Origin of the sequence: Luteimonas rhizosphaericola (assembly GCF_029888045.1) — a bacterium.
In the GTDB taxonomy this organism is placed as follows: Bacteria; Pseudomonadota; Gammaproteobacteria; order Xanthomonadales; family Xanthomonadaceae; genus Luteimonas; species Luteimonas rhizosphaericola.
In genome coordinates, this window is the sequence record NZ_JARXRN010000028.1 from 294,855 (window position 1) to 403,784 (window position 108,930).

General features: G+C 71.0%; 113 protein-coding genes and 1 pseudogene (1 of these 114 cut by a window edge). 55 read left to right on the plus strand and 59 right to left on the minus strand.

Features of this window, described 5'->3' with window-relative positions:
- The first annotated feature begins 53 nt into the window (after nucleotides 1-53).
- The 7 genes from QFW80_RS13830 (at nucleotide 54) to QFW80_RS13860 (ending at nucleotide 7,084) form a co-directional block, all read left to right on the plus strand.
- Nucleotides 54-539 carry a F0F1 ATP synthase subunit B gene (locus QFW80_RS13830; protein WP_280602559.1) on the plus strand — a complete coding sequence of 162 codons (486 nt, stop codon included), beginning with the start codon at nucleotides 54-56 and terminating at the stop codon, nucleotides 537-539.
- Nucleotides 540-543: 4 nt separating this feature from the next.
- A complete protein-coding gene (locus tag QFW80_RS13835; protein WP_280602560.1) occupies nucleotides 544-1,071 on the plus strand; it encodes a F0F1 ATP synthase subunit delta in 528 nt (175 codons plus the stop codon).
- 145 nt (nucleotides 1,072-1,216) lie between these two features.
- Nucleotides 1,217-2,782 (plus strand): F0F1 ATP synthase subunit alpha, encoded by a 1,566-nt coding sequence (atpA, locus tag QFW80_RS13840; RefSeq protein ID WP_280602561.1) that lies wholly within the window; start codon nucleotides 1,217-1,219, stop codon nucleotides 2,780-2,782.
- A gap of 87 nt (nucleotides 2,783-2,869) precedes the next feature.
- Nucleotides 2,870-3,733 (plus strand): F0F1 ATP synthase subunit gamma, encoded by an 864-nt coding sequence (gene atpG, locus QFW80_RS13845; RefSeq protein WP_280602562.1) that lies wholly within the window; start codon nucleotides 2,870-2,872, stop codon nucleotides 3,731-3,733.
- A gap of 37 nt (nucleotides 3,734-3,770) precedes the next feature.
- The gene (gene atpD, locus QFW80_RS13850; protein ID WP_280602563.1) at nucleotides 3,771-5,180 is read left to right on the plus strand and encodes a F0F1 ATP synthase subunit beta; all 1,410 of its coding nucleotides are present in this window, start codon (nucleotides 3,771-3,773) and stop codon (nucleotides 5,178-5,180) included.
- Between the two features lie 114 nt (nucleotides 5,181-5,294).
- Entirely contained in the window at nucleotides 5,295-5,717 is a 423-nt protein-coding gene (locus QFW80_RS13855) for a F0F1 ATP synthase subunit epsilon (protein ID WP_280579808.1), read from the plus strand.
- Between the two features lie 116 nt (nucleotides 5,718-5,833).
- Nucleotides 5,834-7,084 carry a DmpA family aminopeptidase gene (locus QFW80_RS13860; protein WP_280602564.1) on the plus strand — a complete coding sequence of 417 codons (1,251 nt, stop codon included), beginning with the start codon at nucleotides 5,834-5,836 and terminating at the stop codon, nucleotides 7,082-7,084.
- Nucleotides 7,085-7,169: 85 nt separating this feature from the next.
- Here QFW80_RS13860 and QFW80_RS13865 read toward each other — a convergent pair whose 3' ends face one another.
- Nucleotides 7,170-7,553, minus strand: coding sequence for a GtrA family protein (locus QFW80_RS13865; RefSeq protein ID WP_280602565.1), 384 nt, complete (start codon nucleotides 7,551-7,553; stop codon nucleotides 7,170-7,172).
- Nucleotides 7,554-7,728: 175 nt separating this feature from the next.
- Here QFW80_RS13865 and glmU point away from each other — a divergent pair, with 175 nt between their 5' ends.
- Nucleotides 7,729-9,096, plus strand: coding sequence for a bifunctional UDP-N-acetylglucosamine diphosphorylase/glucosamine-1-phosphate N-acetyltransferase GlmU (gene glmU / locus QFW80_RS13870; RefSeq protein WP_280602566.1), 1,368 nt, complete (start codon nucleotides 7,729-7,731; stop codon nucleotides 9,094-9,096).
- Nucleotides 9,097-9,127: 31 nt separating this feature from the next.
- On the opposite strand, the gene QFW80_RS13875 is transcribed toward glmU, so the two are convergent.
- The 8 genes from QFW80_RS13875 to QFW80_RS13910 all read right to left on the minus strand — a co-directional run bounded on the left by QFW80_RS13875 (nucleotide 9,128) and on the right by QFW80_RS13910 (nucleotide 17,436).
- Nucleotides 9,128-10,414 (minus strand): sensor histidine kinase, encoded by a 1,287-nt coding sequence (locus tag QFW80_RS13875; RefSeq protein ID WP_425603595.1) that lies wholly within the window; start codon nucleotides 10,412-10,414, stop codon nucleotides 9,128-9,130.
- 47 nt (nucleotides 10,415-10,461) lie between these two features.
- A complete protein-coding gene (locus QFW80_RS13880; protein WP_280602568.1) occupies nucleotides 10,462-11,805 on the minus strand; it encodes a sigma-54-dependent transcriptional regulator in 1,344 nt (447 codons plus the stop codon).
- A 39-nt stretch (nucleotides 11,806-11,844) separates the two neighbouring features.
- On the minus strand, nucleotides 11,845-12,342 hold the full coding sequence (locus QFW80_RS13885) for a YybH family protein (RefSeq protein WP_280602569.1): 498 nt from the start codon (nucleotides 12,340-12,342) through the stop codon (nucleotides 11,845-11,847).
- A gap of 26 nt (nucleotides 12,343-12,368) precedes the next feature.
- Nucleotides 12,369-13,607, minus strand: a complete 1,239-nt coding sequence (locus QFW80_RS13890) for an ABC transporter permease (RefSeq protein ID WP_280602570.1) — start codon at nucleotides 13,605-13,607, stop codon at nucleotides 12,369-12,371.
- Between the two features lie 78 nt (nucleotides 13,608-13,685).
- Entirely contained in the window at nucleotides 13,686-14,987 is a 1,302-nt protein-coding gene (locus tag QFW80_RS13895) for an ABC transporter permease (RefSeq protein ID WP_280602571.1), read from the minus strand.
- A gap of 76 nt (nucleotides 14,988-15,063) precedes the next feature.
- Nucleotides 15,064-15,798 (minus strand): ABC transporter ATP-binding protein, encoded by a 735-nt coding sequence (locus QFW80_RS13900; protein ID WP_280602572.1) that lies wholly within the window; start codon nucleotides 15,796-15,798, stop codon nucleotides 15,064-15,066.
- Between the two features lie 133 nt (nucleotides 15,799-15,931).
- The gene (locus QFW80_RS13905; RefSeq protein WP_280602573.1) at nucleotides 15,932-16,138 is read right to left on the minus strand and encodes a hypothetical protein; all 207 of its coding nucleotides are present in this window, start codon (nucleotides 16,136-16,138) and stop codon (nucleotides 15,932-15,934) included.
- A gap of 2 nt (nucleotides 16,139-16,140) precedes the next feature.
- Nucleotides 16,141-17,436, minus strand: a complete 1,296-nt coding sequence (locus tag QFW80_RS13910) for an efflux RND transporter periplasmic adaptor subunit (protein WP_280602574.1) — start codon at nucleotides 17,434-17,436, stop codon at nucleotides 16,141-16,143.
- A 180-nt stretch (nucleotides 17,437-17,616) separates the two neighbouring features.
- On the opposite strand from QFW80_RS13910, the gene glmS reads away from it, so the two are divergent.
- Entirely contained in the window at nucleotides 17,617-19,446 is a 1,830-nt protein-coding gene (glmS, locus tag QFW80_RS13915; protein WP_280602575.1) for a glutamine--fructose-6-phosphate transaminase (isomerizing), read from the plus strand.
- Nucleotides 19,447-19,496: 50 nt separating this feature from the next.
- On the opposite strand, the gene QFW80_RS13920 is transcribed toward glmS, so the two are convergent.
- The 4 genes from QFW80_RS13920 to QFW80_RS13935 all read right to left on the minus strand — a co-directional run bounded on the left by QFW80_RS13920 (nucleotide 19,497) and on the right by QFW80_RS13935 (nucleotide 24,235).
- Complete coding sequence (locus QFW80_RS13920; RefSeq protein WP_280602576.1) at nucleotides 19,497-20,261, minus strand: YggS family pyridoxal phosphate-dependent enzyme; 765 nt, start codon at nucleotides 20,259-20,261, stop codon at nucleotides 19,497-19,499.
- 8 nt (nucleotides 20,262-20,269) lie between these two features.
- Complete coding sequence (gene hemF, locus QFW80_RS13925; protein ID WP_280602577.1) at nucleotides 20,270-21,199, minus strand: oxygen-dependent coproporphyrinogen oxidase; 930 nt, start codon at nucleotides 21,197-21,199, stop codon at nucleotides 20,270-20,272.
- Nucleotides 21,200-21,383: 184 nt separating this feature from the next.
- A complete protein-coding gene (locus QFW80_RS13930) occupies nucleotides 21,384-21,875 on the minus strand; it encodes a PH domain-containing protein (protein WP_280602578.1) in 492 nt (163 codons plus the stop codon).
- The gene (locus QFW80_RS13935; RefSeq protein ID WP_280602579.1) at nucleotides 21,872-24,235 is read right to left on the minus strand and encodes a S9 family peptidase; all 2,364 of its coding nucleotides are present in this window, start codon (nucleotides 24,233-24,235) and stop codon (nucleotides 21,872-21,874) included. Before QFW80_RS13935 ends, QFW80_RS13930 begins: the two co-directional genes overlap by 4 nt.
- A 163-nt stretch (nucleotides 24,236-24,398) precedes the next feature.
- On the opposite strand from QFW80_RS13935, the gene QFW80_RS13940 reads away from it, so the two are divergent.
- From QFW80_RS13940 to QFW80_RS13950, 3 genes are all read left to right on the plus strand, one after another.
- Entirely contained in the window at nucleotides 24,399-24,671 is a 273-nt protein-coding gene (locus QFW80_RS13940) for a YcgL domain-containing protein (RefSeq protein WP_280602580.1), read from the plus strand.
- On the plus strand, nucleotides 24,664-27,936 hold the full coding sequence (locus QFW80_RS13945) for an ankyrin repeat domain-containing protein (RefSeq protein WP_280602581.1): 3,273 nt from the start codon (nucleotides 24,664-24,666) through the stop codon (nucleotides 27,934-27,936). Before QFW80_RS13940 ends, QFW80_RS13945 begins: the two co-directional genes overlap by 8 nt.
- A 103-nt stretch (nucleotides 27,937-28,039) precedes the next feature.
- Nucleotides 28,040-28,921 (plus strand): TonB C-terminal domain-containing protein, encoded by an 882-nt coding sequence (locus QFW80_RS13950; RefSeq protein ID WP_280602582.1) that lies wholly within the window; start codon nucleotides 28,040-28,042, stop codon nucleotides 28,919-28,921.
- 259 nt (nucleotides 28,922-29,180) lie between these two features.
- On the opposite strand, the gene rho is transcribed toward QFW80_RS13950, so the two are convergent.
- Nucleotides 29,181-30,941, minus strand: coding sequence for a transcription termination factor Rho (gene rho / locus QFW80_RS13955; protein WP_280602583.1), 1,761 nt, complete (start codon nucleotides 30,939-30,941; stop codon nucleotides 29,181-29,183).
- 241 nt (nucleotides 30,942-31,182) lie between these two features.
- Entirely contained in the window at nucleotides 31,183-31,509 is a 327-nt protein-coding gene (gene trxA, locus QFW80_RS13960; RefSeq protein WP_280602584.1) for a thioredoxin TrxA, read from the minus strand.
- Between the two features lie 365 nt (nucleotides 31,510-31,874).
- Here trxA and rhlB point away from each other — a divergent pair, with 365 nt between their 5' ends.
- The 5 genes from rhlB (at nucleotide 31,875) to ung (ending at nucleotide 37,026) form a co-directional block, all read left to right on the plus strand.
- Nucleotides 31,875-33,701 carry an ATP-dependent RNA helicase RhlB gene (gene rhlB, locus QFW80_RS13965; protein WP_280602585.1) on the plus strand — a complete coding sequence of 609 codons (1,827 nt, stop codon included), beginning with the start codon at nucleotides 31,875-31,877 and terminating at the stop codon, nucleotides 33,699-33,701.
- Between the two features lie 154 nt (nucleotides 33,702-33,855).
- The gene (ftsE, locus tag QFW80_RS13970) at nucleotides 33,856-34,545 is read left to right on the plus strand and encodes a cell division ATP-binding protein FtsE (protein WP_280602586.1); all 690 of its coding nucleotides are present in this window, start codon (nucleotides 33,856-33,858) and stop codon (nucleotides 34,543-34,545) included.
- Nucleotides 34,538-35,476, plus strand: coding sequence for a permease-like cell division protein FtsX (gene ftsX / locus QFW80_RS13975; protein WP_280602587.1), 939 nt, complete (start codon nucleotides 34,538-34,540; stop codon nucleotides 35,474-35,476). The genes ftsE and ftsX overlap by 8 nt, the downstream gene beginning before the upstream one ends.
- A 6-nt stretch (nucleotides 35,477-35,482) precedes the next feature.
- The gene (locus QFW80_RS13980; RefSeq protein WP_280602588.1) at nucleotides 35,483-36,325 is read left to right on the plus strand and encodes a response regulator; all 843 of its coding nucleotides are present in this window, start codon (nucleotides 35,483-35,485) and stop codon (nucleotides 36,323-36,325) included.
- The gene (ung, locus tag QFW80_RS13985) at nucleotides 36,322-37,026 is read left to right on the plus strand and encodes a uracil-DNA glycosylase (protein WP_280602589.1); all 705 of its coding nucleotides are present in this window, start codon (nucleotides 36,322-36,324) and stop codon (nucleotides 37,024-37,026) included. Before QFW80_RS13980 ends, ung begins: the two co-directional genes overlap by 4 nt.
- A gap of 28 nt (nucleotides 37,027-37,054) precedes the next feature.
- Here ung and QFW80_RS13990 read toward each other — a convergent pair whose 3' ends face one another.
- Complete coding sequence (locus QFW80_RS13990) at nucleotides 37,055-37,801, minus strand: copper resistance protein B (RefSeq protein ID WP_280602590.1); 747 nt, start codon at nucleotides 37,799-37,801, stop codon at nucleotides 37,055-37,057.
- Between the two features lie 69 nt (nucleotides 37,802-37,870).
- Here QFW80_RS13990 and QFW80_RS13995 point away from each other — a divergent pair, with 69 nt between their 5' ends.
- Nucleotides 37,871-38,287 (plus strand): hypothetical protein, encoded by a 417-nt coding sequence (locus QFW80_RS13995; RefSeq protein ID WP_280602591.1) that lies wholly within the window; start codon nucleotides 37,871-37,873, stop codon nucleotides 38,285-38,287.
- Here QFW80_RS13995 and QFW80_RS14000 read toward each other — a convergent pair.
- Both QFW80_RS14000 and QFW80_RS14005 read right to left on the minus strand, forming a co-directional pair.
- On the minus strand, nucleotides 38,233-40,083 hold the full coding sequence (locus tag QFW80_RS14000) for a copper resistance system multicopper oxidase (protein ID WP_280602592.1): 1,851 nt from the start codon (nucleotides 40,081-40,083) through the stop codon (nucleotides 38,233-38,235). The genes QFW80_RS13995 and QFW80_RS14000 overlap by 55 nt on opposite strands.
- Nucleotides 40,084-40,191: 108 nt before the next feature.
- Nucleotides 40,192-40,605, minus strand: coding sequence for a CopL family metal-binding regulatory protein (locus tag QFW80_RS14005; RefSeq protein WP_280602593.1), 414 nt, complete (start codon nucleotides 40,603-40,605; stop codon nucleotides 40,192-40,194).
- Between the two features lie 403 nt (nucleotides 40,606-41,008).
- Here QFW80_RS14005 and QFW80_RS14010 point away from each other — a divergent pair, with 403 nt between their 5' ends.
- Nucleotides 41,009-41,968, plus strand: coding sequence for a hypothetical protein (locus QFW80_RS14010; protein WP_280602594.1), 960 nt, complete (start codon nucleotides 41,009-41,011; stop codon nucleotides 41,966-41,968).
- On the plus strand, nucleotides 41,965-42,396 hold the full coding sequence (locus tag QFW80_RS14015) for a hypothetical protein (RefSeq protein WP_280602595.1): 432 nt from the start codon (nucleotides 41,965-41,967) through the stop codon (nucleotides 42,394-42,396). The genes QFW80_RS14010 and QFW80_RS14015 overlap by 4 nt, the downstream gene beginning before the upstream one ends.
- Here the strand turns inward: QFW80_RS14015 and accC are convergent.
- From accC to aroQ, 3 genes are all read right to left on the minus strand, one after another.
- Nucleotides 42,393-43,760, minus strand: a complete 1,368-nt coding sequence (accC, locus tag QFW80_RS14020) for an acetyl-CoA carboxylase biotin carboxylase subunit (RefSeq protein WP_280602596.1) — start codon at nucleotides 43,758-43,760, stop codon at nucleotides 42,393-42,395. The two genes, QFW80_RS14015 and accC, sit on opposite strands and share 4 nt — an antisense overlap.
- A 164-nt stretch (nucleotides 43,761-43,924) precedes the next feature.
- Complete coding sequence (gene accB / locus QFW80_RS14025; RefSeq protein WP_280602597.1) at nucleotides 43,925-44,416, minus strand: acetyl-CoA carboxylase biotin carboxyl carrier protein; 492 nt, start codon at nucleotides 44,414-44,416, stop codon at nucleotides 43,925-43,927.
- 39 nt (nucleotides 44,417-44,455) lie between these two features.
- Nucleotides 44,456-44,902, minus strand: coding sequence for a type II 3-dehydroquinate dehydratase (aroQ, locus tag QFW80_RS14030; RefSeq protein ID WP_280602598.1), 447 nt, complete (start codon nucleotides 44,900-44,902; stop codon nucleotides 44,456-44,458).
- A gap of 301 nt (nucleotides 44,903-45,203) precedes the next feature.
- Here aroQ and QFW80_RS14035 point away from each other — a divergent pair, with 301 nt between their 5' ends.
- Complete coding sequence (locus QFW80_RS14035) at nucleotides 45,204-45,824, plus strand: glutathione S-transferase family protein (RefSeq protein ID WP_280602599.1); 621 nt, start codon at nucleotides 45,204-45,206, stop codon at nucleotides 45,822-45,824.
- A 4-nt stretch (nucleotides 45,825-45,828) separates the two neighbouring features.
- Here QFW80_RS14035 and QFW80_RS14040 read toward each other — a convergent pair whose 3' ends face one another.
- Genes QFW80_RS14040 through cutA form a run of 3 tightly spaced genes read right to left on the minus strand, consistent with a single transcriptional unit; the run spans nucleotide 45,829 to nucleotide 49,198 of the window.
- A complete protein-coding gene (locus QFW80_RS14040; protein ID WP_280602600.1) occupies nucleotides 45,829-46,428 on the minus strand; it encodes a TlpA family protein disulfide reductase in 600 nt (199 codons plus the stop codon).
- Nucleotides 46,425-48,872, minus strand: a complete 2,448-nt coding sequence (locus QFW80_RS14045) for a protein-disulfide reductase DsbD family protein (protein ID WP_280602601.1) — start codon at nucleotides 48,870-48,872, stop codon at nucleotides 46,425-46,427. Before QFW80_RS14045 ends, QFW80_RS14040 begins: the two co-directional genes overlap by 4 nt.
- Nucleotides 48,869-49,198 (minus strand): divalent-cation tolerance protein CutA, encoded by a 330-nt coding sequence (gene cutA, locus QFW80_RS14050; RefSeq protein WP_280602602.1) that lies wholly within the window; start codon nucleotides 49,196-49,198, stop codon nucleotides 48,869-48,871. The genes QFW80_RS14045 and cutA overlap by 4 nt, the downstream gene beginning before the upstream one ends.
- Nucleotides 49,199-49,416: 218 nt before the next feature.
- On the opposite strand from cutA, the gene QFW80_RS14055 reads away from it, so the two are divergent.
- Nucleotides 49,417-49,914: an acyloxyacyl hydrolase gene (locus QFW80_RS14055; protein WP_280602603.1), complete on the plus strand. Its 498-nt coding sequence runs from the start codon at nucleotides 49,417-49,419 to the stop codon at nucleotides 49,912-49,914.
- A gap of 12 nt (nucleotides 49,915-49,926) precedes the next feature.
- Here the strand turns inward: QFW80_RS14055 and alr are convergent, their stop codons facing one another.
- Together alr and QFW80_RS14065 are read right to left on the minus strand one after the other, a co-directional pair.
- Nucleotides 49,927-51,006 (minus strand): alanine racemase, encoded by a 1,080-nt coding sequence (alr, locus tag QFW80_RS14060; protein ID WP_280602604.1) that lies wholly within the window; start codon nucleotides 51,004-51,006, stop codon nucleotides 49,927-49,929.
- Nucleotides 51,006-52,289 (minus strand): D-amino acid dehydrogenase, encoded by a 1,284-nt coding sequence (locus tag QFW80_RS14065; protein ID WP_280602605.1) that lies wholly within the window; start codon nucleotides 52,287-52,289, stop codon nucleotides 51,006-51,008. The genes alr and QFW80_RS14065 overlap by 1 nt, the downstream gene beginning before the upstream one ends.
- A 239-nt stretch (nucleotides 52,290-52,528) precedes the next feature.
- Here QFW80_RS14065 and QFW80_RS14070 point away from each other — a divergent pair, with 239 nt between their 5' ends.
- The 4 genes from QFW80_RS14070 (at nucleotide 52,529) to QFW80_RS14085 (ending at nucleotide 58,466) form a co-directional block, all read left to right on the plus strand.
- Nucleotides 52,529-53,002, plus strand: a complete 474-nt coding sequence (locus tag QFW80_RS14070) for an AsnC family transcriptional regulator (protein WP_280602606.1) — start codon at nucleotides 52,529-52,531, stop codon at nucleotides 53,000-53,002.
- A 916-nt stretch (nucleotides 53,003-53,918) separates the two neighbouring features.
- Nucleotides 53,919-54,209 carry a co-chaperone GroES gene (groES, locus tag QFW80_RS14075; RefSeq protein ID WP_280602607.1) on the plus strand — a complete coding sequence of 97 codons (291 nt, stop codon included), beginning with the start codon at nucleotides 53,919-53,921 and terminating at the stop codon, nucleotides 54,207-54,209.
- A 137-nt stretch (nucleotides 54,210-54,346) separates the two neighbouring features.
- The gene (groL, locus tag QFW80_RS14080) at nucleotides 54,347-55,990 is read left to right on the plus strand and encodes a chaperonin GroEL (protein WP_280602608.1); all 1,644 of its coding nucleotides are present in this window, start codon (nucleotides 54,347-54,349) and stop codon (nucleotides 55,988-55,990) included.
- A gap of 286 nt (nucleotides 55,991-56,276) precedes the next feature.
- Entirely contained in the window at nucleotides 56,277-58,466 is a 2,190-nt protein-coding gene (locus tag QFW80_RS14085; protein ID WP_280602609.1) for a hypothetical protein, read from the plus strand.
- A 195-nt stretch (nucleotides 58,467-58,661) separates the two neighbouring features.
- On the opposite strand, the gene QFW80_RS14090 is transcribed toward QFW80_RS14085, so the two are convergent.
- From QFW80_RS14090 to QFW80_RS14100, 3 genes are all read right to left on the minus strand, one after another.
- Nucleotides 58,662-59,534 carry an EcsC family protein gene (locus QFW80_RS14090; protein WP_280602610.1) on the minus strand — a complete coding sequence of 291 codons (873 nt, stop codon included), beginning with the start codon at nucleotides 59,532-59,534 and terminating at the stop codon, nucleotides 58,662-58,664.
- An 83-nt stretch (nucleotides 59,535-59,617) separates the two neighbouring features.
- Nucleotides 59,618-59,872 carry a hypothetical protein gene (locus QFW80_RS14095; RefSeq protein ID WP_280602611.1) on the minus strand — a complete coding sequence of 85 codons (255 nt, stop codon included), beginning with the start codon at nucleotides 59,870-59,872 and terminating at the stop codon, nucleotides 59,618-59,620.
- A gap of 52 nt (nucleotides 59,873-59,924) precedes the next feature.
- The gene (locus QFW80_RS14100; RefSeq protein WP_280602612.1) at nucleotides 59,925-60,137 is read right to left on the minus strand and encodes a hypothetical protein; all 213 of its coding nucleotides are present in this window, start codon (nucleotides 60,135-60,137) and stop codon (nucleotides 59,925-59,927) included.
- A gap of 352 nt (nucleotides 60,138-60,489) precedes the next feature.
- On the opposite strand from QFW80_RS14100, the gene QFW80_RS14105 reads away from it, so the two are divergent.
- Entirely contained in the window at nucleotides 60,490-60,735 is a 246-nt protein-coding gene (locus tag QFW80_RS14105; RefSeq protein ID WP_280602613.1) for a hypothetical protein, read from the plus strand.
- A 98-nt stretch (nucleotides 60,736-60,833) separates the two neighbouring features.
- Here QFW80_RS14105 and QFW80_RS14110 read toward each other — a convergent pair whose 3' ends face one another.
- Nucleotides 60,834-62,105: a glycoside hydrolase family 2 TIM barrel-domain containing protein gene (locus tag QFW80_RS14110; protein WP_331488510.1), complete on the minus strand. Its 1,272-nt coding sequence runs from the start codon at nucleotides 62,103-62,105 to the stop codon at nucleotides 60,834-60,836.
- 143 nt (nucleotides 62,106-62,248) lie between these two features.
- Nucleotides 62,249-62,899: a glutathione S-transferase family protein gene (locus QFW80_RS14115; RefSeq protein WP_280602614.1), complete on the minus strand. Its 651-nt coding sequence runs from the start codon at nucleotides 62,897-62,899 to the stop codon at nucleotides 62,249-62,251.
- A gap of 617 nt (nucleotides 62,900-63,516) precedes the next feature.
- On the opposite strand from QFW80_RS14115, the gene QFW80_RS14120 reads away from it, so the two are divergent.
- Nucleotides 63,517-64,545 carry a glycoside hydrolase family 11 protein gene (locus tag QFW80_RS14120; RefSeq protein WP_280602615.1) on the plus strand — a complete coding sequence of 343 codons (1,029 nt, stop codon included), beginning with the start codon at nucleotides 63,517-63,519 and terminating at the stop codon, nucleotides 64,543-64,545.
- A 250-nt stretch (nucleotides 64,546-64,795) separates the two neighbouring features.
- A complete protein-coding gene (locus tag QFW80_RS14125; RefSeq protein WP_280602616.1) occupies nucleotides 64,796-65,488 on the plus strand; it encodes a hypothetical protein in 693 nt (230 codons plus the stop codon).
- A gap of 86 nt (nucleotides 65,489-65,574) precedes the next feature.
- Here QFW80_RS14125 and aat read toward each other — a convergent pair whose 3' ends face one another.
- Nucleotides 65,575-66,306, minus strand: a complete 732-nt coding sequence (gene aat, locus QFW80_RS14130; RefSeq protein WP_280602617.1) for a leucyl/phenylalanyl-tRNA--protein transferase — start codon at nucleotides 66,304-66,306, stop codon at nucleotides 65,575-65,577.
- A 193-nt stretch (nucleotides 66,307-66,499) separates the two neighbouring features.
- Here aat and QFW80_RS14135 point away from each other — a divergent pair, with 193 nt between their 5' ends.
- From QFW80_RS14135 to QFW80_RS14150, 4 genes are all read left to right on the plus strand, one after another.
- Complete coding sequence (locus tag QFW80_RS14135; RefSeq protein WP_280602618.1) at nucleotides 66,500-67,060, plus strand: YdeI/OmpD-associated family protein; 561 nt, start codon at nucleotides 66,500-66,502, stop codon at nucleotides 67,058-67,060.
- A 72-nt stretch (nucleotides 67,061-67,132) separates the two neighbouring features.
- The gene (locus QFW80_RS14140; RefSeq protein ID WP_280602619.1) at nucleotides 67,133-67,687 is read left to right on the plus strand and encodes a hypothetical protein; all 555 of its coding nucleotides are present in this window, start codon (nucleotides 67,133-67,135) and stop codon (nucleotides 67,685-67,687) included.
- Nucleotides 67,688-67,760: 73 nt separating this feature from the next.
- Nucleotides 67,761-68,459, plus strand: coding sequence for a sulfotransferase family 2 domain-containing protein (locus QFW80_RS14145; protein WP_280602620.1), 699 nt, complete (start codon nucleotides 67,761-67,763; stop codon nucleotides 68,457-68,459).
- An 81-nt stretch (nucleotides 68,460-68,540) separates the two neighbouring features.
- Nucleotides 68,541-68,792, plus strand: a complete 252-nt coding sequence (locus tag QFW80_RS14150) for a hypothetical protein (RefSeq protein WP_280602621.1) — start codon at nucleotides 68,541-68,543, stop codon at nucleotides 68,790-68,792.
- Nucleotides 68,793-68,842: 50 nt separating this feature from the next.
- On the opposite strand, the gene QFW80_RS14155 is transcribed toward QFW80_RS14150, so the two are convergent.
- Nucleotides 68,843-69,517, minus strand: a complete 675-nt coding sequence (locus QFW80_RS14155; RefSeq protein WP_280602622.1) for a class I SAM-dependent methyltransferase — start codon at nucleotides 69,515-69,517, stop codon at nucleotides 68,843-68,845.
- Nucleotides 69,518-69,566: 49 nt separating this feature from the next.
- On the opposite strand from QFW80_RS14155, the gene QFW80_RS14160 reads away from it, so the two are divergent.
- The 4 genes and pseudogenes from QFW80_RS14160 (at nucleotide 69,567) to arr (ending at nucleotide 72,119) form a co-directional block, all read left to right on the plus strand.
- Nucleotides 69,567-70,022 (plus strand): Rrf2 family transcriptional regulator, encoded by a 456-nt coding sequence (locus tag QFW80_RS14160; RefSeq protein ID WP_280602623.1) that lies wholly within the window; start codon nucleotides 69,567-69,569, stop codon nucleotides 70,020-70,022.
- Nucleotides 70,019-70,912, plus strand: a complete 894-nt coding sequence (locus QFW80_RS14165; RefSeq protein WP_280602624.1) for an NAD(P)/FAD-dependent oxidoreductase — start codon at nucleotides 70,019-70,021, stop codon at nucleotides 70,910-70,912. Before QFW80_RS14160 ends, QFW80_RS14165 begins: the two co-directional genes overlap by 4 nt.
- Before the next feature lie 386 nt (nucleotides 70,913-71,298).
- Nucleotides 71,299-71,508 (plus strand): cold-shock protein, encoded by a 210-nt coding sequence (locus tag QFW80_RS14170; RefSeq protein ID WP_280602625.1) that lies wholly within the window; start codon nucleotides 71,299-71,301, stop codon nucleotides 71,506-71,508.
- A gap of 207 nt (nucleotides 71,509-71,715) precedes the next feature.
- Nucleotides 71,716-72,119, plus strand: a pseudogene (gene arr / locus QFW80_RS14175) (NAD(+)--rifampin ADP-ribosyltransferase).
- A 71-nt stretch (nucleotides 72,120-72,190) separates the two neighbouring features.
- On the opposite strand, the gene QFW80_RS14180 reads toward arr, so the two are convergent.
- A complete protein-coding gene (locus tag QFW80_RS14180; RefSeq protein WP_280602626.1) occupies nucleotides 72,191-73,138 on the minus strand; it encodes an alpha/beta fold hydrolase in 948 nt (315 codons plus the stop codon).
- 132 nt (nucleotides 73,139-73,270) lie between these two features.
- Between QFW80_RS14180 and QFW80_RS14185 the strand changes: the two genes are divergently transcribed.
- Complete coding sequence (locus QFW80_RS14185) at nucleotides 73,271-73,873, plus strand: CGNR zinc finger domain-containing protein (RefSeq protein WP_280602627.1); 603 nt, start codon at nucleotides 73,271-73,273, stop codon at nucleotides 73,871-73,873.
- A 65-nt stretch (nucleotides 73,874-73,938) separates the two neighbouring features.
- Here the strand turns inward: QFW80_RS14185 and QFW80_RS14190 are convergent, their stop codons facing one another.
- The 3 genes from QFW80_RS14190 to QFW80_RS14200 form a co-directional block, all read right to left on the minus strand.
- Nucleotides 73,939-74,382: a carboxymuconolactone decarboxylase family protein gene (locus tag QFW80_RS14190; RefSeq protein WP_280602628.1), complete on the minus strand. Its 444-nt coding sequence runs from the start codon at nucleotides 74,380-74,382 to the stop codon at nucleotides 73,939-73,941.
- A 79-nt stretch (nucleotides 74,383-74,461) separates the two neighbouring features.
- Complete coding sequence (locus tag QFW80_RS14195; protein ID WP_280602629.1) at nucleotides 74,462-75,325, minus strand: RNA polymerase sigma-70 factor; 864 nt, start codon at nucleotides 75,323-75,325, stop codon at nucleotides 74,462-74,464.
- A 220-nt stretch (nucleotides 75,326-75,545) separates the two neighbouring features.
- A complete protein-coding gene (locus QFW80_RS14200; protein WP_280602630.1) occupies nucleotides 75,546-76,199 on the minus strand; it encodes a hydrolase in 654 nt (217 codons plus the stop codon).
- A 237-nt stretch (nucleotides 76,200-76,436) separates the two neighbouring features.
- On the opposite strand from QFW80_RS14200, the gene QFW80_RS14205 reads away from it, so the two are divergent.
- The gene (locus QFW80_RS14205) at nucleotides 76,437-77,351 is read left to right on the plus strand and encodes a LysR family transcriptional regulator (protein ID WP_280602631.1); all 915 of its coding nucleotides are present in this window, start codon (nucleotides 76,437-76,439) and stop codon (nucleotides 77,349-77,351) included.
- 22 nt (nucleotides 77,352-77,373) lie between these two features.
- Here QFW80_RS14205 and QFW80_RS14210 read toward each other — a convergent pair whose 3' ends face one another.
- On the minus strand, nucleotides 77,374-78,237 hold the full coding sequence (locus QFW80_RS14210; protein ID WP_280602632.1) for an MBL fold metallo-hydrolase: 864 nt from the start codon (nucleotides 78,235-78,237) through the stop codon (nucleotides 77,374-77,376).
- Complete coding sequence (locus QFW80_RS14215; protein ID WP_280602633.1) at nucleotides 78,234-79,118, minus strand: MBL fold metallo-hydrolase; 885 nt, start codon at nucleotides 79,116-79,118, stop codon at nucleotides 78,234-78,236. The genes QFW80_RS14210 and QFW80_RS14215 overlap by 4 nt, the downstream gene beginning before the upstream one ends.
- Nucleotides 79,119-79,185: 67 nt before the next feature.
- On the opposite strand from QFW80_RS14215, the gene gcvA reads away from it, so the two are divergent.
- The 5 genes from gcvA to QFW80_RS14240 all read left to right on the plus strand — a co-directional run bounded on the left by gcvA (nucleotide 79,186) and on the right by QFW80_RS14240 (nucleotide 83,489).
- Nucleotides 79,186-80,097: a transcriptional regulator GcvA gene (gcvA, locus tag QFW80_RS14220; RefSeq protein WP_280602634.1), complete on the plus strand. Its 912-nt coding sequence runs from the start codon at nucleotides 79,186-79,188 to the stop codon at nucleotides 80,095-80,097.
- Nucleotides 80,098-80,192: 95 nt separating this feature from the next.
- On the plus strand, nucleotides 80,193-80,651 hold the full coding sequence (locus QFW80_RS14225) for an RAD23 family protein (RefSeq protein WP_280602635.1): 459 nt from the start codon (nucleotides 80,193-80,195) through the stop codon (nucleotides 80,649-80,651).
- 69 nt (nucleotides 80,652-80,720) lie between these two features.
- The gene (locus QFW80_RS14230) at nucleotides 80,721-81,863 is read left to right on the plus strand and encodes a sensor histidine kinase (RefSeq protein ID WP_280602636.1); all 1,143 of its coding nucleotides are present in this window, start codon (nucleotides 80,721-80,723) and stop codon (nucleotides 81,861-81,863) included.
- A gap of 339 nt (nucleotides 81,864-82,202) precedes the next feature.
- Nucleotides 82,203-82,571 (plus strand): response regulator, encoded by a 369-nt coding sequence (locus QFW80_RS14235; RefSeq protein ID WP_280602637.1) that lies wholly within the window; start codon nucleotides 82,203-82,205, stop codon nucleotides 82,569-82,571.
- Between the two features lie 36 nt (nucleotides 82,572-82,607).
- Entirely contained in the window at nucleotides 82,608-83,489 is an 882-nt protein-coding gene (locus QFW80_RS14240; RefSeq protein ID WP_280602638.1) for a cyclic di-GMP-binding domain-containing protein, MshE-related, read from the plus strand.
- Between the two features lie 404 nt (nucleotides 83,490-83,893).
- Here QFW80_RS14240 and QFW80_RS14245 read toward each other — a convergent pair whose 3' ends face one another.
- The 10 genes from QFW80_RS14245 to QFW80_RS14290 form a co-directional block, all read right to left on the minus strand.
- The gene (locus QFW80_RS14245; RefSeq protein WP_280602639.1) at nucleotides 83,894-84,370 is read right to left on the minus strand and encodes a BON domain-containing protein; all 477 of its coding nucleotides are present in this window, start codon (nucleotides 84,368-84,370) and stop codon (nucleotides 83,894-83,896) included.
- Nucleotides 84,371-84,610: 240 nt separating this feature from the next.
- Nucleotides 84,611-84,754: a hypothetical protein gene (locus QFW80_RS14250; RefSeq protein ID WP_280602640.1), complete on the minus strand. Its 144-nt coding sequence runs from the start codon at nucleotides 84,752-84,754 to the stop codon at nucleotides 84,611-84,613.
- Nucleotides 84,755-84,877: 123 nt separating this feature from the next.
- Nucleotides 84,878-85,399 (minus strand): hypothetical protein, encoded by a 522-nt coding sequence (locus QFW80_RS14255; protein ID WP_280602641.1) that lies wholly within the window; start codon nucleotides 85,397-85,399, stop codon nucleotides 84,878-84,880.
- Between the two features lie 61 nt (nucleotides 85,400-85,460).
- Entirely contained in the window at nucleotides 85,461-85,997 is a 537-nt protein-coding gene (locus tag QFW80_RS14260; protein WP_280602642.1) for a GNAT family N-acetyltransferase, read from the minus strand.
- A 22-nt stretch (nucleotides 85,998-86,019) separates the two neighbouring features.
- Nucleotides 86,020-86,235 (minus strand): hypothetical protein, encoded by a 216-nt coding sequence (locus QFW80_RS14265; protein ID WP_280602643.1) that lies wholly within the window; start codon nucleotides 86,233-86,235, stop codon nucleotides 86,020-86,022.
- Nucleotides 86,232-86,642 carry a VOC family protein gene (locus QFW80_RS14270; protein ID WP_280602644.1) on the minus strand — a complete coding sequence of 137 codons (411 nt, stop codon included), beginning with the start codon at nucleotides 86,640-86,642 and terminating at the stop codon, nucleotides 86,232-86,234. The genes QFW80_RS14265 and QFW80_RS14270 overlap by 4 nt, the downstream gene beginning before the upstream one ends.
- Entirely contained in the window at nucleotides 86,642-87,121 is a 480-nt protein-coding gene (locus tag QFW80_RS14275; protein WP_280602645.1) for a helix-turn-helix transcriptional regulator, read from the minus strand. The genes QFW80_RS14270 and QFW80_RS14275 overlap by 1 nt, the downstream gene beginning before the upstream one ends.
- A 193-nt stretch (nucleotides 87,122-87,314) precedes the next feature.
- Nucleotides 87,315-87,806 (minus strand): hypothetical protein, encoded by a 492-nt coding sequence (locus QFW80_RS14280; RefSeq protein WP_280602646.1) that lies wholly within the window; start codon nucleotides 87,804-87,806, stop codon nucleotides 87,315-87,317.
- Between the two features lie 169 nt (nucleotides 87,807-87,975).
- Nucleotides 87,976-88,392: an OsmC family protein gene (locus tag QFW80_RS14285; protein WP_280602648.1), complete on the minus strand. Its 417-nt coding sequence runs from the start codon at nucleotides 88,390-88,392 to the stop codon at nucleotides 87,976-87,978.
- A 101-nt stretch (nucleotides 88,393-88,493) separates the two neighbouring features.
- Nucleotides 88,494-89,651: an alpha/beta hydrolase gene (locus QFW80_RS14290; protein WP_280602649.1), complete on the minus strand. Its 1,158-nt coding sequence runs from the start codon at nucleotides 89,649-89,651 to the stop codon at nucleotides 88,494-88,496.
- A gap of 320 nt (nucleotides 89,652-89,971) precedes the next feature.
- On the opposite strand from QFW80_RS14290, the gene QFW80_RS14295 reads away from it, so the two are divergent.
- A complete protein-coding gene (locus tag QFW80_RS14295) occupies nucleotides 89,972-90,154 on the plus strand; it encodes a hypothetical protein (RefSeq protein ID WP_280602650.1) in 183 nt (60 codons plus the stop codon).
- A gap of 29 nt (nucleotides 90,155-90,183) precedes the next feature.
- Here the strand turns inward: QFW80_RS14295 and QFW80_RS14300 are convergent, their stop codons facing one another.
- On the minus strand, nucleotides 90,184-90,396 hold the full coding sequence (locus tag QFW80_RS14300) for a hypothetical protein (RefSeq protein WP_280602651.1): 213 nt from the start codon (nucleotides 90,394-90,396) through the stop codon (nucleotides 90,184-90,186).
- Nucleotides 90,397-90,686: 290 nt separating this feature from the next.
- Here QFW80_RS14300 and QFW80_RS14305 point away from each other — a divergent pair, with 290 nt between their 5' ends.
- The 4 genes from QFW80_RS14305 to QFW80_RS14320 all read left to right on the plus strand — a co-directional run bounded on the left by QFW80_RS14305 (nucleotide 90,687) and on the right by QFW80_RS14320 (nucleotide 94,384).
- Nucleotides 90,687-91,199: a GyrI-like domain-containing protein gene (locus tag QFW80_RS14305; protein ID WP_280602652.1), complete on the plus strand. Its 513-nt coding sequence runs from the start codon at nucleotides 90,687-90,689 to the stop codon at nucleotides 91,197-91,199.
- Nucleotides 91,200-91,430: 231 nt separating this feature from the next.
- Nucleotides 91,431-92,201, plus strand: a complete 771-nt coding sequence (locus QFW80_RS14310; protein ID WP_280602653.1) for an SDR family oxidoreductase — start codon at nucleotides 91,431-91,433, stop codon at nucleotides 92,199-92,201.
- Between the two features lie 206 nt (nucleotides 92,202-92,407).
- A complete protein-coding gene (locus QFW80_RS14315; protein WP_280602654.1) occupies nucleotides 92,408-93,466 on the plus strand; it encodes a linear amide C-N hydrolase in 1,059 nt (352 codons plus the stop codon).
- A 204-nt stretch (nucleotides 93,467-93,670) separates the two neighbouring features.
- The gene (locus tag QFW80_RS14320; protein ID WP_280602655.1) at nucleotides 93,671-94,384 is read left to right on the plus strand and encodes an SIMPL domain-containing protein; all 714 of its coding nucleotides are present in this window, start codon (nucleotides 93,671-93,673) and stop codon (nucleotides 94,382-94,384) included.
- Nucleotides 94,385-94,474: 90 nt separating this feature from the next.
- Here QFW80_RS14320 and QFW80_RS14325 read toward each other — a convergent pair whose 3' ends face one another.
- Genes QFW80_RS14325 through QFW80_RS14335 form a run of 3 tightly spaced genes read right to left on the minus strand, consistent with a single transcriptional unit; the run spans nucleotide 94,475 to nucleotide 95,995 of the window.
- Entirely contained in the window at nucleotides 94,475-94,828 is a 354-nt protein-coding gene (locus tag QFW80_RS14325; RefSeq protein ID WP_280602656.1) for an FKBP-type peptidyl-prolyl cis-trans isomerase, read from the minus strand.
- A gap of 58 nt (nucleotides 94,829-94,886) precedes the next feature.
- Entirely contained in the window at nucleotides 94,887-95,669 is a 783-nt protein-coding gene (locus tag QFW80_RS14330) for an SDR family oxidoreductase (RefSeq protein ID WP_280602657.1), read from the minus strand.
- The gene (locus QFW80_RS14335; protein ID WP_280602658.1) at nucleotides 95,666-95,995 is read right to left on the minus strand and encodes a nuclear transport factor 2 family protein; all 330 of its coding nucleotides are present in this window, start codon (nucleotides 95,993-95,995) and stop codon (nucleotides 95,666-95,668) included. The genes QFW80_RS14330 and QFW80_RS14335 overlap by 4 nt, the downstream gene beginning before the upstream one ends.
- 97 nt (nucleotides 95,996-96,092) lie before the next feature.
- Here QFW80_RS14335 and QFW80_RS14340 point away from each other — a divergent pair, with 97 nt between their 5' ends.
- Nucleotides 96,093-97,019 carry a LysR family transcriptional regulator gene (locus QFW80_RS14340; RefSeq protein WP_280602659.1) on the plus strand — a complete coding sequence of 309 codons (927 nt, stop codon included), beginning with the start codon at nucleotides 96,093-96,095 and terminating at the stop codon, nucleotides 97,017-97,019.
- A 137-nt stretch (nucleotides 97,020-97,156) separates the two neighbouring features.
- Here the strand turns inward: QFW80_RS14340 and QFW80_RS14345 are convergent, their stop codons facing one another.
- Nucleotides 97,157-97,516, minus strand: a complete 360-nt coding sequence (locus QFW80_RS14345) for a nucleoside triphosphate pyrophosphohydrolase family protein (protein WP_280602660.1) — start codon at nucleotides 97,514-97,516, stop codon at nucleotides 97,157-97,159.
- Between the two features lie 438 nt (nucleotides 97,517-97,954).
- Between QFW80_RS14345 and QFW80_RS14350 the strand changes: the two genes are divergently transcribed.
- The 3 genes from QFW80_RS14350 (at nucleotide 97,955) to QFW80_RS14360 (ending at nucleotide 101,412) form a co-directional block, all read left to right on the plus strand.
- Nucleotides 97,955-100,063 (plus strand): TonB-dependent receptor family protein, encoded by a 2,109-nt coding sequence (locus QFW80_RS14350; RefSeq protein WP_280602661.1) that lies wholly within the window; start codon nucleotides 97,955-97,957, stop codon nucleotides 100,061-100,063.
- A gap of 143 nt (nucleotides 100,064-100,206) precedes the next feature.
- Complete coding sequence (locus QFW80_RS14355; protein WP_280602662.1) at nucleotides 100,207-100,764, plus strand: papain-like cysteine protease family protein; 558 nt, start codon at nucleotides 100,207-100,209, stop codon at nucleotides 100,762-100,764.
- Nucleotides 100,765-100,773: 9 nt separating this feature from the next.
- Nucleotides 100,774-101,412, plus strand: a complete 639-nt coding sequence (locus tag QFW80_RS14360) for a hypothetical protein (protein WP_280602663.1) — start codon at nucleotides 100,774-100,776, stop codon at nucleotides 101,410-101,412.
- A gap of 181 nt (nucleotides 101,413-101,593) precedes the next feature.
- Here the strand turns inward: QFW80_RS14360 and QFW80_RS14365 are convergent, their stop codons facing one another.
- Complete coding sequence (locus tag QFW80_RS14365; protein WP_280602664.1) at nucleotides 101,594-102,004, minus strand: ACT domain-containing protein; 411 nt, start codon at nucleotides 102,002-102,004, stop codon at nucleotides 101,594-101,596.
- Between the two features lie 411 nt (nucleotides 102,005-102,415).
- Here QFW80_RS14365 and QFW80_RS14370 point away from each other — a divergent pair, with 411 nt between their 5' ends.
- Nucleotides 102,416-105,088 (plus strand): bifunctional diguanylate cyclase/phosphodiesterase, encoded by a 2,673-nt coding sequence (locus QFW80_RS14370; protein ID WP_280602665.1) that lies wholly within the window; start codon nucleotides 102,416-102,418, stop codon nucleotides 105,086-105,088.
- 49 nt (nucleotides 105,089-105,137) lie between these two features.
- Nucleotides 105,138-105,566, plus strand: a complete 429-nt coding sequence (locus QFW80_RS14375) for a Dabb family protein (protein WP_280602666.1) — start codon at nucleotides 105,138-105,140, stop codon at nucleotides 105,564-105,566.
- Nucleotides 105,567-105,639: 73 nt separating this feature from the next.
- On the opposite strand, the gene QFW80_RS14380 is transcribed toward QFW80_RS14375, so the two are convergent.
- The 4 genes from QFW80_RS14380 to QFW80_RS17600 form a co-directional block, all read right to left on the minus strand.
- Entirely contained in the window at nucleotides 105,640-105,981 is a 342-nt protein-coding gene (locus tag QFW80_RS14380; RefSeq protein ID WP_280602667.1) for a hypothetical protein, read from the minus strand.
- A gap of 760 nt (nucleotides 105,982-106,741) precedes the next feature.
- Nucleotides 106,742-107,479 (minus strand): DUF429 domain-containing protein, encoded by a 738-nt coding sequence (locus tag QFW80_RS14385; RefSeq protein WP_280602668.1) that lies wholly within the window; start codon nucleotides 107,477-107,479, stop codon nucleotides 106,742-106,744.
- A 3-nt stretch (nucleotides 107,480-107,482) separates the two neighbouring features.
- The gene (locus QFW80_RS14390; RefSeq protein WP_280602669.1) at nucleotides 107,483-108,202 is read right to left on the minus strand and encodes a DUF6946 family protein; all 720 of its coding nucleotides are present in this window, start codon (nucleotides 108,200-108,202) and stop codon (nucleotides 107,483-107,485) included.
- Nucleotides 108,203-108,287: 85 nt separating this feature from the next.
- On the minus strand, nucleotides 108,288-108,930 hold the 3' portion of the coding sequence (locus tag QFW80_RS17600; protein ID WP_425603583.1) for a DUF6988 family protein. 119 nt of this gene lie beyond the right edge of the window; only the last 643 of its 762 coding nucleotides appear in the window; its start codon lies beyond the right edge, outside the window — the gene reads right to left on this strand; it ends in the stop codon at nucleotides 108,288-108,290.

Genomic DNA, 108,930 nt, shown 5'->3' on the forward strand with positions numbered 1-108,930 from the left:
CGACCCGGGTCGGGCGTGATCCCACGCCCGTGCGCCAATCGCGGAGCATCACGATGCAATTCAACGCCACATTCCTGGGTCAAGGCCTCGCGTTCGCGATCCTGATCTGGTTCACCTGGAAGTTCGTCTGGCCGCCGCTCATGAAGGCGATCGAGGAACGCCAGCAGAAGATCGCCGAGGGCCTTGCGGCCGCGGACAATGCGCAGAAGAACCTGGCGCAGGCCGAGGAGCGGGTCGCCGACGAACTCAAGGCCGCGCGCGCCAAGGCCAACGAGATCATCGAGCAGGCGCACCAGCGCGCGAACCAGATCGTCGACGCCGCCAAGGCCGAGGCGATCGCCGAGGGCCAGCGGCAGAAGGCGCTGGTCGAGGCCGAGATCGCCGCGTCCGCCAACCGCGCCCGCGAGGACCTGCGCCGGCAGGTGTCGACGCTGGCCGTGGCCGGCGCCGAGAAGCTGCTGCGCCGCGAGATCGACGCCGACGCCCACAAGGCGCTGCTCGACGAACTCGCCGGCCAGCTGACCGACCAGGCGGCCTGATCCGATGAGCCAGGCACTGACCCTCGCCCGACCCTACGCGCGCGCCGCGTTCATGCTCGCGAAGGACGGCGGCGCGTTCGCCGACTGGTCGCAGGCGCTCGGTTTCGCCGCGCGCGTGGCGGCCGATCCGCAGGCGGCGCTGGCGCTCGGTCACCCGGCGCTGGCGCGCGAGCAGGCGGTCGAGCTGCTGTCGCCCGACGGCGCCTCGCCCGGCTTCCGCGACTACCTCGCGCTGCTGGCCGACAACCGTCGGCTGGCGCTGCTGCCCGAGATCGCCGGCCTGTACGAGGACCTGCGCGCCGAGGCCGAGCAGGTGGTCAAGGCGAAGCTGACCTCGGCCACCGCGCTGCCTGCCGCCGAGCTCGACACCATCAAGGCCGCGCTGCGCAAGCGCTTCGGTCGCGAGGTCGAGCTGGAGACGGCGGTCGACGAGGCCCTGATCGGCGGCGCGGTGATCGCCGCCGGCGACGTGGTCATCGACGGCTCGCTGCGCGGCAAGCTGGCGCGGCTGCAGGGTGCGCTGGCGGGATGACGGGACAGGCGCCGGGGCCCGTCGCGGGTCCGGGACGCGCAAGGCAATGAGGCTTAGCCCGGCCAGCGGCCACGCGCCACCGGCCACGCACCACCACTAGAACATCCGAATGCCGCGACCGTGGCATGCGACCAGGAAACGACAAATGGCAACCACCACGCTCAACCCCTCCGAAATCAGCGAACTGATCAAGAGCCGCATCGACAAGGTCAAGCTCGCCGCGGAGTCGCGCAACGAAGGCACCGTCACCTCGGTGTCCGACGGCATCGTGCGCATCTACGGCCTGGCCGACGCCATGCAGGGCGAGATGATCGAACTGCCCGCCGCCGAGGGCGGCACGCCGACCTATGCGCTGGCGCTGAACCTGGAGCGCGACTCGGTCGGCGCCGTGGTCCTGGGCGACTACGAGCACCTGCGCGAGGGCGACACCGCCAAGACCACCGGCCAGATCCTGTCGGTGCCGATCGGCCCCGAACTGCTCGGCCGCGTGGTCAACGCGCTGGGCGAGCCGATCGACGGCAAGGGCCCGATCGAGGCGAAGCTGAGCGCGCCGGTCGAGCGCGTGGCGCCGGGCGTGATCTGGCGCAAGTCGGTCGACCAGCCGGTGCAGACGGGCTACAAGTCGGTCGATGCGATGATCCCGATCGGCCGTGGCCAGCGCGAGCTGGTCATCGGCGACCGCCAGACCGGCAAGACCGCGATGGCGATCGACGCGGTGATCAACCAGAAGGGCACCGGCATCAAGTGCGTGTACGTCGCGATCGGCCAGAAGGCCTCGACCGTGGCCAACATCGTGCGCAAGCTGGAAGAGAACGGCGCCCTGGCGCACACGATCGTGGTCGCGGCCACGGCGTCCGAGTCGGCGGCGATGCAGTACATCTCCGCGTACTCGGGCTGCACCATGGGCGAATACTTCATGGACCGCGGCGAAGACGCGCTGATCGTGTACGACGACCTGTCCAAGCAGGCCGTCGCCTACCGCCAGATCTCGCTGCTGCTCAAGCGCCCGCCGGGCCGCGAAGCCTATCCGGGCGACGTGTTCTACCTGCACAGCCGCCTGCTCGAGCGCGCCGCGCGCGTGTCCGAGGACTACGTCGAGAAGTTCACCAACGGCGAAGTGAAGGGCAGGACCGGTTCGCTGACCGCGCTGCCGATCATCGAGACCCAGGCCGGCGACGTGTCCGCGTTCGTGCCGACCAACGTGATCTCGATCACCGACGGCCAGATCTTCCTCGAGACCGACCTGTTCAACGCCGGCATCCGCCCGGCCGTGAACGCCGGCATCTCGGTGTCGCGCGTGGGCGGCGCGGCGCAGACCAAGATCATCAAGAAGCTGTCGGGCGGCATCCGCATCGCGCTGGCGCAGTACCGCGAACTGGCGGCGTTCGCGCAGTTCGCCTCGGACCTGGACGAAGCCACCCGCAAGCAGCTCGAGCGCGGCCAGCGCGTGACCGAGCTGATGAAGCAGAAGCAGTACGCGCCGATGTCGATCGCCTACCAGGCGCTGTCGATCTACGCCGTGGACAAGGGCTACATGGACGACGTGCCGGTGGTCAAGATCCTGGCGTTCGAGGAAGCGCTGCACGCGCACTTCGCCAACACCCAGGGCGGCCTGATCGACCAGATCAACGGCAGCGGCAACTGGAACGACGAGATCGAGGCCGCCTACAAGGCCGGCATCGAGGAGTTCAAGAAGACGGGCAGCTGGTAAAGCGAACCTGGACGGGCGCTCGCCCGTCCTTCGGACACCGACACGCAGCAGGAGGCGGGCCTGGACCCGCCCTACCGGGAAGACGAGATGGCAGGCGGCAGGGAAATCAAGACCAAGATCAAGAGCGTGCAGAACACCCGCAAGGTGACGCGCGCGCTGGAGATGGTCTCGGCCTCGAAGATCCGCAAGGCGCAGGAGCGGATGAAGGCCTCGCGCCCGTACGCGCGCGCGATGCGGCAGCTGATCGGGCACCTCGCGCAGGCGAATTCCGAGTTCCAGCATCCGTACCTGGTCGAGCGCAAGGAGATCCGGCGCGTCGGCTACGTGATCGTTTCGTCCGACCGCGGCCTGGCCGGCGGGTTGAACAACAACCTGTTCCGCAAGCTGCTGGGCGAGATCCGGCAGTGGCAGGAGAAGGGCGTCGAGGTCGACGTGGTGACCATCGGCCAGAAGGCGACGGTGTTCTTCCGCCGCCTGAAGCTGCACATGCGCGCCAGCGTCACCCACCTGGGCGACCAGCCCCAGGTCGAGCAGCTGGTGGGCGTGATCAAGGTCATGCTCGATGCCTACAACGCCGGCGAGGTCGACAAGGTCTTCCTGGTCTACAACGACTTCGTCAACACGATGACCCAGCGCGCGGCGTTCGACCAGCTGCTGCCGCTGCCCGCGTCCGACGAGACCGTGGCCCAGCACGACTGGGACTACATCTACGAGCCCGACGCGGAGAGCGTGCTCGAGCACGTGCTGACGCGCTACGTCGAATCGCTGGTGTACCAGGCGGTGATGGAGAACGTGGCCTCGGAGCACGCGGCGCGCATGGTGGCGATGAAGTCGGCCAGCGACAACGCCACCAAGCTGATCGACACGCTCAACCTGGTCTACAACAAGGCACGTCAGGCGGCGATCACCCAGGAAATCTCCGAGATCGTCGGCGGCGCGGCGGCAGTCTGACCGCGCCACCACAGAATTCACTTAGAGGAATGCAGCAATGAGTCAGGGCAAGATCGTTCAGATCATCGGCGCGGTCGTCGACGTGGAGTTCCCGCGCAGCGAAGTGCCGAAGGTGTACGACGCGCTGAAGGTGCAGAACACCGAGATCACGCTCGAGGTGCAGCAGCAGCTCGGCGACGGCGTCGTGCGCACGATCGCGCTCGGTTCCACCGACGGCCTCAAGCGCAACCTGCTGGCCGACAACACCGGCCGCGCGATCTCGGTGCCGGTGGGCCTGGGCACGCTGGGCCGGATCATGGACGTGCTGGGCCGCCCGATCGACGAGGCCGGCCCGGTGAAGTCCGACGTGTCGTGGGAAATCCACCGCGCGGCGCCCTCTTACGAGGACCAGTCCTCGACCACCGAACTGCTGGAAACCGGCATCAAGGTCATCGACCTGATGTGCCCGTTCGCCAAGGGCGGCAAGGTCGGCCTGTTCGGCGGCGCCGGCGTGGGCAAGACGGTCAACATGATGGAGCTGATCAACAACATCGCGACCGAGCACTCGGGCCTGTCGGTGTTCGCCGGCGTGGGCGAGCGTACCCGCGAGGGCAACGACTTCTACCACGAGATGCAGGAATCGGGCGTGGTCAACGTGACCGAGCCGGAGAAGTCGAAGGTGGCGATGGTCTACGGCCAGATGAACGAGCCGCCGGGCAACCGCCTGCGCGTCGCGCTGACCGGCCTGACCATGGCCGAGTACTTCCGCGACGAAGGCCGCGACGTGCTGCTGTTCGTCGACAACATCTACCGCTACACGCTGGCCGGTACCGAGGTCTCGGCGCTGCTGGGCCGCATGCCGTCGGCGGTGGGCTACCAGCCCACGCTGGCCGAGGAAATGGGCGTGCTGCAGGAGCGCATCACCTCGACCAAGACCGGCTCGATCACCTCGATCCAGGCCGTGTACGTGCCCGCGGACGACCTGACCGACCCGTCGCCCGCGACCACCTTCGCCCACCTCGACGCCACCGTCGTGCTGTCGCGCAACATCGCCTCGCTGGGCATCTACCCGGCGGTCGACCCGCTCGACTCCACCAGCCGCCAGCTCGACCCGAACGTGATCGGCCACGAGCACTACGACACCGCGCGCCGGGTGCAGGCGACGCTGCAGAAGTACAAGGAGCTCAAGGACATCATCGCGATCCTGGGCATGGACGAGCTGTCGGAAGAGGACAAGCTGGCCGTGGCCCGCGCGCGCAAGATCGAGCGCTTCTTCTCGCAGCCGTTCCACGTCGCCGAGGTGTTCACCGGTTCGCCCGGCAAGTACGTGTCGCTGAAGGAGACGATCCGCGGCTTCAAGGGCATCGTCGAGGGCGAATTCGACCACCTGCCCGAGCAGGCGTTCTACATGGTCGGCACCATCGACGAGGCGGTCGAGAAGGCGAAGAAGCTCTCCGAGAAGGCCTGATCGGTCGCGTTCCCTCCCCCGCGTTCGGGGGAGGACCCGGGTAGGGCTTCACGCCCGCGCCCACACTCCTGCCCGCTCCCGTGACGGAAGCGGGTGAAACGGAAGAGAAGCGTTATGAGCACCATCCGCTGCGACATCGTCAGCGCCGAGGCCGAGATCTTCCAGGGCGAAGCGACCCTGGTCGTGGCCACCGGCGAGATGGGCGAACTCGGCATCGCGCCGCGCCATGCGCCGCTGATCACCCGGCTCAAGCCGGGTAAGGTCGTGGTGACCCAGCCCGACGGCAGCGTGCTCGACTTCGCCATCGGCGGCGGGATCCTCGAGGTGCAGCCGCAGGTGGTGACGATCCTGGCCGACACCGCGATCCGCGCCGACGACATCGACGAGGCCGCGGTGAAGGCGGCCAAGGAAGAGGCCGAGCGCGTCCTGGCCGGCCGCGGCGAGGCGATGGACATCGCCGAGGCGCAGCAGAAGATGGCCGAGGTCATGGCCCAGCTGTCGGCGCTCGAGCGCCTGCGCAAGAACCTCAAGCACTGACCGGCGTCACCGGACGGTTGTACGCGCAACGCCGGCCCAGTGCCGGCGTTCGCATGTCAGGGACCCGGCCTGGCCGGTGCGCCACAATGCACCCGGGCACACTGCGGGAGCCGGCGATGATCCACCACGATGCGACCCGACGGCCGGGACGGCACCGCCACGCGCTGCTGCTCGGCCTGGTCATGGCCTGCGCATGCGCGGGCGTGTCGGCGGCCCGCAGCGCCGTTGCCGCCGACGCGCCGGCGCCGTCCGCGGCGTCGCCGGCGGCGGAGGCGAATCGCCCGCGTGCGCGCGAGGCCGGCGTCGTCATCGGCGTGCTGCCCACCGGCCCCCGCAACGCCATCGTCGACGTGGCCGGCGTCGCGGTGGGCCACGCCACGGTGGTCGAGGGCGAAACGGTCCGCACCGGCGTCACCGCGATCCTGCCGCACGGCGGCGACCTGTACCGCGAGCGCGTGCCCGCGGCGATCGTGGTCGGCAACGGCTACGGCAAGCTGCTCGGCGTCACCCAGGTCGAAGAACTGGGCGAGCTCGAGACCCCGATCCTGCTCACCGGCACCCTGGCGGTGTGGCGCGCGGCCGATGCGCTGGTGTCGTGGCAACTGGCCCGCACGGGAATGGAGGAGGTGCGCTCGCTCAACCCGGTGGTGGGCGAGACCAACGACGGCTATCTCAACGACATCCGCGCGCGGCCGCTGCGGGACACGCACGTGGTGCAGGCGCTGGAGGCGGCTTCGGTCGACAACGTCGAGGAAGGCGCGATCGGCGCCGGCACCGGCACCGTCGCCTTCGGCTGGAAGGGCGGCATCGGCACCAGTTCGCGCCGGCTCGATGCCTCGTCAGGCGGTTACACCGTCGGCGTGCTGGTGCAGAGCAACTACGGCGGCCGGCTGACGATCGACGGCGTGGCGCTGGACGACATCCGTCCGCGTCGCACCGCGGTGGCCCCCGGCCGCGACGCGCCTCCCTCGACCGGCGACGGCAGCATCATGATCGTGGTCGCCACCGATGCGCCGCTCGACGCCCGCCTGCTGCGGCGCCTGGGCGCGCGTGCGCTGCTCGGGATCGGGCGGACGGGCGGGGCGATGAGCAACGGATCGGGCGACTACGTGATCGCGTTTGCCACCGCCGACAGCGTGCGCGGAACTCCCGGCGAAGATCGCCCGCAGCCGCGCGCGGTGCTGCCCAACGAGGCGATGACGCCGCTGTTCGACGCGGTGGTCGAGGCCACCGAGGAGGCGGTGATCAATTCGCTGTTCCGCGCGCGCACCGTGTCCGGCCATCGCGGCACCGTGCCGGCGCTGCCGCTGGAGCGCGTGCTGACGCGTCTGCGCCCATCCACGCAGCATCCGGGCGCGGCCCGCTGAGGGAGGGAAGCGCTGCACGGGGCGCGTTCGCGCACCGGCGCACGCAGCCAGGCGCGGCGGCGGCCGCCCGGGCCGCCGCGAGGACTCAGCGCTTGTAGATCCAGTGCCGCGAGAGCACGAAGCCGACCGCGCCCAGCGCCACCTCGACCACCGGCTTGGCCATCCAGGCCCAGCGCAGGCCCAGGACATCGTCGATCAGGCCCATCGCCAGGGTGCTCGCCGCGGTGGTGCACATCCACATCAGCGCGAAGCGCTGGAACTGGACCCGGCCGATGGTGGTGTCCTCGCCGGCGAAGGTGAACTTGCCGTTGAGCCAGTAGCCCAGCAGGGCGCCGCTCACGCGCCCGGTGATGTTGGCCGGCTCGATCAGCATGCCCAGGTGCGAGAGCCACACGGTCACGCCCCAGTCCACCAGGTACTGGAGTGCGCCGATGACCAGGTAGTGGCCGCCCTGCCGACGCAGGCTCATGGGCGGCGTTCCGGATGCGGGCGACGGGGGGCGGGCGCGTTCATCGGCGGCAAGGTTACCCGCCGCAGGGTGAACAAGCCATTCTGTCGTCGTGGCGCGCAGGGCCCTGGGCTCCCGGGCCGGACATCCCGCCCGCGCCGCCCTAGAATCGCGCTCTGGCCCCGCTGGAAGCCCCATGAGCACGCCACTGCACGTCGTCATCCTCGCCGCCGGCGAGGGCAAGCGCATGAAATCGTCCCTGCCCAAGGTGCTGCAGAAGGTCGCCGGGCGGCCGATGCTGGCGCATGTGATCGCCACTGCGCGCACGCTGCAGCCGGCCGGCATCCACGTGGTCTACGGCCACCGCGGCGACCAGGTGCGGGCCGCGTTCGCCGACCAGCCCGACCTGCAGTGGGCCGAACAGGCGCGCCAGCTCGGCACCGGCCATGCGGTGCAGCAGGCCATGCCCGACGTGCCCGACGACGCGCGCGTGCTGGTGATGTACGGTGACGCGCCGCTGTTCACCGCCGACACGCTGCAGCGGCTGCTCGCGGCCGGCGGCCGGCTGGCGCTGTTGGTGGCCGAACTCGACGATCCCACCGGCTACGGCCGCGTGCTGCGCGACGCCCAGGGGCACGTGGCCGCGGTGGTCGAGGAAAAGGACGCGAGCGACGAGCAGCGTGCCGTGCGGCTGGTGAACACCGGCGTGATCGTGGCCGATGCCACCGCACTCAAGGACTGGCTCTCGCGCCTGTCCAACGACAACGCGCAGGGCGAGTACTACCTGACCGACGTCGCCGGCATGGCCGCGGCCGACTTCAACGCGGCCGAGATCGTGCGCGTGGACGACGCGCGCGAGACCGAGGGCGCCAACGATCCCTGGCAGCTGGCCCAGCTCGAGCGCGCGTTCCAGCAGCGCGCGGTACGCGCGCTGTGCCTGCAGGGCGCGCGCGTGGCCGACCCGGCGCGGATCGACATCCGCGGCGAGGTGGTGGTGGGCCGCGACGTGGAGATCGACGTCGACGTCGTGTTCGAGGGCCGGGTGGAACTGGGCGACGGCGTGCGCATCGGCCCGTTCACGCGCCTCAAGGACGTGGTGCTGGGCCCGGGCACCGAGGTGCGCGCGCACTGCGACCTCGAGGGTGCGCGCGCGGAAGGCGCGGTCACCATCGGTCCGTTCGCGCGCCTGCGCCCCGGCACCGTGCTCGCCGACGGCGTCCACATCGGCAACTTCGTCGAGACCAAGAACGCGGTGCTGGGCGTGGGCAGCAAGGCCAACCACCTGACCTACCTCGGCGACGCGCAGATCGGTGCCAGGGTCAACGTGGGCGCCGGCACCATCACCTGCAACTACGACGGGGTGAACAAGTCCACGACCACGATCGGCGACGGCGCCTTCATCGGCTCCAACACCGCGCTGGTGGCGCCGGTGAGCGTGGGGGCGGAGGCGACCATCGGTGCGGGTTCGGTGATCAGCCACGAGGCCCCCGCCGGCAAGCTCACCGTGGCGCGCGCGCGCCAGGCCGTCATCGAAGGCTGGACCCGGCCGCAGAAGAAGGCATAGCGTCAACGCGGCCGTAGCCGCAGCCCGCGGCTCAGGACCCCATCTGGCCCGGCAACACCATCGACACGCACAGGCCGCCGCCGTCGCGGTTAAGCAGGGCGATGCGCCCCCCGTGGGCCTCGGCGATCTCGCGCGCCAGCGCCAGGCCGAGGCCGGTGCCGCTGCGCTTGGTGGAGTAGAACGGCAGCAGCGCGTTGGCCAGCACCGATTCGTTCATGCCGCTGCCGCGGTCGAGCACGTCGATGCGCCAGCCGTCGGCGATGCGCCGCGCCGCGAGCGCGACCGTGCCGGGCGCGGTGCCGGACTCGTGCGCGTTCTTGAGCAGGTTCAGCAGCGCCTGCTCCATCTGCGCCGGATCGAACCGCACCACCTCGTCGGGGATCGTGCCCTCGATCGTGAAGTCCACCTGGGTGCGCAGCTTCTCCACGAACGCCGGCAGCGACGTCGGCTCGCCGCGCGGGGCGGGCAGCTTGGCGAAGCGCGCGTAGTCGCGCAGGAAGCCTTCCAGGTGCCGCGCGCGTTCCTCGATCGTGGCCAGCGCGATCGGCAGCTTCTCGTACTGGCCGCGGCGCAGCAGCTCCGCGCCCGAATGCGCCAGCGAGGCGATCGGCGCCAGCGAGTTGTTGAGCTCGTGGCTGATCACGCGGATCACCTTCTTCCAGGTCTGCACTTCCTGCCGCCGCAGCTCGGCGGTCATCTTCCGCAGCAGCACCAGCTCGTGCAGCCGGCCGTTGAGCCGGAACATGCGCCGGGCGAGGTGGTAGATGTCCTCCTGGTCCTCGTCGCCGACGGTGAACATGCCGTCGCCGCCGCGCGCGAAGGCCTCGCCCACGGCAGGCGGCGCCTGCTGCAGCAGTTCGTCCAGCGCGTGGCCTTCCAGCCGCCGCCCGTCGCCGAGCATGCGACGCGCGGCGAGGTTGCCCAGCACCACCCGCCGCGCGGGATCGAGCAGCAGCATGGCGACGGGCGTGTTCTGCACCATGGTGTCGAGCAGCAGCTCGCGCTGCACCAGCGACAGGCGCTGGTCGCGCAGCGCCTGGCCGAGCGCGTTGTGCGCATCCACCAGCTCGATCAGGTCGCCGTAGCGGTCCCAGGTGATGCCGAAGCTGAAATCCCCGTCGCGATAGCCGGCCACGGTCCCGGCCAGCGCCCGGAACAGCGCGCGCAGCGGCACGAAGGTGCGCCAGACCACGATGCCCATCGTCGCGCCCAGCGCCAGCGCGGCCGCGATCGCGGCCTGCCACGGCGGCAGCCACAGCGAGAGCAGCGCGGTCAGCGCGGCGGTGCCGCCCACTGCGCACAGCACCAGCACCACCATGCGGACCGCCAGCGGCAGGACACGGAGGATGCGCATCGGTCCGGCGATCAGCTGCGGGGGATGCCGAGGCGGTCGAGCCTGCGGTACAGCGCCTGGCGCGAGAGGCCCAGCTCCGCGGCGGCCTGGGCGACGATCCCGCCGCTGCGCGCGAGCGCAGCCTCGATCGCGGCGCGATCGGGTTCGTCGCCGGCCCCGTGCGCCGGAGTCGCGGAGGCTGGCGACTGCAGCCCCAGCGCCTCGGCCTCGATGCGCTCGCCCGACAGCAGTGCCGCGCGCTGCACCGCGTTGCGCAGTTCGCGCACGTTGCCCGGCCAGGGGTGGCGCAGCAGCGCGCGTTCCGCGCCTTCCGCGAAACGCTTGCCGGGCGGCAGGAAATGGCGCGCCAGCGGCAGGATGTCGCGCGGGCGGCGCGCCAGCGGCGGCAGCCGCAGCTCGATGCCGTTGAGGCGGTAGTACAGGTCCTCGCGGAACTGGCCGGCGGCAATCATCGCCGGCAGGTCGGCATTGGTCGCGCTGACCACGCGCACCTTGACGCTGCGCTCCTGGTTGCCGCCCAAGCGCTGGAAGCGGCCGGTCTCCAGCACCCGCAGCAGCTTGACCTGGCCGGCCGGCGCCAGGGTGCCGATCTCGTCGAGGAACAAGGTGCCGCCGTCGGCGGCCTCGAACTTGCCGGTGCGGGCCTTGTTGCCGGCGCCGGTGTAGGCGCCCGGCTCGGCGCCGAACAGTTCCGCCTCGATCAGCTCGCTCGGCAGCGCGCCGCAGTTCACCGCCACGAACGGGCCGGACTTCACCGCCGAGTTGTGGTGGATGATCTCGGCGTATTTCTCCTTGCCCGCCCCGTTGGGGCCGGTGATGAGCACCGGCAGCTCCGAGCGCGCGACCTGCAGCGCCAGCGCCAGCACCGTCTCGCTGGCGACGTCGTCGTAGACCAGGCCGCGCAGGTCGTGCTGCTCCGCGAGCGCCTCGCGGCGGCGGCGCTCGCCGCCGCTGCGCGCGGCCAGTTCGCGCCGGGTTTCGGCCAGCTCCAGCAGGTTGTTCACCGTCGCCAGCAGCTTGTGGTCGTCCCAGGGCTTGCCGACGTAGTCGGCGGCCCCGGCCTTGACCAGGTCGACCGCGGATTCCAGCCGCGTCCACGCGGTGAGCAGGATCACCGGCATGTCCGGGTGCTCGGCGCGGATCGCGCCGAACAGCGCCACGCCCTCGTCGCCGGAGGTGGTGTCGGCGCGGAAGTTCATGTCCTGGATCACCAGGTCCACGCCACCGCGACGCAGGAGTTCCAGCCCGGCCTCGGGGGTTTCGGCGCGCAGCACGTGGATCTCGTGCAGCGAGAACAGCAGCTCGAGCGCGGTGGCGACGGCCGGGTTGTCGTCGATGACGAGGAGGGTGGGCATGCGGTCCTGGCGCGGGCGTGGCCCGCTATCGTAAAGGGTTCATCCGCTGGCGGCGCGATGCCCGTAGCTGAGCACGCGGGTGATGCGCCACTGGCCGTCGGCCTGCAGCCGCCAGACCATGGTGAAGTCCGCGATCCCGTCGCACGCGCCGCTCGACACCTGGCAGAAGTGGTGCCGGCCCTGCGCGATCGCGCCGAAGTCCTTGATCGGATACACCCGCAGGCTTCCCGGCACCAGCTCGCGGGTGAACCGGCCGCAGGCGTACTGGCGGGTGTTGGCCAGCATGTCCTCGCGCGTCCAGGTGACGCCGCCGGTGTCGTGGTAGAACTCCACCGCGGCGTCGAAATGCGACGCGTGGCGGTCGAGCTGCGCGGGGTCGTCGCATCGGTTGAACGCATCGAACACCGCGGCGTCCTGCGCCGCGATCGTCGCGTGCAGCTCACCGCGTGCGCCGGTGGCATCGATGTCATCGACGGCGATCGCCGGCGCACACAGGCCGAGTCCGATCGCGAGTGCGCAGCAGGACGGCATCCGCATCGTCGATCCCCCGGCGACCCGCGGCATCAGACGCTGCGGGTCGCGATCGCCGGCGGCACCGACGCCGCGCGCCGCGCCGGCCCGAACACCGCCACCTGCCCCAGCAGCCACAGCGCGAGCGCGCCGATGGGCAGGTAGTACAGCGGCAGTCGCGGCAGCTCGTACTTGCCCATCAGCAGCTGGTTGATGCCGTAGGCCAGCAGCATGCCGATCACGATGCCGATGGTGGCGAGCAGGAAGTTCTCGGTCTGGAAGTAGCGCAGGATCTGGCCCTTGGTCGCGCCCAGTGCGCGGCGCACGCCGATCTGCTTGGTGCGCTGCTGCACCCAGAAGCTGGCCAGGCCGACGATCCCGAGCGCGGTGACCAGCAGCAGCGCCACGCACACGATGCCGAGCAGCCAGGCCATCGAACGCGGCTGCTGGTAGAACTCGCTGCGCAGCGCCGAGACGGTCTTGGTGTTGTCCTCGAGGATGATCCGGGTGGGGCCATTGCCGCGCAACGCTTCGGAGGCCGCGGCCAGCACCTCGTCGCGGCGCTCGGGCGAGGTCCGGATCACGTAGTTGCCGCCGACGTTGTAGGCGGTGCGCAGCGGGAACACCATCGTGTATTCGCGTTGCGCCGGGCCGCCCTGCAGGCTGGGCCGAACCAGGTGCTCGATCACGCCGACGACGCGGATCGGCTCGTCGCCCCAGCTGTAGAAGGTCTTGCCGACCGCATCCTGGCCCGGGAACAGGCGCTCGGCCAGCGACCGGGTCACCAGCGCGCCGGGGATGCCCGGCGGGCGCTCGCCCTCGGGGGCCTGCAGCGCCTCGAACTCGAGGTATTCGTCGGCGTTGAAGTCGCGCCCGGCCACGATCCGCAGCCCGAGCGTCTCCACGAACCGGTCCTCGGCCATGTACACCGTCGCGTTCGCGGTGGACTGCTGCTGCTCCTGCTCGAGGCGGATGCCGCTGTTCCAGGAGGAGTTCACGAACGGCACCTGGTTGATCACGGTCGCATCGGTCACGCCCGGCAGGCCGCGCAGCAGCGCCAGGTCCGAGCGCGTCTGCGCCTCGGCATCGGCATCGTTGCCGATGCCGGTGATCTGGATGCGGACCAGTTCGTCCTCGGCCAGGCCGCTGACCTCGCGCACCTGGGTGATGCGCTCGCCGATCATGAACAGCGCGTTGCAGATGATCGCGCAGGTCAGCGCGATCTCAAGCACGATCAGCGCGGCGGCGGTCTTGTGCCGCATGAGCGTGGAGAGGATGGGGCGGATTTCCATGGTGGTCTCCGGGAATGCTGCGTTCGTCGTGCCGGGTGGCGGACAGGATTCGATGGAAGGGAAGGAGCGGACGCCCGGCTACTGCGACTTGAGCTGGATCGCGGGCGTGACCTGCATCGCGCGCCAGGCGGGCAGCAGTCCTGCGAACAGGCTGGCCACGATCGCCAGCGCGAACGTGGTCAGCAGCATGCCCACGTCCAGGTGCGCCAGTTCCGCGTAGCCGGTCGGCTGCTGCCGCACCGCCCACAGGCCGAGCAGCGACAGCCCGAGGCCCAGCACGCCGCCGGCCAGGCCGATCGTGCCGGCCTCGACCAGGCACTGCTTGAAGATCTCGGCGCGCGAGGCGCCCAGCGCGCGGCGCACGCCGATCTCGCTGCTGCGGCGCAGGAACTTCGCCAGCAGCAGGCCCACGGTGTTGAGCAGGCACACCATCAGGAAGCCGAAACCCAGCCACAGCTGCATCACGACGTCGCTCGGCACCACGCGGTTGAATTCCAGCAGCTCCATCACGTCGCGCAGGCGCACGTTGGTGGGGCGCTCGAAGCGGCCGGCGCTGCGCTGCTGCTCGGAGTAGTTGCGCAGGTAGTTCAGGTAGTCGCCCGCCTTGTCGGCGGATTCGAGTTCGACCCAGTACTGGATCCAGGTGCATGGCGCGCTGAGCGCGGTGTTGTCGCCCTGGGTGTCGCCCCAGCAGTCCATGCTGCCGTTGCGCCCCATTTCCAGGCCGATGGCGGTCGAGAACGGGATGTAGATCGCATCGTCCTCGCCGTAGCGGTCGAGCACCATGTCGTAGAAGCGCGGCGTGGGCTGCCACTCGTCGAGCACGCCGACCACGGTGAAGTCGGCCTGGTCCAGGCGCACGCTGCGGCCGACCGGGTTGGCCTCGCCGAACAGGCGGGTCGCCATCTCGCGGGTCAGCACGGTCACCCGCGCCTGGGCCTCGTCCTCGCGTGCCGACCAGCCGCTGCCGTGCAGGAAGGGCGTGTCGAACATGGGAAAGAAGTCGGCGCTGGTGTAGCGGGCCTGGGACACGAAGGGCGGCGTGTCCGCGCGCTCGGGCGTCACCGACAGGCCGCCACCGGTCATCATCGCCTGGCGCTGCCCGCGCTTTTCGCGCAGCAGGGCCTCCGAATCGAAGCGCGACATCTGGAACGAGGGCTCCTCGCCGGCGGTGTAGCCCTGCATGCCCTCCGGATCGAGCTGGACATAGAACAGCCGGTCGCTCTTGTGCGGGATCGGGTCGCCCGAGAGCACCCGGAACACCGTCAGCGTGGTCATGCACGCGCCGATGCCGAGCGCGATCGCCAGCACCATCAGCGCGGTCAGCACCCGGTTGCGGCGGAAGCTGCGCAGGGCGAGGTGGAAGTAGTAGCCGAACATGGAGTGGCTCCGTGGACGGGCCGGTGCGCGTGGCGACGGCCGGGTGCGGGGATGGACGGTGCGGACGCGGGCGGGTCTACGCGGTCGCGGCCGCGTCGGCGTCGCGATGCTTCGCGTGCGCGGCGCGGCCCAGGCCCGGATCGACCGTCAGGTCGGTGGCCATGCCGTCGACGATGTGCACGTTGCGCTGCGCGCGCGCGGCCAGTTCCGGGTCGTGGGTCACCATCACGATGGTGGTGCCGCGCGAGTTGATGTCCTCCAGCAGCTCCATCACGCTGCGCGCCATCTGCGAGTCCAGGTTGCCGGTCGGTTCGTCCGCCAGCAGCAGGCGCGGGCTGCCGGCCAGGGCACGCGCGATCGCGGCGCGCTGCTGCTGGCCGCCGGACAGCTCGGCCGGGAAATGCTTCATGCGCGAGCCCAGGCCCACCTGCGACAGCGCCTGCTCGATCCGCATCTTGCGCTCGTTGGCCGGCATGCCGCGGTAGCGCAGCGGCACGTCGGCGTTGTCGAACAGGTTCAGGTCGGGGATCAGGTTGAAGCTCTGGAAGATGAAGCCGATCTTCTCGTTGCGCAGGCGCGAGCGCTGGTTGTCGTTCAGTCCCTTCACGTCGACGCCGTCGAGCAGGTAGTCGCCGCCGGTGAAGGTTTCCAGCAGCCCGGCGATGTTGAGGAACGTGGTCTTGCCCGACCCCGACGGCCCAGTGACGGCGACGAACTCGCCTTCGGCCACGTGCAGGTCGAGCGAACGCAGGGCGTGGGTTTCGACGAGTTCGGTGCGGTAGACCTTGGTGACCTGGCGCATGTCGAGCATGGTGGGATCCTTGGCGGTTGGAGCGATCGGAAGGAATGCCATCCCGGGCCGGCGGTGGGGCCGCGGGCGCCGACCGGAGAGAGAGGGTCGGGCGGCGCCGGGGCGGACCAGGATGGAAAAGCGGTGGCGCCGGTCAGTGCACGCCGAAGCGGGGCGGCAGCGACGAGCGCTGCACGTAGCGGGCATCGCGCGCGCGATGGCGCGCGGCATTGGCGGCGCGCTCGTCGGCGCCGTCGCGGGCGTCGAACGCGAACAGCTGGTGCAGGCGCAGGGGGACGGCGTCGGCCAGCTGCTGCGCGGTCCAGTGCGGGCGGGCGGGGAAATGGGCGAACGGGTTCATGGTCATTGTCCAGAGAGGCGGACGCGGTCCGCGTTGTCGAACTGGTCGGTGCCGGAGACGACGATGCGTTCGCCTTCCTGCAGGCCCGACACGATTTCCACGGCATTGAGGCTGCTGGCGCCGGCCTGGATCGGGCGGCGCACGGCGCTGCTGCCCTCGACCACCCAGGCGACGCGGCCGCCGTCCTGTTCGAGGAACGGGCCGCGCTCGACCATCAGCACGTCCTCGCGCGTGTCGAGCACGATCCGCGCCGACAGGCGCTGGTTCTGGCGCAGGCCCGGCGGCTGCTGGCCGTCGTCGAAGCGCAGCCGCGCGGTGACCTCGCCGTTCACCACCTCGGGCGAGACCGCCGAGACCTGCGCCCCGTAGCGGTTGCCGCCGCTGGTGATCTGCGCCGGCACGCCGATGGCGAGGTCGCGGGCGAAGCTTTCCGGCACCCGGATCTCGACCTCGAACACGCTCAGGTCGATCACGCTCAGGATCGGCGCGTTGATCGCCACGTTGGTGCCCTGGGCGATCTGCACCTGGCCCACCTGGCCGTCGAACGGCGCGCGCAGGGTCAGCGCCTCGACCTGGCGGCGCAGCTCGTTCACCACCGACTGCTGGCGCTCGGCCAGCAGCCGCTTGTTGCGTGCGTCGATGCCGGCGCCCTGGCCCTGCAGCGAGAAATCCTTGCGCGCCGCCGCCAGGCCCAGGTCGGCCTTCTTCAGCCCGTCGAGCGCGCGGTCGTACTCGTTCTTCGACACCGCGCCGCCCTCGAACGCGCGCTGGTAGCGCTCGACGTCGCGCTGCGCGGCGGTGTGGTCGATCTGGGCCTGGTCGAGCAGCTTCTGCGCGTCCGAACGCGTGAGCTGGGCGTCGAGCATGGCGCGGTTGGCCTCGCCCTGCAGGCTGGCCAGGGTGGATTCCTCCTGCACCAGCTTGCTGCGCAGTTCGGGGCTGTCGATCACCGCCAGCTCCTGGCCGTCCTTGACGACGTCGCCGGCCACCACCTTCAGCGCCACCGTGCCGCCGGCGATCGCATAGAGCGTGGGGCTGTTGGCGGTGATCACCCGGCCCTCGGCCGAGAGGTCGCGCACCAGGTCGCCGCGGGTCACCTGGGCGATGCGGATGCGCGAGGCGTCGAAGGAGCTGGTGCCCGCGGTCCAGCCGCCGATCACCCACACCGCCAGCGCCAGCAGCGCCAGCGCGCCGGCGCCGGCCAGCCACCAGGCCTTCGGCAGCCGGCGCAGGCCGCGCGGCTTGGCCAGCACCTGGTCCTGGGCGGAGGTGTCGCGGATACGGGCGGTGTGGTCCATGGGCAAGGTCTGGGATGTCGTCGGGCTCGGGAAGGTTGCACGCAATCGTCATGCCAACACCTATTCGATTGATTCGAAAGGAAATGTCGGCTGTCCAGGGTGTCCGCGCGGACACTGTCCGTGTCCGGCCGGACAGGTCTTTCCCGTACACTTGGCGGCCCCCGGAGGAGTAGCGAAACAATGTGCGGCATCGTTGGCGCGATCGCGGATCGCGATGTGGTTCCGGTCCTGATCGACGGGCTGAAGCGGCTCGAATACCGGGGCTACGACTCGGCCGGCATCGCCGTGATCGGCGACGGCGAGGTGCGCCGCGTGCGCCGTACCGGGCGCGTGGCCGAGATGGAAGCCGCCGCCCGCGCCGACAACGTCCAGGCCACGCTCGGCATCGGACACACCCGCTGGGCGACCCACGGCGGCGTCACCGAGGCCAATGCGCATCCGCACGCCAGCCACGGCGTGGCCCTGGTGCACAACGGCATCATCGAGAACCACGAGCAGCAGCGCGAACGCCTGCAGCAGCTGGGTTACGCGTTCGAGTCGCAGACCGATACCGAGGTGATCGCCCACCTGATCCACCACTACCTCAAGGACGGGCTGGACCTGCTGGCCGCGCTGCAGCGCGCGGTCAAGGAGCTGCACGGCGCCTACGCGCTGGCGGTGGTGAGCCGCAAGGAACCGCACCGGATGGTGGTGGCGCGCATGGGCTGCCCGCTGCTGGTGGGACTGGGCGAGGGCGAGAACTTCGTCGCCTCCGACGTCTCGGCGATCGTCCAGGCCACGCGCCGGGTCATCTTCCTGGAAGAGGGCGACACCGCCGAGATCACGCGCGCGGGCGTGCGCGTGTTCGGTGCCGACGATGCGCCGGTCGAGCGCGACGAGCACCTGTCCGACGTGTCGCTGGCCTCGCTCGAGCTCGGCCCGTACCGGCACTTCATGCAGAAGGAGATCCACGAGCAGCCGCGCGCGATCGGCGATACGCTCGAGGCGATCATCGACGCCAACGCGTTCGAGCCGGCGCTGTTCGGCCGCGACGGCGCCCAGGTGCTGGACGGCGTGGAAGGCGTGCAGATCCTCGCGTGCGGCACCAGCTTCTACGCCGGCTCGGTGGCGCGCTACTGGATCGAGGCGATCAGCGGGCTGCCGTGCAGCGTCGAGATCGCCAGCGAGTACCGCTACCGCCAGGCGGTGGCGAACCCGAAGCAGCTGGTGGTCACCATTTCCCAGTCGGGCGAGACGCTCGACACCATGGAAGCGCTGAAATACGCGAAATCGCTCGGTCACGACCGCACGCTGTCGATCTGCAACGTGCCCGAGAGCGCGATTCCCCGCGCCAGCCGGCTGGTGTTCTACACCCGCGCCGGCGCCGAGATCGGCGTCGCCTCGACCAAGGCCTTCACCACCCAGCTGGTGGGCCTGTTCGCGCTCGCCGCCACCCTGGCCAAGCTGCACGGTCGGCTCGATGCCGAACGCGAGGCGGCGTACATCGAAGACCTGCGCCACCTGCCCGGCAGCGTCCAGCACGCGCTCAACCTGGAGCCGCAGATCGCGCTGTGGGCCGAGCGCTTCGCGCCCAAGCACCATGCGCTGTTCCTGGGCCGCGGCGTGCACTATCCGATCGCGCTCGAGGGCGCGCTCAAGCTCAAGGAGATCTCCTACATCCACGCCGAGGCCTATCCCGCGGGCGAGCTCAAGCACGGTCCGCTGGCGCTGGTGGATGCGGACATGCCGGTGGTGGTGATCGCGCCGAAGGACGGGCTGCTGGAGAAGGTGAAGTCGAACATGCAGGAAGTGCGCGCGCGCGGCGGCGAGCTGTTCGTGTTCACCGATGCCGACAGCAACTTCGAGGCGTCCGAGGGCGTGCACGTGATCCGCACCCCGCGCCACGTCGGGGTGCTGAGCCCGATCGTGCACACCATCCCGGTGCAGCTGCTGGCCTACCACACCGCCCTGTCGCGCGGCACCGACGTCGACAAGCCGCGCAACCTGGCCAAGGCGGTCACGGTCGAGTAGCCGATTGCAGCCTGCCGGGTCGGGCGGGGAACGCCGCCCGGCAACGGCGCTCAGTCCGGCGTGGCGCCCGCGGCGCCGGACGGATCCGGCCAGTACGCACTATCCGGCGTGGGGCGGTGACCGAACAGCGCCGTGCCCACGCGCACCGTGGTGGCGCCTTCGGCGATGGCCAGCTCGAAATCGCCGGACATGCCCATCGACAGGTCGTCCATCGCGATGCCGTCCGGCGCCTCCTGGCGCAGCCGGTCGCGCAGTTCGCGCAGGCGGACGAAGCAGGGCCGCACGCGCGCGGCGTCGTCGGAGAACAGGGCCAGCGTCATCAGGCCGCGCACGCGCAGGCTGGAGAAGGCGGGCAGCTGGCGCACGAATGCGGGCACCTCGTCCGGCGCCAGGCCGAACTTGGTGTCCTCGCCGGAGGTGTTGACCTGCACCAGCACGTCGATCGCGCGTCCGCGCGACTGCAGCTGGGTGTCGAGTGCCTGCGCCACGCGCAGGCTGTCGAGCGCCTGGAACTCGTCGGCGAAGCGCGCCGCGTACCTGGCCTTGTTGGTCTGCAGGTGGCCGATCAGCACCCAGCGCAGGTCGGGCAGGTCCGCGAGCGCTTCGGACTTGCCCAGCGCCTCCTGCACCTTGTTCTCGCCGAACTGGCGCAGCCCGAGCGCGTGGGCGATGCGCAGTCGGTCGGCGCCGACGGTCTTGGTCACCGGCAGCAGCCGCACCTCGCCCGGATCGCGCCCCGCCGACCGGCAGGCGGCGCCGATGCGCGCGCGGATCGCGTCGAGGTTGGCCTGCAGCTGCGCGGTGTCGCGGTCCATCGCCATGCTCAGGTGCCCGCCAGCCAGTCGCGCGGCACCAGGTAGTCGTGCAGGCGCGCCTCGGCGCTGCCGGGCTTGGGCGCGTAGCCGTATTCCCAGCGCACCAGCGGCGGCAGGCTCATCAGGATCGATTCCGCGCGCCCGCCGCTCTGCAGCCCGAAATGGGTGCCGCGGTCGTAGACCAGGTTGAACTCGACGTAGCGGCCGCGGCGGTAGAGCTGGAACGCGCGCTCGCGCTCGCCGTACGGCGTGTCCTTGCGGCGTTCGACGATCGGCAGGTAGGCGGCGAGGAAGCCGTCGCCGACCGCGCGCAGGTAGCCGAAGTCCTGCTCGAGATCCTCGTGCAGGTCGTCGAAGAACAGGCCGCCGATGCCGCGCGTCTCGTTACGGTGCTTCAGGAAGAAATACTCGTCGCACCAGCGCTTGTGCGCCGCGTAGCGCTGCTCGCCGCCGAAAGGCCCGCACAGGGCGCGCGCGGTGCGGTGCCAGTGCCGCACGTCCTCGTCGACGGGATAGAACGGGGTCAGGTCGAAGCCGCCGCCGAACCACCAGGCCACCGTCTCCCCATCGCGCACCGCGCGGAAGTGGCGCACGTTGGCGTGCGTGGTCGGCACGTGCGGATTGCGCGGATGGAACACGAGCGACACGCCCACCGCCTGCCAGGACGCGCCCACCAGCTCCGGGCGCGCGGCGGTCGCCGACGGCGGCAGGGTGTCGCCGGAGACGTCGGAAAAACCGATCCCGGCCTGCTCGAACACCGCGCCGTCGCGCAGGATGCGGGTGCGGCCGCCGCCGCGCAGGTGGCTGGACGTGTCGCCCGGATCGCGCTGCCACGCGTCCTCGACGAAACGGGCGCCGCCGTCGGCGGTTTCGATCGCGGCGCAGATGCGGTCCTGCAGGCCGGTGAGCCAGTTGCGGATGTCGTCGAAGCGGTCCATGGCGCCATTCTAGTGCGCCGTACAGCGGGTTGCCCGCGGCGGCATCCCGCGAAGGCGGAGTGCCGGAAGCGCCTGTCGTCGAGCGGAGAACGTCCATGGATTCCCGCCTTCGCGGCAACGACGGACGAATGCGTTCGCGCCCGGGAACGCGGTGCGTGCACGCCACCGCACGCGCAACGCGCTGTTACGAGGGTGTGAGTGTCTCCTCCCGGTGCGCGCCGAGCCGCGCTTCGAGGAGTGCGGCGAGGTTGGCCGCGGATCGGCCGTAGGTGTCCGGCAGCGCCGCCTGGAAGCCGCTGAGGTTGCGGTTGACGCGGCGCAGGCGCTCGCCGCCGGCGTGGCCGTCGACGAAGTCGAAACCCACGACGCGATGCATGCCCACGCGTGCGGTGCCGACGCGCGCCACCTCCGCCCAGCGCACGCGCGTGCGCCGGAACAGCGAGACGATCTCGAAGCCGTCGGCGTCCAGCACCAGCCGGCTTGCGCCGGGCCACAGATTCAGCACCGCGAGCGCGCCGCAAATCCCGAACAAGACGACGCAGCTCCAGCCCACCACCGGGTGCGTGCCGAGGATGCGCGTGCCGATCCACGCCAGCGCCGCGCTGATCGCGACCATCGCCAGCCACTTGCCCGGTGCCGGCCGCAGCACTTCGGTCGCGCCGGCGGCGGGGTTCACTTCAGCGTGCGCTCGAACAGCTCCAGGATCCGACGGTACTGGTCGTACCACGAGTCGGACTGCTGGTAGGCGTGGCGCTCGAGCGGATAGCTGGCCAGTTCCCACTTGTCCTTGCGCAGTTCGATCAGGCGCTGCGCGAGCACCACCGAATCGCGATAGAACACGTTGTCGTCGATCATGCCGTGCGCGATCAGCAGGTGGTCCTGCAGGCCGTCGGCGAACTCGATCGGCGAGGAGCGGCGGTAGGCCTCCGGATCGATGTCCGGCGTGTTGAGGATGTTGCTGGTGTAGGCGTGGTTGTACTGGGTCCAGTCGGCGACGGGGCGCAGCGCGGCACCGGCCTTGAACCTGCCCGGTTCGCGGAACAGGGCCATGAAGGTCATGAAGCCGCCGTAGCTGCCGCCGTAGATGCCGACGCGTTCGCGGTCGGCCTGGCGGTTGGCGACCAGCCAGTCGATGCCGTCCAGGTAATCCTGCAGTTCCGGTTCGCCCATGCGCCGGTAGATCGCCGTGCGCCAGTCGCGGCCGTAGCCTTCCGAGGCGCGGAAATCGAGGTCGAGCACGATGTAGCCGCGCTGCACCAGCAGGTTGTGGAACATCTGCTCGCGGAAATAGTTCGGGTAGCGGTCGCTGACGTTCTGCAGGTAGCCGGCCCCGTGCACGAACAGCACCACCGGGTACGTACGCCCCGGCTCCATCGTCTTCGGACCGTAGTACTTGCCCCAGATGGTGCCGGCGCCGTGCGTCGAGGGCACCTGCACGTATTCGGGCTGGAGGAAGTCGTACTCGCGGTATTCGGGCTTGCGGGTGTCGGTGAGCGTGCGCGGCTGGCCGCCGTCGGCGTCGAGCACCGCCAGCTGCGGCGGCACGTAGCTCGACGAATGGCGCAGCGCGATGCGACGGGCATCGGGCGACACGGCGAAGCCCTCCACGCCGCCGAGCGCGGTCAGCTCGCGTACCTCGCCGCCGTCCACCGGCACGGTGCACAGCTCGTAGTCGCCCGGCCGGGCGCGGTTGCAGGTGAAGTGGAAGCGCGCGCCGTCGGGCGACAGCGCCGGCTGCGAGACTTCCCAGCGGCCCGAGGTGAGCGCACGCGCCCGCCCGCCGCGCGCGGCGTCGAGCGTGTACAGGTGGGCGTAGCCGCTGTCTTCGGACATGAACCACAGCGTCCGCTGGTCCGGGAGCCAGCCGAACTCGTTGTAGGCCCAGTTGATCCAGGCCTCGTCGGACAGCCGGTGGCGCGACTGCAGGCGCGCCGTGGCGGGGTCGACGGTGACCAGCCAGCGGTCCTTGTTGTCGACCGAATGCAGCATCAGCGCCGCGATCGAGCCGTCCGCGTTCCAGCGGATGCCATCGGCGTCGTCCTCCACGCGCACCGCGCGCGCACCCTTGAGCGGGTCCTTGCCGCCGGCCTTGCGCAGCGCGGCGAGCGGGTCGTCGGCGATGCCGGGCAGCGCGTCGATGGCGAGTTCGCGCGGGGTGCCCTCGCGCACGTCGACGAGCCACAGGGTCTGCGCCCGCGGCAGGTTCCGGCCCACGCGCGTGCGCACGTCCTCGAACTCCTCGTAGCCCGATTCGGTGACGTACTTCGGCATCTTGCCCGTCTGGCCGCGCTCGTCCTGCTTGCGTTCGGTGGCGACCAGCAGCCAGCGGCCGTCGGGCGAGAGCGAGGTGGCGGCGATCTCCACGTCCTTGCCCAGGTACACCGGCGCAGGCGCGCGGGTCGGATCGGCCCGGCGCCAGTCGGCTTCCTGCTCGCGCGCGGCCTCGCGCCGGTCGCGTTCCTCGCGCAGGGTCTCGACCAGGCGCAGCTGGTCCTCGCGCAGCAGGTCGGGCTTGGGCGGCTTGGCCGGATCGTCCTCGGCCTTGGGCGCGGCGGCGTGGGCCACGGTGCCGCCCTGCGCGCTCCAGCGGAACCAGTCGTGGCCGCTGCGCCAGACCAAGGCGCCGTCGCTGCTCCAGCGCGGCGAAGCCTCGTCCGCCTCGCTGCGGGTGAGCTGGGTCAGCGCGCCATTGCGCAGGTCGCGCACGAATACATCGCCGTTGCGCACGAAGGCCATGCGCGTGCGCTGCGGATCGAGCACGGGATCGGCGCCATCGGCCTCGGCCCGCGCGGCGCCGTCGAGCCGCTGCGCCTGGCCGCCGGCGATGTCCTGGACGTACAGGTCGCGGATCCGGCTGCCGTCTCGCTTGAGCGGGTAGAAGATGCGCTGCCCGTCCCACGACCACCACGCCTGCTCGACCGGTGGCCCGATCCAGTCCGGATCGGCCATGATCCGCTCCATCGTCAGCGGTTGCGCGGGCTGGGCGTGGAGCAGGCCGGCGAAGAACAGGCAGGACAGCGGAAGCAGTCGGCGCATCGGGACAGGTGGTCAGCGGGAATCGCGACAGCCTACCAGCCGCCGCCACGCCGACATCTGCCGAGCGTCATGCGCGCGCCCCGGCGCGGGGCCTGAACGCCACCCGCGTTCCCCGGCGCGCCGAATTCCCGCACAATTCCGCGATCTGTGACACTGCGCGGACATGCACGCCTACGTCTACAAGAGCCAGCGCCGGGCCGATACCTATATCTACCTCGCCGCGCGCGACGCGTTCGAGCGCCTGCCCGAACCGCTGCGCACGCAGCTCGGTCCGCTGCAGTTCGTGCTCGACGTCGCGCTGACGCCCGGCCGCACGCTGGCGCGCGAGAACCCGGACGAGGTGCGCGCGAACCTCGCCGCGCGCGGATTCCACCTGCAGTTCCCGCCCACCCCGGGCGTGGATCCGATGCACGAGGACTGGGGCACCGATGCCTGAGGCGCCGGCGAGCCGCCGACAGGCCCTCGTCGCCGCCGCGTCCGCGGTCGCGCTGACCCTGGCCGCCGGGCTGGGTGGCGTGGTCGCGATCGCGGCCGGCGTGCTGGCCCAGCCCGCGCTGGCGCTCGCCGTGCGCGGCTGGCGCCAGCGCCGCGACAGCGATCGCCCCACCCTGCTGCGCGATGCGCGTGCGCTGCTGGCGCTGTGGGCGGTCGCCGCGACGCTGGTCGGCGCGTTGGTGGCCTGGCCGCTGTCGGCGGTCGTGGACGGTGCCGGGCTCGGTCCGGTGCTGGCACTCAGCGCCGCGTCGGGGCTGTGCGTGCTCGCGCTGTGGCGCAGCTGGCCGCTGTGGCACGCGCTCGAACGCGACGGCGGCGCGCTGTCGCGGCAATGGAACGCGCTGGGCGACCGCGATGCCTCGGGCTGGCACGGGCTGGCCGCAGCCGCCTGCGTGGCGGCGATCCTGGGTGCGATCGTGGTCCTCGCCTGGCCCGGCCTGCTGCCGTCAGCCGCGCGCTGGGCGATGGCGGGCGCCAGCGTCCTGGCCTGGCCGGGGCTGCACCTGCTGCTGCAGCGGCTCCCCGCGCCGCCCGCGCTCGCGCTGCCGGTGGTCGACATGGCCGGCGAGCCGTCGCGGATCGATCCACCGGCGTTCGAAGGCGACCTGGACCGCGCGCTCTACGCCGCGGCCCGCGGTGGCCGGGTGGAGCAGGCGCTGGCGCTGCTCGACGCGGGTGCCGATGCCCACGCCCTGCCGCTGGACCAAGACCGCGACCAGCGTCCGCTGCCTGTGCTGGCCGCGGTGCTGCCGGACCTGCGCCTGCTGCGCGCGCTGATCGCCGCCGGCGTCGACGTCAACGCCGCCCACGCCGGGCTGACGCCGCTGCTGGCCGCCACCCGCGACAGCTGGCACGGACGGCCCGACGCGGTGATGACCCTGCTCGCCAATGGCGCGGACCCGCGCGCCGCCGACCGCGACGGCAACACCCCGCTGCACCACGCCGCGCGCAGCTCCGATCCCGGCGTGGCCGCGCTGCTGCGCGACGCCTCGGCCGAGCTCGACGTACAGAACACGGACGGCCTCACCCCCCTGGGCGTCGCCTGCGCCGCCGGCAACTGGCGGCTCGCGCGCTTCCTGCTCGAACGCGGCGCGCGCCCGGGCGTGGAGTCGGGCACCCCGGCACTGGTGGCCGCGGCCGCCGGCGACGAGGACGATCCGGCAGGCGTGCAGCTTTTGCTGCGGCACAAGGCGAAGGTCGACGCCCGCGATCGCGATGGCCGCACCGCGCTGCACGTCGCCGCATTCCAGGGCCATGCCGACATCGTCGCGGCGCTGCTCGATGCCGGGGCCGACGTGCAGGCGCGCGACGCTGCCGGCGCCACGCCGCTGCTCGAGGCGGCGCGCGGCGCGCGCATGGCCACGTTCGAAGCGCTGCTCGCCGCCAAGGCCGATCCGCGCGCCGTGGACCACGAGGGCCGCCACGCGCTGCTGCTCGCCTGCCTGGCCGAGGCGCCGTCGTCGGCGCTGGTCGCGCGCCTGATCGAACTCGGGCTCGATCCCCGGAGCGCCGATGGCGCCGGCCGCCGCGCGGTGGACGTCGCCGCTGCGGCCGGGCGCTGGCGCCTGGTGGCGCTGCTCGACCCCGCCTACGCGCTGCCGCCCAGCGTCCAGGCCGAGGGTGGCGAGGCCGCGCCGGAAGACCGCGCGCCGCTGGCACTGCTGCGCGAGGGGCTGGATGCGGGACGGTTCGACGACCTGGACCGCATCGCAGCGCTGGTGACGCCGGCCGAGCTCGCATCGTTGCTGCTCGACGACACGCCGGCGCCGTCCATCGCCAGGATCGACTGGCTGGTCGGGCAGGGCGCCGACGTCGAAGCGCGCGATGCCGACGGCGACACCGCGCTGTTCCGGCTGCTCGCCCGCGGTCCCGCCGCGGTGCCCGCGCTGCAGGCGCTGCTGCGCCACGGCGCGTCGCCGGCGGGCGGTGGCGGCCTCGCGCGCTTCCTGGCCGCCTGCGTCGCCGGCGACCAGGCCGGGCGCGCGCTCGAACTGTGCGCCCTCGAACTGCTCGAGGCCGGCGCGGATCCGTTCGCGTCGTCGCCCGCAGGCGATCCGCCGCTGTCGCTCGCCGTGCACCTGGGCTGGGACCGGCTGATCGAACGCCTGCTCGCGATCGGAGTCGATGCCGACGCCCGCGACGCTCGCGGCATGACCGCGCTGCACCTGGCCGCGGCGCTGGCGCGCGAGGACGTGCTCAAGACCCTGGTGCGCCACGGCGCCACCATCGACATGCGCGCGCAGGACGGCCAGACCCCGCTCGGTGTCGCGCTCGCCAGCGGCCGCCGCGACCTCGCCGACTGGCTCGACTGGCGCGGATGGCCCCTGCCGCGGCGCGTGCTGCAGCCGGCCGACCTGCCGGCCGCGGCGATGGCCGGCGATGCCGATGCGGTGCGCCGCCTGATCGATCTCGGGCTGCCGGTGGAAGCGGTCGACGGCCAGGGCTGCACCGCGCTGCTGCGCGCCTGCGGTGGCGGCCATCCGGCCGTGGTCGACCTGCTGCTGGCCCGGGGCGCGCAGCCGCAGCACGTGGCCCACACCGGCGCCACCCCGCTGTCGGCCGCGGTCAGCGTGCGCCAGATCGAGATCGTCGACCGCCTGCTTGCGGCCGGTGCGCAACTCGAACAGCGCCTGCCCGGCGAGGTGACCGTGCTGATGCTGGCGGCTGCGCTCGGCCTGCCCGAACTCTGCGCGCGGCTGATGACCGCCGGCGCCAACGTGCACGCCACCGATGCCCAAGGCCTGACGCCGCTGCATTGCGCCGCGCTGTACGGCTTCACCGCACGCGACCGCACCCGTCTGGTGGCGCTGTTCGACACCCTGCTGCTGGCCGGTGCCGAGGTCGACGCCCCTGCCGCGGGCGGCGTGACCCCGCTGCTGCTGCTGGTTGGCGCGCGCGCCGAGCCCGGCTCGGCCTGCGACGAGGACGTGCTGCTGGCCGTGATCGAGCACCTGCTAGACGAGGGCGCCAGCCTGGATGCGCGCGATCCGCGCGGCTTTGGCCCCCTGCACCTGGCGGCCCTGCACGGCCTGCTGCGGTTGACCCAGCGGCTGCTGCGCGCCGGTGCCGATCCCGAAGCACGCGACGCCCTCAACCGCACTCCCCGCGAGATCGCGGTGATGCGCGGCTTCGTCGATGTCGCCCACGAATACGTCCCGGTCCAGGCCGGCGTGTCGATGGCGCGGTTCCTGCGCGACCGGGGTTGATCGGGCCCCACACGTCCCGGCGGTCCGCACTTCACCCGCGCCCGGTTCCCGGCTAGCATCGCCCCACGACCCAGGGAAGAGGTGCGTTATGCATATCCGGAGGATGTGGATCCCGCTCGCGGGCCTGCTGCTTTTCGCCGCCAGCTGCGCCGTGTTCGCGGCAGGACCGGGCGCCGTCCGCAAGCAGGTCGAGGGAAGCATGCTCGTGACCGGTCGGGTCACCATCGAGCAGGACGGCAGCGTCAGCGGCTGGACCATCGACCAGCGCGAGGCATTGCCTGCAGGCGTGTCGGGACTGGTCGACAGGGTCGCGCCGCAGTGGCAATTCGAGCCCGTGCTGGTCGACGGCCAGCCCGTCCGCGGCAATGCGCGCATGAGCCTTCGGGTGGCGGCAAAACGACTGGACGACGGCAACTACGAGGTTTGGATCCGCGACGGCTATTTCGGGCGCGATGCCCTCAGTCCGGAAGAGCGCGTCGCCGGGGCCCTGCGCGACGAGTACGTCAGCGCCGTGGAGATGAGGCCGCCGTCCTATCCGATGCGCGCCCTGGAGGTGAACGCGCAGGGCACCGTGTACCTCGTCCTGCGCGTGGACCGGCAGGGCCGCGTGGCCGATGCGATCGTCGAGCAGGTCAACCTGCGGACGATCGGCAGCGAGACGCAGATGCGGCAGATGCGCGACATGCTCGCGAAGCCCGCGCTGGCCAGGGCGCGCGAGTGGCAGTTCAACATCCCCACCGCGGGTGAGTGGAAGGACGACGACTCGTGGAGCCTTCGGGTCCCGGTCGATTTCTTCATCGCAGACCGGCGTGACGCGGGCAGGCAGGTCGGTTACGGCCAATGGGACACCTATGTGCCAGGCCCGCGCGCGCCGGTGCCATGGGAGACCGGGGACGCCGCGAGCATCTCGCCGGATACGCTGATCGCCGGTGAAGTCCACCAGGCCGGCGCCAGCCGTAAATTGCTCACGCCCCTGGGGGGCTAGCGACTCGATCCGCCCTCGAAACGTCCGCGGCGCCGCGCACCCCGTCCGGCATCCGCGCACAACGCGTGCTCATGCTCCGGCGTGCGGGGGACGGGGTGTTCGCCGTCGAGTTCCCGATCGCGGTGTCGTCGCAATCGATCGGCATGCCGGTTCGGACAGGGTGAACCGGGCGTCGAGGCTGGAGTGCGTGTCGCGGGCCCGCGAAAAACGGAAGGCGCCGGTTGCCCGGCGCCTTCGGCTGTTCAATCGCGACGTCGGTTCAGCGCCTCATCGAGGCGAAGAACTCGTCGTTGGACTTGGTGCTCTTCATCTTGTCGAGCAGGAATTCCATCGCCGCGATCTCGTCCATCGGGTGCAGCAGCTTGCGCAGGATCCAGATGCGCTGCAGCAGGTCGGGCTCGATCAGCAGGTCCTCGCGGCGGGTGCCGGAGAGGTTGACCGCGATCGCCGGGTACACGCGCTTCTCGGTGATGCGGCGGTCGAGGTGGATTTCCGAGTTGCCGGTGCCCTTGAACTCCTCGTAGATCACCTTGTCCATCGCGCTGCCGGTGTCGACCAGGGCGGTGGCGATGATGGTCAGCGAGCCGCCTTCCTCGACGTTGCGCGCCGCGCCGAAGAAGCGCTTGGGGCGGTGCAGGGCGTTGGCGTCGACGCCGCCGGTGAGCACCTTGCCGCTGGAGGGCACGACGTTGTTGTAGGCGCGGGCCAGGCGGGTGATCGAGTCGAGCAGGATCACCACGTCCTTCTTGTGCTCGACCAGGCGCTTGGCGCGCTCGATCACCATCTCGGCGACCTGAACGTGGCGCGCGGCCGGTTCGTCGAAGGTCGAGGAGACCACTTCGCCGCGCACGGTGCGCTGCATCTCGGTCACTTCCTCGGGCCGCTCGTCCACCAGCAGCACGATCAGGAAGACTTCCGGATGGTTGGTGGTGATCGCGGTGGCGATCTGCTGCATCAGCATGGTCTTGCCGGCCTTGGGCGGCGAGACGATCAGGGCGCGCTGGCCCTTGCCCTGCGGCGCCATCAGGTCGAGGATGCGGCCGGCGATGTCTTCGCTCGAACCGTCGCCGCGCTCGAGCTTGAAGCGCCTGCGCGGGAACAGCGGGGTCAGGTTCTCGAACAGCACCTTGCCCTTGCTGGCCTCGGGCGGCTCGCCGTTGATGGTGTCCACCACGTTCAGCGCGAAGTAGCGCTCGCCGTCCTTGGGCCAGCGGATGCGTCCGGACAGGTGGTCGCCGGTGCGCAGGTTGAAGCGGCGGATCTGGCTGGGCGAGATGTAGGTGTCGTCCGGGCCTGCCAGGTAGCTGGCCTCGGCGCCGCGCAGGAAGCCGAAGCCGTCGGGCAGGATCTCCAGCACGCCGTCGGCCTGCACGCCCTCGTGGGTGCGCGTGAGCACCTTGAGCAGGGCAAAGATCACGTCCTGCTTGCGGGCGCGGGCCACGCCCTCGTGGATGTTGAGCTGTTCGGCGATGTCGAACAGCTTGTGCGCCGGCATCCGCTTCAGGTCGCCCAGCGAGTACTGCGGGAAGCCCTCGGGGATGTTGGGCGGCGGCATGCGGCTGGCCTGCTCGCCGTTGCCGGAATCGTCCTGGGGCAGGCCGCCCTCGCGGTAGCGGTCGCGCTGGCGGTCGCGGCGGTTGCGGAAGCGGTCGCGGCGGTTGTTGCCCTGCGCGTTCTGGTTGCCCTGGTTCTGTTGGCCGGGGTTGTTGCGCTGGCCGTCCTGCGGCTGCCGCTGCGGCTGCCCGCCCTCGGCCTGCGCCTGCGGCGCTTCACCGCCGCCGCCGCCGGGCGACGGGCTGGACTGGCCCGGATCGGGGGTGCGCGGTGCGGCGGGCGCGGCGGGTTCGGACGCCGCCGGCCGGGATTCCGCGGCGCGGGGTTCGGACGGGGCGGGGGCGGAATCGAACAGCCTGGGCGCATCGGCGTCGGCGGTCTTGGCGCTCTTCCTGGGGGCACGCGTGGCAGTCTTGCGCACGCGCTTGGCGGCGGTGTCGCCGTCGTCGGGGGTGTTGTCGGACAAGTGGGAATTCCTCGCTCGCTGCGAGCGCCCTGGAGCGGGCGGAAGGTGTTGACGGGAGTCTTTCAGACGGGGTGCGGCGCCGAGTTCCACGCCGGATGGAGCCAAACTAACACCGCGTGCGGGCGACGGCAAGCGGGCGGGACGGGCCGTTCAGGCCGGTGCGCGGCCGCGAATCGCGCCCTCGCATCGCAACGGTACCGCGCGCGGGCGCGCGGTACCGCGAGTCGCGGACATGCGGCGCTCAGAGCGCCTTGTCGATCATCTGCGCCAGCTGCGCCTTGCCGACCGCGCCGATCTGGGTCGCCTGGACCTGGCCGTCCTTGAACAGCAGCAGCATCGGGATCGAGCGCACGTGGTACTTCAGCGCCGTGGCGCGGTTCTCGTCGACGTTGACCTTGGCGACCTTCACCTTGCCGGCGTAGTCCTCGGCCAGTTCGTCCAGGGCCGGGGCGATCATCTTGCACGGCCCGCACCAGGGCGCCCAGAAGTCGACCAGCACCGGCTCGCTGGACTGCAGCACGGCGGCATCGAAATCGGCATCGCTGGCGTGGAAGACGTGTTCGCTCACGGAAGGCTCCTGGAAGGGGGCGGTGGCCGGCCAGGACGGCCGCACCGGGATGGATGGTAAACTTGGGCGATTCGCGGCCCGATTCAAGGGCCACCCGTGACGGGAATCCCGGGCGACCCCATGCGCCCATGGTCCGCGAGCCCGGGGTCCGCGCCAGCCGGCGCCCTCCCCGTTCCAAGGCAGTCTGCGATGCAGGCGCCGCCCACGCAAGCTCCAGGGCGTGTCATGCCGCTTGAAGGACTTCCCTGCCCGTTTGGGTCGCCGCACCGCGGCGATACGCGCCTCGCGGCGCGGCGACCCAAGCGGACCGGGGGGCACTTCGGGGCGCAGGGACACGCGCTGGGGCCGCACACAAGAAGCCCTACATGAGCGACAAGCCACTTACCGACATCACCTTCTCCAGTTTCGAACTGCACCCGGCCCTGCTGGCCGGCCTGGAATCTGCCGGGTTCACCCGCTGCACGCCGATCCAGGCGCTGACCCTGCCGATCACGCTGGCCGGGCGCGACGTCGCCGGCCAGGCCCAGACCGGCACCGGCAAGACCCTGGCCTTCCTGGTCACGGTGATCAACCGGCTGCTGTCCAGCCCCGCCCTGGCCGAGCGCAAGCCCGAGGATCCGCGCGCGCTGATCCTGGCCCCGACCCGCGAGCTGGCGATCCAGATCCACAAGGACGCGATGAAGCTCGCGCCCGAGCTGGGGCTGAAGTTCGCCCTGGTCTACGGCGGCGTCGACTACGACAAGCAGCGCGCCCTGCTGCAGGCCGGCGCCGACGTGATCATCGCTACCCCGGGCCGGCTGATCGACTACGTCAAGCAGCACAAGGTGGTGTCCCTGCATGCCTGCGAGGTGTGCGTGCTGGACGAGGCCGACCGCATGTTCGACCTCGGCTTCATCAAGGACATCCGCTTCCTGCTCCGGCGCATGCCGATCCGCACCGAGCGCCAGACCCTGCTGTTCTCGGCCACGCTCAGCCACCGCGTGCTGGAGCTCGCCTACGAGCACATGAACGAGCCGGAGAAGATCGTCGTCGAGACCGAGTTCATCACTGCGGCCAAGGTGCGCCAGAAGCTGTACTACCCCTCGGACGAGGAGAAGCTGCCGCTGCTGCTGGGCCTGCTCTCGCGCAGCGAGGGCGCGCGCACGATGGTGTTCGTCAACACCAAGGCCTTCGTCGAGCGCGTGGCGCGATCGCTGGAGAAGGCCGGCTACCGCGTCGGCGTGCTGTCGGGCGACGTGCCGCAGAAGAAGCGCGAGTCGCTGCTGAAGAAGTTCCAGGCCGGCCAGCTCGAGATCCTGGTGGCCACCGACGTGGCCGCGCGCGGCCTGCACATCGACGGCGTCAGCCACGTCTACAACTACGATCTGCCGTTCGACGCCGAGGACTACGTGCACCGCATCGGCCGCACCGCGCGCCTGGGCGCCGAGGGCGACGCGATCAGCTTCGCCTGCGAGCGCTACGCGATGGGGCTGCCGGACATCGAGGCCTACATCGAGCAGAAGATCCCGTCCGAGCCGGTGACTGCGGAACTGCTGGTGCCGCTGCCGCGCCAGCCGCGCCTGGCCCTGGCCGGCGACGCCGCGGCGCAGGACGACGACGGCGACGGCGACAGCATCGGCGAGATCTACCGCGAGGTGCGCGAGGCGAAAGCCGCCGAGGACGCCAAGCGCGGCGGTGGCCGCGGCGGTCGCCCGGCTCCCGGGGCGGGGCGTGGCGGCCCGAGGTCGGGCGCCGGGTCCGGCGCCGGCGCTGGCGAACGGCCGCGGCGTGCGCGCAAGCCGCGCGCGGAGGACGGCGAGGCCCAGGCGGCGACCGCACCGATCGATGCGGCGCCGGCCGAGGGTGCGCCCGCACCGGCGCCGGTGATCGACGCGGCAGGCGCGGTGGCCGCGGCCATGCCGGACGAATCGCGGCCGCCGCGCAAGCGGCGCCGCCGGCGGCGCGGCAAGCGCGTCGAGGGTGCGGCCGAGCCAGGGCAGGAGACGGCGCAAGCGGTCGGCGGGCAGGGCAGTCGCGAAGGCGCCACGCGCGAGCCGCGGAAGTCGTCGGTCCCGCGGGCGCCGCGGGCATCCCGCGACGGCGCCGCGCCGGTGTCCGCGCCTGCGCGCACGTCGGGCGAGCCCTCGCTGCTGTCGCGCATCGGCGCGCGGCTGCGCAAGCTGGTCACGCGCGCGCCGCACAGCCAGCACTGAGCGCGGCGCGGTTGCGCCGGGGCATCGCGCCCCGGCGTCGCGCGGTTCGCGCCGCGTGCACCGCGCGTCCGCGGCGCACGCCGGGGTTTGACCGCGTCCGCAAAGCCGGCACGGCGTGCGCTTGGGCCCCGATGAGTTCTGCGATACTCCGGCCATGACCGTCCTGCGCTTCGACAACGTCAGCAAGCAGTACGCCGGCGGGCGCGTGGCTTTGGCGGACGTGAGTTTCGCCGTCGGCAGCGGCGAGATGCTGTTCCTCACCGGCCATTCGGGCGCCGGCAAGAGCACGCTGCTCAAGCTGATCCACCTCGCCGAGCGGCCCAGCCGCGGCGCGGTGGTGTTCAACGAGCGCAACCTGCTCAAGGTGCGCGGGCGCCGGGTCGCGCTGCACCGGCGCGAGGTCGGCGTGGTGTTCCAGGACCACCGCCTGCTCACCGATCGCAGCGTGTTCGACAACGTGGCGCTGCCGCTGATCCTGCGTGGCCAGCGCCGCGGCGAGATCGGCAAGCGGGTGCGCAGCGCGCTCGAGCGCCTCGGCCTGGGCGACCGCGAGCAGTCCCTGCCGACGCAGCTGTCGGCCGGCGAACAGCAGCGCGTGGGCATCGCCCGCGCGGTGGTGGGCGAACCGCGGCTGCTGGTGGCCGACGAGCCCACCGGCAACCTCGACCCCACCCTGTCGGCCGAGATCATGGCGCTGTTCGCCTCGCTGCCCGAACGCGGCACCAGCGTGCTGATCGCCAGCCACGACCTGGGCCTGGTCAAGCGCATGCGCAAGCGCGTGCTGGTGCTCGACCACGGCAGCCTGGTGGACGACATCGCGCCGGAGGACCTGGCCGATGAATGAGCCCCGCGCCGCGCGTCCGTCCCCGCTCGGGACCTGGGTCGACCACCACCTCTACAGCCTGGTCGCCAGCCTCGGCCGCGTCTTCCGCAAACCCTGGGCGGCGCTGCTCACCGTCGCGGTCATGGCGCTGGCGCTGGCGCTGCCGCTGGGGCTGTGGCTGGTGCTCGGCAACCTCGAGCGTCTGGCCGGCAATGTCGAACGCTCGCGCGAGATCAGCGTGTTCCTGCGCCAGGACGTGGACGCCGCGCGCGCCACGGCGCTGGCCGGCGAACTTAGCGCGCGCGGCAATGTCGCCGACGTGATCCACGTGCCGCCCGAGCAGGGGCTGGCCTCGCTGCGGGAGGACGACGCGCTGGCCGGGATCATCGACGCGGTCGGCGACGACAACCCGCTGCCGCACGCGCTGCTGGTGCTGCCGGCCGGCGACGAACTGATGGTGGCCGACTCGCTGCGGCAGTTGCCGGAGGCCGAACTGGTGCAGCACGACGCGCAGTGGCGCCAGCGCCTGGACACCTGGCTGCGCTTCGGCGGACGCGTGGCCTGGGTGCTCGCCGCGCTGTTCGGCCTCGGCGCGCTGCTGGTGGTCGGCAACACCGTGCGCCTGGACATCCAGTCGCGGCGCGAGGAGATCGGCGTGCTGCAGCTGCTCGGCGCCACCGACGGCTTCATCCGGCGCCCGTTCCTCTACCTCGGCGCCTGGTACGGGCTGGCCGCGGGTGCGATGGCGGTCGCGCTGCTCGCCGCGGCGGCGGCGGCGCTGCGCGGTCCGCTGGCCGAACTGGCGACCAGCTACGGCAGCCGGTTCGCGCTCGGCGGCATCGACGGGCCGTGGACCCTGACCGTACTCGCCGGCGCGACCGCGCTCGGCTGGTTCGGCGCCGGCCTGGTGACCGGCCACTTCCTGCGCCAGACGCGCCCCACGGAGACCTGAGCCGACATGATGTCGCACGACCTGCGCCACCTGGACACCGAGACCCCGTGCGTGCTGGTGGTGGACGGCTCCAAGCTGGTGCGCAAGCTGATCCTCGCCGTGCTGCAGAAGGAACTGCCGGGCGTGCGCGTGGCCGAGGGCGGCAGCCTGGCCGAGGCGCGCGCGGTGCTGGCGGCCGAGCCGGTGGACCTGGTGACCACCGCGCTGGTGCTGCCCGACGGCGACGGCCTGCAGGTCGCGCGCGCGGTGCGCGAGGCCGGCGGACAGCGCTACGTGCCGGTGATCGTGATCTCCGGCGACGTGCAGTCGCACCTGGAGGATCGCCGCTTCACCGAGGACGTCACCGACTACTTCGACAAGGGCCTGGGCCACAACGCGCTGGCCGCGTTCATCCGTGGCTACGTGCAGCCGCAGCCGATCGCCGACGCGCACGTGCTGTATATCGAGGACAGCCGCACGGTGGCGGTGGCGATCCGGCGCATGCTCGAGGCGCACCAGATGCGCGTCACCCATGTCACCAACGCCGAGGACGCGATCGCCTACCTCGAGGCCTACGCCGGCACCGACGCCGCGCCCGGCGCCGACCTGGTGCTCACCGACCTGTACCTGAAGGGCGAGCTCGACGGCCGCGACGTGCTCGACAAGGTCCGCAACGGCCTGGGCTACGGCAAGCGCCGGCTGCCGGTGCTGGTGATGACCGGCGACGACAACCGCGACAACCAGGCCGCGCTGCTGCGCCAGGGCGCAAACGACCTGGTGCTCAAGCCGATCGAGGAACGCCTGCTGGCGACCAAGGCGCTGTTCCAGCTGCGCCTGTCGCGGCTGCCGGACCATCCGCTGCAGGCATGAACGCGCCGGACGTGCGGCTGGAACCATCGTGGAAGGCGCGCGTGGGCGACTGGTTCGCCCGGGATGACATGCGCGCGCTGTCGGCGTTCCTGCGCGAACGCCGCGCCGCGGGCGCGCGCATCTATCCGCCAGGCCCGGAGATCTTCGCCGCGTTCGAGGCGACGCCGTTCGACCGGGTCAAGGTGGTGATCCTCGGCCAGGATCCCTACCACGGCCCCGGCCAGGCGCACGGACTGTGCTTCTCGGTGCGCCCGGGCGTGCCCGTGCCGCCGTCGCTGGAGAACATGTTCAAGGAACTGCAGCGCGACCTCGGGCTCCCGCGCCCCGACCACGGCTGGCTGGTGCCGTGGGCGCGGCAGGGCGTGCTGCTGCTCAACGCCGTGCTCACCGTGGAGGAGGGGCGAGCCGGCGCCCACCAGGGACGCGGCTGGGAGGGCTTCACCGATCACGTGGTCGACGTGCTCAACCGCGAGCGCGAAGGCCTGGTGTTCCTGCTGTGGGGCGCGTACGCGCAGAAGAAGGGCGCGATCGTGGACGGGCGTCGCCACCGCGTGCTGCGCACGACGCATCCCTCGCCGCTGTCCGCGCACCGCGGCTTCCTCGGCTGCGGGCATTTCTCCGCCGCCAACGACTACCTGGTGCGGCACGGGCAGGCGTCGATCGACTGGTCGCTGCCGCCGCGCGCGCAAGTCGAGGCGTGACCGCACGCGCGCCACGCCTCGACCGTGTTCAGAACCAGAGCTTGACCCCGGCGACCCAGCGCGTGTCGCGCGCCGCTTCGCCGTCTTCCGCGTGCAGGTCGGCGGTGCGCCCGAACGCGCGCTCGTGCACGACGCCCACGTACGGCGCGAACCGTCGCGTGACTTCGTAGCGCACGCGCAAGCCGGCTTCGACCGTCGACAGGCCTCGACCGATGCCGCGCTGCGGGTCGTCCTTCGTGTTCAGTTCGACTTCCAGCGCGGGCTGCAGCACCAGCCGGTTGGTGAAGCGCAGGTCGTATTCGGCCTCCAGGTCCGCGGACACGCCGCCGCCTTCGCCGGCGTAGGCGATCGCGGACACTTCGAACATGTACGGCGCGATGCCCTGCACGCCGACGCCCAGTCGCGTGCGCGACGGCGCCTCGCCCCAGTCGCGACGGATGCCCGCCACCACGTCCCACCAGCGGGCGACCGCGCGCGAGTAGCGCAGTTCGACCTGCGCCGATTCGAGGTGGCCCCCGCTGCGCTCGCCGCTGCTGCGCAGCCAGGCGCGATGGATGTCGCCGCCCCACGAGGCCTTGCCCTCCCAGGCCTGTCCGCGCGCGTCGCCATCGTCCCAGGCTTCCAGGTGGTCGATGTCGAGCCGGCGCCAGGTCGTCGCGCCGTGCGCCATGTGCGCGTGCTCGAGCGTGGGGAACGCGGCGGCGCGGTCGGCGTCGGTGAGCGGCGGGATCGGCTCGCGCGGCGCGACGTCGGCCGCGGGCGTGCAGTGGCCCATCGCGGCGTGTGCGGGCGTGCAGGCATCCGGCAGGGCGGCGTCTGACGCGGAAGGAGCGCCGTGTCCGCGATGCGGATCGCCGTCAACGGGAGGCTCTGCGTCCACCTCTGCGGACTGCCCCGGCGTGCAGTGACCCATGGCCGCATGCGCGGGCGTGCAGCCCTGCGTCGGCGCGGCGTGGGTGGCCTCGCCGTGGCCGTCAGGGTGGTCCTGCGCGGCGGGCGGTGTGTGCGGCGCGTGCCCGGCATGGGCCGCATGGCCGACGGGCCCGCTGCGATCAGCGGCCCGACCATGATCGGCGTGGCCGGTCTGAGCGTCGTGTCCGGCATGGTCGACCTGCGCGGCGTGCTGCGGGTGCCCACCCTCCTGCGCGGCGGCGGCGAGCGGTGCGAGCCCGAGCAGGAGCAGGGCCAGTGTGCGCGGATGCCGGCTCATGCGCCTTCCTCCACGCGCACTTCGCGCATCATCCCGGCGTCCATGTGGTAGAGCAGGTGGCAGTGGTAGGCCCAGCGGCCGAGCGCATCGGCGCGCACGCGGTAGCTGCGCTTCGTGCCCGGCGGCATGTCGACGGTGTGCTTGCGCACCATGAATCCGCCCGCCTCGTCCTCCAGATCGCTCCACAGGCCGTGCAGGTGGATCGGGTGCTGCATCATCGTGTCGTTGACCAGCACGATGCGCATGCGCTCGCCGTAATTCAGGCGCAGCGGCTCGGCGCTGGCGAACGGGATGCCGTCGAACGACCAGGCGAACTTCTCCATGTGCCCGGTCAGGTGCAGCTCGACCGTGCGCGAGGGCTCGCGGCCGTCGGGATCGTCGAACACGCTCTTGAGGTCGGCATAGGCGAGGACCCGGCGGCCGTTGTCGCGCAGGCCGATGCCGGGATCGTCCAGGCGCGGCGTCGGCGCCATGGTCTGCATGTCGACCAGCGGATTGCCGGCTTCGCTCGCCGGATGCGATTGCATGCCGGCGCCATCGGCCCCGGATGCATGGGCGCCGTGGCCATCGTGCGCTCCCGCGCCAGACCCGTGCATCGCCGCGCCGCACCCGCCCTCGGCCATCATCGCCGCGCCGCAGCCGCCTTCCAGCGCCTTGCCGCCGGGGTTGTGCGCGCCATGCCCGCCGTGGCCCATGTCGTCCATGGTCAGTCGTGGGCGCGGGTCGGGCGCCGGTATTGGCGCTTCCAGCCCCGCGCGCACGGCCAGCGTGCCGCGCGCGTAGCCGGTGCGGCCCATGTCCTGGGCGAAGACGGTGTAGGCGTCCTGTCCCGACGGCTCCACGATCACATCAAAGGTTTCCGCCGCGCCCATGCGCAGCTCGTCCACGCTCACCGGATGCACGTACTGCCCGTCGGCGGCCACCACGGTCATCTTCAGCCCGGGAATGCGCACGTCGAAATGGGTCATCGCCGAGGCGTTGACCAGGCGCAGCAGCACCTTCTCGCCCGGGCGGAACGCGCCGGTCCAGTTGCCCGACGGCGTCGCCCCGTTCATCAGGTAGGTGTAGGTGTGCGCGTTGACGTCCGACAGGTCGCTCGGCGTCATCCGCATCTGGCCCCAGGCGCGGCGGTCGGCGAGGGTGGCCGAGAGGCCGTCGCGGCGCACGTCGCGGAGGAAGTCGCCGACCGTGGGCTTGTACCAGTTGTCGTGGTGCGGCGCCTTCTTCAATCGCGCGAACAGGTCGGCCGGGTCCAGGTCGGTCCAGTCCGACAGCAGCACCACGTGCTCGCGGTCCCAGTGGTAGGGCGGCGGCTCGCGCGGGTCGACGATGATCGCGCCGTACAGCCCCGCCTGTTCCTGGTGCAGCGAATGGCTGTGGTACCAGTACGTGCCCGACTGCTTCAGGGTGAAGCGGTACAGGTACGCCTCGCCCGGCGCGATGCCGTCGAAGCTCATGCCCGGCACGCCGTCCATGTTCGACGGCAGCAGGATGCCGTGCCAGTGGATCGAGGTGGTCACGCCGGGCGGCAGGTGGTTGGCCACGCGCAGGGTGACGGTGTCGCCCTCGCGCCAGCGCAGCACCGGCGCGGGCAGGCGGTGGTTGATGGTGATCGCCTGGCGCGGGCGACCGGTGAAGTTCACCAGGCTCTGGCCGATGTCGAGCCGGAAATCGCTGCCGGCCAGTTCGGTGCCAGGCACCGCGGCGGTGGTCTCGCGCGCCTGTGCGGGCAGGCGCAGGGTGCCGGCGGCGAGCGCGGCGCCGCCCAGCACCAGGCCCTGGACGAAATGGCGACGCGACGGCGAGGCCGGCGCGTGCGCGGGCAGTCGCGGACTGCGATGGATCATGTCGATGCTCCGTGGGGCGCGCGCAACGCGCGCCCGGTCGATCGGGAATGGCGGAACGCGCCGCACGTCGTGCGTGGCGCAGCGTCCTGGCCGCAGGCGCGGCGGGACTCAGCCGATCGGTGGTCGCAGCGGGGGGAAGGCGTGCGCGTGGGCCAGCTGCGTTGCGTCGGCGGACACAACTGGCGCGGCATCGGCCGGGTGCGCCATGGGCGCGGCCGCGGGCAGGGTCGCGACGCCGTGCTGCAGGCACAGCTCGAGGCAGCGTTCCAGGCAATCGCCGTCCATGGGCGACGGCGAGGCCGGTGCGGCGGGCGCGGCGGGCGCGGCACGGGCCTCCGTATCGATGTCGTGGCAATCCCCATGCGCCGCGGGCATCGCCGGCATGGCGGCGGTCGCGGGCGTGGCGGGCGTCTGGCTCGCGGGAGCGCTGGCGCGCGCCAGGTGCGTGGCCGCCATCGCCGGGGCGACGGTATCGACCAGCAGGCACAGGCACAGCAGCAGGCGGGACAGGAGCGACAGCACGCGGGCGGGGGATGGTCGGGAGCGCTCAGGATAGCGCAGGCCCTGGCTGGCCGATGCCGCGGCGGCCGGCGGACGGACATCTGGAGGCCGCTCGTTCAGACGATCCGGCCCGATGGGCGCAGGCGCGGCTCGTCGCGGTCGATGATGTGACGATGTCGCAATGTGGCGATGCGCACGGCGCTCGCGCGGACCGGTGAGGGCCCGGCCCGGGTATGGGCGGGTCGGGCCCCGGCCGGGGTTCCCGGCGCGGCCGTGCGGCGCAGCGCGTCGCGTCGGCCCCGAGCGGATAGAATCGCGGCTCCACCCGCATGGCGGGCGCCAGCCGCCGCCGTGCCTCCCTCGAGCGAGCCTGTCGATGCAGGTCGGCCAAGACAACGCGTGGCGTAGCATCGAAGCGGGCCATGTGCAGCCGCGCGTAGTGCTGCTGGCCGCCGTCGCCCTGATGCTGGCACTCGGACTCTGGCTGTCGCGCGGTGGGCATGGCGCGCCCGATGCGCCGTCCGCGCCGGGCGCTGCGGCCTCCGCGCCTGGCCGTCCGGCCGCGGCGACGATGATCGACGCGATCCCGGTCACGCCCCCACCCGCGTCGCGCGACGACGCCCGCCCCGACGGCATGCCGGCAACCGTCCGCCTGGCGCCGCCGCTCCGGCGCGGACTCGAAGCCGGCGACGACCTGTTCGCGTATGCGCAACAGCTGCAGCCGGCGCTGCGCGAGGGCGATCCCGAAGCCGCGTGGCTGATGAGCCGGGTGGTCGACTACTGCGCCGGCTACGCCACCGATCCGGCGGCATTCGCGCGCGACAGCGCGACCCTGGAGGCCGCGGGCTTCCCGGCCGTGGAGGCGATGAACGCCGCGCGCGCGCGGGTGGCGACGCGCTGCCGCCGCTTCACCCCGGGCGACGGGTTCTCGCCGGCGCGCGTGCGACAGCTGCGGATGCAGGCGGCGCAGGGCGGCAGCCTGCCGGCGGAGGCGGAACTGCTGGCGCGCGGCGAACCGGTCGCCACCTCCGACGACTATCCCGGAGCGCTGCTCGAGCGGATCGCGAGCGCGGGCGACCCCGCAGCTTTCGGAGCGCTGTCCACCGCGGTCGAGGTGCCGGACTGGCTGTCGCTGCTCGACCGCGACGTCGCGCCACAGTACCAGGCCGTCGTCTGGCAGCTGGCGGCGTGCCGGATGGGCGCCGACTGCGGGCCCGGGAGCACGCTGATGACCTCGTACTGCGTCAACGGCGGCATCTGTTCGCGCGACCCCTCCCAGGGGTTCGAGGCATTCGTGTACGACGCCGCGATCCCGCGGCAGAGCGTGGACCACGTCAGCGCCGCGGTGGATGCGCTGGTGGAGCGTTTCGGAGGAGCACCATGAAGTTCGAGATGACGAGACGCCGGTTCGCCGGCCTGTTCTGGCTGCTGCTGTTCGCGGTGTATTCGGTGGCCGCGATCGGGCTCACCGTGCTCGACGCGGGCGACGAGGCCTATGCGGACCTGTCGAAGGTGGCGGCGGTGACCGTGCACGCCAGCGAGGACATGCGCAACCTGGGCGCGGCGCAGATGGCGGCCGCCTACCGCGCCCAGAGCGGCGCGCCGTTCGCCTCGCTGGCGCCCGGCACCACGCTGCGGGTGGTCTGGCCGGACGGCTCGAGCGAGTATGTGGTGGTGACCAATCCCGCGGCCAGCGACGGCATCGTCCCCATCCCCGGCACACAGCGCGATGCGGCGGACCGGCCCTTGGACGGCCTGCGCGGCGAACCGCCCGCGGCGGGCGGCGCGGGGCGGCTGCTGCCGACGGACTAGCCGATCGAGAGTGCCTTGTCCTTGCGCTCGGCCAGGCGCTTTTCCAGATAGTGGATGTTCTGCCCGCCGGCCTGGAAGCCGGCGTCGGCCATGATCCGCTGCTGCAGCGGGATGTTGGTCCTGATCCCGTCGACCACCATCTCTGACAGCGCCACCCGCATGCGTGCGATCGCCTGTTCGCGGTCGGCGCCGTGCACGATCAGCTTGCCGATCATCGAATCGTAGTTCGGCGGCACGGTGTAGCCCTCGTAGATGTGCGAGTCCACGCGCACGCCGGGGCCGCCGGGCGAATGGAAATGCTGGATCAGGCCGGGCGAGGGCAGGAAGGTGTCCGGATCCTCGGCATTGATGCGGCATTCCACCGCGTGGCCGCGCAGCACCACGTCCTCCTGGCGGATCGAGAGCTTCTGGCCCGAGGCGATCTTGAGCTGCTCGCGGATCAGGTCGATGCCGGTGACCAGCTCGGTGACCGGGTGCTCGACCTGGATGCGGGTGTTCATTTCGATGAAGTAGAAGCGGCCGTCCTCGAACAGGAATTCGAACGTGCCGGCGCCGCGGTAGCCGATGCGGATGCACGCCTCCACGCACACCTTGCCGATCTCCGCGCGCAGTTCGGGCGTGATGCCAGGCGCCGGCGCTTCCTCGACCACCTTCTGGTGGCGGCGCTGCATCGAGCAGTCGCGCTCGCCCAGGTGGATCGCGTTGCCCTGGCCGTCGGCGAGCACCTGGATTTCCACGTGGCGCGGGTTCTCCAGGAACTTCTCCATGTAGACCATGTCGTTGCCGAACGCGGCCTTGGCTTCCTGCTTGGTGGTGGCGATGGCGTTGGCGAGCGCGGCCTCGGTATGGACCACGCGCATGCCGCGGCCGCCGCCGCCGCCGGCCGCCTTGACGATCACCGGATAGCCGATCTCGGCCGCGATCCTGACGTTGGTGGCGACGTCGTCGCCGAGCGGGCCGCCGCTGCCGGGCACGCAGGGCACGCCGGCCTCCTTCATAGCGCGGATCGCCTCGACCTTGTCGCCCATCAGGCGGATGGTCTCGGCCTTCGGGCCGATGAACACGAAGCCCGACTGCTCCACGCGCTCGGCGAAGTCGGCGTTCTCGCTGAGGAAGCCGTAGCCGGGATGGATCGCCTGCGCGTCGGTGACCTCGGCCGCGGCGATGATCGCCGGCATGTCGAGGTAGCTGCGGTTGGACGGCGCCGGGCCGATGCACACCGACTCGTCGGCCATCGCCACGTGCTTGAGGTTGCGGTCGACGGTCGAATGCACGGCAACCGTGCGGATGCCCAGCGCGTGGCACGCGCGCAGGATGCGCAGCGCGATTTCGCCGCGGTTGGCGATCACTACTTTATCGAGCATGGTCTGGTCTCAAGTCGTTCACCACACGGCCCATAGGCCTGCCGGCCCGCGGGCGTTCGCTACGTTGTCGGGCATGGAAGGTGCCAGATTGCGTCCCCCGGCCCACCGGCCTGCCGGCGACGGGCCTTCGCAGGCCCGCGGCTCGCGCCGCTCGCAAGCCCTGCTCACCCGATCACGAACAGCGGCTGGTCGAACTCGACCGGCTGGCCGCTCTCGACCGCGATCGCGAGCACGGTGCCCGAGGCGTCCGCCTCGATCGGGTTGAACATCTTCATCGCCTCGATGATGCCGAGCGTCTCGCCCGCCTTGACCTGCTGGCCGACGCTGACGAAGGCCGGCTTGTCCGGCGCCGGCGAGGCATAGAAGGTGCCGACCATCGGCGAGGTGACCACGTGCCCGGCGGGCAGGCCGCTGGCCGCAGGCTCGCCGCCCGGGCGCCCGCCGGTGGCGCTGTCGACCGGCGAGAGCATCGGCATCACCGGCTCGCCGCCGCGCGGGGACGCCGGCGCAGGGGCCGGCTGGGCGTAGACCATCTGCGGGCCGCCGGTCGGGTTGCGCGACAGGCGCACGGACTCCTCGCCCTCCTTGATCTCCAGTTCGGCGAGGTTGGATTCCTCGAGCAGGTCGATGAGCTTCTTGATCTTGCGCAAGTCCATGGCTGGCCTCGGTGTCGCGTCGGAAAGGAAAGGGAAGGGTCAGGCGTCCGCGGGCAGGCGGCGCAGCGCCGCGTCCAGGGCGTAGCGGTAGCTGTCCGCACCGAAGCCGCAGACCACGCCCAGCGCCTTGTCGCTGAGGTAGCTGTGCTGGCGGAAGGGCTCGCGCGCGTGCGGGTTCGACAGGTGGATCTCGATGAACGGCAGCGCCACCGCCGCCAGCGCGTCGCGGATCGCCACGCTGGTATGGGTGAAGGCGGCCGGGTTGATCAGGATGAACGCGGTGCCGTCGGTGCGGGCGGCCTGGATGCGGTCGACCAGCACGTGTTCGGCGTTGGACTGCAGGCACTCGAGCGCATGGCCGGCGGCGGTGGCGGTGGCCTGCAGGCCGGCGTCGATCCCGGCCAGGGTGTCGCGGCCGTAGACCTCCGGCTCGCGGGTGCCGAGCAGGTTGAGGTTGGGGCCGTGCAGGAGCAGCAGCTTGGCCATCGGGTCGGTTGCCGCGGAAACTGGCGCGCAGTCTGGCGCAAGCCCCGGATGGTGTCCAGTTCGGCGAAGTTGAGCGGAGTTCAGCGCGGTTGGAGCGGGGGCTCTAGGGCCGGCCGGTGGCCTTGGCCGCTCGCGCGATGCCGTCGGTCCGACGCCCTCGCGGGCCCGCCTGATGGCCCGGCAGCCGGCGCAGGGCCGGCGGGCGGTGCGCTTTCACAGGGCGGCCAGCACCCGCGCTTGCCCCGATGTCGATCCGTGGCGCCCGGGTTCGACGTCAAACGACTCCCGACGATCTCCCACCATGACCCAGCCGTCCGACGTCCTGTACTACTCCCACAACCTCAACCCCCGGGTCGCGGTGGCGGTCGCGCGCCACCTGCGGGCGCCGCTGCGCTACGTCCGCGCCGACCCGATGGGCCGCGAACGCGAGGCCTTCCGCCCGATCAACCCCAACACCCGGGTGCCGATCCTGGTCGAGCCGTCGCTGACCCTCTGGGAGACAGACGCGATCGCGATGCGCCTGGCCGCGCGCTTCGATCCGGACTTCTGGCCGCCGGCACGACGCGAGGAAGTGATGCTGTGGGTGAGCTGGAGCGCGCACCACTTCACCAGCGCCGGCGGCGTGCTGTATTTCGAGCACATCATCGTGCCGCGGTACCTCGACCGGGCACCGGACCACGCGGCGACCGCGGCGGCGGAGGCGGACTTCCGGACGTTCGCCGCGATCCTCGACGAGGCGCTGGCCGGGCGCCGCTGGCTGGTGGGCGATGCGCCGACCTACGCCGACTTCCGCGTCGCCTCGGCGCTGCCGTTCGCGGAAGCGGCGCGGCTGCCGCTCGAACCGTTCGCGCACATCCGACGCTGGCACGCGCAGCTGGAGGAATTCGACGCCTGGCGCGAGCCCTTCGCCGGCTTGGACTGACCGCTCAGGGCGCGGCCCAGCGGTCGATCTCGCCGTGCTCGAACGGGCCGATCTTCTGCTTGAGCAGGCGGCCGTCGGCCGAGACCAGGATCGAGTACGGCAGCACGCCCTGGGGGTTGCCCAGGCGCACGCCGGCATCGGCCGGGCCGGGCACGTCGATCGCCTGCGGGTAGTGCACCGGGATGCGGGCCAGGAACGCGCGCACCGCCTGCGGTTCGTCCAGGGCCAGGCCCAGCACCTGCACCCCGGCCTCGCCCTGGGCGCGGGCGTAGCGGTCGAGTTCGGGCATCTCCTTGATGCACGGCCCGCACCAGCTGGCCCAGACGTTGACCAGCAGCGGGCGGCCGGCGTAATCGCCGGGCAGGCGGACTTGGCCGCCGTCGAGCCGGTCCACCGCGACCGCCGGCAGCGCCTCGCCGCGGCGGGCGACGGCGCCGCCATCGGGCAGCGGCGGCGCGTTCGCGGTCAGCGCATCGTTGAGCACGCGCTGGCCGAGGTCGGTGCCCAGCAGGGGGCCGCCGCCGGTCGCGAGGATGCCGGCCACCAGGCCCAGGCCTCCCGCCACCAGGCCGGCCAGGACCACTTTCAGCGGGGTGATCTTCATTGCGCCGCGCGCCGCAGTGCCGAGACCACCACCGCATCGCTCAGCAGCGCCGGCAGCACCTCGCCCTCGCCACCGCCGGCGGGATAGACCACGTACAGCGGCACGCCGACCGCGCGATGGCGCTCGAGGAACGCGGCGATCGCGGGATCCGCATCGGTGTAGTCGCCGACCAGGTAGGTCGCATCGGCGGCCCGCAGCGCGTCGCGGAAGGCGGGCTGCGACAGGACCCGGCGCTCGTTGGCCTTGCAGGTCACGCACCAGTCCGCGGTCATGTTCACGAACACCACCCGGCCTTCGTCGCGCAGCGCCTGCAGCCGCGCCGGGGTCCACGCCTCGCGCTGCGCGTCGCCGGCCTCGATCGCCCGCGCGGGCGGGGTCAGCGTGTGCACCTTCCACACCGGGAACAGGGCCAGGGCCACCAGCAGCAGCGCCAGCGCGCGGCCGGCCATGCCGCCGGTCCAGCGGCGCCGCTCGTGCCACCACAGGCCCAGCGCGAACAGCGCCAGCCCGACCGCCACCAGGGCCATCGCGTCCACGCCGCGCTGCTGGCCGAGCACCCACAGCAGCCAGATCGCGGTCAGGTACATCGGGAACGCCAGCACCTGCTTGAGCGTTTCCATCCACGCACCCGGCCGCGGCAGCCGGTCGGCCAGCGCGGGCACCAGTCCGACCAGCAGGAACGGCAGCGCCAGGCCCAGGCCCAGCATCAGGAACACCGCCAGCGCCAGCAGCGGCGGGGCCGTGAAGGCGAACGCCAGCGCGCCGCCCATGAACGGCGCGATGCAGGGGCTGGCGACCACGCAGGCCAGCACGCCGGTGAAGAAATCGCCCGCCGGCCCGGTGCGCGACGCCAGCGACCGGCCGAGGTTGCCGAGCCCGCCGCCCAGCGTGAACACGCCCGACAGGCTCAGCCCGACCGCGAACATCACATACACCAGGGCCGCCACGAACCACGGCTGCTGCAGCTGGAAGCCCCAGCCCAGCGCCTGCCCGCCGGCGCGCAGCGCCAACACCAGCGCGCCGATCGCGGCGAACGCCACCAGCACGCCGAGCGTGTACCAGAGCGCGTGGCTGCGGGCGTGGGCGCGGCTTTCGCCGCTCTGCGCCAGGCCCAGCACCTTCAGCGACAGGATCGGCAGCACGCAGGGCATCAGGTTCAGCACCAGCCCGCCGAGCAGCGCCAGCAGCAGCGCGCCCAGCGCGCCGCCGGCCGGCAGGGCGACGCCGGGTGGACGCGTGCGGTCGGCGTTGTCGGCGGAGGCGTCGGGTGCGAATGCCGCCTCGCGCGCGTTCGCGGCAGCGGATCCCGCGGCAGGCGGTGCGTCGGCCGCGTCGGTCGCATCGAGGCGGCCGGCGTCGCGTCCTGCGTCCGCACCGGTGGAGGTTTCGGCGGAGGCATCGGCGTCGGCGGACATGCCGGCCGCCGGGTCCGCCTCGGCTGCCGCTGCCGTCGGGTCGCCCGCCACCGCCGTTCCCGCTGGCAGCGCCACCTCCACCGTCCGCGTCATCGGCGGATAGCAGATGCCCTCGTCCTGGCAGCCCTGGAAGGTCGCGGTCAGCCGCACGCGGACGGGGTCGGCGCTGGCGCGGCGCAGCGGCAGCGGCACGTCGACCTGGTCGAAGTACACCACCACCTCGCCGAAGTGCTCGTCGCGGTGGGCGACGCCGTCCGGCCATCGCGGCGCACCGGCGCGGCTGCCGTCGGGCGCTGCGACCTCGAAGCGGCTGCGGTCGCGGTAGAGGTAGTAGCCGGGCGCGGGGGTGAAGCGCAGCAGCAGCCCGTCGCCGCCGTCGGCGATGGCCTCGAACCCGAACGCCTGCTCCGGTGGCAGCGGCAGGGCCTGCGCGCGGCCGGCGGCATCGGTGCCGGTCAGCGGCGTCGCCGCCGCGCCCGGCGTTCCGGACAGCGCGCGGCCCAGCGCCGCGAAGCCCGGGTCGCGCGGAGTGGCGCCGCCGGGGTCGCGGGCCAACCCGGCGCCCGCCGCGGCCGCGTCGGCCGCGGGAAGGCGCACCTGGACGGTCCGCGTCTGCGGCGGATAGCAGATGCCCAGGTCCGCGCAGCCCTGGTATTTCACTTCCAGCGTGAGCGCCGTGGTGCCGTCGGCGGGAGCGCCGGTGAACACCGCCACCAGCTGCTGCCGATAGGTCTCGACCTCGCCGAAGAACTCGTCCACATGCCGCTTGCCGGCCGGCAGCTGCAGAGGATTGGACTTGAACCCGCCGCCGGTCTCGCGCACCGAGGTGCGGTGGCGGTAGAGGTAGTAGCCCTCGGCGATGGTCCACTCGATCTCCACCCGGTCGCGTGCCGTGGCGCGCGCCTCCAGCGCGAAGGCCTGGTCGACGGGCAGCAAGTCGCTCTGGTCGACAGCGGCCGCCGGCAGCGCCGCCAGCAGCAGCGCCAGCGGGGCGAGCAGGCGCCAGGCGCGGCCCGGGATCGGGTTCAATCGTTCGCTCCGGTACGGGTTTCGGCGGCGATCCAGTCCAGGTAGGCCGGCAGGCCGCCGCTGATCTCGACCGCCACCACTTCCGGAAGTTCATACGGATGCAGCGCCTGCACCTGCCGCGTCAACGCGTCGAGGCGCGCGCGCACGGTCTTGGCTACCAGCAGCACTTCGTCGGCCTGTTCCACCTTGCCCTGCCAGCGGTAGACCGAGGTGATGCCGGGAAGCACGTTCACGCACGCGGCCAGGCGCGCCTCGACCAGCGCATCGGCGATGCGGCGCGCGCTGGCGGCGTCGGGGCAGGTGCACAGGCAGGCGATTGCGGTCACGGTGGGCGGTACGCAGGCGGGGGCGATAGGGTAGCCGACGGCGCCACGAGGGGGCCGCGCGCAGGAACCGCACCCATGCGGGACGTGCCGCACGGCGCCGGCCGGGGCCGCGATCGTACGCACCGCAACACTGCGTGCCGCCGTGCGCCGGCCGCGGCCGATGCGCGCCGTCGCGGCCTTCCGTATCCTTCCGCGGTCCCCCTTCCACCGGTTTCCCCATGCCGCGATCGATTCCGCGCGCCGCGCGCCTGCCCGCCCTGCTGTCGCTGCCACTGCTGTGCGCCCTGAGTGCCGGGGCCGCGGCGCAACAGGTGGAGGTCGGCGCCGGCATCTCGTTCACCCGCGACAACGAGGACACGCCGGTGGTTTCGGTGGCCTGGCTGCCGGCCTGGCGCGAGTTCCGCGGCGGCATGCTGCACTGGGAGCTGGGCGCGATGCACGTGCGCGGGCGCAGCGATTCGGACTACGACAACGGCGACGACGTCACCGTGTTCCATGGCGGCCTGCGCTACGAACGGCCCAGCGGCCTGGTCGGCGGGTTCGGCGTGGGCGTGCAGAGCGGGGAGACCGATGCGCTGTCGGGCTCGCCGCAGTTCATCAGCACCGTCGGCTGGCAGTGGGGCCGGTTCTCGCTGCTGGCCCGGCACATTTCCAACGCCAGCCTGCACCAGCCCAACGACGGCGAGACGATGCTGCAGGCGGCCTGGCGCTTCTAGCGCCGGGCGCGATCAGGCGCCGACGTAGCGGCGCGGTACCCGCTTGAGGCCGGTGAGCAGGCGGTAGGGGCTGTTGCCGCTACGCGCGGCCACCTCGGCCACCGGCAGCCGCGGGCCCCACAGTTCGACCGCGCTGCCCAGGCCCGCCTGCGGGTGGTCGGTCAGGTCGACGGTGAGCATGTCCATCGACACGCGTCCGATCAGCTCCCCCGCGCGGCCGTCGATGATCACCGGCGTCCCCGAGGTGGCGTACTGCGGGTAGCCGTCGGCATAGCCGGCGGCCACCACGCCCACGCGCGTGGGCCGGGTGGTGGTGAAGGTGCCGGCGTAGCCGATCGGTTCGCCCGCCGCCAGCTCGCGCACTGCGATCACCTTCGATTCGAGCGTCATCACCGCGCGCAGGGTGTCGGCTTCGGCGCGCGGGGCGTCGAGCATGTGCGAGCCGTAGAGCATCAGCCCCGGGCGCACCCAGTCGCGCCGAGCGGTGGGCCACGCCATCAGCCCGGCCGAGTTGGACAGGCTGGCGGGAGTGTCGGCGGGCAGCTGCGATAGCGCGGCGTCGAACACCGCGATCTGGTCGCGCGTGCTGGCGTGGGACAGTTCGTCGGCGCGCGAGAAGTGGGTCATCGCCACCAGGCGATCGATCCACGGCAGCGCCTGCAGGCGCCGCCAAGCCAGGAGGTATTCGTCCGGCGACAGGCCGAGGCGGTGCATGCCCGAATCGAGCTTGAGCCAGACGGTCCAGGGACGCGCGGCGCGATGGCGCTCGAGCAGGTCCACCTGCCAGGGCGAGGCGACCACGGTCCACAGGTCGTGCCGTTCGACCAGCGCCAGCTCGTCGGCGTCGAACACGCCCTCCAGCAACAGCACGGGCGCGCGGATGCCGGCCTCGCGCAGCTCCAGCGCTTCCTCGATGCAGGCCACGCCGAAACCGTCGACCTCCGGTTCCAGCGCGCGCGCGCAGGCGACCGCGCCGTGGCCGTAGGCATCGGCCTTGACCACGGCCAGCGCGCGGCCGCCGCCGAGCGCGCGCGCATGGCGATGGTTGTGGCGCAGGGCGTCGAGATCGATGGTGGCGCGGGCGGGACGCATCAGCGCAGGCCCGTGGGTCGCGGCCAGGGACGGGCATAGCGGGTGATGTCCAGCCCCTCCGGATCGATTGCCGGGGTGCGGCCGTCGATCAGGTCGGCCAGGTACGACGCCGAGCCTGCGGCCATGGTCCAGCCCAGGGTGCCGTGGCCGGTGTTGAGCCACAGGTTGCGGTAACGGGTGGCGCCGACCACCGGCGGGCCGTCGGGCGTGGACGGGCGCAGGCCGGTCCAGAATTCGGCGCGCGCCAGGTCGCCGCCGTCGGGATAGAGGCTGCGCACCACCATTTCCAGGGTCTCGCGCCGGCGCTGCGGCAGGCTCAGGTCGTAGCCCGACACTTCCGCCATGCCGCCCACGCGGATGCGCTGGTCGAAGCGGGTGATCGCCACCTTGTAGCTCTCGTCGAGCACGGTCGAGTGCGGCGCCAGCTCCGGGCGCGTGATCGGGATCGTCAGCGAGTAGCCCTTGAGCGGATATACCGGCAGGTCGATGCCGACCGGCGCCAGCAGCCGTGGCGACCAGCTGCCCAGCGCCAGCACGTAGGCGTCCGCGGTCTCGGTGCGGCCGTCGATGCGCACGCCGGTCAGCCGGTCGCCCGACACCAGCAGCGCCTCGACGCGTCGGCCGAAGCGGAATTCGACGCCGGCCTCGGCCGCGCGCGCCGCGAGGCGGATGGTGAACAGATGGCAGTCGCCGGTCTCGTCGCCGGGCAGGCGCAGGGCGCCGGCCAGGCTGCCCTGCATCTGCGCCAGCGCCGGTTCGACCCGGACGATGCCGTCGCGATCGAGCAGTTCGTGCGGTACCCCGTACTCGCGCAATACGGCGATGTCGCGCGCGGCGCCGTCGAGCTGGGCCTGGGTGCGGAACAGCTGGGTGGTGCCGAGCGTGCGCTGCTCGTACTCGATCCCGGTCTCGCGGCGCAGTTCGCCCAGCTGGTCGCGGCTGTATTCGGCCAGACGCACCATGCGCGCCTTGCTCACCGCATACCGGTGGTGGGTGCAGTTGCGCAGCATCCGCCACAGCCAGCGGTACTGCGCGGGATCGCCCGTGGGCCGGATCGCCAGCGGCGCGTGGCGCGAAAGCAGCCACTTCACCGCCTTGAGCGGGATGCCGGGCGCGGGCCAGGGCGAGGCGTAGCCGGGCGAGACTTGGCCGGCATTGGCGAAGCTGGTTTCCAGCGCCGGGCCCCCGGCACGGTCCACCACGACCACCTCGTGGCCCTGTCGCCGCAGCGCCCACGCGCTGGTCACGCCGATCACGCCGGAACCCAGGATCAGGATGCGCATCGCCTGTTCTCTCGCCCCACGCCGGTGGATGGAAGGTGGAAGTCCGCTCACTCTGTACCGCTGGCCCGCAGGCCGCGCGAACACCGCAGGCAACCTCGCGCCTGCGCTCGGGGGATTCCGGGGCGCCGCCGCGATGGCCGTGGCATTCCCCAGTATAGGAAGACGATTCCAGTCGATTCGCCTGATATCGAGGCGTTTGGCAGGTAATATTCCTGCATAAACCGGTCTGGACAGGGACCATGAAGTCGCGCGAACTCGACCGCATCGACCGCCGCATCCTGCGCATCCTTCAGCAGGAAGGACGTATCCCCTTCACCGAGCTGGGCGAACGCGTGGGGCTGTCGACCACGCCCTGCACCGAGCGCGTGCGCAGGCTCGAGCGCGACAGGGTGATCACCGGCTACCACGCGCGCCTGGCGCCGGCCTCGGTGAAGGCGGGGCTGCTGGTGTTCGTGGAGATCAGCCTGGCCTACAAGTCCGGCGACATCTTCGAGGAGTTCCGGCGGGCGGCGCTGAAGCTCCCCAACGTGCTCGAGTGCCACCTGGTGTCGGGACACTTCGACTACCTGATCAAGGCGCGGATCTCGGAGATGGCCTCGTACCGCAAGCTGCTCGGCAGCACCCTGCTCACGCTGCCGCACGTGCGCGATTCCCGCAGCTACATCGTCATGGAAGAGGTGAAGGAGACGCTGGAGCTGCCGGTGGGGGATTAGGGGCAGCTCGTCGCTTTGCATGCGGGTCGAATACCAGGGCGATGCACTCGGAGCTCCATTGCCGAGGCACTGAACTCGGTGCGGGTGCGACGCGTGGTCGCGCGATGCGGGGCTTCGCGCTCGGCATCTGTCGTTGACGTGTCGTTTGTTCTGGTGCGCCCGATCGGTGAAGTTGCGACCTCCGTGCGAGGCGGCGATCTGACGGGCCGCGCCGCGGCCGGCGGGCTTCCGCGGCGAACGTCCCCCGGCCTCCGCCTGTCGGCGAAGGCCTCCTCCTTGATTTCGCCGCAAAAGCCCGCCGGCCCCAACGCGGCTCGGCTGACGGACGGATCCGCGAGCGGAGCGCGGGGAAATCGGCCAAAGGCAGGTAGTTAGCGCGCGCGTACCTGATGCGGGCGGCGGGATCCTGCTCCGCCGGGGACGGGTGTCTCCGGGGGCGAAATCAAGGAGGAGCCGCCGGCCGCTGGCCGGCGGCGGGGGACATTCGCCTCCGGAGGCGCCCGTCCCCGGCGCCCCCACCCAGGTTCGGCATCCACGCCGTCGCGCGCCACAGGACGGCCGTGCCGACGTCCCCTGCCTGCTCCAGGGTCGGTCCGCCAGGCCCGACGTTCGCCGGCCGGCCAGGGGCGTCGCGAAGTGGCGCGCGGGGAGCGGGGAGCGGGGCCAGCAGGCCTGGATGTCGGCGCGGCCGCCTGTCCAACGCGCGGCGCCTGCCTCTTCGCCTGGCGAGGGGCCGCAGCATGGCGCGAAGAATTTTCTTCACCCGCCCTTGAAAGCCCATGTGGGCCGCCCCATGTTCCGCGCACCTCCCGGTCCGTCCGGGATTTTCGCGCCAGCGTTGCTGGCACTCGCCTGGGGCGAGTGCTAACATCGCCGCCCCTTTACCTGTGCAATCAATCACTTGCGAGGATTGAACATGAGCAACATCAAGCCGCTGTACGACCGCGTGGTCATCAAGCGCATGGAAGAAGAAAAGATGTCCGCCGGCGGGATCGTGATCCCCGACTCGGCCACCGAGAAGCCCATCAAGGGTGAAGTCGTCGCCGTGGGCGAGGGCAAGGTGCTCGACAACGGCAACGTGCGCGCCCCCAAGGTCAAGGCCGGCGACAAGGTGCTGTTCGGCAAGTACAGCGGCACCGAGGTCAAGCTCGACGGCACCGACTACCTGGTGGTGAAGGAAGACGACATCTTCGCGATCCTCGGCTGATCGCCGACCGCGACGGGCGTCGACGCCGGCGCGGGAATCGACCGGAGCGCGATGCGCCGGTTGTCCCGAAGCCCTGAACCCGCCGCCCAGCTTTTTTCCGACCCCAATCCCCAAACCAAATTCCGGAGTCAGCAACCATGTCCGCCAAGGAAATCCGTTTCGGTGAGGATGCGCGCGCCAAGATGGTGCGCGGCGTCAACACGCTCGCCAATGCCGTCAAGGCCACCCTCGGCCCGAAGGGCCGCAACGTCGTGCTCGAGAAGAGCTTCGGCGCCCCCACCATCACCAAGGACGGCGTGTCCGTCGCCAAGGAAATCGAGCTTGCCGACAAGTTCGAGAACATGGGCGCGCAGATGGTGAAGGAAGTCGCCTCCAAGACCTCCGACAACGCCGGCGACGGCACCACCACCGCCACCGTGCTGGCGCAGGCGCTGATCCGCGAGGGTTCCAAGGCGGTCGCCGCCGGCATGAACCCGATGGACCTCAAGCGCGGCATCGACCAGGCCGTCAAGGCCGCGGTGCAGGAGCTGAAGAACATCTCCAAGCCCACCGCCGACGACAAGGCGATCGCCCAGGTCGGCACCATCTCCGCCAACTCCGACGAGTCGATCGGCAACATCATCGCCGACGCGATGAAGAAGGTCGGCAAGGAAGGCGTGATCACGGTCGAGGAAGGCTCGGGCCTGGACAACGAACTCGACGTGGTCGAGGGCATGCAGTTCGACCGCGGCTACCTGTCGCCGTACTTCATCAACAACCAGCAGTCGATGTCGGCCGAGCTGGATGATCCCTTCATCCTGCTGCACGACAAGAAGATCTCCAATGTGCGCGACCTGCTGCCCGTCCTCGAGGGCGTGGCCAAGGCCGGCAAGCCGCTGCTGATCGTCGCCGAGGAAGTCGAGGGCGAAGCGCTGGCGACCCTGGTGGTCAACACCATCCGCGGCATCGTCAAGGTGTGCGCCGTCAAGGCCCCGGGCTTCGGCGACCGTCGCAAGGCGATGCTGGAAGACATGGCCGTGCTGACCGGCGGCACCGTGATCTCCGAGGAAGTCGGCCTGCAGCTCGAGAAGGCGACCATCAACGACCTCGGCCGCGCGAAGAAGGTGCAGGTCTCCAAGGAGAACACCACCATCATCGACGGCGCCGGCGAGACCTCCGGCATCGAAGCCCGCATCAAGCAGATCAAGGCGCAGATCGAGGAGACCTCCTCGGACTACGACCGCGAGAAGCTGCAGGAGCGCGTGGCCAAGCTGGCCGGCGGCGTGGCGGTGATCAAGGTCGGCGCTTCGACCGAGATCGAGATGAAGGAAAAGAAGGCGCGCGTCGAAGACGCCCTGCACGCCACGCGTGCGGCGGTGGAAGAAGGCGTGGTGCCGGGCGGCGGCGTGGCGCTGGTGCGCGCGCTGCAGGCGATCGGCGAGCTCAAGGGCGCCAACGAAGACCAGACCCACGGCATCCAGATCGCCCTGCGCGCGATGGAAGCGCCGCTGCGCGAGATCGTGACCAACGCCGGCGAAGAGCCCTCCGTGATCGTGAACAAGGTCAAGGACGGCTCGGGCAACTACGGCTACAACGCCGCCAACGGCGAGTTCGGCGACATGATCGAGTTCGGCATCCTGGACCCGACCAAGGTCACCCGTTCGGCGCTGCAGAACGCGGCCTCGATCGCCGGCCTGATGATCACCACCGAAGCGATGGTGGCGGAGCTTCCGAAGAAGGAAGAGCCGCACGCCCACGGCGGCGGCGGTGGCATGGGCGGCATGGGCGGCATGGATTTCTGATCCGCGCCCGGCGCTCCGCGCCTCGTGCCTTTCCCCGCCAGGCGGGGAGGGCAGGGCGGGACGAGCGAGTCTGCTTCGAACCAGGGAAGCCCCGCGGCGACGCGGGGCTTCTTTCGTTTCCGAGGACGTGTCTGTCGAACAGCGCCGTCCCGGCACGCCCGGGTGAGCGTCGGGCCCTTGCCACGATGAGGATGACGCGACGACCGGCGCCTGGGACCGGCGTGCGCGGCCAAGGCCGGCCTCCGCGTGCAGGCCACCCTCACTGCGCTTCGTCCACCCTGTGCGGATGCCGCCCGCCCTCGTCGCCCGACTTCGCCCCCGTCGCCGCGGCCTGCGCATCGCGGGCGTCGTGCTCGCCGCGCTGTACCTGCTGTACCTCGTCGGCGCCAATGCCTTCCTCAACAGCGCCTGGGGCGAGGCGGTGGTCAACCGCAAACCCGAGCGCTACCACGCGACGTGGGCGTGGGCGGTCAGCCTGTATCCGGGGCATATCCATGCGCGGGAGGTGGTCATGGGCGGGCACGCGCGGATCACGCGCTGGACGGTCGCCAGCCCGGTCGCGAACGGGCGCATCAAGGTGCTGCCGCTGCTGTGGCGCGAGGTCGCATTCGGACGTATCCGCGCGCGCGACGTATCGGTGTACGTGGCGCGCGCCGCCACCGACATGCCGTCGACCGTCCGCCCCGGCCGTGCACCGTGGACCCTGCGGTTCGACGCGATCACCACGCCCAGCCTGCTGCGGCTGGATTTCTACGACGCGCGGGTCACCGGGCACGGCGATGCGCGCTTCGTATTCGAAAAGACGCTGCAGGGCGGCGCGATGGAGGTCGGACGATCCACGCTCGCCATGCCCGACGCCACGCTGTCGGTCGGCGGAGTCACGCTGTTGCGAGACGGCGCGATGGACTTCGAGATGTCGATGCCCGCGCACATCCGCGCGCAGGCGCAGGGCGAGGAGAAGCTGGTGCTGCTCGACGCCCGGATGCGCGTCGACGGCCCGGCGCCGGGGCTGGACCTGGTCGCGCGCAACGACGATGCGCTGCCGATCAATGCGGCCGGCGCGGCCGGTCATCTGCGCGCGGACCTCAGCCTGCATCGCGGCGTGCTGATGCCCGGCAGCCGCCTGGATTGGTCGGCGCCGGTGCTCTCGCGCGTTGCCGACGGACGCGCATTGCGCCATGCGCTCGGGGTCGCGCTTCGCACCACCCGCGACCACATTGCCGTGGCCGCGCGCGTGCCGGACGGCGCGGACCGCCCGCCGCGGCTGCGCGCAGACCTGCAGGTGCAGGACCGCCGTCTGGGGCCGGACGACTGGCTGCGCCCCCTGCGTGCGGTGTCCGGTCGCGTCGATGCGACCTGGCCGGCGGTGCCGCTGCGCTGGATCGACGTGTTCCTGGACGACGTCGACTGGCTGGAGTTCGACGGCCGCGCCGATCTCGATGCCGCGCTGCGGCTGCGCCGGGGCGAACTCGTCGCCGGCAGCCGGATCGACCTGCGCGACGCGCAGCTGCGCGCGCGCGTGCTCGACAGCCGGTTCCGCGGATCGGCGCACGCGCGCATGCGCATGGAGGGCGACGACGACCCGGCGCGCGCACGCACGCGGATCGACGTGGTCATCGACCGCTTCGAACTCGCACCCGAATCGGCCCCCGCGCGCGTCGACCTGCACGGCCGCAACCTCCGTCTGGACCTGCGCTCGACCGGACGGCTCGCCGAGTTCCACGAGCGGCTCGACGCGCGGCTGCGCTTCGACGACGCCGAGGTGCCCGACCTGCGCAGCTACAACCGCTACCTGCCCGGCGACAGCGCGCGGCTGCTGGGCGGGCAGGGCACCGCCAGCGGCGACCTGCGCCTGGACAATGCGGGCGAGATGATCGCCGGGCGGATGCAGGTGCGCGGGCAGGGCGTACGCCTGGCGCTGGGGCCGTCCCGGCTGTCGGGCGACGTGATGCTCGACAGCCGCCTGTCGCGGATGGAACGACAGGGACCGCGCCGTTACGCGCTCGATGCGCTGGAGCTTCAGCTCGACGGCGTGCGCCTCGACGATGGCCGGGACGGCGAACCGTGGTGGGCGCGCGTGGCGCTGGAGCAAGGCACGCTGGCCTGGCGGGAGCCGTTCGAGGTCGCCGGGCGCGGTCGGGTCGAGATGCGCGACGTCAGCGTGCTGCTGGGGCTGTTCGCCGAGCGCGAAGTGTTCCCGCGCTGGATCGGCCGGCTGGTCGATTCGGGACAGGCGCGCGCCGAGGGCGAGGTTCGTATCCGCGGCGAGGAACTGGTGTTCGACCGGGTGCAGGCGTCCAACGACCGCATCGACCTGCAGGCGCGCCTACGCATCGATGGCGGCACGCCGCAGGGCGACCTGTATGCGCGCTGGGGCGTGTTCGGTGTCGGCGTCGAACTCGCTGATGGCCAGCGGGAGATGCATATCGTCAATGCGCGCGAATGGTACGACGGCCGCCCGCCGCTGCTGGAGTGAGCGCATTGCGCCGTCGGTGGCGGCGTGGGTGGAAATGGATCCCCGCATGCGGGGACGTCCGCAGCCTGGCGGCGGCGAAAGCCCGGCGGTCCCGGCGCGGGCACGGCGCCCCGCATGGGTCGTCGCCCGGCGCGAGATAACCGCAGCGCGCCCATGCGCCTATGGCAATCTGCGCGTCCCGCCATCGAGCGGTATTCAGCGCCAGGCGCGCGCCGGCTGCGGTGTCGCTTCTTCGGTCGACTCGCCGAGCGCGCGGTAGGCCGCGCGGATCGCGTCCGCACCGTAGGCGCGCTCCAGCCGGCGCACGGTGAAATGGCCGCGCGCCATCGCCTGGAAGTGGCGCATGAACAGCGTGTTGAGCGCGGCGCCCGTGGCGGCGCCCACCAGCGGCACCGCCTGCAGCGCCAGCTTCTGGCTGATGTTGACCGAGAACCGCGCCGACACCGCCGCCAGCAACTGCACGATCAGCGGCCCGCCCTTGCCGACCAGGCCGTGCACCGCCACGTACTCCGCTGCCGCCGCCACCTGCTGGGCGAGCACCGCGCGCGCGGCGAAGTACCCCGACTCGGCGCCATCGTCGCTGTCGGCGCGGCCGCCCATGGTCAGCACCTCGAAGCAGGCGAGCGTGGTCGCGCGATCGTCCAGCGGTTCGCCTTCCGCCCGCGCGATCTCCGCGATCGAACGCAGGATGAGGGTGGTGGTGACCGGCAGTTCGATCGCGAGCCCGGCAAGGCCGAACGCGCCCCCGACCGCACCGCTCGCCGCCGCGGCCGCTGTATGCGCCCGAGTGCGCGGCGCGGACGCCGCATCGCCACCGAGCGTGGCCATCGCGGCACGCAGCGCCTGCTCCAGCGCCTTGCGCACCAGCGCGTTGATCAGCCGGGTCACCGCCTTGGGCAGGCGCCGCGTCACCACGTATTCGAGTGGGGCGCCGACCGCATTCGCCAGCTGGGCGGCGATGCCGGGCGTCTCGAGCAGTTCGCGCGCGCGGCGCAGCGCGTCGAGCGCGGCCGGATCGAGGCCGGTCGCGCGCGGATCGGGGAAGGGAAGCGTATGGATGGCGCCCATGCCGCCACGTTAGCGCAGGTTGCGAACCTGATCACGTGGTGCGGGACGCGCACCTGCCGAAACGGCGCGTCGCGGCGCCGGCATCAGTCGTGGAAAGCGCCGCGCCGTACCCCATCGACCGAGACCACGCGATCCAGCCTGATCGCCTCGCCCGAGGCAAGTATCAGATACTCCCCGTCGCGGCGGGTGACGATATCGGCGATCCGTGCGTACGCGCGCGCCTGCCGCCCGGCCGGGGTGAGGTACTCGATCGTCGCCGAGGCGCGCCGGGTGGCGGTCGCTTCCAGAACGTCGTGGAAGTCGCAGCTGATCGGGCGATAGGGTGCCAGGCGGGTCACGCCCGTATTGTGCCGGTCGACGCCGCGGGGGCACGCCTGCTGGCGGGCCGCGTCAGCGCTTCTGGTCGCCGCGATCGCCCTGGCCGGGCGGGACCTTGGTTTTCGCCGACTTGCGCACGTCCTGCGAGAGCGAGCGTCCGACATCGTCGCTTTCCTTGATGCGGCCCTTCTCGTCGCGCCGGATGTAGCGCTTGTCGCCGTTGGGAGCGATGAGTTCGCGCTTGGACCCGGACGCTCCGGACCCGCCGTGTTTGCTCGTGGCCATCGGTGTTGCTCCGCTGGGGTGTGGGCGCACGTTGCCATCCGCCGGTTCAGCGCGCCGTGATCGCGTCCGGCAGGCGGGGACACATTCGACTCGTACGCGAATCCTTCATCCATCCCCAACGCGACCGGTCGACGACCGGGCGTGGCAGTCCGGTCGGCCGGGACGGCCAACGCGGGGGCAACATCTGCGCTGACCTGCGCCCCGCCATCACTTTGCTGAATAGCTGCGCCCCGCGGTTTAACCGCGCTGCCATCGTGCACGGGTAGAGTGTGAATGCACTCGATGGCGACGCGGCCCCATCATGATCCCGAAGCCTCCGTGCAGCTTCCGCCGAGGGTGCAGGGAGGCATCGATGTCCTACTCGCTGTTCGAATGCCGGGATGGCGCGTTCGTGGTCGTGCCCAGGGGGCTGACGCCGCCGATCGAGGCCTACACCGCGCATGGCGAGTTCCAGCATGTCACCGACCGCTGCCGCCATCTCTACGATTCGCCGGTCTGGGACGACGTGTCCCGGATGATCGACCAGGCGCTCTACGCCGAGGTGCGGCCGGAAGTCGCGTTCTCGATCTTCGAGGTTCCCGATCCCGCCCATCGCTAGTGGGACAGGGCCGGTGGCCCGCGTGCGTCGGCCTGCGCAGTGCGCGGGCGCGCCGTCCATGACCCGACCGATCCCGCCGAAGCCCGCTGCTGCCTGCTTCAGCGCGCCGGGGCGTCCACGCGGAAGGGCACGTTGGCATAGGCGGCGTGGCCGCGGCCGTCGCGGACCTCGACGAACAGGCGGTAGTGCCCGGGCTGCGCGGGCGCGGTAAAGCGCAGGCGGCCGTCGCCGTCGACGCTGGCGTGCAGCTCCACCTCGGCCGGCACCGCCTCGGGATCGCCGCCGATGCTGGTCGCGGTGCTTTCCTCCAGCGCGTACCAGCGCCACTGCAGCGGATCGCCTTCGGGGTCGCGCGCGTCCGCCGTCGCCTCGTGCCCGCTGCCTGCGGCGAGCACCACGCTGTCGGTGGCGCCGCGTCCGTCGATGGTCGCGGACGCGATCGACGGTGCGCGGTTGTCCGGCCACTGCCCGGTCCACAGCTGCTGCATCGCATCCACCGCGGGCGTGGATTCGCCGGTGCGCAGGAACAACCCGTACCAGGTCGGCGTGCGCTCCTGCTTGTGGCCCCACAGGAATACGTACGAGCCCAGGCCCTGCCGCGTGTCGGCGGCGATCACGTCGCGGTAGCGCTGCTGGAAGAGCGCCGCCTTGCGCGAGGCATCGTCCTCCACCGGCGCGCCCCACGCGGTGAGGGGGCTTTCCCAGTGCCCGGTCGGGCCCCACTCGGTGACGATGTAGGGGCCGGTCCAGTCGGCCTCGCGCAGCTTGCGCGGCAGCGCCTCGAGGTCGCCATAGAGCTGGATGCCGATCAGGTCCAGCGAGGGCGCGCGCGCCTTGAGGGTGTCGATCAGCGCGCGGTCGAACCCGGCCAGCGGCGTCATCACCGGATGGTTCGGGTCCTCGGCGTGGATCATGCGCGTGATCTGCTCCACCGCGTCCCACACCTTCGGGTTGCGGTGTTCGAGGTTGAGTTCGTTGCCGACCAGCCACATCAGCACCGCGGGATGGTCGCGGTACAGGCGCACCTGTTCGCGCAGTTCTTTCAGCTGTTCGGCGACCGCTTCCGCGTCGTCGTAGTCGAAGCCGTGGCGCTCCTTCCCCACGGCCAGGCCCATGGCCACGGTCAGCCCGTTGCGATGCGCGCGGTCGAGCATGGCGCGCACGCCGGCGACGTCGGTGCCGGTGCTCCAGGTGCGGACCGAGTTGCCGCCGCGTGCGGCCAGCTGCTCGAGGTCGCCGCTGGCCGACCCGGCGCCGCGCACGAGGTAGGGCTCGCCGTCGACGAGCAGGCGGTAGCCGCCGTCGTCCTCGACGATGCGTACCTGCGACGGCGCCTGCGCATCCGCATCCGCGCGCGCGCCGTGGACCATGCCAAGCAGCCCCAGTGCCAGCAGGCACGCCATCGCTCCACGCATCGTCCGCTCCCATGCCGATGAAGGCCCCATGGTAGCTGCGCCTGCGGAAGCGGCGCGCGTGCCGAAGCGTGAGCTGCGCGCGGCCGCCCGATGCGCCGTCAGGGCACGGTCGCGCGCTCGAACTGCGCACGTTGCGCATCGAATGCCCGCCGGTATGCCGGCCGGGCCGTCCCGCGCGCGATGTAGTCGAGCAGGGCCGGCGTGTGGTCCAGCAGGCCCGTGCCCCCCAGCCGCTGCAGCACGCTCACCATCAGCAGATCGCCGGCGCTGAAATCGCGCTCCAGCCAGTCGCGGCCGACGAGGTGTCGCGACAGCTCGTCCAGACGCACGCGCACGCGTGCGTCCAGCATCGCCAGGTGCTCGGCCTGCCAGGGTCTGTCGCGCTCGCTGTAGCCGGCCGCCTCGCGCTCGACGATCGGCGGCTCGACGGTGTTGAGCGCGGCGAACATCCACATGACCGCGCGTTCCCTGGCGACGGATTCGACCGGGAGCAGGCCCGCGTGGCGCCGCGCGAGATGCAGCACGATCGCGCCGGATTCGAACAGCACCAGATCGCCGTCCTCGAAGCTCGGAATCTGCCCGAACGGATTGCGCGCGCGATGCGGCGCCTGCTTCATCGCCTCGAACGACACCGTGCGCACCTCGTAGCGCTGCCCCGCCTCTTCCAGCGCCCAGCGCACGCGCATGTCGCGCGCCAGGCCGCGGCCACGGTCGGGGGAGCGTTCGAACACGGTCAGGATCGGAGGCATGCGGGCGTCTCTCCAGATGGCACGGGATGCGAAGGCACGACGAATACGTGCGGCGGCCATCGACCGCCCATGCGGCGCGGTGAGCGCGCACCGAGAGCGGGTCGCCGAGTCCGGACGCGCCCGACGCCCGCACCTGCGTGGGCCCGCGGGCCCGCGCGGCGGCGCCTTGGTCATGACAGCGCTGGACTATTAAAAATCGTTTGAAACCAAATAGTTGCACCCGGCTTATTCATCTTGCTTTCGGCATCGCGAAACGCGAACCCCGTCCCCTTTCGGCCCGCCATCGGGTGTTATTACTGGCCGCGTCCGGTGGTAGCGCTACCATCGGGCGTGAATGAAGGTGACGCTCGAGCACCCGCAGTACCCAGGGAGGGGCTGTCGTGTTGAAGCATTCGATCCCACGCCCCGGCGTGGCGCCATGTCATCGCGCAGGCCCGGATCCGGCCGGCGCGACCCCCGCGACAGCGGCGCGGCATCGCCCCCCGGCCCTGCATCCGCAGGGTCTCCATCATCCATGCACGTCCATCCATCGCCCCACGGCGCGCGGCGCATCCGCGGCCGCCCGGGCGCACACCCTTTGGAGAACCACGATGATGATGAAGTCCAGACGCCGCGGCATGTCGGCTGCCGTCCTGCTCCTCGGCGCCACCGGCCTGCTGGCCGGCGCCGTGCAGGCACAGACGCTGACCAGCAATTCCACCGGCACGCACGACGGCTACTACTACTCGTTCTGGAAGGACTCGGGCAGCGCCTCGATGACCCTGCATCCAGGCGGGCGCTACAGCTCGCAGTGGACCAGCAACACCAACAACTGGGTCGGCGGCAAGGGCTGGAACCCCGGCGGGCCGCGGGTGGTGAACTACTCCGGCTACTACGGCGTCAACAACAGCCAGAACTCGTACCTGGCCCTGTACGGATGGACCCGCAGCCCGCTGATCGAGTACTACGTGATCGAGAGCTACGGTTCCTACAACCCGGCCAGCTGCGCCGGTGGCGTGGACTACGGCAGCTTCCAGAGCGACGGCGCCACCTACAACGTGCGCCGCTGCCTGCGCCAGAACGCGCCCTCGATCGAAGGCAACAACAGCACGTTCTACCAGTACTTCAGCGTGCGCAATCCGAAGAAGGGGTTCGGCAACATCTCCGGCACCATCACCGTGGCCAACCACTTCAACTACTGGGCCAGCCGCGGCCTGAACCTGGGCAACCACGACTACATGGTGTTCGCGACCGAGGGCTACCAGAGCCAGGGCAGCAGCGACATCACCATCAGCTCCGGTGGCGGCAGCAACCCGCCTCCCGGCGGCGGCAGCAAGACCATCGTGGTCCGCGCGCGCGGCACCGCCGGCGGCGAGACCATCTCGCTCAAGGTCAACAACGCCACCATCGCCAGCTGGACGCTCACCACCAGCATGGCGAACTACACCGCGACGACCTCCGCGTCGGGCGGGTCGCTGGTGGAGTTCACCAACGACGGCGGCAACCGCGACGTGCAGGTGGACTACCTGAGCGTCAACGGCAGCGTCCGCCAGGCCGAAGCCCAGACCTACAACACCGGCGTCTACCAGAACGGGTCCTGCGGCGGCGGCAACGGCCTGAGCGAGTGGATGCACTGCAACGGTGCGATCGGTTTCGGCAACCTCTGAGCGGAGGCGCGACACCATGGGCATGCACCGTGTATCGCTGCTGTTGATGCTGGCACTGGGCATCGGCATCGGCGCAGCCGGAACGCATCTGGCGGACAGGGACGCCCGCGGATGCAGCACGGTGCCGGAGGCAGGCGTCGCGACCACACAAGGCGGCGCGCGGCCCTCCACTCCGCATGCCCAACCGCCGGCGGCATTCGTGCCGCCGGCATTCTCCGCCGGCCGCGCGCAGGCAGGCGCTGGCGGGCCGATGGCCGCTCCGGGCATCGCGACCGAAGCCTCGCCCGACACCGACCAGCTGCTCAAGGACCTGCTCACCCTGGCCTGGAACGATCGTCGCGACATGCGCGCCAAGCTCGAGGATTTCCTCGATGAGCATCCCGGCCGCGACGGCGTCGCCGTCGCCAGCCGCGGCGTGTTCGACCTCGCGTCCAATGCCGACGTGCTGCCCGACCATGCGCTGCAGGCGCTCTACCTCGACCAGCGCGATCCCGAGTTCAGGCGCGTGGTGGCGCAGGTCGCCTCGCTGCGCGGCGACAATACCCTGATCGAACTGCACGCGGCCGAAGCCGCTACCGGGCTGCACGCGGCCACGCCCGCCGAGCGCCAGCAGGCGCTGACCGCGCTGGCGCGCATGCGCCATGTCGCCGCCGCAGAGCTGGCCGCCCCGCTGCTGCGCGACCCCGACAACGGCGTGGTGCTCGACGCGCTGCTCGCCCTGCGCGCCACGGGCAACCAGCGCCACGTCGCGCTGGCCGAGCGCCTGCGCCGGCACCCCGACGAATCGGTGCGCTGGCTGGCGAACGACGTGGCCTCCGAGCTGCGCATGCTCAGTGAACACGCCCGCACGCGACTCGACGACGAGGAGTTGGCCGGCGAGCTACCGGCCCTGCCACTGCCGCCGCCCGCGGCGCCGACCCAGTGCGGGCGCGCGACCGGCTGACGATCAACGCGCGGACGCCGCACTTGCGCAAGCCGCGCAGCACGCGCGAGAGGGCTCCCGACACGGCCGGCCCGCCCTCCCGCGTTTCAGTCCACGTCGGGCGACAGCGCCAGGCGTGCCGGTCGCGCGATCGCCTCCGCGAGCCTGTGACGGAACTCCGCGCGGGGCAGTTCGAATGCGCCCATCTTCGCCAGGTGCGGCTTCAAGAACTGCACGTCGTGCAGCAGGAAGCCGCTCGCGCGCAGGCTGGCGCACAGGTGCGCGAAGCCGACCGCACCGGCGTTGTTCACCAGGTGGAACTGGCTCTCGCCGGCGAAGTAGCCGCCGATCGCCACGCCATACAGTCCGCCCACCAGCGCATCCCCCTGCCACACTTCGATGCTGTGCGCGGCGCCCATGCGGTGCAGCGCGCGATACGCCCCGGCCACCTCGTCGGTGATCCAGCTGCCCTGCTGGCGACGCGCGTTGCCCGCGCAGTGGCCGATGACCTGGTCGAACGCCGTGTCGAGCGTGACGCGAAACCGCTTCTGCCGCGCCACGCGCCGGGTTTCCTTGCCCGGCTGCACGCCGTCGATCGGCAGCACGCCGCGAACCGGTGGATCGAACCAGTGGACGCGACCCGATGCCTCGTCCGCCATCGGGAACAGGCCGTTCGCGTAGGCGCGCACCAGGGTGTCCGCGCGCAGCGGCTGCGCGTCGAACAGGGCAGGCATGAGCGCATCGCCGTCGCCGCCGGACATGCGCCTGGCGAGCGCGAGCAGCGCCCGCGCGACTCGGAGCCGCGATCGGCCGAAGCTGCGGATCAGTGAAGCCGGCATTGCGTGCATCCCCCGTGCGAACGGCAGACGATACGGGATGGGAGCGCCGCCCGGTAGCCGCCCGGTCTGCGTGCCGCGCTGCCGCCGTGCATCGCCTGCCGCGCGCCATTGCCGCCTGTCACACGCCGGTTGGAATTCCACCGCGGCCGCGGCGGCTGCCCGCATGCCGGTGGGGGGCGCTACGATACCGGCCATGACTGCAGCGCCGATCTATTTCGAAGACGCCGGGGCGCTCGCGCGCTGGTTGCGCGCCAACGCGGACACCGCCTCGGAGCTCATCGTCGGATTCATGAAGGCCGGCACCGGCGCGCCCGGGCTGACATGGCCGCAGGCGGTGGACGAGGCGCTGTGCGTTGGCTGGATCGATGGCGTGCGCCACCGGGTGGACGCTCACCGCTACCGGATCCGCTTCACTCCACGCAGGCCCGGCTCGCACTGGAGCGCGGTCAACATCGCGAAGGTCGAGACGCTGCAGGCCGCGGGGCGCATGACGCCCGCGGGCCTGGCCGCGTTCGCGCAGCGGACTGAGGCCCGGTCGAGACGGGCTTCGTACGAACGTGGCGAGGTCGTGTTCTCCGCCGGCCAGCTCCACACCTTCAGGCAGGTGCCGGCGGCCTGGCGCTACTTCGAGGCCTGCCCGCCGGGCTATCGCAAGCAGCTGACGTGTTGGGTGGTGAGCGCGAAGCAGGATGCGACGCAGGCGCGCCGGCTCATGCAGCTGATCGAGGCGTGCGCGGCCGGTCGACGCCTCTAGCCGCAACGCGAGGCGCGCGCGTGATCCGGTACAGTCACTTTCCGGCATGACGCCATCGGTACGGAACCCCGCATGACGCCGCTCGTACGCGTGATCCTGCTGCTGTTGTTGTGCCTGGGCGCGGGTCGTGCCGATGCGATCGCGCCGTGGCAGGGGCTGCGCCACGGGATGACGCAGGAGCAGGTGCGACAGCGGTTCCCGCAGGCGCAGGTTCCCGGAGAGCCTGCAGTGCTCGCAGATGGCGCGTTCGAAGGCCTGCGCCTGGAGGGCATCGAGCTCGCGGGTCGTCCGGCGACGGCCGCGTTCTACTTCGGACACGACGGCCTGGTGCAGGTCGATGCCACCCTGGACGACAGGCCGGCGCGGGCCGTCGGCATGCAGGTGTTCGAGGCCATCGCCCGCGACCTCACGGCCACGCACGGCCAGCCGCACGCGCAAGAGTGGACGCATGCGCCCTGGCAGCGGCGCCGCATGGAGTGGCGCGTCGAACGCGTCCCGCTCCGCGCGCTCTACACCGACATGGGCGAGACATCGCTGGTGAAGGTGATCTGGCAGGCGCGTGTGCCCGAGGCACCGGAGGGGCCACGGCTCGATAGCCCCACGATGAACGGTCCGTCCGGTCGGTAGCCTTGTCCCCCGTTCCGTCAACCTCTGCATGGCGGTCCCGAAGACTTCCGCAGTGTTCATCCGGAGCCTCGCGATGGTGATCAATACGCAGTCCCGCTTCATCTTCGTGCATGTTCCGAAGACCGCGGGGACCAGCGTCATGCGGCAACTGACCCAGTTGCCGGGCAACGAAATAAGGTGGCTGGCCCGCACGAAACACGAAACTCTGGGCGAGTTCCTCGTCAACGCCGAAGCACGATGCCGGGGCGGAAGTCAGTCTCCAGCCGACCTGCGGGATTACTTCAGGTTCGCCTTCGTCCGCAATCCATGGGACAGGATGGCGTCCTTCTACCGCTATCTGGTGGAACGAAGGCCGCGCCCGGAGATCGATACGGTGCAGAGCTTCCGCGATTTCCTCCACCAGGCTCGGGACGGGGTGGGCTGGATCCGGCACCTTCATTCGATGCGCCCCCAGTTGGACTACTTCACGTCGCCCGATGGTGGCCTCGAGATGGATTTCGTCGGGCACTTCGAACACCTGGCGGAGGATCTTGGCGCCGTCGGTCGCGCGCTGGAGATCGCCATCGCAGTGGGCCACGAGAACAGTTCATCCAATGCACGCCTCGACTACCGGCGCAGTTATGACGCGGCGATGATCGAGATGGTGGCGACCCGATTCCAGGGGGAGATCGACGCCTTCGGATACGTGTTCGATCGGGCGCAGCCTGGGCGCAGGTGCAGCGGCCCGCTTGCGCGCGCGTCCGATGCCCCGCGCGACGAACTCGCTTCGTGACGGGTCGAGGCGCGCTCCAGGGGCCAATCGCACGTATAGTCTGCCGCGACTCGCGGCCAGACGTCGCGACCGGAGCATCGGATGCGCGACGCACTGATCATCGCGGTGAGCGAACTGTACCAGGGCATCCGCCACGACCACTGGCACGGCAAGACCTTCCGCCAGTTCTGGGACTGGTTCAACGGCCGCTGCATCGACCTGGTGGCCGAGGCGGAGGCGGGCGAGCTGGCCGCGCTGGAAGTCGAGCTGCTGGCGGTGCGCGCAGAGGTCGAGGACGCGGGATACATGGTGTCCAGCGACCGCCTGGGCGAGGTGATCGAACCTCCGATGTGAGCGGGCGCCCGCGTGCTCGCGACCAGTACGACGGCGGCGGCGGGCTCCCGCTACGGTCGCAGCGCGACCCAGCCGCGGAACGTGAAGCCGGCATAGAACAGCTCGACGCGCTCGAATCCCGCCGCTGCGAGCAGGCGCACGTCCTCGTCGGGCGGCACGGCCGGCAGGCGTTCTCGCATGGCGGCGATCGAGGCCTCGCTGTCGCTGCCCGGTCGCCCGGAAGGCGAGGCGAACGCAGCCGAGCGCCGCAGCCAGCGCGTGGCGTCGGGATCGTGCGGATCGAAACTGTGGTGCGCGACCACCAGCGGCGCGCCTGGTCGCAGCCGCCGCCACAGTGCGCGCAGGGTGTGCAGGCGCTGTTCGATGGTGAGGAAATGCAGCGTCAGCAGGCAGGTGGCGCCGTCAAACGGACCCGTGGGCGCATCGTCGATCGTGCCTTCGACGAGCCTGGCCCGCGGCGCGAGCGCGCCCATGGTTCGCGCCGCGAGCTGCAGCATCGGCGCCGACGGATCCACGCCCGTCAGTCGCCAGCCGGGGTGCGCGGACGCGAAGGCCTCGAGCTCCAGGCCGCCGCCGGCGCCGAGCACCAGCACCTGCCCGTCGTCGGGCACCGCCTCGGCCAGCAGCACCGCGCTCATCCGGTGCAGGGCTGCCAGACCCGGCACCTTGGCCAGTGTGGTGTCCCGGTAGCGGGCGACGGCGGCGGGGTCTTCGAAACCGTGCATGGAGGCCTGCGGCTTGACGTGAAGCGCTATTTGTAACATCGTTAGTTACATGAAGCGAGACAGCCGACTTTCCGCGGTGCTCCACGCGCTGCTGCACATGGCCGAGCACCGCGGCCCGATGACCTCCGAGGCGCTCGGCCGCTGCCTGGGCACGCATCCGGTGGTGGTGCGGCGGACGATGGGCCTGCTGCGCGAGGCCGGGCTGGTGAGCGCAGGGCGCGGGCCCGCCGGCGGCTGGGCGATCGCCGCCGACCTCGGCACGGTGACCCTGCGCGACCTGCACCAGGCGCTGGGCGAGCCCGCGCTGTTCGCCGTCGGACACCGCAGCGAACACCCGGAGTGCCTGGTCGAGCAGGTGGTGAACGCCGCGCTCGACGACGCCTTCGAACAGGCCGAGGCGCTGCTGATGGAGCGCTTCGCCTCGGTGTCGCTGGCGCAGCTGGCCACCGAGTTCGCGCGGCGCCACCAGGCGCATCGCGCACGCGCGCGCCGGAGCGCAGCATGATCCACGACGCGATCGTCGCCGGTGGCAGCTATGCCGGCATGGCCGCGGCCCTGCAGCTGCTCCGCGCGCGGCGGCGGGTGCTGGTGATCGACGCGGGCCAGCGGCGCAATCGCGCGGCGGCCACCTCGCACGGGTTCCTCACCCACGACGGCGCCGATCCCGCGGAGATCGCGCGCACCGCACGTGCGCAGCTGGCGCGCTATTCCACGCTGACGTGGGTGGACGACGTCGTGGTCTCGGCTTCCGGCGAACGCGACGCCTTTACTGTCGAGACCGGCGGCGGCACCTCGCATGAAGGGCGGCGCCTGCTGCTGGCGATCGGCGTGTCCGACGCACTGCCGGCGCTGCCGGGCCTGGCCGAACGCTGGGGCCGGAGCGTGTTCCACTGCCCGTACTGCCATGGCTACGAGCTCGACCGCGGCGCGATCGGCGTGATCGCCACCGGGCCCCTGTCGCTGCACCAGGCGCTGCTGCTGGCGGAATGGGGCACGGTGACGCTGCTCGCCAATGGCGCACTGGACCTCGATGCAGACGCGCGCGCGTCACTGCACCAGCGCGGGGTCGCGATCGAGGCCACGCCCGTCGCCAGGCTCGACGGCCGTGCCGATGCGGTGCTGGCCGACGGGCGCGTGCTGCGTTTCGCCGGCCTGTTCGCCGCGCCGCGCAATGCACCGGCGAGCGATCTCGCGCAGCAGCTCGGGTGCGGGCTGATGGACACGCCGATGGGCGTCCAGATCCGCACCGACGAGGCGAAGCAGACCACGGTGCCCGGCGTCTACGCCTGCGGCGATGCTGCGCGCGTGCCGCACTCGGTCTCGCTGGCCGTCGGCGATGGCGCCTGGGCCGGGGCGCAGGTACACCAGTCGCTGGTGTTCCCGGCAGCGACCTGAGCGCGGCGCACGGACTGCGCATTCGTCGTCGCCGCGCAGTGGCGTGCACGCGTTCGGGCGGCCGCATGCGGGCCGATTTCGGCGGGGCGTCGGGGGCGGGTGCAGGTGGGCGCGGCAGGGCGTGCGGGGGGAAGCGCCTCCCCCGGCACGGCCACCCGCGTTCATCTCCGTTTCCCCGCTGGGCCCGGAAGTGCTGTATGGTGCGCGCACTGTTCAAAGCGGGATCACGGTACATCGTGGCCCGATGCGGTAGATCACAGGCGCCATGGTCGAAGACGGCCGCTCCAGACGATCCGCTACATCGCTCGCGTTACCCCTTGCTCGATACAGTCCCGGCACCGCGCATCGCGGGCCGTGTGTCCCCAACTGATCCAAGGAGTAACACCATGTCTGAACGTCAGACCGGCACCGTCAAGTGGTTCAACGACGCCAAGGGCTTCGGCTTCATCACCCCGCAGAGCGGTCCCGACCTGTTCGTGCACTTCCGTTCCATCCAGGGCAGCGGCTTCAAGTCGCTCCAGGAAGGACAGCAGGTGTCGTTCAAGGTCGCGCAGGGCCAGAAGGGCCTGCAGGCCGAGGAAGTGCAGGCCGAGTAAGCCTGCCGCGACGTCCGCGTCGCACTTGCAGTGACACGAAAAACCCCGGGCGGAAACGTCCGGGGTTTTTTCGTGGGCGCGAAAAAAAAGGAAGCGCCCTGCGCTTCCCGTGACCAAAGTATCGTCCGTGCCCGGGCTTGCGGCAAGACCCTGCGCGTCCTGCAGCATCGCCGCCCTGTCGAACCGGCAGGCCAGGCGAGCGATGCGATGACCACGCGCGATCAGCGGATCTACTACCACGGCACCCGCGCGGACCTGCGCACGGGCGACCTGCTGGTGCCCGGATGCACCTCGAACTTCGGCACCCGGCGGACGTCGCGCTTCGTCTACCTGACGGCCACGCTGGACGCGGCCACGTGGGGCGCGGAACTCGCGGTGGGCGAGGGGCGCGGCCGCATCTACATCGTCGAACCCACCGGCCCCTCGAGGACGATCCCAACCTCACCGACACGCGCTTCCGCGGCAACCCCACGCAGTCCTACCGGTCGCGCGATCCGCTGCGCATCGTCGGCGAAGTGGAGCACTGGGTGGGTCACCCGCCCGAACTGCTGGCGCGGATGCGGGCGGGCCTGGCGGCGCTCGGACCGCGCGCCGATCCGATCGAGGATTGATCCGGCCGCAGTCCTGGCCGCATCAGCGGCGGTGCCGCCACCGCGCAGCCGCCGCTGCTGCGAAGGGGGCGTTACAGGTACCGGTCCAGGAATGCCAGCATCGCCTGCGCGATCTCGTCGCCGTGGGTCTCGAGCGCGAGGTGGCCGGTGTCGAGGAAGCGCACCTGCGCCTCGGGGTTGTCGCGTTTGAACGCCTCGGCGCCGGCCGGCAGGAAGAAGGGATCGTTACGGCCCCAGATCGCCAGCGTCGGCGGCCGGTGCTCGCGGAAGTAGGCGTGCAGCTGCGCGTACTGCCTCACGTTGCTGCCGTAGTCGGCGAGAAGTTCGACCTGCGGTTCCACGCCGATGCGTTCGATCGCGGCCGCCGCCAGCTGCCAGGGCTCGGGCGCGATCAGCGACGGGTCCGGCGCGCCTTCGGTGTACTGCCAGCGGATCATGTCGGGCGTATTGAAGCGGCGCAGCGCGGCGAGGTTCTCCGCGGTGGGCGCGTCCCAGGCCTTGCGCATGTCGGCCCAGCCCTCGCTCAGTCCCTCCTCGTAGGCGTTGCCGTTCTGGCTCACGATCGCGCTGATGCGCTCCGGGTGCCGCACCGCCAGGCGCCAGCCCACGGGCGCGCCGTAGTCGAACACGTAGATCGCGTAGCGCTCCAGGCCCTTGGCTGCGGTGAAGGCGTCGACCACGTCGGTCAGCCGGTCGAAGGTGTAGCGGAACCCGGTGTCGGGACGCACGGTGGTCTGGCCGAAGCCGGGCAGGTCCGGCGCGAGGACGTGGTAGCGCTGCGCGAGCTGCGGGATCAGGTCGCGGAACATGTACGACGAGGCCGCGAACCCGTGCAGCAGCAGCACGGTGGGCGCCTGCGGCGATCCGGCCTCGCGGTAGAACACGTCCACGCCCTGGACCTCGAGCGTGCGGTGGTGGACCGGAACCGGGCGGTGGTCGACCGGTTCGGGGCGGTCCGAGGCATGCGCGGTGGCCGCGACGCCGAGCAGGAGGGGGAGCAGGGCGGCGATGGATTTCATGGGGTTCTCCAGGCGGGATGGGACGGGGGTTCACCCGAGTAACCGTATAAAATGACAAATAAAGGTTACTCGGAGGTGGCGCAGGATGGCCCGGGTGGGGTAACCTGTCAATAGTTGATTTGAAGGTTACTCATGCCGAAGCTCGCCGGACCCCCGCCGCAGGCCGACCCGCCGTTCGTGGGCGACCACCTGGCGATGGATCTGCTCAACACCCAGGCCCGCGTGGAAGGCGTGGAGATCGACGCCTGGGCCTCGGGCGCCGACGTGCTGCGCTGGCTGGCGCGCCAGGGCATCGCCCCGGCCCCGGGCGCCGGCCGCGTGGACGAGACGGAACTGCTCGCGCGCGCCGTCGACCTGCGCGCGCAGGCGCGCCGGCTGATCGTTGCGCGCACGCAGGGCAGCGCCGGCGATCCCGCCGGCCTCAATGCGCACCTGCATGCCTGTCCCGCCACGTCGAGCCTGCAGCGCGACGACGCAAGCGGATTCGTGCTGGTCCGGTCGGCGCGCGGCGACGCCATCGCCCGCCTGCTCCTGCCGGTGGCCGAGGCGGTGGCGGAACTGCTGGCGGAGGCGGATTTCAGCCTGGTGCGCCAGTGCGAGCATCCCGACTGCGTGCTGTGGTTCTTCGATCGCACAAAGTCGCACCGGCGCCGCTGGTGCAGCATGGCGGTGTGCGGCAACCGCCACAAGGCGGCGCGGTTCCGCGCCAGCCGGCGCGACGGCGCGGCCGGCTGATCCGGGCCTGCAGGGGTCATCGCGCCGGAACGCCAACGCCGGCGCGACGATTCCCGATGCCGCCCTCAGGGCAGCGGCGTGCGCATGCCGACGGCCAGGCGGTTCCAGCCGTTGATCTCCACCACCAGGAAGGTCAGCTCGGCGATCCCGGTCTGGTCGAAGTGCTCGACCAGCGGCGCGTAGTCGGCGTCTGCGGCGTTGGTCGCCTCGATCCGGGTCAGCGATTCGGCCCAGCCCAGCGCCGCGCGCTCGCGCGCATCGAACAGCCGGCTCTCGCGCCACCCGGCCAGGGTGTCGAGCTTGCGCGGGTCCTCGCCGGCCTCGCGCAATTCGCGCGCGTGCATGTCCAGGCAGTAGGCGCAGCCGTTGATCTGCGACACGCGCAGCTTGACGAGTCCCGACAGGCGCGGGCCGAGGCCGCCCGCCTGCAGGGATTCGGCGAGCGCGACCATGGCCTTGAACGCCTTGGGCGCGAGCTTGGGGTAGGGAACGCGGGGAGAGTGCGACATGGAGACTCCGGGGATCGCGGCCACCATGGCCGCTTCACCGGGAGGACGGGCGAGCGCCTTCGCGCGTGACACCGCGCGCTCAGTGCAGCCGCAACTTGTCGGGATTCATCTGGTTGAGTACTTCCAGGATCCGCTCGCCGTCGCTGACGATGGTGGTCACCGACTTCAGCCGCCCGTCGACGAAGCGCAGCCCCGCCAGTTCGCCATTCACCCGGCCGAGGCGCCAGTGCGTGCCGTGCGGCGCGCGCCGCGCCACCGCCCGGTACAGGCGCGCGATGCGGTCGGCGCCTTCCAGCGGCCGCAGCGCGGCGATGGCCTTGCCGCCGCCGTCCGAACGCAGCCGCGCATCGGCGTGCAGCAGGGCCATGATCGCGTCGCGGTCGCCGCTGGACGAGGCGTGCAGGAAGCGTTCGAGCAGCGCGCGGTGGCGCTCGGGCGCGACCTCGGGAAACCGTGCGCGGCCGGCCTGCACGCGTTCGCGCGCGCGGTGCACCATCTGCCGGCAGTTCGCCTCGCCGTGGCCGAGCATCGCCGCGATGTGGGCGTAGTCGTAGTCGAACACCTCGCGCAGCAGGAACGCCGCGCGCTCTTCCGGGCCCAGGCGCTCGAGCAGCGCGAGGAACGCGATCGACACCTGCTCGGCGAGTTCCGCGCGGCCGGCGGGGCCGGGCGAGTCGTCGATGGTGAGCGGTTCGGGCAGCCAGGGGCCGACGTAGTCGGTGCGCGCATGGCTGGCCAGGCGCAGGCGGTCGATGCCCAGACGGGTGACGGTGGCCACCAGCCAGCCGGTCGGATCGCGCACGTCGGCCGGATCGGCCTGGCGCCAGCGCAGCCAGGCGTCCTGCACCGTGTCCTCGGCATCGGCGCGCGTGCCCAGCATGCGGTAGGCGAGCGCCAGCAGGCGCGGGCGATGGGTTTCGAAGATCTGGTCGTGCGGGCTCATGCCGGGAGGACGGACGGGGGCGTGCGGGCGTGACAGTGGCGACCGGAGCGGTGGGGCCTGGCCCGGTGGCCGGCGGTCCGCCAGCATTCTGCACGCGGCGAAGCCACGTGGCCCGCGCAGGCGGCCGGTATCGACAGCGCGCCGGGGCCGGGCGCGCACCCGCCCGGGACGGTGCCCGCCGCCCGCCGGGTGGCAGGCCGCGGGAAGCGGCCTGTCGCCTTCAGCCCGCGCTGGCCGCGAGCGGCGTATTGAGCAGCTGCTGCTCCCACAGGTAGGCGATGCCGCTGCCGCCGGCGTGGTACTTGAGCACCTCGGTCAGTTCCGCGGCATGTTCGGTGCGGGCCCAGTCGCGCTGCCACTCCGAGGCCACGGCCAGCCAGGTCATCATGTTGGCGCCGGCGGCGAGCATGCGCTGGATCGCCACCTCGTGCGCCTCGACCGAGGTGCCACCCGACGCATCGGTCACCACGGTCACGTCCCAGCCCTCGCCCAGCGCCTGGATCACCGGCATCGCCACGCAGATTTCGGTCCAGAGGCCGGCGATGATCAGTTGCTTGCGGCCGGTCGCCTTCACCGCGTCGACCACCTTGCGATCTTCCCAGGTGTTGATGAAAGTGCGGTCGATGACTTCCTGGCCGGGAAACACGTCCGTGATGTGCGGGAACAGCAGTCCGCCGCGCGCGGCGACCACGCTGGTCAGGATGGCAGGCACGCCGAAGGCCTTCGCGGTCTTCGCCAGCGCGGTGGTGTTGTTGACCACCGCCTGCGGGTCGTGGCTGTTGAGGTTCGCCAGCTGGTAGGGCTGGTGGTCGATCAGCACGAGGACCGAATCCTCCGGGCGAAGCAGCGAGTCGAGGCCGTTGCGGATCTTCATGGGTCGCTCCTTGGTTGCCCGTGCGGGCAGCGGTCAATCGGGGGAAGGGAGGCGCATGCCGGCTGGAACGCGGCGCGCCGGGACACTGTGTCACCGGCTCCGGCGTGCCGGTAGGGCCGTCGCGTGTCAAGCTGTGTCGCGCGCGGCGGAACGCGGCACGCGCTTCGCAAACCCCCGGCGCCCGCACGCGCGCAACGCATCGGGCGCTTCGCCACGCTGCCCGCAGAGAACGCACGCATGGACATCGAGGAACTGCGCACCTTCGTGGCCGTGGCCGACGCCGGCGGCATCTCGCCCGCCGCGCGCAGGCTGGGCGTGCCGAAGTCGATCGTCAGCCGCCGGCTCGCCCGCTTGGAGGCCGACCTCGGCGTGCAGCTGCTCGCGCGCACCACGCGCGGCGCGGCGGTGACCGAGGCCGGGCTTGCGTTCCGCGAACATGCCGCGCGCGCATGCACCGAGATCGACGCCGCGCGCGATGCGCTGGCCCCCGCCGGCGAACTGCGCGGGCGGCTGCGGATCTCCGCGCCGCTGTCGTTCGGCCCGACCCATTTCGCGCCCGTGCTGGCCGACCTGGCGCAGCGCCATCCGCAGCTGCACGTGCACACCGTCTACAGCGACCGCTTCGTCGACCTGGTCGCCGAAGGGTTCGACTGCGCGATCCGCGTAGGCTACCTCGAGGATTCGAGCCTGATCGCGCGACGCGTCGGGCCGCTGTACGGCAAGCTCGTCGCCAGCCCGGACTACATCCGCGCCCACGGCGCGCCCGAGGCCCCGGACGAACTCGCCGCGCACGAAGCACTGATGCAGGGCACCGAGTCCTGGCAGTTCCTCGATGGCGATCGCGTGGTGAGCGTGCGCCCCAACGGGCGCTTCAAGGCCGACAACGGCACCGCGCTGCTCGCCGCCGCGCTGGCCGGGCTGGGCGTGGGCTGGCTGCCCGACGGCTTGACCGACGAACACGTCGCCTCGGGCGCGCTGGTGCCGCTGATGACCCGGTTCCCGCCGCCGCCGGCCGGCATCTACGTGATCCGTCCGCCCGGCTCGCAGCCGACGCGCAAGGTGCGCGCGCTCACCGATCTGCTGATCGCATGCTTCGACCAGGGCGCACCCGCATCGCAGAACCCCTCGCGGCACGTCCCGGCGTCACGCTGAGGGGCGCGACGCCGTCGCGCGGTCAGGCCTCCCAGTCCATCCACTCGCCCGGCGCCAGCACGCGGATCGCGAGCGCATGCGGATCGGCCGCCGCGCGCAGGCGGTCGAGCGGGGCGTCGACCTCGACGTACTCGGCCATGCCCGAGACACCGTAATGGATCGGCACCAGCACGCGCGCGCCGAGGATGGTCGCGGCCGCGACCGCCTGTTCCGGTGTCAGCACGCCGGGTTGACCGCTGACCGGCTTGCGGAAACCGAAGCGCGCGCCGTTGACCGGCAGGAACGCGGCATCGAACGGACCGTACTGGCGCCCGATCTTCCACCAGTGGCCGTGCCACAGCGTGTCGCCGCCATGGAAGATGCGTCGGCCGCCCGCCGAGACGACCCACGACACCTGCGGGTCGCCGTAGCCGTCCGCAGCCGGCACCGCGGTCGCAGTGAAGTCGCCGAGCAACTGCGGCTCCCAGTGCGCGGCGGACCACGCGCGCGTGGCGTCGGGGAGCGGACGCGGATTCGTGCCCGCCGGATGGACCAGGGTGCCCCCGTTGCCGAGTACGTCCGCCACCGCCTGGGCATCGAAATGATCCCCATGGGCATGGGTCACCAGCACATAGCGGGCGCCCGGTGCACCGCCGACCGGCACCCGTCGATCGGGGAGCGCGTCGCCCCAGACGTTCGGGTCGATCAGTGGGTCGATGAAGAGGGTCGCATCAGGCAGCTGCAGGCGGATGCCGGCCCAGGCCAGGCGCTGGATGCGCAGGCGGACGCGCGTGCCGGCCGCGATCGTCCCGATGGCGGGCACCAGCGACCCGGCGGCGAGTCCGGCGCATCCGCGCAGGAACCGCCTGCGGCCCGGGTGCGCGCGCGCCGCGTCGTCGACGCTCATGCGCGCGCGCTCCGCATCGCGATCCCGGCGTCGAGCGAGAATACCGACTGCGCCACGATCGCCTCGAGGTTGCGCTGGTGCCACTCGCGTTCGAACGCCACCGGGACCACGCCCGGCGCCAGGCAGTCCTCGATCGCGATCGCGGCGATGCGTGCGTCCGGATCGCGTGCGTCGACGCGGATCGCCACCACCGCCGACGCCAGCCGGTCGAGGTAGTGCAGCGCGTGCCCGAGCACCTCGCCACCGAACCGGCCGATGTGCCCGCCGACCACGGTGCCGCGGCCGAACTGCCGCATGCGTCCGATCGCGGTCCGGACCTGGGCCGGATCCGCCCTGGACAGGTAGACGATGCGGCCGACGATATTGTCGCCGGCGCACACCAGGTCGGCGCTGGGTACGTCCACGCTGAGGTGGTCCATCGTCTTGCCCGGATTGTGCAGCAACCGCAGCTCGTGCCGGCCCCAGCGGATGCGCAGCGCGGAGTCGAACACCAGCTCCGGGTCGCGGTAGACCGCGTCGTCGCGCCGGTTCTGGGACAGGAACGCATGGCGGTGGTTGCGGTGCGCGATCACCGTCGCCTGCGGGAACAACGGCAGCGCGGCGAGGTGGTCGCTCATGAAATGCGTCGCGGCGATCACTCGCACCGTCTTGCCCATCTGGTCGCACAGCACGTGGCGCAGCCATCGCGCATCGTCCGCGCTGGCGAGCGCGTCGACCAGCAGCACGCCGTCGCCGTCGATGAACGCGGTGGCCACCGACTGGTACGCGTCGCCGACGAACAGGTGGATGTCGCGTTCGATCCGTTCGTGTTGCATCGCGTGCACCGTGCGGGATTGGAGGCCGCCATCCTCGGTGCCGGTCGCGGTCGCGGCAAACGACATGTTTTCGTCCACGGATTAGGAAAAGTATCCTGATACGATGCGGCGGTCCCGTGGTCCGAGTGCGTCGGTGAAGCCCCGCCATCCCGCCCCCCTCAATGCGCTGCGTGCGTTCGAAGCGGCCGCGCGCTGCCTGAGTTTCCAGGCGGCAGCCGCGCAGCTGTTCGTCACCCCGGCCGCGGTCAGCCACCAGGTGAAGCGGCTGGAGGCCTGGCTCGGGGTGCCGCTGTTCCGGCGCGGGCACCGCGCGGTGGCGCTGACCCGCGAGGGCGAGGCGCTGGCGACCTCGCTGCACGCGCTGTTCGGCCAGCTCGACCTCGCGCTCGATCGCGCGATGGACGCCGGCAATGCCGACCTGCGCGTGAGCACGGTCGAGTCGTTCGCCGCGAAATGGCTCGCGCCGCGCCTGCACCGGTTCCATCGCGACCACCCCGGGGTGCGGTTGCGCATCGAGACCGGCGACGGGCATGCGGTGCCCGGGCGCGACGGCGTCGACGTCGCGATCCGCTACGGTCGTGGCGGCTGCCGTGGCGTGCGCAGCGAGCGGCTGTTGCCCGCGCCGGTGTTCCCGGTCTGCGCGCCCGGCATGGCCGGGGATCCGTCGCGACCGATGGCCAGGCCGTCGGACCTGCGGCACCACGTGCTGGTCCACGACGCAAGCGCCGAGGGCCGTGCGGGGGTCCCCGACTGGCGCGCATGGCTCGATGCCGCCGGCGCCACGCGCGTGCGCGCCGCCGCGGGGCCGGTGCTGGGCGGCATGCATCTCGCGCAGGAGGCCGCCATCGCGGGCCTCGGCGTCGCACTCGGCATCGGGCCGCTGGTCGCGGACGACCTGCAGCGCGGCCGGTTGTCCAGGCCCTTCGGGCTCGCGCTCGACAACGCCTACGCGTTCTGGCTCGTGCGCCCGCCCGGCGAGGACGCGCCGCCAGCGGTCGATGCATTCTGCAACTGGCTTCGGCACGAGAGCGAAGCGTCGCGTTGAGGAGCCGACGTGCGGGCGCAGCCGCCGCGTCGACGACCGCCGGTCGGAAGGCCCACGCCCCTCACGCGAGGGTCCAGGCGCGGATGTTACGGTCGATGTCCGCGTATTCGACAGGACGCCTCCTGCCTGCCGCGCTGTGGAGAGCGCCCATGACCCGCATCCGATCGCCCGGGCCGAGCCCCCTGCCCCCGGTCCACGATGCCGCCGCGTCCGGTCGGGGCGCCACGCCGGATGAGCGGTCCGCGGATCGCCCTCCCGCCACCGCCTTCCACGCTGCCCCGAGCGATGTCTCCCGCGCGCCCGGGCCCGACGACGCCTACGTCCTCCGCGCCGGCGACATCACGCTCGAACAGCTGCTGGACCGCCTGCGCAGCAGCGCCCGCGACCCCGGCTCGCACCGGGCCGCCGCACCGCTGATGGCGCTGATCGCGTCCGACATCCGCGCCGGGCTCCAGGCGCGGCCGACCGGCCTGCCTCGCAATCCCGCGCGATCCCTCCGTGCGTGGCGCGAACGCTACAACGGGCTGGGACGCGACCTGCAGGATCCCGCATGATCCCCACCGCGCCCGGTTCGCGAGCAGCGGCACCCCGCATGCCGCACCCGGCACACCAGGCCCCCGCCGATGCTGCATGAATTCCTCGCCCGCCATCGCGGCGAACTGATCGACCGCTGCCGCGCGAAGGTCCTGCTGCGCGCGGCAGGCGCGCGGACCAGCGTCGGTGGCGACCATGCCCACGGCATCCGGGTGTTCATCGACCAGCTGGTGGCCACGATGCGCGCCGAGCACATGCCCGGGGCCCCGCACCCGCCCTCGCCGGACGCGGCCGCGCTGCCCACCCTGGGCGAATCGGCCACCCTGCACGGGCGCGAACTCATGCGCGGCGGATTCACGGTGGAAGAGGTCGTGCACGACTACGGCGATCTCTGCCAGGCGATCACCGACCTGGCATTCGAACGCGACGAGCCGGTCACCGTGCACGAGTTCCGCATCCTCAACCGCTGCCTGGACGATGCCATCGCCTGCGCCGTGACCGAGTACGGCCACCAGCACGACATCGCGGTGGCGGCCGACCACCTGGGCTCGACCAGCCTGCGGCTGGGCATGCTCGCCCACGAGTTGCGCAACCAGCTGTGCACCGCGACGCTGGCCCTGTCGGTCATCAAGCAGGGCAAGGTCGGCGTCTCCGGCGGCACCGGCAAGGTGCTCGAGCGCGCCCTCACCGGCCTGGGACAGCTGATCGACCGATCGCTGGCCGAGGTGCGCGCCACCGCCGGCACCGCGGTGCATCGCACGCTGCTGCCGCTGGCCGAATTCATCTACGAGGCGCGCATCATCGCCTCGCTGGGCGCGGCGCAACAGGGCGGGCGCATGGTGGTCCCCGACATCGCGCCCACGCTGGCCATCCTCGCCGATCGGGACTTGATGCAGGCCGCCGTCGGCAACCTGCTGCAGAACGCGTTCAAGCATTCGCCGCCCGGCGCCGAGATCACCCTGACCGCGCGCGCGGCCGGCGACCGCATCCTGATCGAGATCCGGGACCAGTGCGGCGGGCTGCCCGTCGGCGCCGCCGGGCGCATGTTCTCGCCGTACACCCAGCTCGGCGCCGACCGCAGCGGCGTGGGTCTGGGCCTGTCCATCTCCAAACGCAGCGTGGAGGCGAACCAGGGCCAGTTGCGCGTGCGCGACCTGCCCGGCCAGGGCTGCATCTTCACCATCGACCTGCCGCGGCATCGGACGGCACGCCCGCCGCTACCGGTGCACTGATCCCGGAGCGGCCATGCGCGCGGCGAGGCCCGCCGGACCGGACGCGTGCGAACACAGGCTGGCGCGTCTGCGCGTCCGCCGTCGGTGACGGACCCGCATCCGTCCGAACTCCCGCGGGTGCGCGCGCTCGCCGCGCGCGCGGGCTCACCACGACCGGTGTCCGGGCAGGCCGGGGCCTCGTGGCTTGGGACCTAGGCCGCGAGGCGTGGCCAGCGCGCTCTCGGACCGCCATCGTGTCCGGTCCCGCATGCTGCGGCGCACCAACGATCGCGCTCAAGCATCCGTCATGGCGGCCGCTATCGCAGGCATGCCCACTGGGCGCCCGATCAGGAGACCGCGATGACCGCACGACCCACCGTGCTGCTGTGCGACGACTCACGCGCGCTGCGCATGCTCGCCGCCGGCCAGCTCGGCGAAGCCGGATTCGACGTGGTCGGCGAGGCCGGCAACGGCCTCGAGGCCGTGACGCAGTACCAGGCGCTGCGCCCGGACCTGGTGCTGCTGGACCTGGTGATGCCCGAGTGCGACGGCCGCCAGGCGCTGGCGCGCATCCTCGAGCACGATCCGCAAGCCAGGGTGGTGATCCTCAGCTCGCTCGGCGCGCAGGGCGACATCGCCGACTGCCTGCGTCTGGGCGCGCGCTCCTACCTGCAGAAGCCCATCGACCCCGAGGCGATGGAACGCGTGCTCCACCAGGTGCTCGCCTGAGCGCGACCCGACCGACCGTTTCCTAGAGGGCACACGATGGCAGCGAAATTCCTGGGCCAGTTCCTGCTGGAACGCGGCGTGATCACCGCGCCGCAGCTGCTGGCCGCGATCGACGCGCAGCGCGCATCCAACCCCCTGCTCGGCGAACTGGCCGTGCGCAAGGGCTGGCTGGACGCCGCGCAGGCCCAGCGCATCCACCAGCGCCAGCGCGTGGAGGACCGCCGCTTCGGCGACATCGCGCTGGAGATGGGCGTGCTCGACCAGGACCGGCTCGATGCATTGCTCGAAGCGCAGAAGGCTGGGCGCAAGATGCTCGGCCAGGTACTGGTGGAGCAGGGCGTGATCGACGCCAGGCGCCTGCAGTCCGAACTCGCCCTGCATCGCGCAGACCAGGAGCAGGCGCGACACGCGCTCGAGAGCGTGGTCGCCAGCCATCCGGTGGGCGACCTGGCCACGAGCGCGATCGACCTGTGCGCGCGGCTGTTCCCGCGCATGCTCGGCAGCCAGTGCCTGCCGGCCGAGGTGCTGGCTCCGGACGAACTCGACGCCTGGCCGTGCGTGGCGCACGTGCGCGTGGAGGGCGACCATCCGCTCGGCATTGGCCTGGCCTGCGACCTGGCCGCCGCGCATGCGCTGGCGTGCGCGCTGCTGCGCATCGCGCCGGAGCAGTGCGACGACGCGCTCGCGCTCGATGCGCTGGGCGAGATGGTCAACGTGCTGATGGGCTACCTGGTGCGCGACGTGCTCGCCGACGAGGAATCCCGCTACCGCGCGCTGCCGCCGGATACGTCCATCGCGCCGGGCCTGCTCGCCGCCGACACCGGCCGCAGCCTGGCGGTCGGCATGGGCTCGCAGCTCGGCGCGTTCGTCCTGCTGGTCGACCGCCCCGCCGCCGCCGCGCGCGAACTGGCGGCGTAACCGGCGCCAGGCCGGACACCACCGCCGGCTCGCCTGCGTGTCGGTCGGCATCGACTGCCCCGGGTCGCTGCGCTTACCCGAGCTACGGGGCTTCGTGGTTGCAACGTCTTGCGTGTCGACCGGACTAGGCTGCAGGCCGCATCCCGGATGCGTTGCGATTGCTGGTCGCGCCGACGCCGTTGTTCCGGCGCTCGATCGATATCTTGGGATCGTAGCTTACGGGCGTGGTGTTGCATCCCCGGGTGCGCTGCGCTTACCCGGGCTACGGGGCTACGGGGCTACGGGCTACGGGATTGATGTGCGCGTTAGTGCGGCAATGCGCGGCGCGTACGCCCCGAGGGCGAGGCCGGATAAACGAAAGGCGGGCCGAAGCCCGCCTTCCGGTATCACGTCGCACGCCTGCCTTACTCGGCGGGGTTCACCGTCAGGCCGCTGGCGTCGACGTTGGTCACGCCCTCGATGCCCTGCGCGATCCGCGTCGCGGCGTCGATCTGCGCCTGGCTCTCGACGTCGCCGCGCAGCGTCACCGTGCCGTTGAGGGTGTCGACGTTGATGTCGAGACCCGATACCTCGGAGTCGGCGAGCAGCGAGGACTTCACCTTGGTAGTGATCCAGGTGTCGTCGACCGGCTGGTCGGAATCCATGCCGTCGCCGGGGCCGGCGGACGCATCCATGCCGGCATCGGCGGTGGCGTCCATCGCGGGCTCGGCAGTGGTCGGGCCGACCGGCGGGGTGGCGGTCTGGTCGGCCTCGGCCGCAGGCGGGGTCATGTCGGCATCGGCCGTGGCATCGGCGTCGCGATCGGCGGCACAGCCCACGGCGAACGCGAGCGCGGACGACAGGGCGATGGCGAGGGGAAGTCGGGTGGCGGAAATCTTCATGTCTGGTGCTCCATGGTCAAGGTCGGGACGGGGCGGAGTGTGGAGACGGCCCTGTCCACGAGGCGTGACTGCGAGGCGCAAGGCGTTAAACGTTCGTAAGCGGCGCGTGCAGGGAGTGATCCAGCGTTGGCGCCGGATTGATTTGCCCCCGCAATTGCGAGCCAGGGACTGAACAGCGCTTACGACGCGGCTGAATGAACTGGGGCGAAGGTTCAGGCAGCGCTGCCGACGCGCACGTCATCACCGCCCACCCTGCCGCTTCTCGGCCTTGTCGCCCGCGCCGGGATTGGACAGCTTGCCCGGGTGCGTGTCTTCCCGCTTGGGTGGCGGCGCCTTGTCCTGTTGCGATTTCCGCATGCTGTCGGGGGTCTGGGGCGTGCCCATCGCGGTGCTCCTGGGGTGGTTGCGCCTCAGCCTGCGCCGGCGGGAGTCACGCGCATGTGCAGAAGGCGACGCCGGCGCGTGGTCTTTGGCATCCCGGCGCCGGCGTCGCCTGATGTGCTGAGCTCAACCTGGCTGCGCGCGCGTCTGCGAAGGCGGCGCACCGGCGCGGTGGAAGTCCATCGTCCAGTTGGTTTCCCAGGTCGCGCCGTCGTCGGTGGAGAACGCCTGCTCCCAGCGCAGCTGGTCGGGGCCGACCTGCGACCACAGGAACCGCACGGTGATCGGCACCCCGCCGAAGACATCGGCGGCGAAGAACGCGCCCACGCCCTGGTCGAAGCGACCCACCACCGGCACGTCGATGCGATCCGGGAAGCGTCCGTCGAGCCACCAGATCGACCACGTGTCGCGGCCCGGGTCGTAGGCGCGCAGTGCGACGGCGCGGAATTCGCCTTCCGGGAAGCGCAGCAGGTTGTCCTCGAGATTGCCGAAGCCGCCCAGGACCGCGTGCGTGGACATCTCGCCATCGAACTCGATCCACTCGGTGCAGCCGGCCAGTCGCTCGCGGAGCCGGCGGTGCCTGACCGTCCAGTCGCCGAAGACGAAGTCGAAATCGTGCGGCGCCGCAGGGTGTCGGTGCAGGGGCATGGAACTCTCCTTCGTGGGTCGGATCCGGAAGAGACAGCGCGAGCTCGTTCGCGACGGTGGGCTACCAGGGCAGGCCGCCGAGGTCGATCACATCCGGCGCCGCCTGCGCACCGCTGGGATGCAGCAGCATGCAGCGCGCGGGCCATCGCTGCAGCGGCTGCCCGGGCTGCGCATAGCGGACCTCCGACGCCACCGCGCGCCAGCAGAGCCGTTCGTAGAACGGCACCAGCGCATCGGCGCACAGCAGCAGTCCGACCCGCGCATCCCAGCGGTCGAACCATGCCGGCGTGGTCTCGCGCAGCAGCCGCGAGGCCAGGCCGCGCCCCGTCCAGCCGGGCAGCGTGATCAGGTTGTTGAGGCCGGCCACGCGCACGTCGCGACCATCGAAGCGCACCGTCCGCACGATCGCGTTGTAGAAGACGGCCAGCCGGCCCCCGTGCAGGCCGAGCACGGACCAGTCCGGCGTGGCCCACGCCGTCCGGCGCACGATCTCGAACCGGTCGAACGCCTGCGCCGCTGCCGCTGCCAGCTCCGCGCGGCGCGCATCGGGCAGGTCCGCGAACGGGGACACCTGGGTCTCGAGGCGGACTGAGGTCATTGCGTCTCCGGCCGATGCCACGCTACGCGGACCCTTCCGGCGTGCCCCGGGCACGGTACGGCAACACGAACAGGTACAGGCCCGACGGCAACAGCAGCGCCAGCGGCAGCAGTGGCGCGTAGGTGATCCACGGAGGTGGCGGCCCGACTGCCATCGCCGCGAAGTTGGCGACCACCGTCAGCACGAACAGCATCGAAACCCAGCGGTGCAGCTGGCGGATGACGCGGCCGGCGCTCATGCCGCGCCCCGCTGCTGGATCATCTTCCAGCCGTTGCCCGACGGATCGCGGAAGCCCGCGTCCACGGTGCCGAACCGGTCGACCGGCTCCTGGGTGAACTCCACCCCCGCCGCGCGCATACGCGCGTACGCGGCGCGACAATCGGCCACCGTCAGCACCAGCGGCGGCATCGCGCCCTTGGCGACCAGCGCGTGGGCCGCCTGCGCCGTCGCCGGGTCGTGCACCAGCGGGCCCGGCACGAACAGGCCCAGCTGGAATGAAGCCTGCTGCGGATGCTGCACCGTCAGCCAGCGGTATCCGCCGTTGCTTACGTCGGTGTGCACCCGGAAGCCGAGCTTGTCCACATAGAACGAGAGCGCCTCGTCCTGATCACGCACGTACAGCCCCATCACGCCCACGCCTTCCATCACGCCATTTCCTCCGATTCGGTTGCGGACGTTCTACCTGCCGCGCGTCGACGCCGCTTCTCCGAAACTGCGGTATCGAGAGCCGGCCGGTGCGCAGCGCCCAGCACGCAGCCGGGCACCAGGCCCGGCGCCTGTACGTTCGCACGCGCGTCGACCCGCAGCTGCCCCGGATGCATGCCGGTAACTTCGCGGAACACGCGGCCGAACGTGCCCAGGCTGTTCCAGCCGGTGCGGAAGGCGATGTCCGACACCGGCAGGTCGGTCTCCCGCAGCATCGCCGAGGCGCGTTCGATGCGGCGGGTCAGCAGGTAGCGATGCGGCGGCAGGCCGAAGGCCTGCTTGAACGCGCGTGCGAAATGAGCCGGCGAGAGCGCGCTCACCTCGGCCAGGCGCCGCACCGGCCAGTCTTCGTGCGACGCCGCATCCATGCGGTCGCGCGCCCGCAGCAGGCGTCGCAGCAGTCTGGGATCCGGTGGCATGCGGGCGGTGTGGGCGTGGCCGTCGGGCGAGCATACGCCACCGGTGCACCGGCCCGCAGGCCGTTGGGAACGGTCCGGCCGATTCGCTACGGGGGCACCCAGTTACCGTCCTGGCGCGTGCCTGCCGCAGCGGCGAGCACTCGCGCAGCCTGTGACGGGCGATGCCGCGATCGCAGGACCCCCCCCCGCCAACTCAATCCCGGCAGTAGCCCTCGCCCGGCTTGACCGTCAGGCAGTTCTGCTTGCCGGCGAGGTATTTGAGGCCGGTGGCGTCGCCATCGCTCGGCACCGCGGTTTCGGCCACGCCGTTGCGCATGAAGCGCAGGCCCTCGGCGGTGACCGAACCGTCGAAGGTGCCGCGGTTGTCGAGATCCCACTGCATGTCGAGGGTCACGCCGCCCTCAGGCTTCGCGGCCACCTCCAGGTACATGCCCTCCACGCCGGTCCAGCGGCCGAGGTAATCGTCCTGCACGTAAGCGGTGTCCATGCTCGCCTGCGCGCTGGCGGGGCCGGATTCCGGATCATCCCCGGGCATGGGAGCCGGGGCTTCGGCGCTCGATGGGTCGTTCGCGTCGGCCGCGGCGCCGCTGGCGGGCGCGTCGGTTGCAGGTGCGGCGGTGTCGGGCTGGCGATCGGAACACGCGGCCAGCGCCGCGACGGTGAGCACGAGGGCAAGCGTTTTCAAGGGCGTCTCCAGTGGGGGCGAGGTGCTGCGGGCGTCACCGTACGAACGCCGATGTTCACGCCACGTCATGCGTGGCCGAGCGAGGTATCGTCGATGGTCGCTTGGCCCGCGCCGGCCGCCGCCGGGCCTCGAATCCGGCGAGGTCCCGGATGCGCTGCGCTTATCCGGGCTACGGCGCCGGATCGCGCCACGGCACGCGTTCGACCGGGCAGCCGGCGCGCAGCGTGTTGTGGATCTCGGCGAGGCGGTCGGTTTCCGACAGCAGGTGCTCCACCTGTTCCGGCGGTGCGGAGCTCTCTACGCGGGCCGCGTAGCGGATGCGTTCCGCCGCCAGGCCGATTCCGTTGAACGACGCCGTCGCCGCCACCTCGCATCCGTCGATCGCGATACCCAGGCGTTCGGCCTCGCGGTACAGGTCGTTGCAGTAGCAGGTAGCCAGCGCGGCCATCAGCAGTTCGCCGCCGTTGACCGCGCTGCCGCGGCCCGACGATCCGACCGGCACCGCCAGCGAGCGCGCCGCGTCGCCCGTGCGCATCGTCAGGGTGTGGTCGTCGCCCCGGCTGCGGACGTGTCCGGAGATTTCCATGGATACCTCTTGCGTTCGCCCGATACGCTTGTCACGCAGCCGCGGAACGGAACCGGACAGCCGCATGCCACCATGACGCCCGGCGTCGCGGCGTGGCGACATCAGCGGGCTGGCGCCACGTCCCCGCTGCGTTCGGCGATCGGGCGCGCATGCGTCACCAGCGTCAGCAGCAGCTTGCCCGGCTCCTCGGCGATGATCTCGTGCGCGGAATGCTCGAACCACTCGAAATGCTTGGACGGGGCCTGCACCGCCTCGAACCACTCGTGCGCCACGTAGGAGTTCACGGTGCGGTCGTGACGCCCGCCCAGCACGATCAGCGGGCACTCCAGGCGCTGCACGTCGCTCATGTCCATGGCCACGATCCCGCTGAACAGGAAGTCCTGCGAATAGCCGTTGCCTTCGTAGGCGCGCCGGGCCTGTTCGTCGGAATAGTCCGGCGACAGGCGCACGGCGATCCCGTCGATCTGCCCGGTGCGGTACGCCATCACGCCCCCGAAGTGGTCGGACCACTTGCGCTCGAGCGCGATGTCGGCCAGCGGAATCGTGCCGCCGGATTGCGCATACGGCGCGATCGATTCCAGGTCGGCGATGGCCTGCCGGTGGCCGGCCTTGCGCGCGGCCTCCAATGCGTACGCGTAGCCGCGGCGCTCGCTTTCCGGGATGTCCACCGGCTGGCCCATGCCGATGTAGGCGTGCAGCCACTCCGGGCGGCGCAGCGCGAACTGCAGGCCCACGTAGCCGCCCCACGAGGTGCCGAGCACGAACACCTTGTCCTTGTCGAATTCCTCGCGCAGCCAGGCGACGACTTCCTCGGCGTCGTCCACGAAGCGCTCCGGCGTCATCGTGGGCGCGACCGCGTCCGGATCGTTCGCCAGATGCGTCCGCCCCGCGCCGCGCTGGTCCCAGTGCACCACGGTGAAGTACTCCTCCAGCCCGCGCGTGCCCCACCAGGCGATGCCGGAGGTGGGGAAGCCGGGTCCACCGTGCACGAGCAGCAGCACCGGGTTGCGCCGGTCTGCGCCGCGGATGCTCAGGGCCTGGTCGATGCCGCCGATGCGCACCATCGCCTCGCGTTCCACGCCATGCGGCGTGACGATCTTCCGCAATTCGCGGATCACTTCCACCGCCTCGGCGCGGCTTGCCGGCGCCGCCGGTTCGGCGCCGAGCGCCGACAGCGGCGCGGCCAGCGCCAGGCACGCCGGTGCGAGCAGTGCCCACGGTGCCGCGCGTGGCCGGCGCGGTCCCTCGTTGCATCGCAACGCGCATGGGCCGACGGGTCTTCGCGCGTGGAGTCCGCGCAAGATCCGCGTCGCGAATCCGGTTGCCGCGTGGCTGATCGTCTCGAAGTTCATGTCGATGCCTGCCTGGACGTGTCCAGTCTGGACGGCGCGCGGGGATGCATGTGACAGCCTCGATGGGTCGGTGATGCATGCACGTACCGCAGCAGGCACTTTACCTGCGCGCCCGGCCCGCGGCACCGCGGATCATCCTGCGCCGGTTGCCAATACGCGGGCGGACCGCACGCGGCCCGCGCTGCGGGATCTCGAACGCTGCGACGGCTGTCCGCATGATGCGGCCCATGGAAGACCAGCCCGAACCACCGCTCACTCCCGGCCCCTTCGCGCACCTGGCGCGGCGCGAACCGCGCAGCGAACAGCAGCAGCGCATCGACGCGTTCAACGAACACCAGCGCCGCCGCGGCAGCCGCAAGCGCTGGCACGACTATTTCCCCGACGAGGCCGCCAACGACTGCGAGCGATGATGCGCCGGCGCGGAGGGAGTGCAGGCCGCTCAGGCCCGGGCGGGTTCGCGCAGCGGCGCCGGCGCGGTGGGGTCCACCGGGCGGTCCGGCACCGGGTCCACCGGGGTATCGGGCACAGGGTCGATGGGCCTGTCGGGCACGGGATCGACGGGGGTGTCGGGCACCGGATCGATCGGCGCGTCGGGCACCGGATCGCGGGCGGGATGCGGGATCTGGCCGGGAATGTCGCGCGGGGTTTCCATGGCATGTCCGGATCGGGGAGGGCCCTTCACGCTAGGCGCGGACGCAGGAGCAGGCAGTGAAGGGGCGCTGCGGCCCGGGGGTCGGTCGGCCGCTTTCCGGCCCAAGGCAGCGGTCGCGGCCGGCGTAGACGGCGAGTCTCCCCGTCTCCGGTCGCCGGCATGCACCGCTCGCGTGTCGCGGGCCGCGGCGGAGGGGCGCGCGGCCTCGGGCAGATCCGTCGATCCGCGGCCGCCGCATTCGTCGAGCGAGCGAGGGCGCGTCCCCGCGCCCGTCGAACCGGAGACCAGCCATGCTCAGCCTGCCCTGCATCGTCGAACGCCCCGCCACGCCCTACGTCGCGCTCAGGAAGGACGTCACCCTGCCGTTCGACGACGAGATCCCCGCCATCCTCGCGCAGCTGTCGGCTTACCTGGCGCAGCGCGGGCTCGAGGCGGTCGGGCCGGTGTTCTTCAAGCACAACGTGGTCGACATGCCGCACCTGCAGATGGAGTTCGGTGTGCCGCTGGCGCATCCGGTAGAGGCGGGCGGCGAGTTCACCAGCGGGATGCTGCCGGCCGGCCACCACGCCGAAATTACCTACACCGGCCCCTACGACGACCTGATCACCGTCAACGCCGTGCTGATCGGCTGGTCGAAGCACGCCGGCCTGGTGTTCGACAGCCGCCGGCAGCCCGACGGCGAGTGGTTCGCGCACCGCTCCGAGATCCTGCACAACAGCCCGGCCGGCGAATCCGACCCGCGCATGCTGCGCACCACGGTGACGATCAAGCTCGAAGACGGGACCACGTACCCGGACGCATGAATTCCCGGCATCGTCCGGATTGGCGTGGCGCGCTCTCCACCGCCGGGCCGCACGCGCGCCGAAGTCGAGAACCGTACCGCGTGTCAATCCGGGCTTGTGCGCTCCGCGCCACCAGCTCGCGCCTGATGCCGACCGCCGGATCACGCGCCGGCCCGCATGCAATGGCCGAATCCGGCGAGCAGTGCACGCCGCCATTGCCCAGACTGCGGGCTTCCCACAGGAGACATGGACATGGCGGCACAGGCACTGGCCGGAAAAACGGCGATCGTCACCGGCGCGAGTTCAGGCATCGGTCGCGCGGCGGCGCGCCGGTTCGCGCGCGAGGGTGCGCGGCTGGTGGTGAGCGGTCGCCGCACCGATGCCCTGGCAGAGCTGGTCGAGGAGATCGAACGCGCCGGCGGCGAGGCGGTCGCCTGCGCCGGCGACGTGCGCGACGAACCGCACAACGATGCGCTCGTCGACATCGCGCTGGCACGCTTCGGGGGCCTCGACATCGGCTTCAACAATGCCGGCGGCATTGGTGCCATGGGCCCGGCCAGCGCGATGTCGCTGGCCGACTGGCGCGACACCATCGACACCAACCTGACCGCCGTGTTCCTCGGCGCGCGGCGACAGATGCGTGTCATGCAGGAAGCCGGCCGCGGCTCGATCATCCTCACCTCGAGCTTCGTCGGGCACACCGCCGGCATGCCGGGCACCGCCGCCTACGCGGCCGCCAAGGCGGGCGTGATCGGCCTGGTCCAGGTGCTCGCGGTCGAGGGCGGCCAGCACGGGGTGCGCGTCAACGCGCTGCTGCCAGGCGGAACGGACACGCCCGGGGCGCGCGACTTCATCGAAGACCCCGGATCGCGCGCGTTCGTCGAACGGATGCACGCACTCAAGCGCATCGCCGACCCCGACGAGATCGCCGCGGCCGCGCTGTTCCTCGCCTCGGATGCCGCCGGTTTCGTCACCGGCAGTGCGATGCGGGTGGATGGCGGGGTGTCGATCAACCGGACGTGAGCCGCCGCTTGCCGACCTCTGCGCCAGCCGCCGTCCCTCGTCGGACGTCTGCGGAAGCCTGCCCGGAGAGCGACAGGAATCGGACGGCCGGCACGGCGCGTGCGGCCGTCCGCGGCGTATGCTCGGCGGCGCGGCAGTCTCCCGCGACGCGTGCGGGCTGCCCTGCCGGACATCCCCTGCTGTCGCTTCCAGATTGGAGACCGCACATGCGTGGATCGACCTGCACCCTCGTGGCCGGTGGGCTGCTCGCCCTGGCCGGCATCCTCCACGCGCCCGCGTCGGCCTGCACGCGATTGGTCTACCTCGGCGCGAACGGCGAGGTGATCACCGCGCGCTCGATGGACTGGAAGGAGGACATCGCGACCAACCTGTGGGTGTTCCCGCGCGGCATGCGGCGCAGCGGGCAGGGCGGCCCCGGCACCCCGGAGTGGACCTCGAAGTACGGCAGCATCGTCGCCTCCGGCTACGACATCTCCACCACCGACGGCATGAACGAGGCCGGGCTCGCGGCGCAGCTGCTGTGGCTGGTCGAATCCGAGTATCCCGAGCCGGGCCGGGACAGGCCGGGGCTGGCAATCTCGCTGTGGGCGCAGTACGTGCTGGACCACTACGCCACCGTGGCCGAGGCGGTCGAGGCGCTGCGCCAGGAGCCGTTCGTCGTGGTCACCGACCACGTGCCCGGGCAGGACCGGCTGGCCACCCTGCACCTGTCGATGTCCGATGCCAGCGGCGACAGCGCGATCATCGAATACCTCGACGGCAGGCAGGTGATCCACCACGGCCGCGAGTACCGGGTGATGACCAACTCGCCGCCGTTCGATCAGCAGCTGGCGCTCAACGCATACTGGCGCGAGATCGGCGGCACGGTGATGCTGCCGGGCACCAACCGCGCGGCCGACCGCTTCGCGCGCGCCGCGTTCTACATCGACGCGATCCCGAAGAGCGACGATCCGACGATCGCGCTGGCCAGCGTCTTCAGCGTGATCCGCAATGTGTCCGTGCCGTTCGGCATCAGCACGCCCGACCAGCCGAACATTTCCTCCACCCGCTGGCGCACCGTCGCCGACCACGGCCGCCGCCTGTACTTCTTCGAATCCGCGCTCACGCCGAACACGTTCTGGGTCGACCTCAGCAAGCTCGACCTCTCCGCCGAGACCGGCCGGGTGCTCAAGCTCGACCTCGGCCCCGACCAGCGCAACACCTTCAGCGGCGAATCCAGCGCCGCGTTCGTGGCGAGCGAGCCATTCTCGTTCCTTGGGATCTGAGCGCAGCGGGGAGGGCGCGCGGCGGGAACGCTCCGCCTGCGGCGAGTCGGCTGCACCGCGCATCGAGCTCCGGTGCGGCCGGGCCTGCGGGCGACAAGGCAGACGTTCAGGTCGACGCCGCCCCGGGTTCCGCTCCACAATCCGGAACAGGGACGATCATCCCGCGCCCGTCGCCGATCCCCGACCAGACCCGAAAGGTGCCCGATGCGTACATGGATTTTCATCGCACTGCTGTCGCTGTCGTCCGCTGCCGCCGTCGCGGGCACGCCGCTGCCGGATGCGCCGCACGTGGTGGTGCAGGGCGAAGGCAAGGTGAGCGTGGAGCCTGATTCGGCAATCGTGACAATGGTGGCGATGCACCGCGCCGCAGACGCGGGGGAGGCCAAGCGCGTGGTCGACCGCGCGGTGAATGCGCTGCTGGACACCGCACCGCGCTTCGACGTGGAGCCGGACGCGCTTTCCGCCTCGGATCTCTCGCTGCAGGAGGACGTGGACTACGACGATGACGGCCGCCGTCAGCAGCCCGTCATGCATATCGCGACGCGCGAAGTGGAAGTGCGACTAAACGATCTCGAGCGCCTCGGCACGTGGACGGACGCGGCGCTGGCGGCGGGTTTCACCCGCATCGCCGACATCCGCTTCGAGTCCATCCGGCAGGCCCGCCTGCGCGAGGAGGCACGCGCGCGCGCCGTCGCCGATGCGCGGGAGAAGGCAAGCGGCCTGGCGTCTGCGTTTGGTGGCCGCCTGGGCCCGGTGTACAGCGTCAACAGCCCGGGCATGGTGGAATCGTACGGCTACGGCACCACCTCGCTCGACAGCATCGTGGTCACCGGATCGCGCGTGGACGCCGGCCGCTACCTGCAGCCGAAGATCGACGTCACCGAGCGCGTGACGGCGGTGTTCGAGATCGTGCGCTGAGGGGCCGCGCGCACCGAAGGCGCTGCAGCCGGGCCGTCCTGCCGATCATGTCGGGACTGGCGCGGCCGCGGGTCCGTATCTAAGCCGGCCTCAGGCCCCCAGCAGTTCCACGTCGAACTTGAGCGTGGCGTTCGGCGGGATCACGCCGCCGGCGCCGCGTGCGCCGTAGCCGAGGCTGGCCGGGATGATCAGGGTGCGGCGGCCGCCTTCCTTCATGCCCTGCACGCCCTCGTCCCAACCCTTGATCACCATGCCGTCGCCCAGCGCGAAGACGAAGGGTTCGGCGCGGTCCCGGCTGGAATCGAACTTCTCGCCCTGCACGCCGTTGTCGTACAGCCAACCGGTGTAATGCACGACCACGTTGTGGCCGGGCCTGGCCTCGGCGCCGGTGCCGACGACGGCGTCTTCGAACTGCAGGCCGGAGGCGGTGGTGGTGAAGGGCATGCAGGGATCCTCGGGGGCGGAATGCGTGGGCGCGCAGTGTAGCGCCCACGCTGGCCCGTCAGGCCGTGGGCACCGTCCCGCCGTCGATCGTGACCTCGCTGCCCGACATCGCCGCGGCGCGTGGAGAGACGAGGAACGCGATGAGGTCGGCAACCTCGGCGGGCAGTGCCGGCCGCCCCAGCGGAATGCCGCCCAGCGCGTCCATCACCTTCTGCCGGGCGCCGGCGAGGTCGGTGTTCGCGCTCGCGGCGATGGCGCCGAGGAAGTCGGTCGCCGCCTCGGTCTCCACCCAGCCTGGCGAGACGCGCAGCACGCGCACGCCCTGCGGCGTCACCTCGTTCGACAGCGCCTTGCTGTAGGTCGACAGCGCGGCCTTCGCCGCGGCGTAGGCGATGGTGGAATCGTGCAGCGGCAGGCGATGCTGGATCGAGGTCACGTGCACGATGACGCCTGCGCCGCGCGCGAGCATCTCCGGCAGGACCGCGCGATCGGTCCGCACGGCGGCCATCAGGTTGAGGTCCAGTGCCTTGGCCCACTCCGCGTCGTCGAGTTTCACGAAGCCGCCTGCAGGCGCCGACGATCCGCCGACCACGTTGACCAGCGCATCCACCCCGCCGACATGCGCCCGGGTTTCGGCGACCGCGCGTTCGACGCCCTCGGGCGTGGCGAGGTCGACAGCGAGGTAGTGGACGCCGTCCACGGGCTGTACGGGCACGGATCGCGCCGTCGCCACGACGCGCGCGCCCAGCCTGGCCAGCAGCCCGGACACCGCGGCGCCGACGCCCCGCGTGCCGCCCGTGACCAGCACGCGCGTGCCCGACAGCTGGAGGTCGAAGCTCATAGTGCGATCTCCAGCGAGGCGATCCGGCCGCGTGCCAGGGTGAAGGTGTAGCGCAGGTCGACCGGGCTGCCCGGGAAGTCGCCGGACACGTAGCTGGTCACGACGTACGCGTCGCCGTGCCGCGTGAGGGCGTGGGGTCGGACGGTGTAGCGGTACTGCTTCGAGGCCGCCGCCTTCCAGGCCGCGATCGCGGCCACGCCGCGGTGCGTGTGGCCCTCGTCCAGCACCACGCCGTCCTGGTGGAAACAGCGGGCCACCGCCTCGCCGCCCTGGCGGTCGGCCTCGAAGTAGGCGGCAATCGGTTCGGGGAGATCGGGGGTCTGCATGGCGCGCTCCTGTCGGGTGGAGGCGCCATGCTGGGCCGCGCGCACAGTGCTGTGAATCGCCTATGATCGAATCAGGCCATGTAGAAAACGGTGCACAATGCGCGGCTCGGAATTCGCTGAACTCAAGGCGTTCGCGGCGGTCGTCGACCGCTCGAGCTTCGCCCGCGCCGCCGACCACCTGGGCCTCTCGCGCTCGGCCCTGAGCCAGGTCATCCGGCAGCTCGAAGCGCGCCTGGGCGTGCGCCTGCTCAACCGCACCACGCGCAGCGTGTCGCCCACCGAGGCAGGCCGGCGGCTGCACGCGCGCATCGCGCCGATGCTCCGCGACATGGACGACGCGGTCGCCGAAGCCATCGGCTCGAACGCGCGCACCGCCGGCACGCTGCGCATCAACACCTTCAGCATGGCGGCCGAGACGATCATCGCGCCGCGGCTGGGGCGTTTCGGCCACGCGCATCCGGACGTGGTGCTCGACATCGTGATCAGCGACGGGCTGAGCGACATCGCCGCCGAGGGCTTCGACGCCGGCATCCGCGTCGGCGGGCGACTGGAGAAGGACGTGATCGCGGTGCGGCTGACGCCCGACGTGAAACTGATGGCCGTCGCGACGCCGGAGTACCTCGCGCGACACGGCGAACCGGCCACGCCGTCGGACCTGGCCCGCCACGCCTGCATCAACTTCCGCTTCCCCGGCAGCGGCCGGATCGCCGGCTGGGAATTCGTGAAGGGCGGCAAGCGCGTCGAGTTCTACGGCGAAGGCCCGGTGATCGCGAACCACCAGAGCATCCTCTCCGCCGCGGCCGTCGCGGGCCTGGGCATCCTCTACACCTACAACGACGACGGCGTGGCCGCGGCGCTGCAGGACGGCCGGCTCAGGCGCGTGCTCGCCGACTGGTCGCCGACGGTCCCCGGCCTGTACCTCTACTACGCCAACCGCCGCCACATGCGCCCCGCGCTGCGCGCCTTCATCGACTGCCTGCTGGATCGCGACCTCGACGCAGATGCGGCGCCGGCGCCGGCCTGATCAGGTCCGGCGAGACAGGGGAGCAGGGAATCGAGGCATGCAAGGTTTCCAGCCCGCCGGACGCGGGAATGCTAGGCACCTCGAGCTAAGCGGGGCGCTTGCCTCGGGTCAGGCCGGGAGATGCAGGGAACCGCCGGCTACGGGCCCTGGTCCAGCTCGTTCGACACGTATTCGCCCAGCTCGCGGAGATTCCTCGCGAACTCGGCCTCCAGGTCGATCCCGCATTTGTGCGCGAGCACCAGGATCGACCACAGGCAGTCCGAGAGTTCATGGCCGAGCTTCGTCTGCCAGTCGTCGATCGTGCGGATTCCGGCGCGGGCCTGGATCAGCTTCGCCAGGTCACCCACGTCGCCCATGAAGCCGAGCGCCAGCTCCTCGGTGGTCCAGACGCGCCCGTGGCGCTTGACCTCGAGCTGCTCGTAGAGCGTATTCAATTGAAGTGCCGACGCCTGAAGGTCACTGAGCTGCATCCTGGTCTCGCTGGAAGGTGTCTGCATCGATCCGGTCATGTCCTCGCGCGGAAGACAATTTAAACCGGTCGGTTCGCATCCGAGCCGGATACGAGGGGAGCAGCCAGGCGCGCGCTCGCGCTGCTCCGAGAACACGGACCTTGCCCGCCGCACGCATCGCCGATCCGGCCCGTCGCCGGCCAGGTCGCTGGCGAGCAGGTGACTGGGACCGTTCCGAATCCGACGCGATTGACGATGGGCCTGCACGGCATCTTCACAAATGGGAATCAATATCATTACACTTACGTTTTCTTCACGCCCACCTTCACTCCGGAGTTCCGCATGCGCGGTAGCGCTGTTCCTGGCTGTCCCACCCGGCTCGCCCTGTCCCTGGCCACAGCCCTGGCTCTGACCGGCGGGCCAGCGCGGGCCGAGAACGCTCCCGGGGCGGACCTCGATGCCGGCCGGGCCAAGGAACTCGATGCCGTGCGCGTGATCGCCGATCCGGAGGATCCGCAGGGCTCCACCGGCTCGGCCTACGTGCTCACGCCACGCGAGCTGGACAAGTTCGAACGCAGCAACGTCAACAACGTGCTGCGCAGCGTGCCCGGCGTCTATACCCGCGAGGAGACGGGCGAAGGCGTGTTCCCGCGCATCAGCATCCGGGCCTCGTCGTCCGGGCGCAGCGACCGCATCTCGGTCCTCGAGGACGGCGTGCCCGCCGCGATGGCGCCATATGCCAACACCTCGGCGTACTACTTCCCCAACATCGGCCGCATGTCCAGCGTCGAGGTGCTGAAGGGGCCCGAGGTCCTGCTGCACGGGCCGCACACCACCTCGGGCGTGGTCAACCTGATCTCGACGCCGATTCCCGACAGCGCGCAGGGCCAGCTGAAGGCCGAACTGGCGTCGTTCGACACCCGCAAGCTGCATGCGCACTACGGTGCCACGGCGGGGCAGTGGGGCTTCGGGCTGGAGACCTACCAGAACCGCGGCGACGGCTTCCACGAGATCGACCGCTCGCAGCTCGGCGCCGGCCACGACATCGACGAATATGTCGGCAAGCTGCGCTGGAGCAGCGCGCCCGACGCACGCTATTCGCAGCAGCTCGACCTGAAGCTGCAGTACGCCGAGGAAACCGCGCGCGTGAGCTACCTCGGCCTCACCGATGCCGACTTCCGCGCCAACCCCGACCGCCGCTACGGCCTGAGCGAACTCGAGCGCATGGACCGCGGCCGCAAGGGCGCCAGCCTGCAGCACCAGATCGGCTTCACCGACCGCACCTGGCTCACCACCACCGCCTACCTGCTCGACACCTACCGCTATTACGACCGCCTCAACCAGGTCAACGGCGTGAACCTCGGCGGCATCACCGACATCATCAATGGTGGCGCCGCGGATGCGGCGCTGCTGCAGGGCATCCTCGACGGCACCACCGACACCACCCATCCCAACGGCGTGCGCTACGGCCACAACCACCAGGCGTTCGTGTCGAAGGGACTGAAGATGGAACTCGAGCACGGCTTCGCCACCGGCGACGTGCAGCACACCCTGACCACCGGCCTGCGCTACCACGAAGACACCACGAAGAACGTCGACAAGGGTCGCTCCAACAGCTACTACGCGCAGATCGACGGCGACCTGGTGTACCTGCGCACCGACTTCGTCGCGCCGCAGCGCGGCGATGCCGACGCATGGTCGGCCTGGGCGGCCGACCGCATCGAGTTCGGCCGCTGGAGCCTGCTGCCGATCGTGCGCCACGAACGCATCCGGACCCGCGCCAACCTCGCCGGCGACGCCACGCCGGAGCAGATCGCCGCGCGCAGCCGGAACAGCATCGACAAGACCACGGCGGGGTTCGGCGCCAACTACGCCGTCGACGCCAACTGGACCCTGCTTGGTGGCGTGCACCAGGGCTTCGCGCCCCCGGGCAACGGTTCGCCGCAGGGCACGCGCGGCGAGGAAAGCACCAACTTCGAGGGCGGCGTGCGCTACCGCAACGGCGGCTTCGGCGTCGACGCGATCGGCTTCCACACCGACTACAGGAACGCGATGCGCACCTGCCTGGTGGCCAATCCCTGCTCCGGCGGCGTCGTCGACGGCACCGAGCAGACCGGCGCCAAGGAGGTCTACGGCCTCGAACTGGGCCTGTTCGCCGCGCTGTACGACAACGGCGCGATCAGCGTGCCGCTGCGCCTGGCCTACACCTGGACCGACGGCGAGTACACCCGCGATTCCGATACCGGTGGCGTGCTGCGCGGCGACGTGATCGAGTACACGCCCAGGAACATCGGCCAGCTGCAGCTGGGCGTGGAGGGCGCCGCCGGCTGGAATGCCTACGCCGCGCTCAGCTACTCCGATGGCGCATGGACCACCAACACCGCCGGCCGCGCGGGTGAGGACAACACCTACCAGCGCACCCAGAGCCTGTTCACCGTCGACTTCGCCGCCGCTTATCCGCTGTCGCCCGGCGCCGAGGTCTATGCCCGCGTCGACAACGTGCTCGACGAACGCCGGATCACCCACCGCGGCGCCGATGGCGCACGCGGCAACGCGCCGCGCAGCTACGGGCTGGGACTGCGGTTGAGGTTCTGAGCCGTCGACGGGGGCAAGGGGCTCCCGGAGTCGTCGCCGACGGGCGGTGTCCGCCGCCCGGCCATGCACGCGTTGGATCCAGTGCAGGGGATGGATGCGGGGCGCGTCGCTCGGGTCGCGCCCGCGCTCGCGCCGGAGGCGACATGAAAAGGATCCTGCTGCTGTTGGTTCTCCCATTGCTGCTCGCCGGGTGTTGCCGGCCGCCGGTCATCGGTTCGCAGCCGGTCACGCTGCGCGCGCAGGAGACCGGAATGTGGTGCTGGGCCGCCAGCGCCCAGATGGTGATGCAACACCTCGGCACCAACATCAACCAGTGCACCCAGGCCAACGACCGGTTCGGCCGCAGTGACTGCTGCAACAGCCCGGTCCCGAACGCATGCGTCAACGGTGGCTGGCCCGAGTTCGACAGGTACGGCTTCAGCTTCGAGACCACGTCCGACGCGCCACTGAGCTGGGCCGACGTGCGCAAGGAGATCCATTGCCGCAAGAAGCCGTTCGCGTACAGCTGGCACTGGAACGGGGGCGGCGGCCACATGATGGTCGTGATCGGCTACGTCACGATCGATGGCGTGAACTACGTGACCATCAACGATCCATGGGCGCCCGGTGTCGGAGACCAGCGCGTGATCACCTACGACGCCTATGTCAGCGGCGCGGGGTACACGCACTGGAACGACTACTACAACGTCACCCGACTCTAGGAGCGCGCCATGAAACTGCTTATCCTGCTCCTGGCATGCGCCGCGATCGGACACGCCGGAGCGCAGACCATGAGCCAGCAGCCACCCGTTGCGGACACCCGGCTGGCCACGGAGGTCGCCGGCAAGTCCCTCTCCACGCTCTCGCAGCTGGTGACGGAAGAGAACTACCGCGCGATGGGCTTCGAATCCCCCAGGGAAGCCGCCGATGCCAAGCTGGGCGTACCGATCCCGGTGTACATGGTGCAGCTGGACGAACTGCGCGCCTACGCCGGCGGCGATCCGGCCGCGCTGCTCCGGCCGCTGCCGCAGGTGGTGTTCCCGGTGAACGTCGGCGGCGCGACGCGCTCGGGCATCACGGTCGAGAACGCCGGCAAGGGCTGGCAGGCGACCGGATTCGGCAGCGCCGCGCTGACCCGCGCGCTGGCCGATGCCATCCGTGCCTCCGGCGCGGCCGAGCCGATGGCGGTGCACGTCGCTGCGCTGCGTACGTACTTCATCGGCTTCCGCGCCGGCGACGGTACCCTGATGTTCGCGCCGATCCGCGACGAGCCCGAGTTCGAGTTCCGTGCCGGTGCGCCCGTTCCCGCCACCCAGGCGCTGCTCGCGCTGCGGCCGGCCGCGGTGCGGTACAACGGCTTGCCGCTCTGAGCACAGCGTTCTGCCCGCCAGGCGCGAGCCTCGCACGGATGCGCGGCTGTCGCCTGGCGGGACCGACCGCATTCGATCGCGCTGGGCAGGCAGCGGCGGCCGGTCGAATCGACCGAAGCCCTCATGGCCCGGCACATGGGCACCGCGTGCTTGAGGAGCAATCGCGGTGTTGGTCCAACCATCATGGCGAATCGCCTGCAGAGCGCGCCAATGCGCGCAGGGCATCGAGCGCGGCCTGCGCCTGCCCGACCGGCACGAACAGGTGGTCGTGGCAGACGCCCGCCACGACGTTGCAGCTGATCCCCGCCCGCGCCAGCGCCTGCGAGAACGCGGCGGTCAGGCCGACGGCCGACAGGTCCGAGTGGATGGTGAGGGTGACCCACGCCGCGGTGAACGCGACCGGCAGGCCCAGTTCCACGGCAACCTGTTCCGGGAGGACGACCGAGAGGCCTTCGGGTTCGCGGATGGAGGCGACGACATGGGCCGGGTCGAGCGGGAATCCGGCGGGCAGGGTGACGAACGCGTAGCGGCCCGGAGCGAGTGTCGGCTGCATGTGGCGCAGCAGCGCCCTAAGGTCGGCGATCGCCTGCATTCCCTTTCCTCTTGCCTGTCGCGGTCCCGCAGAAGGCGTTCCCGTACGCGCACCGGTCTGATGCCCGTCGCCCGGCAGGACTTTCAACTCTGACGCCTGTCCCGCGTTCGGCGAGCCTATGGCTTGTCCGAGCACCGGCACAAGCGCCCCGTGCGCTCCGGGAGCGAGCACACAAAGCAGATCAGCTCCCCGTCCTTTCGTCGAAACGAGGCAAGAACACCCCCTGACCCGTTTTCGCCTCCCAGTGGCCTCCGCCTCCGCAAGGGCCGGGGTCAAGAGTTCCCTTCCTCGTCCGTTAGATGTATTGATGGCCGCGGCGGCCGGGAAGACGCGTGTCCCCGCCTGGCCGCTTCCCACCGTGCAACGGGCGAGGGGCAGCACCATTTCCGTTCTCGTCATGGAGCCGCACTCATGCCAGCACGGGAACCGGGACAGGCGCATGGCGAGACCGCAGCGGACCAGGGCGGCGCACGCGGATGGCCGTCCAGCTCGCTGCTGTGGGCATTGGCGCTGCTGCTGCTGGGCCTGCTGGCCACGGCGGCGATCGCGCATCACGAGTGGGCGGGGCAGCAGCGGCGAGCCGACCTGCTGCAGCAGGGCTTGGCGAACGCGGCGCAGGCGCGCATGCGCCAGCCGCTGCAGGGGGCGGCGATGGTGCTGCGCTCGATGCAGACCGTGTTCCTGTCCAGCAAGGGCATGAACCAGGAGGAGTTCGCCCACTACCAGCAGAACCTGCGCCCGCACGAGCTGGCACAGGGCTACGTGCTCACCGCGTTCGCGCAGCGCCAGGCCAGCCGCGACCGTCCCGGGGCGGACGCGTATCGCTACCAGTTCGTGGCGCCGCTGGACGGCAACCAGGTCCTGCTCGGTTTCGACATCAGCCGGCAGCCGGCCAACCTGCGGGCGCTGCAGCTGGCGCGCGACCGCGACCTGCCCACCGCGTCGGCACCGTTCGAGCTGCTGCAGTTCCGCGACGGGGCGGACAGCGCGCTGGGCATCACCGTGCGCCTGCCGGTCTATTCCCACGGCACGGTTCCGCTGACGGTGGCCGAACGCCGTGCCCGCGAGATCGGTGCGCTGGCGGTGAGCCTGCGACTGGAGCCGATGATCACCCGGGCGCTGGAGGGCCGGGTGCTGGAAGACATGCACGTGCAGATCCGCGATCTGGACGCGCCCCCGGGACAGGACCTGGTCTTCGCCTCCGCGCAGCCGGACCCGGCCCGCCCGCAGCAGGTGCGCCAGATGGATTTCGGCGGCCGCCGCTGGGAGATGCGCCTGTGGCCACGCAGGGACACCGCCGAATGGGGGCCGCTGCGCGCAATCCTCGTTGCCGGCACCACGATCAGCGTGCTGCTGGCGCTGCTGCTGTGGTCGCAGATGACCACCCGGCAGCGCGCGGTGGAACTGGGGCGGCGGATGAGCGTGCGCTTCGGGGAAAGCGAAGCGCGCTTCCGCACCCTCAACGAGCTGCTGCCGGCGCTGGTGCTGCTGGCCAATGGCGATGGCAGCCGGATCACCTACGCCAACCAGGCCTCCCGCGAGTTGCTGGGCGACGTGGTCGGGCTGCCCCTGTGCGCGCTGTTCGCCAGCCTGCGCGCCTGCGAGGACGCCATCGCCATGGCGACGGGCGGCAGTGGCTGGCGCAGCCAGGAAGCGATGCTGGCGCCGGCAGGCAGTGCCCCGTTGTGGATCAACGCGTCGCTGGCGCAGGTGGAGGTGGAAGGCGTTCCGCACCTGCTGATGGTCGCCACCGATACCAGCGCGCAACGCGCGATGACCGAGCGCCTGCATTACCAGGCCACGCACGACGAGCTGACCGGGCTGTGCAACCGTCGCGAGTTCGAGCGGCTGCTGCGCGAAGCGCTGGCCGGTCATGACGGGACCGTGGCGGCCGTGCCGTTCGCGCTGCTGTACTTCGACCTGGACCAGTTCAAGCTGATCAATGACCTGTCCGGACACGCGGCGGGCGACCAGTTGCTGGTGCAGCTGGTGCGGGCGATGCGCGCGGAACTGGCGCCCGGCAGCATCCTGGCCCGGCTGGGCGGCGACGAGTTCGGCGTGCTGGCGCCCGGGGTGGACCAGGCGCAGGCAGAAGCGCTGGCCGAGCGCATCCGCCGCGCCATCGAGCGCCACATCTTCCGCTGGTACGAACGCACCTACACGCTCAGCGCCAGCATCGGCCTGGTCATGGTCGAGTCCAAGGGCAGCACGCTCAAGGACCTGCTGGCCTGGGCCGACAGCGCGTGCTACCAGGCCAAGGAGAGCGGGCGCAACCGCATCTGCACGTATCGCGACGATGCCGCCAGCACCCACCGCATCGGCGAGATGGAGTGGGCCAGCCGCCTGCGCGGGGCGCTGGAGCAGGGACATCTGCTGCTCGATTACCAGGAGCTGGTGGCGCTGGACCCGGCGACGGACGAGGGGATGCATGTGGAGCTGCTGCTGCGCATGCGCGACCCCGAGGGTGGCGTGATCCTGCCCGGGGCGTTCGTGGCCGCGGCCGAACGCTACGGGCTGATGCCGGCCGTGGACCGCTGGGTGATCCGGACCGCGCTGGCGAACTTCTCGCGGCTGCATCCGTGCGGCGCGCAGCTGCGCAGCTGTTCGATCAACCTGTCCGGTGCCAGCGTCGAGGACGATGGCCTGGCGGATTTCATCCTCGATGCGGTGGCCACGTTCGGGTTGCAGCCGCAGCGGCTGTGCTTCGAGATCACCGAAACGGTGGCGGTGCGCGACCTCAAGCGCGTCGCCCAGGTGATCGAGCGCCTGCGCGCGGCCGGATGCCGGATCGCGCTGGACGATTTCGGCGCCGGCATGTCCTCGTTCGGTTACCTCAAGAACCTGCCGGTGGACAGCATCAAGATCGACGGCAGCTTCGTACGCGACCTGGGGCGCGATCCGGTGAGCCGCATCATCGTCGATGCGGTGACCCGGATCGGCCACGAGCGCCAGCTGCGGGTACTCGCGGAATGGGTGGAGGAGGAGAGCGTGCTGTCGGTGCTGCGCGAGCTCGGCGTGGACTACGCCCAGGGCTTCCTCCTGCATCGGCCCGAGCGGGTGGCGTTCCAGCGTGGCTTTGCGTGAGCGCCCTATACTCGGGGGCCCGCAGGCCATCCACCGAAGGACCCGGACCATGACCGATCGCAGCCGCCGAGACCTCCTCCTCGCCGCCACCGCCCTGGCCGTCAGCGCGACCGCCGCCGGCGCCCGTGCGGCTGCGCCCACGCCCGCCGGCAAGGCGGCGTACCCGCCGGTCGTGCACCACGTGTTCTTCTGGCTGAAGAATCCGGATTCGAAGGAGGACCTGGCCGCACTGCTCGCCGGACTGCGCACGCTGGCGGGCATCGACACCGTGCGCGGCATCCACATCGGCGTGCCGGCGGACACCGAGCAGCGCGGCGTCGTCGACGGCAGCTACAGCGCCTCGGAGCTCCTGTTCTTCGACGACGTGGCCGGGCAGGACGCGTACCAGGTGCATCCCATCCACAAGCAGTTCGTCGCCGACTGCGAGCACCTGTGGGAGCGGGTGGTGGTGTATGACGTCATGGCCGTCACGGGGTAACTGGTCCACCTGACTCTCTTTTCAGATTGCACCTAACGGTGGTCGCGAGGGGGGGGCAGGCGTCATGCTGCCGCTAGGATTTCTCCACGAGTCCGGTCGCTGTGAGACCCGAATACAGAACCGAGAAAAGCTTTTCATCCGCGTCGCAGAATCCTAGCTCCCAACTGGCAGCTTCCAGCGGCGCGCCAGGAATGTCGACAGAGGAAAGTCGAAGTAGACCTCGAGGCCGATCGTCAGGTTCGAGCGTCTCCACTACCGCTCGCGCCTGGTCCAGCAGTGCGTCGTAGTTCGAAACGATGGTGGCGAGCGAGCGACGGTTGGCATCCGTCACGCCATCAGGGCCAGCATCCACGAAGTACTCGACCTCGGTTCCCGTCGCCGGAAACACGGCAGCGCCTTCCCAATACTTTTCCATGTAGCACACCTTCCCGAAGTCCTGAACTTCGGACCTGAGTGGTGCTCCAAGGAGCTTCCTTATCCATGAAAACACGTGCCGCCCCCAAAATCTTCGCGAGCGCCGAAGCATCATCAGACAGAGATGATGCGAGTCTGGCCTCGTTCCCTATGGACGAAGCCAAAGTGCATGTGCGACCACCGATACCAGCAGCAATATTCCAAGAAGCTGTGTAGCGACAAATGCGAAGACCGGACCCTTTGCCTTGTCTGAAAGCGCGCGACGCCTTCGAATAAGCCGAAGCGCCAACAGGTCTGATCCGATTGCAGACGCATCGGCGAGAAGGTCCCGCACAGAGTGGTCCCGCCTCAACTTTTCAAACATGTAAACCCGCACCCCAAAGGAAGCAATAATCAGGCCGACTGCAAGAAAAAGCAGCGGCGTTTCGAAGCCTTGCGTCTCAACGCCTCGCATACAGGGTGCCCCGCCTTGTCATTGATGACCGCCATGCTCGTCGGCACGGAGGGATAGGGTCAGGGTCGACTTTTGGCGCGGAGTTACGAAAGTCGACTCTGACCCCTGTTTCCCCGATGAATCCAGCCGCATCCGCGCCTACATGGCGCAGGAGCGGGCGTTGGGCGAGCCGCGCTTCCAGGCGATGGTCGAGAAGGCACTCAACCGCCGCGCAGCGGTGCGGCCGAGGGGAAGGCCGGCCCGGGCAAAAGAAGTGGAAGGGAGGATGGGTTAACTACCTCCGCCCCTATGTTTTCTCACCAAGGAGCTATCCACGAAACGCGGGCACATAGATGTATCCCTCATCCACACTTCCAAACACTTGGTCTCGCTGCCCAGCCTGGTAGAGCGCACCGATATACATGCAGATGATCGCATCCAACATATCCTCGTTTCGCTTGAGCTCGCGCCCGACCAAACGCTGGATATGATCGGGCTCGACCTGCCTTCTAACGTCATCGGGCACATGGAGAGGCAGCACGCTAGATGTCGCCAGGGAGCAGATAAGCCTGCCGAGTTCTATCTGTCCGACTCGCTTTTGGCCGACTGTCCCCTTCTTGTACGGCAGCCTCTCGCGCAATCCGAAGATCTCGATCAGCGCGGGATGCGGGTAGCACTCCAGCTGCCAACGCTGGCCCGTCGGGCCTAGGTGCCTGAATCCGAGTCGCTCGAGGTAGTTGGAGAGCATTACGCCGTCGGAGTTAGGGTATCTGGCCAAGCTTGACGCATGGCATGAAGCCTTCCTGCCACCATAGGCACACCCGAGTTCTCGCTCGCAGGTGCGCATTCCGAACTCGTTTGAGATAACGAGCGGCGCGTCAATCGCCACCCCGTGCAGGCTCGGAACACAGCTCAGGGCTTCAATGACCGCGCCGATGCCGTAGTGGCCTCCGGAGACCGAGTGGAGAATCACCGAGTTCCCTGCAATCCGACCAATCGCAAGTGCCGTCGGGTTGCGCGTACCCAGCCATGCCAAGTCCACACCGGCAATTATTCGATCGCCCATCGTCTAAACTACTGACGCGACTTGGCGGTCCGTCGCCGGCTCGCACGTGACCCAGCCAAGATACAGGGTTGGGCCCGTCGTGCGCGGAACCTTCGCTAGCTGTCCATCTGACACGGTCGCCCCTAAAGCCGCGCCGAAAGCGATGTAGTCCGTAAGCGATACAGGATCCGACCGGAACGACTGGACGATCATCACCGCGTGCGCGGCTCCGAAGCGTTCTGCCTCGATGAGCGCCGACGCAGTGCGATGGAAAAGCTGGTACCGAAGTGCGTGGTCGGGAGGATGCTGCGCACCGAGCACTTTGCACAGGTGCTGCAGACGCGCCAGCTTGCCGGGCGAGGCGTTTCGCAGCCAGTCCCACAGCGGATCCCCGAACGTTTCACCCGCCTTTCCTTCCACGGACATCGATACGTATCCGCCCGGCGTTTTCAGCAGTGCCCAGACGTCGTTTTGCGAGGCTTTGCCACGCCCTTCCAGCTTGACCTTATGCTCCGGTAGTACGATCAAGGCAGTCGCGCTTGCCAGCTGTTCCTGCGTATCGAGCAGCGCCACGATCGGCGCGGGTATGCCGCGCTCGGAGTGCCTGGCCGCCTCCCAAGACACCGCAGTCTCGAACGCCGATGCGCCCCGTATCCAGTGCTTTTCCGGATCGGCCAGCAGTTGGCGCCAGACCGATGGGCCACAAGACGGAATGAGTATTCGTGTCACAGGTTTCTCCCCCATGCAGACGTCTCGTTCTCGGACGGATCAGCGGGACCCAGGTCGGCGTCGATTGGCCCGCGACGCGAGGATTAATTCCCGCACCGGGCTACATGGCGCTTGGTGAATCGCGAGACGTTCGCGCGGAATCCGCGTCGAACGCGCTGGCAGCGATAGGCGTCTCGAGTCCGAAAGACATGTCAGATCGAGGTAGCTTGCCCCAGCTTTCCCACTCAACACCCTGATCTCGCATTAGGCGCGCCATCTGCTCACCAGCCCATGCCTCGATCTCATTCGAGTTCGCTGCCACAGAATGAGTCGCTGCAGTGGTCACCATAAGCGTATCTGCAAGCCATAGAAGTCTCCTACATTCGATGGCTGTGAATGCACCAGCTGGCGGGTCTGGAGCGTACCTTCTCGATAGTTGCAACATTGAGGGATGAGCGAGGGCATGGAACGCACGAACATTGAGGGACTTCTGCTCGAAACCGATCCAGCCACATTTCGGAACCGCTTCCAGTTGCGATAGTAGGGAAGTGACGCTGGGCAGACCTACGCGCCCAGAAAACACTGAGGAAAGCTGGTCATCGCTAGCGCGGTAAAGAGCCCAAGCCGATATGCAAAGAGCTTCCAGGATTGGCCGTACCAGCACGGCTGCTGCCGAATCTCTTCCGGTGGCCACAAGCAACCCAACTGCGTTCTGCTGCTCGATCGCGAATGAGAGACAAGATCCTACAAGCGCTTGGCGAGCA

Coding starts and splice junctions, on each gene's coding strand:
- QFW80_RS13830 (WP_280602559.1), top strand. CDS start 54: ATGCAATTCAACGCCACATTCCTGGGTCAAGGCCTCGCGTTCGCGATC.
- QFW80_RS13835 (WP_280602560.1), top strand. CDS start 544: ATGAGCCAGGCACTGACCCTCGCCCGACCCTACGCGCGCGCCGCGTTC.
- atpA (WP_280602561.1), top strand. CDS start 1,217: ATGGCAACCACCACGCTCAACCCCTCCGAAATCAGCGAACTGATCAAG.
- atpG (WP_280602562.1), top strand. CDS start 2,870: ATGGCAGGCGGCAGGGAAATCAAGACCAAGATCAAGAGCGTGCAGAAC.
- atpD (WP_280602563.1), top strand. CDS start 3,771: ATGAGTCAGGGCAAGATCGTTCAGATCATCGGCGCGGTCGTCGACGTG.
- QFW80_RS13855 (WP_280579808.1), top strand. CDS start 5,295: ATGAGCACCATCCGCTGCGACATCGTCAGCGCCGAGGCCGAGATCTTC.
- QFW80_RS13860 (WP_280602564.1), top strand. CDS start 5,834: ATGATCCACCACGATGCGACCCGACGGCCGGGACGGCACCGCCACGCG.
- QFW80_RS13865 (WP_280602565.1), bottom strand. CDS start 7,553: ATGAGCCTGCGTCGGCAGGGCGGCCACTACCTGGTCATCGGCGCACTC.
- glmU (WP_280602566.1), top strand. CDS start 7,729: ATGAGCACGCCACTGCACGTCGTCATCCTCGCCGCCGGCGAGGGCAAG.
- QFW80_RS13875 (WP_425603595.1), bottom strand. CDS start 10,414: ATGGTGGTGCTGGTGCTGTGCGCAGTGGGCGGCACCGCCGCGCTGACC.
- QFW80_RS13880 (WP_280602568.1), bottom strand. CDS start 11,805: ATGCCCACCCTCCTCGTCATCGACGACAACCCGGCCGTCGCCACCGCG.
- QFW80_RS13885 (WP_280602569.1), bottom strand. CDS start 12,342: ATGCGGATGCCGTCCTGCTGCGCACTCGCGATCGGACTCGGCCTGTGT.
- QFW80_RS13890 (WP_280602570.1), bottom strand. CDS start 13,607: ATGGAAATCCGCCCCATCCTCTCCACGCTCATGCGGCACAAGACCGCC.
- QFW80_RS13895 (WP_280602571.1), bottom strand. CDS start 14,987: ATGTTCGGCTACTACTTCCACCTCGCCCTGCGCAGCTTCCGCCGCAAC.
- QFW80_RS13900 (WP_280602572.1), bottom strand. CDS start 15,798: ATGCTCGACATGCGCCAGGTCACCAAGGTCTACCGCACCGAACTCGTC.
- QFW80_RS13905 (WP_280602573.1), bottom strand. CDS start 16,138: ATGAACCCGTTCGCCCATTTCCCCGCCCGCCCGCACTGGACCGCGCAG.
- QFW80_RS13910 (WP_280602574.1), bottom strand. CDS start 17,436: ATGGACCACACCGCCCGTATCCGCGACACCTCCGCCCAGGACCAGGTG.
- glmS (WP_280602575.1), top strand. CDS start 17,617: ATGTGCGGCATCGTTGGCGCGATCGCGGATCGCGATGTGGTTCCGGTC.
- QFW80_RS13920 (WP_280602576.1), bottom strand. CDS start 20,261: ATGGACCGCGACACCGCGCAGCTGCAGGCCAACCTCGACGCGATCCGC.
- hemF (WP_280602577.1), bottom strand. CDS start 21,199: ATGGACCGCTTCGACGACATCCGCAACTGGCTCACCGGCCTGCAGGAC.
- QFW80_RS13935 (WP_280602579.1), bottom strand. CDS start 24,235: ATGCGCCGACTGCTTCCGCTGTCCTGCCTGTTCTTCGCCGGCCTGCTC.
- QFW80_RS13940 (WP_280602580.1), top strand. CDS start 24,399: ATGCACGCCTACGTCTACAAGAGCCAGCGCCGGGCCGATACCTATATC.
- QFW80_RS13945 (WP_280602581.1), top strand. CDS start 24,664: ATGCCTGAGGCGCCGGCGAGCCGCCGACAGGCCCTCGTCGCCGCCGCG.
- QFW80_RS13950 (WP_280602582.1), top strand. CDS start 28,040: ATGTGGATCCCGCTCGCGGGCCTGCTGCTTTTCGCCGCCAGCTGCGCC.
- rhlB (WP_280602585.1), top strand. CDS start 31,875: ATGAGCGACAAGCCACTTACCGACATCACCTTCTCCAGTTTCGAACTG.
- ftsE (WP_280602586.1), top strand. CDS start 33,856: ATGACCGTCCTGCGCTTCGACAACGTCAGCAAGCAGTACGCCGGCGGG.
- ftsX (WP_280602587.1), top strand. CDS start 34,538: ATGAATGAGCCCCGCGCCGCGCGTCCGTCCCCGCTCGGGACCTGGGTC.
- QFW80_RS13980 (WP_280602588.1), top strand. CDS start 35,483: ATGATGTCGCACGACCTGCGCCACCTGGACACCGAGACCCCGTGCGTG.
- ung (WP_280602589.1), top strand. CDS start 36,322: ATGAACGCGCCGGACGTGCGGCTGGAACCATCGTGGAAGGCGCGCGTG.
- QFW80_RS13990 (WP_280602590.1), bottom strand. CDS start 37,801: ATGGGCCACTGCACGCCCGCGGCCGACGTCGCGCCGCGCGAGCCGATC.
- QFW80_RS13995 (WP_280602591.1), top strand. CDS start 37,871: ATGCGGATCGCCGTCAACGGGAGGCTCTGCGTCCACCTCTGCGGACTG.
- QFW80_RS14000 (WP_280602592.1), bottom strand. CDS start 40,083: ATGATCCATCGCAGTCCGCGACTGCCCGCGCACGCGCCGGCCTCGCCG.
- QFW80_RS14015 (WP_280602595.1), top strand. CDS start 41,965: ATGAAGTTCGAGATGACGAGACGCCGGTTCGCCGGCCTGTTCTGGCTG.
- accC (WP_280602596.1), bottom strand. CDS start 43,760: ATGCTCGATAAAGTAGTGATCGCCAACCGCGGCGAAATCGCGCTGCGC.
- accB (WP_280602597.1), bottom strand. CDS start 44,416: ATGGACTTGCGCAAGATCAAGAAGCTCATCGACCTGCTCGAGGAATCC.
- aroQ (WP_280602598.1), bottom strand. CDS start 44,902: ATGGCCAAGCTGCTGCTCCTGCACGGCCCCAACCTCAACCTGCTCGGC.
- QFW80_RS14035 (WP_280602599.1), top strand. CDS start 45,204: ATGACCCAGCCGTCCGACGTCCTGTACTACTCCCACAACCTCAACCCC.
- QFW80_RS14040 (WP_280602600.1), bottom strand. CDS start 46,428: ATGAAGATCACCCCGCTGAAAGTGGTCCTGGCCGGCCTGGTGGCGGGA.
- QFW80_RS14055 (WP_280602603.1), top strand. CDS start 49,417: ATGCCGCGATCGATTCCGCGCGCCGCGCGCCTGCCCGCCCTGCTGTCG.
- alr (WP_280602604.1), bottom strand. CDS start 51,006: ATGCGTCCCGCCCGCGCCACCATCGATCTCGACGCCCTGCGCCACAAC.
- QFW80_RS14065 (WP_280602605.1), bottom strand. CDS start 52,289: ATGCGCATCCTGATCCTGGGTTCCGGCGTGATCGGCGTGACCAGCGCG.
- QFW80_RS14070 (WP_280602606.1), top strand. CDS start 52,529: ATGAAGTCGCGCGAACTCGACCGCATCGACCGCCGCATCCTGCGCATC.
- groES (WP_280602607.1), top strand. CDS start 53,919: ATGAGCAACATCAAGCCGCTGTACGACCGCGTGGTCATCAAGCGCATG.
- groL (WP_280602608.1), top strand. CDS start 54,347: ATGTCCGCCAAGGAAATCCGTTTCGGTGAGGATGCGCGCGCCAAGATG.
- QFW80_RS14085 (WP_280602609.1), top strand. CDS start 56,277: ATGCCGCCCGCCCTCGTCGCCCGACTTCGCCCCCGTCGCCGCGGCCTG.
- QFW80_RS14090 (WP_280602610.1), bottom strand. CDS start 59,534: ATGGGCGCCATCCATACGCTTCCCTTCCCCGATCCGCGCGCGACCGGC.
- QFW80_RS14100 (WP_280602612.1), bottom strand. CDS start 60,137: ATGGCCACGAGCAAACACGGCGGGTCCGGAGCGTCCGGGTCCAAGCGC.
- QFW80_RS14105 (WP_280602613.1), top strand. CDS start 60,490: ATGTCCTACTCGCTGTTCGAATGCCGGGATGGCGCGTTCGTGGTCGTG.
- QFW80_RS14110 (WP_331488510.1), bottom strand. CDS start 62,105: ATGGTCCACGGCGCGCGCGCGGATGCGGATGCGCAGGCGCCGTCGCAG.
- QFW80_RS14115 (WP_280602614.1), bottom strand. CDS start 62,899: ATGCCTCCGATCCTGACCGTGTTCGAACGCTCCCCCGACCGTGGCCGC.
- QFW80_RS14120 (WP_280602615.1), top strand. CDS start 63,517: ATGTCGGCTGCCGTCCTGCTCCTCGGCGCCACCGGCCTGCTGGCCGGC.
- QFW80_RS14125 (WP_280602616.1), top strand. CDS start 64,796: ATGGCCGCTCCGGGCATCGCGACCGAAGCCTCGCCCGACACCGACCAG.
- aat (WP_280602617.1), bottom strand. CDS start 66,306: ATGCCGGCTTCACTGATCCGCAGCTTCGGCCGATCGCGGCTCCGAGTC.
- QFW80_RS14135 (WP_280602618.1), top strand. CDS start 66,500: ATGACTGCAGCGCCGATCTATTTCGAAGACGCCGGGGCGCTCGCGCGC.
- QFW80_RS14140 (WP_280602619.1), top strand. CDS start 67,133: ATGACGCCGCTCGTACGCGTGATCCTGCTGCTGTTGTTGTGCCTGGGC.
- QFW80_RS14145 (WP_280602620.1), top strand. CDS start 67,761: ATGGTGATCAATACGCAGTCCCGCTTCATCTTCGTGCATGTTCCGAAG.
- QFW80_RS14150 (WP_280602621.1), top strand. CDS start 68,541: ATGCGCGACGCACTGATCATCGCGGTGAGCGAACTGTACCAGGGCATC.
- QFW80_RS14155 (WP_280602622.1), bottom strand. CDS start 69,517: ATGCACGGTTTCGAAGACCCCGCCGCCGTCGCCCGCTACCGGGACACC.
- QFW80_RS14160 (WP_280602623.1), top strand. CDS start 69,567: ATGAAGCGAGACAGCCGACTTTCCGCGGTGCTCCACGCGCTGCTGCAC.
- QFW80_RS14165 (WP_280602624.1), top strand. CDS start 70,019: ATGATCCACGACGCGATCGTCGCCGGTGGCAGCTATGCCGGCATGGCC.
- QFW80_RS14170 (WP_280602625.1), top strand. CDS start 71,299: ATGTCTGAACGTCAGACCGGCACCGTCAAGTGGTTCAACGACGCCAAG.
- QFW80_RS14180 (WP_280602626.1), bottom strand. CDS start 73,138: ATGAAATCCATCGCCGCCCTGCTCCCCCTCCTGCTCGGCGTCGCGGCC.
- QFW80_RS14185 (WP_280602627.1), top strand. CDS start 73,271: ATGCCGAAGCTCGCCGGACCCCCGCCGCAGGCCGACCCGCCGTTCGTG.
- QFW80_RS14190 (WP_280602628.1), bottom strand. CDS start 74,382: ATGTCGCACTCTCCCCGCGTTCCCTACCCCAAGCTCGCGCCCAAGGCG.
- QFW80_RS14195 (WP_280602629.1), bottom strand. CDS start 75,325: ATGAGCCCGCACGACCAGATCTTCGAAACCCATCGCCCGCGCCTGCTG.
- QFW80_RS14200 (WP_280602630.1), bottom strand. CDS start 76,199: ATGAAGATCCGCAACGGCCTCGACTCGCTGCTTCGCCCGGAGGATTCG.
- QFW80_RS14205 (WP_280602631.1), top strand. CDS start 76,437: ATGGACATCGAGGAACTGCGCACCTTCGTGGCCGTGGCCGACGCCGGC.
- QFW80_RS14210 (WP_280602632.1), bottom strand. CDS start 78,237: ATGAGCGTCGACGACGCGGCGCGCGCGCACCCGGGCCGCAGGCGGTTC.
- QFW80_RS14215 (WP_280602633.1), bottom strand. CDS start 79,118: ATGTCGTTTGCCGCGACCGCGACCGGCACCGAGGATGGCGGCCTCCAA.
- QFW80_RS14225 (WP_280602635.1), top strand. CDS start 80,193: ATGTCCGCGTATTCGACAGGACGCCTCCTGCCTGCCGCGCTGTGGAGA.
- QFW80_RS14230 (WP_280602636.1), top strand. CDS start 80,721: ATGCTGCATGAATTCCTCGCCCGCCATCGCGGCGAACTGATCGACCGC.
- QFW80_RS14235 (WP_280602637.1), top strand. CDS start 82,203: ATGACCGCACGACCCACCGTGCTGCTGTGCGACGACTCACGCGCGCTG.
- QFW80_RS14240 (WP_280602638.1), top strand. CDS start 82,608: ATGGCAGCGAAATTCCTGGGCCAGTTCCTGCTGGAACGCGGCGTGATC.
- QFW80_RS14245 (WP_280602639.1), bottom strand. CDS start 84,370: ATGAAGATTTCCGCCACCCGACTTCCCCTCGCCATCGCCCTGTCGTCC.
- QFW80_RS14250 (WP_280602640.1), bottom strand. CDS start 84,754: ATGGGCACGCCCCAGACCCCCGACAGCATGCGGAAATCGCAACAGGAC.
- QFW80_RS14255 (WP_280602641.1), bottom strand. CDS start 85,399: ATGCCCCTGCACCGACACCCTGCGGCGCCGCACGATTTCGACTTCGTC.
- QFW80_RS14260 (WP_280602642.1), bottom strand. CDS start 85,997: ATGACCTCAGTCCGCCTCGAGACCCAGGTGTCCCCGTTCGCGGACCTG.
- QFW80_RS14265 (WP_280602643.1), bottom strand. CDS start 86,235: ATGAGCGCCGGCCGCGTCATCCGCCAGCTGCACCGCTGGGTTTCGATG.
- QFW80_RS14270 (WP_280602644.1), bottom strand. CDS start 86,642: ATGGAAGGCGTGGGCGTGATGGGGCTGTACGTGCGTGATCAGGACGAG.
- QFW80_RS14275 (WP_280602645.1), bottom strand. CDS start 87,121: ATGCCACCGGATCCCAGACTGCTGCGACGCCTGCTGCGGGCGCGCGAC.
- QFW80_RS14285 (WP_280602648.1), bottom strand. CDS start 88,392: ATGGAAATCTCCGGACACGTCCGCAGCCGGGGCGACGACCACACCCTG.
- QFW80_RS14295 (WP_280602650.1), top strand. CDS start 89,972: ATGGAAGACCAGCCCGAACCACCGCTCACTCCCGGCCCCTTCGCGCAC.
- QFW80_RS14300 (WP_280602651.1), bottom strand. CDS start 90,396: ATGGAAACCCCGCGCGACATTCCCGGCCAGATCCCGCATCCCGCCCGC.
- QFW80_RS14305 (WP_280602652.1), top strand. CDS start 90,687: ATGCTCAGCCTGCCCTGCATCGTCGAACGCCCCGCCACGCCCTACGTC.
- QFW80_RS14310 (WP_280602653.1), top strand. CDS start 91,431: ATGGCGGCACAGGCACTGGCCGGAAAAACGGCGATCGTCACCGGCGCG.
- QFW80_RS14315 (WP_280602654.1), top strand. CDS start 92,408: ATGCGTGGATCGACCTGCACCCTCGTGGCCGGTGGGCTGCTCGCCCTG.
- QFW80_RS14320 (WP_280602655.1), top strand. CDS start 93,671: ATGCGTACATGGATTTTCATCGCACTGCTGTCGCTGTCGTCCGCTGCC.
- QFW80_RS14325 (WP_280602656.1), bottom strand. CDS start 94,828: ATGCCCTTCACCACCACCGCCTCCGGCCTGCAGTTCGAAGACGCCGTC.
- QFW80_RS14330 (WP_280602657.1), bottom strand. CDS start 95,669: ATGAGCTTCGACCTCCAGCTGTCGGGCACGCGCGTGCTGGTCACGGGC.
- QFW80_RS14335 (WP_280602658.1), bottom strand. CDS start 95,995: ATGCAGACCCCCGATCTCCCCGAACCGATTGCCGCCTACTTCGAGGCC.
- QFW80_RS14340 (WP_280602659.1), top strand. CDS start 96,093: ATGCGCGGCTCGGAATTCGCTGAACTCAAGGCGTTCGCGGCGGTCGTC.
- QFW80_RS14345 (WP_280602660.1), bottom strand. CDS start 97,516: ATGCAGACACCTTCCAGCGAGACCAGGATGCAGCTCAGTGACCTTCAG.
- QFW80_RS14355 (WP_280602662.1), top strand. CDS start 100,207: ATGAAAAGGATCCTGCTGCTGTTGGTTCTCCCATTGCTGCTCGCCGGG.
- QFW80_RS14360 (WP_280602663.1), top strand. CDS start 100,774: ATGAAACTGCTTATCCTGCTCCTGGCATGCGCCGCGATCGGACACGCC.
- QFW80_RS14365 (WP_280602664.1), bottom strand. CDS start 102,004: ATGCAGGCGATCGCCGACCTTAGGGCGCTGCTGCGCCACATGCAGCCG.
- QFW80_RS14370 (WP_280602665.1), top strand. CDS start 102,416: ATGCCAGCACGGGAACCGGGACAGGCGCATGGCGAGACCGCAGCGGAC.
- QFW80_RS14375 (WP_280602666.1), top strand. CDS start 105,138: ATGACCGATCGCAGCCGCCGAGACCTCCTCCTCGCCGCCACCGCCCTG.
- QFW80_RS14380 (WP_280602667.1), bottom strand. CDS start 105,981: ATGGAAAAGTATTGGGAAGGCGCTGCCGTGTTTCCGGCGACGGGAACC.
- QFW80_RS14385 (WP_280602668.1), bottom strand. CDS start 107,479: ATGGGCGATCGAATAATTGCCGGTGTGGACTTGGCATGGCTGGGTACG.
- QFW80_RS14390 (WP_280602669.1), bottom strand. CDS start 108,202: ATGGGGGAGAAACCTGTGACACGAATACTCATTCCGTCTTGTGGCCCA.